This window comes from Cellulophaga baltica 18 (genome assembly GCF_000468615.2).
GTDB classification, from domain to species: Bacteria; Bacteroidota; Bacteroidia; order Flavobacteriales; family Flavobacteriaceae; genus Cellulophaga; species Cellulophaga baltica.
In genome coordinates this window covers 173,015-288,357 of record NZ_CP009976.1, presented here as the reverse complement: position 1 = coordinate 288,357, position 115,343 = coordinate 173,015, and the positions used below count along the sequence as shown (strand labels likewise).

The 115,343-nt window shown below is 35.0% G+C and carries 112 protein-coding genes and 1 pseudogene (1 of these 113 cut by a window edge); 80 read left to right on the top strand and 33 right to left on the bottom strand.

Annotation, left to right across the window (positions count from 1 at the left end):
* From M666_RS01145 to M666_RS01120, 6 genes are all read right to left on the bottom strand, one after another.
* Window positions 1-3,363 carry the 5' portion of an alpha-2-macroglobulin family protein gene (locus tag M666_RS01145; RefSeq protein WP_029445331.1) on the bottom strand. It extends 2,700 nt beyond the left edge of the window, so only the first 3,363 of its 6,063 coding nucleotides appear in the window; the start codon lies at window positions 3,361-3,363; the stop codon falls past the left edge of the window.
* A gap of 130 nt (window positions 3,364-3,493) precedes the next feature.
* Window positions 3,494-4,279 carry an SDR family oxidoreductase gene (locus M666_RS01140; RefSeq protein ID WP_029445332.1) on the bottom strand — a complete coding sequence of 262 codons (786 nt, stop codon included), beginning with the start codon at window positions 4,277-4,279 and terminating at the stop codon, window positions 3,494-3,496.
* A 44-nt stretch (window positions 4,280-4,323) separates the two neighbouring features.
* Window positions 4,324-4,641 (bottom strand): cupin domain-containing protein, encoded by a 318-nt coding sequence (locus M666_RS01135; RefSeq protein ID WP_029445333.1) that lies wholly within the window; start codon window positions 4,639-4,641, stop codon window positions 4,324-4,326.
* A gap of 64 nt (window positions 4,642-4,705) precedes the next feature.
* Window positions 4,706-6,832: an OmpA family protein gene (locus M666_RS01130; RefSeq protein WP_029445334.1), complete on the bottom strand. Its 2,127-nt coding sequence runs from the start codon at window positions 6,830-6,832 to the stop codon at window positions 4,706-4,708.
* A gap of 6 nt (window positions 6,833-6,838) precedes the next feature.
* The gene (locus tag M666_RS01125) at window positions 6,839-7,771 is read right to left on the bottom strand and encodes a PorP/SprF family type IX secretion system membrane protein (protein ID WP_029445335.1); all 933 of its coding nucleotides are present in this window, start codon (window positions 7,769-7,771) and stop codon (window positions 6,839-6,841) included.
* A gap of 39 nt (window positions 7,772-7,810) precedes the next feature.
* Window positions 7,811-10,702 (bottom strand): T9SS type B sorting domain-containing protein, encoded by a 2,892-nt coding sequence (locus M666_RS01120; RefSeq protein ID WP_029445336.1) that lies wholly within the window; start codon window positions 10,700-10,702, stop codon window positions 7,811-7,813.
* A 221-nt stretch (window positions 10,703-10,923) separates the two neighbouring features.
* Between M666_RS01120 and M666_RS01115 the strand changes: the two genes are divergently transcribed.
* A complete protein-coding gene (locus M666_RS01115; RefSeq protein ID WP_029445337.1) occupies window positions 10,924-12,285 on the top strand; it encodes a UDP-N-acetylmuramate--L-alanine ligase in 1,362 nt (453 codons plus the stop codon).
* On the opposite strand, the gene M666_RS01110 is transcribed toward M666_RS01115, so the two are convergent.
* Complete coding sequence (locus tag M666_RS01110) at window positions 12,286-12,729, bottom strand: DUF1569 domain-containing protein (RefSeq protein ID WP_029445338.1); 444 nt, start codon at window positions 12,727-12,729, stop codon at window positions 12,286-12,288.
* Window positions 12,730-12,792: 63 nt separating this feature from the next.
* On the opposite strand from M666_RS01110, the gene radC reads away from it, so the two are divergent.
* The 6 genes from radC to M666_RS01080 all read left to right on the top strand — a co-directional run bounded on the left by radC (window position 12,793) and on the right by M666_RS01080 (window position 18,403).
* Entirely contained in the window at window positions 12,793-13,491 is a 699-nt protein-coding gene (radC, locus tag M666_RS01105) for a RadC family protein (protein WP_029445339.1), read from the top strand.
* 41 nt (window positions 13,492-13,532) lie between these two features.
* The gene (locus M666_RS01100) at window positions 13,533-14,828 is read left to right on the top strand and encodes a polysaccharide deacetylase family protein (RefSeq protein ID WP_024479337.1); all 1,296 of its coding nucleotides are present in this window, start codon (window positions 13,533-13,535) and stop codon (window positions 14,826-14,828) included.
* Window positions 14,821-15,510, top strand: coding sequence for a YjjG family noncanonical pyrimidine nucleotidase (locus M666_RS01095; protein ID WP_029445340.1), 690 nt, complete (start codon window positions 14,821-14,823; stop codon window positions 15,508-15,510). The genes M666_RS01100 and M666_RS01095 overlap by 8 nt, the downstream gene beginning before the upstream one ends.
* Before the next feature lie 66 nt (window positions 15,511-15,576).
* Window positions 15,577-16,125, top strand: a complete 549-nt coding sequence (locus tag M666_RS01090; protein WP_029445341.1) for a hypothetical protein — start codon at window positions 15,577-15,579, stop codon at window positions 16,123-16,125.
* On the top strand, window positions 16,122-17,570 hold the full coding sequence (locus M666_RS01085; protein WP_029445342.1) for a DUF5723 family protein: 1,449 nt from the start codon (window positions 16,122-16,124) through the stop codon (window positions 17,568-17,570). Before M666_RS01090 ends, M666_RS01085 begins: the two co-directional genes overlap by 4 nt.
* 8 nt (window positions 17,571-17,578) lie before the next feature.
* Window positions 17,579-18,403, top strand: a complete 825-nt coding sequence (locus tag M666_RS01080; protein ID WP_151198009.1) for a hypothetical protein — start codon at window positions 17,579-17,581, stop codon at window positions 18,401-18,403.
* Here the strand turns inward: M666_RS01080 and M666_RS01075 are convergent.
* The gene (locus tag M666_RS01075; protein ID WP_029445344.1) at window positions 18,400-19,677 is read right to left on the bottom strand and encodes a replication-associated recombination protein A; all 1,278 of its coding nucleotides are present in this window, start codon (window positions 19,675-19,677) and stop codon (window positions 18,400-18,402) included. The two genes, M666_RS01080 and M666_RS01075, sit on opposite strands and share 4 nt — an antisense overlap.
* Before the next feature lie 89 nt (window positions 19,678-19,766).
* Here M666_RS01075 and M666_RS01070 point away from each other — a divergent pair, with 89 nt between their 5' ends.
* Window positions 19,767-20,510, top strand: a complete 744-nt coding sequence (locus tag M666_RS01070) for a rhomboid family intramembrane serine protease (RefSeq protein WP_024479343.1) — start codon at window positions 19,767-19,769, stop codon at window positions 20,508-20,510.
* 11 nt (window positions 20,511-20,521) lie between these two features.
* Here the strand turns inward: M666_RS01070 and rlmB are convergent, their stop codons facing one another.
* The 6 genes from rlmB to M666_RS01040 form a co-directional block, all read right to left on the bottom strand.
* The gene (rlmB, locus tag M666_RS01065; RefSeq protein ID WP_024479344.1) at window positions 20,522-21,259 is read right to left on the bottom strand and encodes a 23S rRNA (guanosine(2251)-2'-O)-methyltransferase RlmB; all 738 of its coding nucleotides are present in this window, start codon (window positions 21,257-21,259) and stop codon (window positions 20,522-20,524) included.
* Window positions 21,260-21,328: 69 nt separating this feature from the next.
* The gene (locus M666_RS01060; RefSeq protein ID WP_029445345.1) at window positions 21,329-22,780 is read right to left on the bottom strand and encodes a SusD/RagB family nutrient-binding outer membrane lipoprotein; all 1,452 of its coding nucleotides are present in this window, start codon (window positions 22,778-22,780) and stop codon (window positions 21,329-21,331) included.
* A gap of 10 nt (window positions 22,781-22,790) precedes the next feature.
* Window positions 22,791-26,102, bottom strand: a complete 3,312-nt coding sequence (locus tag M666_RS01055; protein WP_029445346.1) for a SusC/RagA family TonB-linked outer membrane protein — start codon at window positions 26,100-26,102, stop codon at window positions 22,791-22,793.
* A 594-nt stretch (window positions 26,103-26,696) separates the two neighbouring features.
* Entirely contained in the window at window positions 26,697-27,563 is an 867-nt protein-coding gene (locus tag M666_RS01050) for a hypothetical protein (protein WP_029445347.1), read from the bottom strand.
* 11 nt (window positions 27,564-27,574) lie between these two features.
* The gene (locus M666_RS01045) at window positions 27,575-29,242 is read right to left on the bottom strand and encodes a SusD/RagB family nutrient-binding outer membrane lipoprotein (protein WP_029445348.1); all 1,668 of its coding nucleotides are present in this window, start codon (window positions 29,240-29,242) and stop codon (window positions 27,575-27,577) included.
* A 12-nt stretch (window positions 29,243-29,254) separates the two neighbouring features.
* Window positions 29,255-32,485, bottom strand: coding sequence for a SusC/RagA family TonB-linked outer membrane protein (locus M666_RS01040; RefSeq protein WP_029445349.1), 3,231 nt, complete (start codon window positions 32,483-32,485; stop codon window positions 29,255-29,257).
* A 323-nt stretch (window positions 32,486-32,808) separates the two neighbouring features.
* Between M666_RS01040 and rpsL the strand changes: the two genes are divergently transcribed.
* From rpsL to ctlX, 38 genes are all read left to right on the top strand, one after another.
* Entirely contained in the window at window positions 32,809-33,183 is a 375-nt protein-coding gene (gene rpsL / locus M666_RS01035; protein ID WP_013305196.1) for a 30S ribosomal protein S12, read from the top strand.
* Window positions 33,184-33,203: 20 nt separating this feature from the next.
* Complete coding sequence (gene rpsG / locus M666_RS01030) at window positions 33,204-33,680, top strand: 30S ribosomal protein S7 (protein ID WP_024479348.1); 477 nt, start codon at window positions 33,204-33,206, stop codon at window positions 33,678-33,680.
* Window positions 33,681-33,689: 9 nt separating this feature from the next.
* The gene (gene fusA, locus M666_RS01025) at window positions 33,690-35,822 is read left to right on the top strand and encodes an elongation factor G (protein WP_029445350.1); all 2,133 of its coding nucleotides are present in this window, start codon (window positions 33,690-33,692) and stop codon (window positions 35,820-35,822) included.
* Window positions 35,823-35,832: 10 nt separating this feature from the next.
* The gene (rpsJ, locus tag M666_RS01020) at window positions 35,833-36,138 is read left to right on the top strand and encodes a 30S ribosomal protein S10 (protein WP_008613600.1); all 306 of its coding nucleotides are present in this window, start codon (window positions 35,833-35,835) and stop codon (window positions 36,136-36,138) included.
* Window positions 36,139-36,294: 156 nt separating this feature from the next.
* Window positions 36,295-36,912, top strand: a complete 618-nt coding sequence (gene rplC, locus M666_RS01015) for a 50S ribosomal protein L3 (protein ID WP_024479350.1) — start codon at window positions 36,295-36,297, stop codon at window positions 36,910-36,912.
* The gene (gene rplD / locus M666_RS01010; RefSeq protein ID WP_024479351.1) at window positions 36,912-37,544 is read left to right on the top strand and encodes a 50S ribosomal protein L4; all 633 of its coding nucleotides are present in this window, start codon (window positions 36,912-36,914) and stop codon (window positions 37,542-37,544) included. The genes rplC and rplD overlap by 1 nt, the downstream gene beginning before the upstream one ends.
* Window positions 37,545-37,548: 4 nt before the next feature.
* Complete coding sequence (gene rplW / locus M666_RS01005; protein WP_024479352.1) at window positions 37,549-37,839, top strand: 50S ribosomal protein L23; 291 nt, start codon at window positions 37,549-37,551, stop codon at window positions 37,837-37,839.
* Window positions 37,840-37,858: 19 nt separating this feature from the next.
* Entirely contained in the window at window positions 37,859-38,683 is an 825-nt protein-coding gene (gene rplB / locus M666_RS01000) for a 50S ribosomal protein L2 (RefSeq protein WP_024479353.1), read from the top strand.
* A gap of 13 nt (window positions 38,684-38,696) precedes the next feature.
* The gene (gene rpsS / locus M666_RS00995; RefSeq protein WP_024479354.1) at window positions 38,697-38,975 is read left to right on the top strand and encodes a 30S ribosomal protein S19; all 279 of its coding nucleotides are present in this window, start codon (window positions 38,697-38,699) and stop codon (window positions 38,973-38,975) included.
* Between the two features lie 3 nt (window positions 38,976-38,978).
* The gene (gene rplV / locus M666_RS00990; RefSeq protein WP_024479355.1) at window positions 38,979-39,386 is read left to right on the top strand and encodes a 50S ribosomal protein L22; all 408 of its coding nucleotides are present in this window, start codon (window positions 38,979-38,981) and stop codon (window positions 39,384-39,386) included.
* A gap of 2 nt (window positions 39,387-39,388) precedes the next feature.
* Complete coding sequence (gene rpsC / locus M666_RS00985) at window positions 39,389-40,108, top strand: 30S ribosomal protein S3 (protein ID WP_024479356.1); 720 nt, start codon at window positions 39,389-39,391, stop codon at window positions 40,106-40,108.
* A 19-nt stretch (window positions 40,109-40,127) separates the two neighbouring features.
* A complete protein-coding gene (rplP, locus tag M666_RS00980) occupies window positions 40,128-40,547 on the top strand; it encodes a 50S ribosomal protein L16 (protein WP_024479357.1) in 420 nt (139 codons plus the stop codon).
* A 19-nt stretch (window positions 40,548-40,566) separates the two neighbouring features.
* The gene (gene rpmC, locus M666_RS00975; RefSeq protein ID WP_024479358.1) at window positions 40,567-40,758 is read left to right on the top strand and encodes a 50S ribosomal protein L29; all 192 of its coding nucleotides are present in this window, start codon (window positions 40,567-40,569) and stop codon (window positions 40,756-40,758) included.
* A 13-nt stretch (window positions 40,759-40,771) separates the two neighbouring features.
* Window positions 40,772-41,029, top strand: coding sequence for a 30S ribosomal protein S17 (gene rpsQ / locus M666_RS00970; protein WP_013549448.1), 258 nt, complete (start codon window positions 40,772-40,774; stop codon window positions 41,027-41,029).
* Window positions 41,030-41,031: 2 nt separating this feature from the next.
* Window positions 41,032-41,400, top strand: a complete 369-nt coding sequence (gene rplN / locus M666_RS00965) for a 50S ribosomal protein L14 (RefSeq protein ID WP_013549447.1) — start codon at window positions 41,032-41,034, stop codon at window positions 41,398-41,400.
* Between the two features lie 13 nt (window positions 41,401-41,413).
* Window positions 41,414-41,728 carry a 50S ribosomal protein L24 gene (gene rplX / locus M666_RS00960; protein WP_024479359.1) on the top strand — a complete coding sequence of 105 codons (315 nt, stop codon included), beginning with the start codon at window positions 41,414-41,416 and terminating at the stop codon, window positions 41,726-41,728.
* A 2-nt stretch (window positions 41,729-41,730) separates the two neighbouring features.
* A complete protein-coding gene (rplE, locus tag M666_RS00955) occupies window positions 41,731-42,282 on the top strand; it encodes a 50S ribosomal protein L5 (RefSeq protein WP_024479360.1) in 552 nt (183 codons plus the stop codon).
* Between the two features lies 1 nt (window position 42,283).
* A complete protein-coding gene (rpsN, locus tag M666_RS00950) occupies window positions 42,284-42,553 on the top strand; it encodes a 30S ribosomal protein S14 (protein WP_024479361.1) in 270 nt (89 codons plus the stop codon).
* A gap of 68 nt (window positions 42,554-42,621) precedes the next feature.
* Window positions 42,622-43,020: a 30S ribosomal protein S8 gene (gene rpsH / locus M666_RS00945; protein ID WP_013549443.1), complete on the top strand. Its 399-nt coding sequence runs from the start codon at window positions 42,622-42,624 to the stop codon at window positions 43,018-43,020.
* Between the two features lie 19 nt (window positions 43,021-43,039).
* Entirely contained in the window at window positions 43,040-43,582 is a 543-nt protein-coding gene (gene rplF, locus M666_RS00940; RefSeq protein ID WP_024479362.1) for a 50S ribosomal protein L6, read from the top strand.
* An 11-nt stretch (window positions 43,583-43,593) separates the two neighbouring features.
* Window positions 43,594-43,950, top strand: coding sequence for a 50S ribosomal protein L18 (rplR, locus tag M666_RS00935; RefSeq protein WP_024479363.1), 357 nt, complete (start codon window positions 43,594-43,596; stop codon window positions 43,948-43,950).
* A gap of 6 nt (window positions 43,951-43,956) precedes the next feature.
* A complete protein-coding gene (gene rpsE / locus M666_RS00930) occupies window positions 43,957-44,481 on the top strand; it encodes a 30S ribosomal protein S5 (RefSeq protein WP_024479364.1) in 525 nt (174 codons plus the stop codon).
* Window positions 44,482-44,492: 11 nt separating this feature from the next.
* The gene (gene rpmD, locus M666_RS00925) at window positions 44,493-44,672 is read left to right on the top strand and encodes a 50S ribosomal protein L30 (RefSeq protein WP_024479365.1); all 180 of its coding nucleotides are present in this window, start codon (window positions 44,493-44,495) and stop codon (window positions 44,670-44,672) included.
* Window positions 44,673-44,684: 12 nt separating this feature from the next.
* On the top strand, window positions 44,685-45,137 hold the full coding sequence (gene rplO / locus M666_RS00920; RefSeq protein WP_029445351.1) for a 50S ribosomal protein L15: 453 nt from the start codon (window positions 44,685-44,687) through the stop codon (window positions 45,135-45,137).
* A gap of 10 nt (window positions 45,138-45,147) precedes the next feature.
* Window positions 45,148-46,488, top strand: coding sequence for a preprotein translocase subunit SecY (gene secY, locus M666_RS00915; RefSeq protein WP_024479367.1), 1,341 nt, complete (start codon window positions 45,148-45,150; stop codon window positions 46,486-46,488).
* A gap of 3 nt (window positions 46,489-46,491) precedes the next feature.
* Complete coding sequence (gene infA, locus M666_RS00910; RefSeq protein ID WP_013549436.1) at window positions 46,492-46,707, top strand: translation initiation factor IF-1; 216 nt, start codon at window positions 46,492-46,494, stop codon at window positions 46,705-46,707.
* A gap of 9 nt (window positions 46,708-46,716) precedes the next feature.
* Complete coding sequence (ykgO, locus tag M666_RS20165) at window positions 46,717-46,833, top strand: type B 50S ribosomal protein L36 (protein ID WP_010181906.1); 117 nt, start codon at window positions 46,717-46,719, stop codon at window positions 46,831-46,833.
* 2 nt (window positions 46,834-46,835) lie between these two features.
* Window positions 46,836-47,210: a 30S ribosomal protein S13 gene (rpsM, locus tag M666_RS00905; protein ID WP_024479368.1), complete on the top strand. Its 375-nt coding sequence runs from the start codon at window positions 46,836-46,838 to the stop codon at window positions 47,208-47,210.
* A gap of 105 nt (window positions 47,211-47,315) precedes the next feature.
* The gene (gene rpsK / locus M666_RS00900; RefSeq protein ID WP_024479369.1) at window positions 47,316-47,708 is read left to right on the top strand and encodes a 30S ribosomal protein S11; all 393 of its coding nucleotides are present in this window, start codon (window positions 47,316-47,318) and stop codon (window positions 47,706-47,708) included.
* Between the two features lie 108 nt (window positions 47,709-47,816).
* Window positions 47,817-48,422: a 30S ribosomal protein S4 gene (gene rpsD / locus M666_RS00895; protein ID WP_024479370.1), complete on the top strand. Its 606-nt coding sequence runs from the start codon at window positions 47,817-47,819 to the stop codon at window positions 48,420-48,422.
* A 17-nt stretch (window positions 48,423-48,439) separates the two neighbouring features.
* On the top strand, window positions 48,440-49,432 hold the full coding sequence (locus M666_RS00890) for a DNA-directed RNA polymerase subunit alpha (RefSeq protein WP_025614031.1): 993 nt from the start codon (window positions 48,440-48,442) through the stop codon (window positions 49,430-49,432).
* 55 nt (window positions 49,433-49,487) lie between these two features.
* Window positions 49,488-49,991 carry a 50S ribosomal protein L17 gene (rplQ, locus tag M666_RS00885; protein WP_024479372.1) on the top strand — a complete coding sequence of 168 codons (504 nt, stop codon included), beginning with the start codon at window positions 49,488-49,490 and terminating at the stop codon, window positions 49,989-49,991.
* A gap of 96 nt (window positions 49,992-50,087) precedes the next feature.
* A complete protein-coding gene (gene carA, locus M666_RS00880) occupies window positions 50,088-51,200 on the top strand; it encodes a glutamine-hydrolyzing carbamoyl-phosphate synthase small subunit (RefSeq protein ID WP_029445352.1) in 1,113 nt (370 codons plus the stop codon).
* 116 nt (window positions 51,201-51,316) lie between these two features.
* On the top strand, window positions 51,317-52,612 hold the full coding sequence (gene eno, locus M666_RS00875; RefSeq protein WP_024479374.1) for a phosphopyruvate hydratase: 1,296 nt from the start codon (window positions 51,317-51,319) through the stop codon (window positions 52,610-52,612).
* 126 nt (window positions 52,613-52,738) lie between these two features.
* Window positions 52,739-54,280 carry a glycogen synthase gene (locus M666_RS00870; protein ID WP_029445353.1) on the top strand — a complete coding sequence of 514 codons (1,542 nt, stop codon included), beginning with the start codon at window positions 52,739-52,741 and terminating at the stop codon, window positions 54,278-54,280.
* Window positions 54,281-54,417: 137 nt separating this feature from the next.
* Window positions 54,418-55,701 carry a citrate synthase gene (locus M666_RS00865; protein ID WP_029445354.1) on the top strand — a complete coding sequence of 428 codons (1,284 nt, stop codon included), beginning with the start codon at window positions 54,418-54,420 and terminating at the stop codon, window positions 55,699-55,701.
* A 120-nt stretch (window positions 55,702-55,821) separates the two neighbouring features.
* Window positions 55,822-56,733: a dimethylarginine dimethylaminohydrolase family protein gene (locus M666_RS00860; RefSeq protein ID WP_024479377.1), complete on the top strand. Its 912-nt coding sequence runs from the start codon at window positions 55,822-55,824 to the stop codon at window positions 56,731-56,733.
* Between the two features lie 67 nt (window positions 56,734-56,800).
* The gene (gene ctlX, locus M666_RS00855; RefSeq protein ID WP_029445355.1) at window positions 56,801-57,730 is read left to right on the top strand and encodes a citrulline utilization hydrolase CtlX; all 930 of its coding nucleotides are present in this window, start codon (window positions 56,801-56,803) and stop codon (window positions 57,728-57,730) included.
* Window positions 57,731-57,734: 4 nt separating this feature from the next.
* Here the strand turns inward: ctlX and M666_RS00850 are convergent, their stop codons facing one another.
* From M666_RS00850 to M666_RS00835, 4 genes are read right to left on the bottom strand one after another with little or no spacing between them, the layout of a single operon-like run.
* Complete coding sequence (locus tag M666_RS00850) at window positions 57,735-59,222, bottom strand: BCCT family transporter (protein WP_029445356.1); 1,488 nt, start codon at window positions 59,220-59,222, stop codon at window positions 57,735-57,737.
* Window positions 59,223-59,230: 8 nt separating this feature from the next.
* Window positions 59,231-60,658, bottom strand: a complete 1,428-nt coding sequence (locus M666_RS00845; RefSeq protein WP_029445357.1) for an SDR family oxidoreductase — start codon at window positions 60,656-60,658, stop codon at window positions 59,231-59,233.
* Window positions 60,659-60,667: 9 nt separating this feature from the next.
* A complete protein-coding gene (locus M666_RS00840; protein ID WP_029445358.1) occupies window positions 60,668-61,093 on the bottom strand; it encodes a hypothetical protein in 426 nt (141 codons plus the stop codon).
* A gap of 3 nt (window positions 61,094-61,096) precedes the next feature.
* Complete coding sequence (locus tag M666_RS00835) at window positions 61,097-61,291, bottom strand: hypothetical protein (protein WP_024479382.1); 195 nt, start codon at window positions 61,289-61,291, stop codon at window positions 61,097-61,099.
* Between the two features lie 108 nt (window positions 61,292-61,399).
* On the opposite strand from M666_RS00835, the gene argS reads away from it, so the two are divergent.
* Both argS and M666_RS00825 read left to right on the top strand, forming a co-directional pair.
* Window positions 61,400-63,178: an arginine--tRNA ligase gene (gene argS, locus M666_RS00830; protein ID WP_029445359.1), complete on the top strand. Its 1,779-nt coding sequence runs from the start codon at window positions 61,400-61,402 to the stop codon at window positions 63,176-63,178.
* Between the two features lie 15 nt (window positions 63,179-63,193).
* On the top strand, window positions 63,194-63,970 hold the full coding sequence (locus M666_RS00825; RefSeq protein ID WP_029445360.1) for a zinc-dependent peptidase: 777 nt from the start codon (window positions 63,194-63,196) through the stop codon (window positions 63,968-63,970).
* Here M666_RS00825 and M666_RS00820 read toward each other — a convergent pair whose 3' ends face one another.
* The 3 genes from M666_RS00820 to M666_RS00810 all read right to left on the bottom strand — a co-directional run bounded on the left by M666_RS00820 (window position 63,971) and on the right by M666_RS00810 (window position 68,008).
* Complete coding sequence (locus M666_RS00820) at window positions 63,971-66,526, bottom strand: TonB-dependent receptor (protein WP_029445361.1); 2,556 nt, start codon at window positions 66,524-66,526, stop codon at window positions 63,971-63,973.
* The gene (locus tag M666_RS00815) at window positions 66,507-67,415 is read right to left on the bottom strand and encodes a FecR family protein (protein WP_029445362.1); all 909 of its coding nucleotides are present in this window, start codon (window positions 67,413-67,415) and stop codon (window positions 66,507-66,509) included. The genes M666_RS00820 and M666_RS00815 overlap by 20 nt, the downstream gene beginning before the upstream one ends.
* An 83-nt stretch (window positions 67,416-67,498) precedes the next feature.
* A complete protein-coding gene (locus M666_RS00810; protein WP_029445363.1) occupies window positions 67,499-68,008 on the bottom strand; it encodes an RNA polymerase sigma factor in 510 nt (169 codons plus the stop codon).
* A gap of 115 nt (window positions 68,009-68,123) precedes the next feature.
* Here M666_RS00810 and M666_RS00805 point away from each other — a divergent pair, with 115 nt between their 5' ends.
* The 4 genes from M666_RS00805 (at window position 68,124) to M666_RS00790 (ending at window position 73,371) form a co-directional block, all read left to right on the top strand.
* Complete coding sequence (locus tag M666_RS00805; protein WP_029445364.1) at window positions 68,124-69,833, top strand: hypothetical protein; 1,710 nt, start codon at window positions 68,124-68,126, stop codon at window positions 69,831-69,833.
* 136 nt (window positions 69,834-69,969) lie between these two features.
* A complete protein-coding gene (gene ffh, locus M666_RS00800) occupies window positions 69,970-71,307 on the top strand; it encodes a signal recognition particle protein (protein WP_024479389.1) in 1,338 nt (445 codons plus the stop codon).
* 48 nt (window positions 71,308-71,355) lie between these two features.
* Complete coding sequence (locus tag M666_RS00795; RefSeq protein WP_024479390.1) at window positions 71,356-72,240, top strand: bifunctional 5,10-methylenetetrahydrofolate dehydrogenase/5,10-methenyltetrahydrofolate cyclohydrolase; 885 nt, start codon at window positions 71,356-71,358, stop codon at window positions 72,238-72,240.
* A 75-nt stretch (window positions 72,241-72,315) separates the two neighbouring features.
* Window positions 72,316-73,371, top strand: a complete 1,056-nt coding sequence (locus tag M666_RS00790) for a PAS domain-containing sensor histidine kinase (RefSeq protein ID WP_029445365.1) — start codon at window positions 72,316-72,318, stop codon at window positions 73,369-73,371.
* An 11-nt stretch (window positions 73,372-73,382) separates the two neighbouring features.
* Here the strand turns inward: M666_RS00790 and M666_RS00785 are convergent, their stop codons facing one another.
* The 5 genes from M666_RS00785 to M666_RS00765 are packed head-to-tail and all read right to left on the bottom strand — an operon-like array spanning window position 73,383 to window position 77,233.
* Window positions 73,383-73,808 (bottom strand): VOC family protein, encoded by a 426-nt coding sequence (locus M666_RS00785; protein WP_029445366.1) that lies wholly within the window; start codon window positions 73,806-73,808, stop codon window positions 73,383-73,385.
* Window positions 73,809-73,833: 25 nt separating this feature from the next.
* Window positions 73,834-74,676 carry an alpha/beta fold hydrolase gene (locus tag M666_RS00780; RefSeq protein WP_029445367.1) on the bottom strand — a complete coding sequence of 281 codons (843 nt, stop codon included), beginning with the start codon at window positions 74,674-74,676 and terminating at the stop codon, window positions 73,834-73,836.
* On the bottom strand, window positions 74,676-75,041 hold the full coding sequence (locus M666_RS00775; protein WP_029445368.1) for a cupin domain-containing protein: 366 nt from the start codon (window positions 75,039-75,041) through the stop codon (window positions 74,676-74,678). The genes M666_RS00780 and M666_RS00775 overlap by 1 nt, the downstream gene beginning before the upstream one ends.
* Window positions 75,042-75,069: 28 nt before the next feature.
* Window positions 75,070-75,693 (bottom strand): hypothetical protein, encoded by a 624-nt coding sequence (locus M666_RS00770; RefSeq protein ID WP_029445369.1) that lies wholly within the window; start codon window positions 75,691-75,693, stop codon window positions 75,070-75,072.
* A 28-nt stretch (window positions 75,694-75,721) separates the two neighbouring features.
* Window positions 75,722-77,233 carry a helicase HerA-like domain-containing protein gene (locus tag M666_RS00765; protein ID WP_029445370.1) on the bottom strand — a complete coding sequence of 504 codons (1,512 nt, stop codon included), beginning with the start codon at window positions 77,231-77,233 and terminating at the stop codon, window positions 75,722-75,724.
* A gap of 128 nt (window positions 77,234-77,361) precedes the next feature.
* Between M666_RS00765 and M666_RS00760 the strand changes: the two genes are divergently transcribed.
* On the top strand, window positions 77,362-77,994 hold the full coding sequence (locus M666_RS00760; RefSeq protein WP_024479397.1) for a 7-carboxy-7-deazaguanine synthase QueE: 633 nt from the start codon (window positions 77,362-77,364) through the stop codon (window positions 77,992-77,994).
* A 47-nt stretch (window positions 77,995-78,041) separates the two neighbouring features.
* Here M666_RS00760 and M666_RS00755 read toward each other — a convergent pair whose 3' ends face one another.
* Both M666_RS00755 and M666_RS00750 read right to left on the bottom strand, forming a co-directional pair.
* Window positions 78,042-78,872 carry a hypothetical protein gene (locus M666_RS00755; RefSeq protein ID WP_024479398.1) on the bottom strand — a complete coding sequence of 277 codons (831 nt, stop codon included), beginning with the start codon at window positions 78,870-78,872 and terminating at the stop codon, window positions 78,042-78,044.
* 57 nt (window positions 78,873-78,929) lie between these two features.
* Window positions 78,930-79,643 carry a class I SAM-dependent methyltransferase gene (locus tag M666_RS00750; protein ID WP_029445371.1) on the bottom strand — a complete coding sequence of 238 codons (714 nt, stop codon included), beginning with the start codon at window positions 79,641-79,643 and terminating at the stop codon, window positions 78,930-78,932.
* A 64-nt stretch (window positions 79,644-79,707) separates the two neighbouring features.
* On the opposite strand from M666_RS00750, the gene M666_RS00745 reads away from it, so the two are divergent.
* From M666_RS00745 to M666_RS00735, 3 genes and pseudogenes are all read left to right on the top strand, one after another.
* Window positions 79,708-80,223, top strand: a complete 516-nt coding sequence (locus tag M666_RS00745; protein WP_029445372.1) for a DUF2059 domain-containing protein — start codon at window positions 79,708-79,710, stop codon at window positions 80,221-80,223.
* A complete protein-coding gene (locus tag M666_RS00740) occupies window positions 80,223-80,714 on the top strand; it encodes a YkgJ family cysteine cluster protein (RefSeq protein ID WP_025614053.1) in 492 nt (163 codons plus the stop codon). The genes M666_RS00745 and M666_RS00740 overlap by 1 nt, the downstream gene beginning before the upstream one ends.
* A 34-nt stretch (window positions 80,715-80,748) precedes the next feature.
* Window positions 80,749-81,591 (top strand): annotated as a pseudogene (locus M666_RS00735) (sterol desaturase family protein).
* A 1-nt stretch (window position 81,592) separates the two neighbouring features.
* Here M666_RS00735 and M666_RS00730 read toward each other — a convergent pair.
* Window positions 81,593-82,105 carry a GNAT family N-acetyltransferase gene (locus M666_RS00730; RefSeq protein ID WP_029445373.1) on the bottom strand — a complete coding sequence of 171 codons (513 nt, stop codon included), beginning with the start codon at window positions 82,103-82,105 and terminating at the stop codon, window positions 81,593-81,595.
* 43 nt (window positions 82,106-82,148) lie between these two features.
* Window positions 82,149-83,393: an exo-beta-N-acetylmuramidase NamZ family protein gene (locus M666_RS00725; RefSeq protein WP_029445374.1), complete on the bottom strand. Its 1,245-nt coding sequence runs from the start codon at window positions 83,391-83,393 to the stop codon at window positions 82,149-82,151.
* 3 nt (window positions 83,394-83,396) lie between these two features.
* Between M666_RS00725 and M666_RS00720 the strand changes: the two genes are divergently transcribed.
* The 6 genes from M666_RS00720 (at window position 83,397) to M666_RS20785 (ending at window position 90,338) form a co-directional block, all read left to right on the top strand.
* Window positions 83,397-84,638 carry an ABC transporter permease gene (locus tag M666_RS00720; protein WP_029445375.1) on the top strand — a complete coding sequence of 414 codons (1,242 nt, stop codon included), beginning with the start codon at window positions 83,397-83,399 and terminating at the stop codon, window positions 84,636-84,638.
* A gap of 20 nt (window positions 84,639-84,658) precedes the next feature.
* Window positions 84,659-85,951, top strand: coding sequence for a M20/M25/M40 family metallo-hydrolase (locus tag M666_RS00715; protein ID WP_029445376.1), 1,293 nt, complete (start codon window positions 84,659-84,661; stop codon window positions 85,949-85,951).
* A 4-nt stretch (window positions 85,952-85,955) separates the two neighbouring features.
* Complete coding sequence (locus M666_RS00710; RefSeq protein ID WP_029445377.1) at window positions 85,956-86,735, top strand: aldose epimerase family protein; 780 nt, start codon at window positions 85,956-85,958, stop codon at window positions 86,733-86,735.
* A gap of 73 nt (window positions 86,736-86,808) precedes the next feature.
* A complete protein-coding gene (locus M666_RS00705) occupies window positions 86,809-88,536 on the top strand; it encodes a SulP family inorganic anion transporter (protein ID WP_029445378.1) in 1,728 nt (575 codons plus the stop codon).
* A gap of 131 nt (window positions 88,537-88,667) precedes the next feature.
* Window positions 88,668-90,077: an MBL fold metallo-hydrolase gene (locus M666_RS00700; protein ID WP_025614064.1), complete on the top strand. Its 1,410-nt coding sequence runs from the start codon at window positions 88,668-88,670 to the stop codon at window positions 90,075-90,077.
* A 132-nt stretch (window positions 90,078-90,209) separates the two neighbouring features.
* Window positions 90,210-90,338 carry a hypothetical protein gene (locus M666_RS20785; protein WP_255352118.1) on the top strand — a complete coding sequence of 43 codons (129 nt, stop codon included), beginning with the start codon at window positions 90,210-90,212 and terminating at the stop codon, window positions 90,336-90,338.
* A gap of 7 nt (window positions 90,339-90,345) precedes the next feature.
* Here M666_RS20785 and M666_RS00695 read toward each other — a convergent pair whose 3' ends face one another.
* A complete protein-coding gene (locus M666_RS00695; RefSeq protein WP_029445379.1) occupies window positions 90,346-91,719 on the bottom strand; it encodes an exonuclease domain-containing protein in 1,374 nt (457 codons plus the stop codon).
* Window positions 91,720-92,141: 422 nt separating this feature from the next.
* Here M666_RS00695 and M666_RS00685 point away from each other — a divergent pair, with 422 nt between their 5' ends.
* From M666_RS00685 to M666_RS00670, 4 genes are all read left to right on the top strand, one after another.
* Entirely contained in the window at window positions 92,142-92,456 is a 315-nt protein-coding gene (locus M666_RS00685; protein WP_029445381.1) for a hypothetical protein, read from the top strand.
* Window positions 92,457-92,525: 69 nt separating this feature from the next.
* On the top strand, window positions 92,526-93,821 hold the full coding sequence (locus tag M666_RS00680; RefSeq protein WP_029445382.1) for a phosphoribosylamine--glycine ligase: 1,296 nt from the start codon (window positions 92,526-92,528) through the stop codon (window positions 93,819-93,821).
* Window positions 93,822-93,827: 6 nt separating this feature from the next.
* On the top strand, window positions 93,828-94,277 hold the full coding sequence (locus M666_RS00675) for a GNAT family N-acetyltransferase (protein ID WP_029445383.1): 450 nt from the start codon (window positions 93,828-93,830) through the stop codon (window positions 94,275-94,277).
* Window positions 94,278-94,344: 67 nt separating this feature from the next.
* Window positions 94,345-94,767, top strand: a complete 423-nt coding sequence (locus tag M666_RS00670) for a response regulator (RefSeq protein ID WP_024479417.1) — start codon at window positions 94,345-94,347, stop codon at window positions 94,765-94,767.
* Between the two features lie 16 nt (window positions 94,768-94,783).
* On the opposite strand, the gene M666_RS00665 is transcribed toward M666_RS00670, so the two are convergent.
* Window positions 94,784-96,088, bottom strand: coding sequence for a dipeptidase (locus M666_RS00665; protein ID WP_029445384.1), 1,305 nt, complete (start codon window positions 96,086-96,088; stop codon window positions 94,784-94,786).
* Between the two features lie 354 nt (window positions 96,089-96,442).
* Here M666_RS00665 and M666_RS00660 point away from each other — a divergent pair, with 354 nt between their 5' ends.
* The 4 genes from M666_RS00660 to M666_RS00645 all read left to right on the top strand — a co-directional run bounded on the left by M666_RS00660 (window position 96,443) and on the right by M666_RS00645 (window position 102,802).
* Window positions 96,443-96,856 (top strand): hypothetical protein, encoded by a 414-nt coding sequence (locus M666_RS00660; protein WP_029445385.1) that lies wholly within the window; start codon window positions 96,443-96,445, stop codon window positions 96,854-96,856.
* Window positions 96,857-97,008: 152 nt separating this feature from the next.
* Complete coding sequence (locus M666_RS00655) at window positions 97,009-98,091, top strand: efflux RND transporter periplasmic adaptor subunit (RefSeq protein ID WP_029445386.1); 1,083 nt, start codon at window positions 97,009-97,011, stop codon at window positions 98,089-98,091.
* Window positions 98,092-98,115: 24 nt separating this feature from the next.
* Window positions 98,116-101,361: an efflux RND transporter permease subunit gene (locus tag M666_RS00650; protein WP_029445387.1), complete on the top strand. Its 3,246-nt coding sequence runs from the start codon at window positions 98,116-98,118 to the stop codon at window positions 101,359-101,361.
* Window positions 101,351-102,802, top strand: coding sequence for a TolC family protein (locus M666_RS00645; RefSeq protein ID WP_039324888.1), 1,452 nt, complete (start codon window positions 101,351-101,353; stop codon window positions 102,800-102,802). The genes M666_RS00650 and M666_RS00645 overlap by 11 nt, the downstream gene beginning before the upstream one ends.
* A gap of 64 nt (window positions 102,803-102,866) precedes the next feature.
* Here the strand turns inward: M666_RS00645 and M666_RS00640 are convergent, their stop codons facing one another.
* A complete protein-coding gene (locus tag M666_RS00640; RefSeq protein ID WP_029445389.1) occupies window positions 102,867-103,088 on the bottom strand; it encodes a hypothetical protein in 222 nt (73 codons plus the stop codon).
* Between the two features lie 315 nt (window positions 103,089-103,403).
* On the opposite strand from M666_RS00640, the gene M666_RS19860 reads away from it, so the two are divergent.
* The 10 genes from M666_RS19860 to acs all read left to right on the top strand — a co-directional run bounded on the left by M666_RS19860 (window position 103,404) and on the right by acs (window position 115,219).
* Complete coding sequence (locus M666_RS19860) at window positions 103,404-104,462, top strand: YbjQ family protein (RefSeq protein WP_052206635.1); 1,059 nt, start codon at window positions 103,404-103,406, stop codon at window positions 104,460-104,462.
* An 11-nt stretch (window positions 104,463-104,473) separates the two neighbouring features.
* On the top strand, window positions 104,474-105,322 hold the full coding sequence (locus tag M666_RS00630) for an endo alpha-1,4 polygalactosaminidase (protein ID WP_029445391.1): 849 nt from the start codon (window positions 104,474-104,476) through the stop codon (window positions 105,320-105,322).
* 251 nt (window positions 105,323-105,573) lie between these two features.
* A complete protein-coding gene (locus tag M666_RS00625; RefSeq protein WP_025614075.1) occupies window positions 105,574-105,993 on the top strand; it encodes a transposase-like zinc-binding domain-containing protein in 420 nt (139 codons plus the stop codon).
* Between the two features lie 107 nt (window positions 105,994-106,100).
* Complete coding sequence (locus M666_RS00620) at window positions 106,101-107,348, top strand: hypothetical protein (RefSeq protein ID WP_029445392.1); 1,248 nt, start codon at window positions 106,101-106,103, stop codon at window positions 107,346-107,348.
* A gap of 11 nt (window positions 107,349-107,359) precedes the next feature.
* Window positions 107,360-107,620, top strand: coding sequence for a DUF4212 domain-containing protein (locus M666_RS00615; protein WP_029445393.1), 261 nt, complete (start codon window positions 107,360-107,362; stop codon window positions 107,618-107,620).
* Window positions 107,621-107,644: 24 nt separating this feature from the next.
* A complete protein-coding gene (locus M666_RS00610) occupies window positions 107,645-109,351 on the top strand; it encodes a sodium:solute symporter family protein (RefSeq protein WP_024479429.1) in 1,707 nt (568 codons plus the stop codon).
* Between the two features lie 188 nt (window positions 109,352-109,539).
* Window positions 109,540-109,734, top strand: a complete 195-nt coding sequence (locus M666_RS20160; protein WP_024479430.1) for a hypothetical protein — start codon at window positions 109,540-109,542, stop codon at window positions 109,732-109,734.
* The gene (locus tag M666_RS00605; RefSeq protein ID WP_029445394.1) at window positions 109,727-112,414 is read left to right on the top strand and encodes a sensor histidine kinase; all 2,688 of its coding nucleotides are present in this window, start codon (window positions 109,727-109,729) and stop codon (window positions 112,412-112,414) included. Before M666_RS20160 ends, M666_RS00605 begins: the two co-directional genes overlap by 8 nt.
* 16 nt (window positions 112,415-112,430) lie before the next feature.
* Entirely contained in the window at window positions 112,431-112,796 is a 366-nt protein-coding gene (locus M666_RS00600; protein WP_024479432.1) for a response regulator transcription factor, read from the top strand.
* A 515-nt stretch (window positions 112,797-113,311) separates the two neighbouring features.
* Complete coding sequence (acs, locus tag M666_RS00590; protein ID WP_029445395.1) at window positions 113,312-115,219, top strand: acetate--CoA ligase; 1,908 nt, start codon at window positions 113,312-113,314, stop codon at window positions 115,217-115,219.
* Window positions 115,220-115,343: the final 124 nt, after the last annotated feature.

Here is a 115,343-nt window from a genome sequence, read left to right as displayed (position 1 = left end):
TAGTGGGTTAAAACCCCATGAGTGACCTCTAAAGGCATCTAGAGAGGCATCATACATGCTTGCTAAAAGTTCTGCGGCTACTTTATCTCCTTTCGGTCCTTTTATTTTAAACGACCACGTTTCATCAGTACCAGGTTTTATCTTATCTCTAAACGTTACGGTTTCAATTTGTAAATCGGTTACAGGATAAGGTACCGCAACTAGAAGATTTCCTGATGCATAAGAATTAAATGCCGCATAGGAATAATTGATGGCAAAACCACCTAAATCTTCCGCATTGATGGGTATTGTAAATGATTTTTTATTTTCTGATAAATGAATAATTTTTGTGTCGACTATCTTATACTCTTTTTCAATGGTAAGCGTCACATACAAATCTTTGGCGGCAGTTTTTAAGGTAATTTTTGCCTTATCGCCAATTTCATAATTTGGTTTGTCTGTAGCAATACTAAAAATTTGTTGATCTGCTAAGCTTTTATCATCAGAGCTATATACTGTAGTTTGTACTTTTTCTTCTACTAGTTGACCAAATTTATCAGTAGTAGCTAATTCTATGCGGTACTTCCCAGATTGCCATTTTTTGAGGTTAGGTAAACTAATTTCATTTGTTTTACTCGTATTGAATTGAGTTTCCCATAGCAAGTCTGCATTTTCCCATGTATTGGAATCATACTCACTAGCATAAGCATCATGTGGATATAATGACTTAAATTTTTCTTTTCCAAAATAATCATAGTCCGGCGCAGCCCATGGTCTAGGTCTTAATACGGCAGATGGTGCTTGTAATTTATAGATCTTCAAGGTCCCAGAAGAGGGCACTGTTTTGCCATTAAGATTAGTGGTATATAAGGCTAGTTTATTTTCGTTTGCATTTTTATCTAGTCTAGTAGCTACAGCAATAGTTGCATTTAAAGCATGGTACCCTACATTCACAGTCGTAGCGGTACTATGGGTTTCGCCATTAATATCTGTAATGTCTGCCGTTACTTCATAACTAAACGTAGGTAAGTTTTTTGCAGAAGTACTGTGGTCTACAATAGCTTTAAAGTCTAATTCAAAATTACCAGAGGCATCTGTAGTGGTTTCACCAAAAGCTATTTCTTGTGGCGTATTGTTCTGGTACGAACGGTACCAGTAATACCATCTAGGATAATGTACAGCACGTTTTACGCGATAGGTAACTTTGGCATCTGAAATAGCACTTCCGGCATAGGCCATCGCATTTCCATGTACTTTAATCATATCATTTACCCGATACGTTTCCGTAATAGGGTTAAAGTGTGCTTCAAATTTTGGACGTTTGTATTCTTCTACAGAAAAGTTAGTACTACCATTTAATCCATATGTGCTATTACTGGTATGCAGACTAAAACTCCCTGTTAAACCGTTAGCGGGTAAAATAAATTCTCCAGAGAAAGAACCGTACTCATTGGTTTTAAAATTCTGGCTACTTACTTCTTGGTAATTTGCATCAAGCAATTTAACCGTAACGTCTGTGGCTGCAACAATAGATTTTTCCGAGTCAGAATCTGCTACAGCTATTCCTTTAAAAAATAAAGGTTGTCCTGGTCTATAAATACTTCTATCAGTGAAAAGAAAAGTAGAGTAAGAGGTATGCTTTTCATTATTTCTAGAGTAATTATGATTAATGTAAAATCCGGTAAAATAAGCAACCTCATTATCTGCCGTAACTTTTATACGTACATCTGTCCAATAGTCCTTAGATTTTTCAAAGGTTATATTTCCGTTTTCATCAGAAGTATATGTTTTATTAAGGTATTTGTTATCATAATTAATTCGGTACGTAAAACGTACTTGTGCATTAGAAATAGGTGCGCCGTTGTTTCTGTCAATTACTTGAAAACTATTGTTTCCGTTCAATTGATTCTCGCTAAGCACTAGATCGGTCACGTTTAATGCGCTATACGCAAAAGAATTTTGGTCGAGTTTATTATCCTTTGCCACTAGTAAGTAATAGCCATTTGCCAAAGTCGGAATTTCTATTTCTATAGCATGATTTTGGTAGTCGTTTTCATTTTTAAGACTCGCCTCCCAATTCTTAACGGCCTTCAATTTTTTTATAATCGCTACTTTTTCTTCAATTTTATAAGCATCTTCGAGTGCCTGAAACTGATCCCGATCTATTTTATACGCGGTTACGGATAAGGCATCAATATTCTTATAATTAATTAATAGACGAGAGGTTTTATTTGTAGGAATATATTCTTCATTGGTTAAATGTATACGCTTGCTAAGAATGGTTGTTTTAAGATTTTGACTTTTAAGGGCACCTAAGTTTTTTGGATACTTTTTTATAAGTATATCACACAATGCTAAAGCCTCTTTATTTTTCCAGCGGTGTTCATCATTTGTTTTGGCGTGGTACGTGTTGGCTAACTCAGCATAGTAGGCAGCAATTTCATATTGATATAAACTCCAATTCTCATGGTCTTTAATATTTTCAGCAGAATTCTGTAAAATGTTCAGGTAAAAGTCACCAACATTTGAGAAAACAGCATTATTCTTTATGAAGTGAAGGCGTTCAATATCAATAGTAACATAGGCATCTGATGTTTTATCAGTGCTATGAAACTGTAATAACTCTTGATATAGTTGCAATGCCTTTGCTTGCAGTGAAGTTTTATCAGTAGTACTTATTTTATGATGTATAAATTGATAGCTTTCACATAAAACCTCAGAATCATCTATTTCAAATTTATCGGCAGGTCTTGTAATGCTATTTTCATCGGTCTTATAAAAATTTAAGGCAGTATGCGCTAACAGATCGTATAACGTAGGTCTAAGTTTTTCTGAACCGTCTTGAGAGTTTAAGAGTACTTCAAACTCGGATACAGGAATTTCTTTGAGCGCTTCGTTATTCTCTAAGGAAGCGTCAAAATGAATTGCTATCTCATAAAATAGGGTATTTAAATCCCAAGTTCTAAAATCTGTAGTATCTACTTTCGCTTCGGTTTCTGTACGGTTGTAAAATTGATACCTGTTTTGTTGGTAATACTGCCAGTAGAGGTTAGCTAAATAGCTTTCTAGTATGTTTTTAGTAGGCGTTGTTGCTTTTTCAATTTCAGATTTAAACTCCGAGATAATTTTTAGTTGCGCATCTTCCTCTAAGGTTAATGAATATTTGCTTGAAAATAAAAGCGATTTAACCACTTGAGCATTATTGCTTTCTTTCTTGGCCTTTTCGGAAATAGAACTAACTACACTAAGAGCAGATTTCGTAAGTCCCTCTTGTTCTAATTGTGCTACCTTTTTCCAAAGCGTTTCAAACGAATCTTTGTTCCCTTGCGCTTCTGCCATATGTGAGAATAAAATAATCAATACAAATACTGTTGCTTGTTTCATAATATGAATGTTGAATGGCAAATATGCCACTTGGTAAATTTAGGTACAATAAGCGTTGAGTGAAACCCTGCTTTCAGTGAGTTAAGGTTATTAAAACGTAAACAATTAAAATTCCAGTATGCGTTTTAACTTATAGTGATTTTAACAAACCGCCATCAATGGGAATGGAAGTTCCTGTAATATAGGCCGCATTGTCTGATGCTAGAAAAGCAACCAAATAGCCATATTCTTCTGGTTTTCCAATTCGTAGAAGAGATACCTTTGCCTCCATTTGGTTGCGTACTTCTTCCTCTGAAATTTTTAATTGTTTTGCTTTTGTGGCATTCAGTTGTGCAATGCGGTTGGTGTCAAAATAGCCCGTTAAAATATTATTAACCGTTATTTGATAAGGACCAACATCTGTCGCTAAAGATTTTCCCCAGGTAACCACAGCGGCTCTAATGGTATTAGAAAGTGCCAAATAGGAGAGGGGTTCTTTTACTGAAACGGAAGCAATGTTAATGATGCGTCCCCATTTATTATTCATCATGTTTTTTAGCGCAAGCTCTGTCGTGAATACTGTGGTTTTAAACAGAAGATCAAAAGCAGCCTGATAATCTGTTATATTCTTTTCCAAGGTATTTCCTGCGCTAGGGCCTTGGGTATTATTCACCAGAATATCTATAGTATTGCTGTTAAAATAGCTTTCTAGTTGAAGTGCGTAGGCTTCAAAATCAGTATAATCTACAAGCAGGTATTGATGTGTTTGCCCTTCTGCTGTAGGAAGATTGGCAATAATGTTTTTTAATTTAGCTTCGCTTCTAGAAACCAAAGTTACACTGGCGCCACTCGCCGCAAGTTGTATTGCTATTGCTTTACCAATGCCATCACTACTGCCCCCAATGAGGGCTTTTTTACCTTTTAGGGAAATATTCATGTATTACGGTTTTAGGGGTTTCTCCCTTTTGGGAGTTCAGGGGTTTACTTATACTCTTCTCTAGTGGGACTAAATACATCCATTAATTTGCAAGCGGTTAAAGCTTTGCCACTATGTGGAATATAAGAGCCAATTACGACTAATTCCCCGGGAGTATATACTTTAGTCTTGCCGTTGAGGGTAAACTCAAATTCGCCTTCTAAAACCTGCATTACTTGCTCATTTAAATGAGAGTGTTCAGGAACTATAGCCCCTTTTTCTACCTCCCAAAAAGCCAAGCTCATATTTTTAGTATGGACCAATTTACCGTGATAACCGGGAATAATCTCTTTGGTAGGAATTTCAGCTAACTTTATATCCATTGCTTTAAAATTTACCTTAAAGATAAAAGAAACAATCGATTATAATTTCAAATAGAGCGCCTTTTTATTCCCATTTTACGATTACAAATTCACACCTTCTATTTAATTCATGCTCTTCTTCAGAACAAGCATCATCTGTAGCACATGCTATAATAGGTTGTGATTCTCCGTAGCCTTTTGCAATGATTCTTTCTGCTGCAATTCCTTTTTCTAGTAAATATATTTTTACACTATTGGCTCTTTTTTGAGACAGTTCTTTATTATAATTGTTATTTCCACGGCGGTCTGTATGCGAACCAATCTCAATGGTGATACTTGGATTATTTTTCATAGTCGCTACCACAGTTTCTAAACGTTCTCTGGTTTCCCTACGCAAGTACCACATGCTGTAATCAAAGTTTATAGCTTCCGTTTTAATAACGGTTCTATTTTTTTCTTTGACGATTGCCTTTTCTGTATTGATGGTTTTGATAATATTCTCAGCCTTCTCTTTCTCTGCCTTTTCTTTATGTTGTTTCTCTTGCGCAGCTAAAGCTTCAGCAGCTTCTTTTTCTTCTTTTAATTTTTTCTTCTGTGCTGTTTTTGCTTTTTCTAGCGCTTGCTTCTCTTTTTCTTGAAGAGCAATACGGGCTACTTTCTCTTTTTCAGCAGTAGCATATAAGGTTAACGAAGCATCAATTTTCGCGTTTCGCTCTTTGGTAGTTCTTAGCACTTTAAAATTATCTTCGTACTGCACTTTTTTAGCTTCAATGCGATACTGCTCCTCGCAGTTTACTGCAAATGAAAAAGAAGCATCTTCTTTGGTAATTATCTTGGCTATTTCATGATGATCAATATCAAGAAGGCGTACCGTACTAAAAGGGAGTAGTTGTTTGGTAGTTCTGTCTGTCACCACTCCAGTAATAACTTGCGCACAAGCTTCAATTTTTAAAGGTTTTGTAATGGTAAAGGAATAGATGTCATCGCTACCTTTTCCTTCTGGTCTGTTGGAGGCAAAGAAGCCTTTATTTTCGTTTTGAAAATAGCTAAAATCATCATAACTACTATTCACAGGATACCCAATATTGTCTGGTTTCTGAAATTGATTGGTGTCTTTTTTTGCGATAAAAATATCTAGTAGGCCAAATCCTGGATGTCCGTTTGAAGAAAAGTATAGGTTATCATTTTGATCGACAAAAGGAAACTGTTCTTTTTTGTCCGTATTAATTAAACTTCCAAGGTTCTCGGGTTCCGTATAAACATCATTTTCTTGAATATGTACTTTATAAATATCAAAGGAACCAAAACCACCACTTCTGTCTGAAGCAAAATACAAGGTTTTCTCATCACTACTAAGACTTGGGTGTTCATTAGAAAAATCATCGCTATTAAAAGGTAGCGCTGTAATATTGGTCCATACACTATCTATGCGTGTAGCACGGTATATTTTTAGGTTAGATACTTTTTTAGCATCTGTTTTCTTTTTCCCTTTAATAAAGTTATTACGTGTAAAATAGAGCGTGTTTCTATCTTTAGTGAAGGCAAAGGTGCCTTCATGCATTTTGGTATTTATGGCAGTAGAAAAACTTGTACTAATGCTATCGCCATACATTAATTCACTTACAGAATGTTGGTATAAGTCCAAATAGTTCTGATTATTCCATCGGTAAATTTTTGCCGCCTTTTTTTTCGATGCTGTATAAACAATTTGGTCATCTACTGGTACTGCTCCAAATTCAGAGTTTGTAGTGTTTAATGCTAAATTTTCAATTGAAAATCGGGCTCCAATAGCTTGTATATTTTCTAAATAGTTAAAATCTGACTTTAATTTAGCTACTTGCTCCGCGTTTTCTTTTGCTTGGTAGTATTCTATTAATACGTCAAAAGATTTGTTTAGTTCGTCTGTAGCTTTTAAAGATTCGCTGTATTTAAAAAAGTAGGTTTCATGGAGTGTCTCGCCATAAATTGAAGTCAGATAGGCATACCATTTTGCTGCTTGTGGCATTTGATAGGTATTGTAATAGCTGTCGGCAAGATTTTTTATAACGGTAGCGCTTTTATTTGTAGCGGCAATTTCTTCGTATAGCGGAATAGCTTCACTATAAAAAGCTCGGTCAAAATAAGTATTAGCACGTTTCAATTGATCTTGAGCGGAAGCTGAAAATATATTGAAGAATACTATAATTACTAAAAGTAGTGTCGTTTTTTTCATAGCTTTTTAGTAAAATCTAGGGGATTTATCATAGCCTTTTTTCAAGCCTAATAGGTCCAAATTAAATAGAATGAAAATTTCATGAGATCCAGAACTAAATTCTCCTAGATTTGATAAAGTGTAATCATAAGCGTAACCAGCTCTAACGCCTGATAATATTTGAATGTTAAACATGGCACTAACAGCATCGTCTAAGCGATACGCTAGGCCAGCTTCCAACGTATCGTTAAATAGCGCGTTAACAGAAAAATCTACAGACAGCGGCGTGTTATTTACAGCTTTTAGTAAGGTTGATGGTTTAATTTTTATAGAAGGGTTAAGTTCATATACATACCCTGCGGTAATAAAAATATGCGCCTCTTCTGATCCGATAGTACTAATACCATCTTTGTTATCTATATGTTTAGAGTGCAGTAGATTGGGAATAGAAATACCCGAGTAAAATTTATCTTTATGGTAAAAAGCACCTATACCAATATTAGGAAATGTACTGTTTATATTGTCATTAAAGGCCGCATCGTCTTGTAGTTCAGGAAGTCTAAACCCATTAAAATTTGTGGCATAATTGGTAATTCCTGCTTTTAAACCTAGCGAAAGATCACTTTTTTCATTGAGTTTAAGGCTGTACGCAAAATCTGCATAGATATTATTTTCTTTGGCAGCACCATCCCCAATATCATCAGATATAAATGAGATACCTGTTTCTATTTTTTCTGATAAAGCAGCATGAGCAAAAAATGTGAGTGTTTTAGGTGCCCCGACAACAGAGTTCCATTGTGATCTGTATAAGGTCCCAAAATTAATTAAGCCTGTATCATTAGTAGTATAGGCAGGGTTAATAACACTCATGTTATACATGTATTGGGTGTATTGAGGATCTTGCTGACTCATCCCTAAAAAGGGTATCAGTAAGAGTAGATATAAGGAGTATTTTTTCATGCTAATGGTTTTGAAGGTTATAATGGTATTTGGCATAGCTTATCGGTTGAGGTATAACCTCCCTTGTTTAGGCTCAAAACCTTCTTTGTTATAATGTATGATGTAAAAATATACTCCGTTTGGCGCGATACTATTCCCTTTAATGGTACCGTCCCATGCAGGGTTTTGAATATTCCCCATGAAAAGAGTTCTGCCATACCTATTTTTTATTTCTAACTGAAACGCCGGAAATATTTTTTCAATATTGGGTATAAAATAACGGTCGTTTCTAGCATCACCATTAGGTGAGAACCCGTCAGGAATAAAGAAGTCATAATCTTCAGGATTACATGCCGATAAATCTATGGTAATGGCTGTTCTATTTGGAGCTATACATCCGGTATCTTCATTGTAATTTTCGGCATAGTACATCGTATATGGTATTAGCAGCGCAGTTTCACTTATAGCAGACGTGCTTTCCAAAGAGTCATACCATCTAATCTCGTAGTTTTCAAAAGCCGCTAAGTTGTTTAAATCTGAAATGGTAGGCTCGTCTAGGCCACAAATGTCAAATTCAGTACTAGCCAAAGTAAGTGGTGTAACCGTAAAAACGGTTGGAGTTAGTAGCAGTCGTTCACTGCTTCTACAGCCTTGGCTATTCTCTGATGCCGCGTAATAAGATACGCCATCTTCTAAAAGCGTAGTAGCTGGCAATAAATTTCCATTTACAGGGGCGTCAAACCAAACAATTGTTGTTTCACTAAAGGTAATATCTACAGAAGCTAGGGTTGCGGCATCTCCTCCACAGAAAAATGGAGTAGCATTGCTGGTTGTAGGGGTTATTGGTGCTGTAAGTGATACTAAAACTCGTAGTCTTTGTGTGCCTTCACAATTATTTTCATTATTAATAGTACTTATAAAATAAGCGACATTGTGAGCCAGTGGGGTGCTAATACTAAGAATATCAGTACTTGTTTCCGTAGCATAAAATAAAGGGTCTCTAGAGGCGGTAAAAGCAAGGTCCTCTAGCGTAGGGCCGTTGGTATCGTATTCGCTTAGACAAAAAGTTTGATTGCTTTCTCCTATAGGGATATCTGGTATGCCTTTTATGGCAAAATTTTCTGTTTCTTCATACTCAAAAATAGTTCTACAAGGCGTAGTATCATTTTGAATGCTTCGTACGCTTATGGTATAATTACCTTGCTCCAATGGTGCAACATCAACTTGATAATCAGCTGTTCCACCAGCAAAGGCAATGGTATTATTAATAACAACTGCACCTGTGTTTTGTTCAATTACATCATAGGTAACATTATAAATGCCATCAGGTAAAATAGGAGCAGCTACCAGCACATTTATTTCTGTAGCATTACAAGAATTATCTACCTGTAAGGTTAGTGTAATTGCATCTGGAGTGGCAATCACATTAAATAAGGTTTGTAAATTACAGGTGACATCTAGGACATTATCAATAGTGACTATTACTTCATGTTCTCCATCCTGACCTGCATGCTCAGCAGCAATTTCAAAAGTAGCAGCCCCTGCAGAAAAAGCTAGGTTTTCTATGGTTTCTGTAGTTGTTCCGCCATCGGGAGCTGTAAGCGTATACGTGATGGTATGCGGACTATTGGTTAAGCTCGCTGTAGTGTCAAGAATATTTAAAATTTGCACAGGAATAGTGGTGTCTTGGCAAGCTTCTGCAATTTGTATTTGCGAATTAGAAACAAGAAAGGTGGTCTCCGAAACATCAATAGTAGTACAAACACTGCGCAAGGGTAAAAAGCCCGTAATGGAGCTAATGCTTACGGTATTATATACATTGGTAGAAACAAGCGAAGGATTTACATCAAAGCTTCCTACGCCATTAGTTAGGGTGATAATTACGTCTTCGGCTCTTACGAGGCCATCAGCGGGGTCTACGAGATATCCCATTTGATATCTGCCATTGGGTAGAAGCGTACTATCATAAGTAATATCGATGGTATACGGGCTGCCCATACAATAGTTAAGGCTTTCTAAGCTACCAGATAAGGTGGGAAGGATGCTAATTGCTACTGTAGAAAATTGTTCGTCACATACAGGGTGCGTAGGATAAACGGTGTAATTGAAATTATAGATCCCATATCCAAAATTATCTCTGATCTCCTCTACATTTATGGTATTATCAGAAAGATCTGTTAGTTGACCTGTACCAGATTCAGACCAAGTTCCGTTAGCATCTTCTGCAGCGAGATAACTGTTTAAGTTTAAATTTCTATAGGCCGATAAATCATCAGTGACGCAAACAGCTAGTGCTAATCCTGTTCCTGGGTTAGGTGAAGGGTGTACTTCTAAGATAACGGTAGATTGCTCTGACGGACAAGTAGCTACAGCAGCTACGGTATATGTAAATTCATATACTCCAGGACCCGCTCCAAAAGCATTGAAAATATTTCGTTCTAAAAAGTTTACGGCCTCAGGAGTTACCGCTTCCCATAGTCCATTAAAATCTTGAATTTTGTCTGCAACTTCACTTCCTAAGAAGCGATGCATATTTACTTCTATTTCATTGCTACAGGCATTGGCGCTACCATCTATGTTATCTTCTCCTGAATAGCCTCCTAAGTTAATAGTAACATTGGCAGATTCACCACAAGCATCATTGGTATACGTAAAAGTATGGGTACCCGAATTTAAAATTTTCCAAAGGTTTACAATTCCTGTAGTTCTATCAAAAGCGTAAAAATTTGCCGGATTTGAAGTAGACCAAATACCTCCGGTAAGTGGTGTGTCATTCAGGGCATCAAATAAATCGAAATTTTGAAGCGATAGATCTTGGTCTTTATTGCAAATTGTTAGTAAAGCATCAGATCCTGCACAGCCTGTTTGGGCTTGAGAAAAATAATGCACTCCAAAAAAAATAATAAACAATAAAAAAAATGGAATACGATCCATTTTGTTTTGATTGGTCATAAACGGTGGTTAGGTTGTGAACATCAAAAATATCTGATACTTGTTAAAGAATGGCCATTATTGTTGTGAAAATGTAAGAAATAGTCTACTAAATACCGTTTAAGTGACATTTAAACTAGAAAATTTTCAATTTAAACGGACATATATATCCTAATCTTATATAGAATCGGGTTTGAAAATAGCGATTGCTATTCCTATCTTTACCGCATAATTTTACTTTCATGAATATACATTTTATTGCTATCGGCGGTAGCGCCATGCATAATCTTGCATTAGCATTAAACCATAAAGGATATATAGTAACCGGTAGTGATGACGTTATCTTTGAACCTTCTAAGACCCGTTTAGCAGCAGAAGGGTTGTTGCCAAAAACCTTTGGTTGGTTTTCAGAGAAGATCACCTCAAACCTTGATGCTGTAATTTTAGGCATGCATGCCAAGGCAGATAATCCGGAGTTACTAAAAGCGCAGGAATTAGGACTAGAAATTTTTTCATATCCTGAGTTTTTGTATGAACAGTCAAAAAATAAAACAAGAGTTGTAATTGGCGGTAGTCATGGGAAAACAACAATCACCTCTATGATATTACATGTGCTAAATTATCATAATCGTGATGTAGATTATATGGTAGGGGCACAATTAGATGGTTTTGATCGTATGGTGCATTTGACGGAAGAGAACGATTTTATCATTTTAGAGGGCGATGAGTATTTGTCTTCACCAATAGATAGACGCCCAAAATTTCATTTATACAAACCTAATATTGCGTTATTAAGCGGAATTGCTTGGGACCATATTAATGTGTTTCCTACGTTTGATACGTATGTTGAGCAATTCCAGATTTTTGTAGATAGCATTGTAAAAGGAGGGAGTATTACGTATAATGCGGAGGACGAAAATGTTGTTAAAGTGGTAGAAGCTTCAGAAAATGCCATTCGTAAATTACCGTACCACACTCCTGAATATAGTGTGGAAAACGGACAAACATTATTAGACACTCCAGAGGGTCCTATGCCTATAGAGGTTTTTGGAAAACACAATTTGAGTAATTTGGCAGGAGCTAAGTGGATTTGTCAAAATATGGGTATTGATGAAGATGATTTCTATGAAGCAATAGGGACCTTTAAGGGGGCTTCAAAAAGATTAGAAAAAATAGCAGAGAGCCCTACGTGTATTGTTTATAAAGATTTTGCCCATTCTCCAAGTAAAGTAGCGGCAACGACCAAAGCCGTAAAAGAACAATATCCTGATAAAAAATTAATTGCTTTTTTAGAATTACACACCTATAGTAGTTTTAATCCTGAGTTTTTAAAAGAATATAAAGGGGCATTAAATCCTGCAGATACGCCAGTTGTTTTTTACCTACCGGAATCTGTAGCTATTAAAAAATTAAATCCTGTGACAGCAGATCAAATTTCTGAAGCTTTTCAGAGAGATGATTTAACGATTATGACAGATGCTTCAGCATTTAAAGCGTATGTTTATGCACAAGACTATAATAATACCGTAGTATTATTTATGAGTTCTGGTAATTACGGAGGCTTGGATTTAGTAGCGTTTAAGAATCATTTAGAGCATAACTAATTATACGCTGAATTGGGTCAAATGATGATCTAAATGCTTGTATTGCATTTGGCCCCATTGTTCTTTGGTGAACCGACCAAAAAATGGATGTGGATTCCATTCTTCTCTATTTTTTAATTGATGTGTATCGTGCATTAGTTGCTGCAAAACTTTTACTTCATCATCAAAGTTTTTAGGCTCTTTTGCTTTTAATTGTGGAGCAGTGGGTAAATTTTTTCGCCAAACTTTATCATTATACATAGATTTTTTAAAAAATAGCTGTACTAGAAGATTTCCTTTTTTAGAAGTAGGTTTGTTCTCAATGGCTAGTTTTAAGGGATATTGGCAATGCCAAGCCATTTGTCCTACCGTCATTTTACCCCATTTGCGTTCAGAGTTTTCATTCAATAGTGCAATACGCTCTTCAAGCTCATTTTTCGTAGTTTCATCAAATATAGATTTCATTATAGTTCGGTTTATATTTAAGTGAAATTTACGATAAAATAATTAGTTGCTTATCTTTAACGAATGCAAGAAAATTCTACCTCACTTTCCATAAAAGATTGGGCAGATGATGATAAGCCTAGAGAGAAACTAATTTCAAAAGGAAAAACAGCCCTTTCAGACGCTGAGCTTATTGCTATTTTAATTGGTTCAGGTAGCAGAAATGAAAGTGCTGTTGAACTCTCTAAGAGAATTCTAGCATCGGTAAACAACAACATCAATGAGTTAGGAAAATTATCGGTAAAAAAGCTAATGCAGTTTAAAGGTATTGGCGAGGCAAAAGCAGTGAGTATTACGGCAGCATTAGAAATAGGAAGGCGTAGAAGGGGAGAAGATGCACATAAAATCACTAAAATTACAAATAGTAAAAGTGTTTTTGAATTACTACAACCTAAAATGGGAGACTTACCACACGAAGAATTTTGGGTAGTTTTTCTTAATAATTCCAATAAAGTGTTGCATTGCTCTCAGCAGAGCAAGGGGAGTATTACAGGAACCTTAGTAGATGTACGGTTAATAATGAAAGAGGCACTAGAATTTAGTGCTGTTGCTATTATTTTAGCACATAATCACCCCTCTGGAACGCTAAACCCTAGCATGGCCGATAAACAGATCACTCAGAAAATAAAAAATGCTGCAGAAGGACTAGATATAAAAGTTTTAGACCATTTGATCATCACTCAATCAGAATATTTTAGCTTTGCAGATGAAAATATTCTTTAATGACTATTTTTTTTAATTAATATTCTGACAAGAGAATACCTATGCTTCTAATTTACACTCATAAAATTACTCCAAGATTTAGTTTCGTAATGAAGCAAATATTTGACCGTATTTTAAATGTAGAAATTAGTTTTACGGCCAAAGTAGAAGATTTTATTAAACATTCAGGACCAAAAATTACCTATACCAAATTACCCTTACAAAATGAATTTTTCATTAGGAGTAATGATCTTTTGTTTGAACAAGGGATTAATGATCTTCAAATAAAAGTACAGGATTGGGAAGGAATTCCTTGTTTTTTTGCTGCAGGTGAACGCAGTAACTTACCATTTGATGTATTTTCTGCTAGTTTTTATTTGTTGAGTAGGTATGAAGAGTACCTTCCGCATGTAAAAGATATACATAATAGGTTTCCTCCACAAGAGAGTTTAGCTTTTAAGAATGATTTTCTAGAATTACCTGTGGTAGATTTATGGGCATATAAATTATTAGAAAAATTACAAGAACGCTTTCCGGAATTAGAATCTAAAAAGAGCGCCTATAAATTTACATCGATCATAGATGTAAGCTCTTCTCATTGCTATTCTCATAAAGGTATTGTTAGAAGTTTAGCAGGTTTGCTTTTAGATATTTCTTCTCTTAAATTTAGACGCGTGGCAGAAAGGGTCTCAGTTTGGTTTCGTCCAGAAAAAGATCCGTATAATAATTATGACTGGCTTATAGAACTTCATAAAAAGTACAAGGTTCTTTGCATGTTCTTTTTTCAATTCGCGGAGTATTCTACTTTTGATAAAAACATATCGGTTAATAATAATAAATTCAAATTTTTAATCAAGTCTATTTCAGATTATAGTACAGTATCCTTATGTGCTTCTTATGGTTCTTTTAATGATACAGAGTTATTGAAAGAAGAAAAGAAAAACTTGTCTAACGTTATCAATAGACCTATAAACTCTTCTAGATTAAGATACAATAGGGTAGATGTGCCGGCCACGTATAGAAGGCTGGTAGAGGCAGAGTTTACAGATGATTTTACGATGGGGTATACTCACGAGATAGGATTTAGGGCAAGTACGTGCACACCTTTTTATCTATACGATATCAATTTAGAAGTACAGCAACCTATTAAAATTCATCCATTTGCCGTACATGATTATACCTTTGTAAAATATGCTTCTTTAGAAGAGATAACACAGAAATTGGATCGTGTTTATGCACAAGTTAAAAAAGTAAATGGTGGCTTTATTACTGTTTTTTCTAATGAATTATTCGGAGAGAAAGCTAAAGTATCCTGGAAGGAATTATATGAATTTGTAGTAAAAAAATACCATGTTTAAAAATATTGTTACGGATGTTTTTTTTGATTTAGATCATACCCTTTGGGATTTTGAAAAAAATTCTGCACTCACTTTTGAAAAAATATTGGTGACGCATGATGTGCCTGTTTCATTAGAAGATTTTCTAGAAGTATATGTACCTAATAATCTTGTCTTTTGGCGTTTGTTCCGGGAGGAGAAGATATCAAAAACAGCGCTGAGGTATCAGCGTTTGAAAACTACCTTTGACACTTTAGGTCTTGAGGTTAGTGATGCTGTAATAAATAGTTTGTCTGACGCTTATATAGATAACTTAGCTACCTATAATCATTTGTTCCCTAATGCTATTGCTATTTTAGACTATTTGAAACCTAAGTATAATTTACACATCATCACCAATGGATTTCAAGAGGTGCAAAATAAAAAGATTAGAAATTCTAACATAGCACCGTATTTCCATCAGGTTATAAATTCGGAAATGGCAGGTGTTAAAAAGCCCAATCCTATCATCTTTAACTTAGCTTTAGAGATGGCAAATGTGCCAGCGGAAAAGGCACTTATGATTGGTGATAGCCTTGAGGCAGATATACTTGGCGCGCAAGCAGCAGGTTTAAATGCCCTGCATTTTAACGCACATAATGAGCAAAAGCACGAATATTGTGATATGATTACTGATTTAAGTGAAATAAAATTGTACTTATGACGTTGCTAAGCTGTAGACACTAATTAATTCTAATCGACACTCTATATTAGAATTGAAATAATTGCAATGAAAAAAATCATAAACTATTTATTCATACCACTCTTACTTTTGGTAGTGGTCAGCGCTTGTTCTGATGAGCAAGATTTTGACCAAGCAAGAGATTTAGATGTAATCACAGATGCTACTGGTCCCGTGCTTTATCTTGAGTCTACAGAAGATTTGATTAATGCTTCTCCAGTAATATCACAGAATATAAATTTTGATGGCTTTAATTCAGAACTATTTTCGGATAGAGTTATATCAGGATCCCTAACATTTCAAATAGAAAATAGCACTAGCAAACAGCTAGATATTCGCGTAATATTTTTGAATGAAGCGGGCTCTCCGTTAGATGTCCTGAACTTTTCTACAGCAGAAGCGCCACCAATAGATATTATTGATGAAGAAATATTTTATGGTACAGCCGCAGGCAAAAGCATAGATATTATAAAGAGCACATCAAGTTTACAAGTTATTTTTACAAATAATAGCGGGAGTACAAGTGTATCATCTCTTCCTGATCCTAAACTAATTTTTAGATCTAGCGCTAGTTTTAAGTTGAGGGTTATAGAATGAGATTAAGAAACATATTTATTATAGTGCTATTATTTGGTTGTTTCTTTGTGAACAGTCAAAACAAACAGTTGCTTTATGATTTTAATGAAGTGCCTCAAGCGCTATTATTAAACCCAGGGATGAAGACCTCTTTTAAGTGGTATGCAGGAGTTCCATTAATTTCAGGCTTTTCTTTTCAAGCGGGGAGTAGCGGTTTAAAGTCTAACGATCTTTTTGCAAATGATGGCATAGATTTTAATACTAAATTTAGAGAAAAGGTCATTTATGGAATGGATTTTAGTGATGAACTAAGTGGTACCTACCAAGTAGAATTGCTAAACATTGGCTTTAGAAGTAAAAATAATGAAGATATCTTTTATTCTTTTGGTGCTTATAATGAAGGAGATGCTATTGGCTATTTCTTTAAGGATTACGCCTTATTAGCTTATGAAGGAAATACCAATAATTTAAATAAAAAGTTTGATTTAAACCACCTTAAAACTAGAGGCGAAATTTTGAATGTTTACCATTTCGGAATCAATAAAAAGATTTCTAATGAGTTAACCATGGGGTTCCGTGCTAAGGTCTATTCTAGTTTACTAAATTTTACGTCTACAAAGAACAAAGGCTATTTTGTCACGACACAAGGAGATGATAACTTATTAGAAAGTACGCTTGAAGCCGATGTTGAAATTAAAACTTCTGGTGTATTTGAGTTAAAAGATATTATAGATGATGACTCGCAAGCTAATGGTGCTGCTATTTCTAGTGTTTTAGGGAAAAGAGCATTACTAGGAGGTAATTTGGGTGTTGGTTTTGATTTAGGCTTTACCTATAATATTGATGAAAGAACGGTCTTTACAGGTAGTTTAATAGATGTAGGTTTTATTTATCACAGCAAAGATGTCAGAACATATTCGGTTAAAGGTTTTGCGAGTACAGAAGGTTTAGAGGTTCGTTTACCAGAAGATCTTAATTCAACAGAAGACCAATGGAGAACTTTTGTGGATGATTTGGAAGATTTGGTACCTTATGAAGAGGGTAGTGATAATTACATCACTTTTAGGCCTACAAAATTCTATACATCTATAAGGCGAGATTTTGGTAAAGAGATAGAATCAAAAGAGGCTTGTTATTGTACCAGTACTTCCGGTGGAAACAATAGAGGTCGCGTTTATAAAAATAGTTATGGCGCGCAATTGTATGCCATTAATAGACCAAGAGGGCCGCAAGCAGCATTAAGCGCATTTTATCAGCATCGCTTAGGCAATGTAATGAGTTTGAAAACTACGTACACCATAGATAAGTTTTCATATACGAATATTGGTCTAGGAGCTAGTCTTCAAGCTGGTCCTGTAAATATGTATTTAATGGCTGATAATCTGATCGGATATTCAAATTTGGCTAATAGCAAATATGCATCAGTACAATTTGGATTAAATATTATATCTTGGGGCAAGAAATAAGAGACCTCATGAAAAAGATAGTACCCATTTTAATGTTAGCATTTTGTGCTAATTTCTACGGACAAGAAGTAATTAACGATTATAAATATGTTGTAGTTCCTACACAATTTGAATCGTTTAAAAGTCCCAACCAGTATAAATCTAGTACACTTGTAAAATTTTTGCTTACAGAAAGTGATGTGAATGTTGTTTATAGTAACGATTTACCATCAGAGTTGAATCTAAATAGGTGTGTGGCCCTATATGCAAAGCTTATTGATGGTTCTAATATGTTTACCACCAAGACTACTTTAGTTCTTGAAGATTGTTCTGGTAAAGAAATCTACAAATCTATAGAAGGTACCAGTAAGCAAAAAGAATACAATGCCTCTTACTCAGAAGCAATTAGAGCAGCCCTAAAGCCATTATCTAGCTACACCTATTCATATGCTGGAACAACAACAGAACCGGTAAAGGTGTCCTATCAAAATGATGCAAAAAGTTTACCAGCGGTTAAGCAAGCGCCTGCTGAGGCTACTACAACTGCTGTGGTAGAGACATCTGAGGAAGTACAAAAGAAATCGGTAGTAAAAGCAACTCCAATACTGGAAGCAAATAAAGTAGCAACTTCCAACGGCGGCTTATATGCCCAAGATATTTTGAATGGCTATCAATTGGTAGATAGCTCTCCAAAAATAGTTATGAAAATGTTTAAGACATCTCAGGCTAATATCTTTTTAGGAGAAGAGATTTCAGGAACCAAAGGTTTGGTGTACACAAAAGACGGCGCTTGGTACTTTGAGTTTTATGACGGTGATATATTGAAAGTAAAGGCCTTAAATATTAAATTTTAGATGGAATATTTATCTTTCCACCTATTTTTAAGAAACTCCTTTATAGCATTTTCACGCTGATTGTTATTTGGCTTATAAAAAGACGTTCCTGAAATATCATCAGGTAAAAATTCTGCTTCAACAAAATTATTCTGATAGTCGTGTGCATATTTATATTCCGCACCGTAACCTATATCTTTCATCAATTTTGTTGGAGCATTTCTTAAGGCTATAGGCACAGACAGATCACCGGTATCTGTCACTGTTTTAAGTGCTCTATTGATGGCCATGTAACTTCCATTACTTTTTGGTGATGTAGCTAGGTAAATTGCACATTGACTTAAGATTATTCGTGCTTCAGGATAACCTATGGTGGTTACTGCTTGGAATGTAGTGTTAGCCATTACAAGTGCAGTAGGATTAGCCAATCCAATATCTTCAGAAGCCGCGATGAGCATTCTACGTGCAATGAATTTAACATCTTCGCCACCTTCAATCATTCTTGCTAACCAATATACTGCGGCATTAGGGTCACTACCTCGGATAGATTTAATGAACGCCGAAATAATATCATAATGTTGCTCGCCGGTTTTATCATAGCGCACGGTATTTTTTTGCACCTTTTGTAGTACCAAGTCATTGGTTACTTCTATAGTGTCTCCGCTTTCAGAGTTGATAACAAGCTCAAAGATATTCAAAAGCTTTCTGCCGTCTCCACCCGATAAACGCAATAGGGCATCGGTTTCTTTTAGATGTATGTTTTTAGATTTTAAATGCTTATCTATAGCAATAGCTCTTTTTAAAAGAGCAACTAAATCATCTTTCCCAAATTCTTTTAAAATGTATACTTGACATCTAGAAAGTAATGCAGGGATCACTTCAAAACTAGGATTTTCAGTAGTAGCACCTATTAGGGTTACCCATCCTTTCTCTACAGCAGCAAGTAAGGAATCTTGTTGTGATTTGCTAAACCTATGAATCTCATCAATAAATAGTATCGGATTTTTGGTTGTGAATAAGCCACCACTCTGTTTTGCTTTATCTATAACCTCACGAATATCTTTTACACCACTATTTATAGCACTTAAGGTATAGAAAGGTCTGCCGCTTTCTGTAGCTATAATATTAGCCAAAGTGGTTTTACCGGTGCCAGGAGGGCCCCAAAGAATCAAAGAAGGAATTATTCCTTTTTTAATTTGATGCGTAAGAGAGCCATTGTCACCAACTAAATGAAGCTGACTAATGTAATCTTCTAATGTCTTCGGGCGTACGCGCTCTGCAAGAGGTTCATTCATAGTGCAAAAATACAAATTCTACTTATGACAATTTATCATGTTTGTAGATTTTGGTTGTGTTTTTGATTTCCATTTTATAAATTACTTGTATGCAAGCATCCAAACAGTTCCAATTTACCAATAGCGTACTTCTAGTGCCGCTATTTTTTGTACTCGCTATATGGGTGGTGTTTCTAGTGGAAATTAGATTAGGAATTAATTTTAACAAATTTGGAGTGTACCCGCGTACTCTAAGTGGTCTTCGCGGTATTGTATTTAGCCCTTTTATTCACGGTTCAGCGCAGCACCTCTATAATAATACGGTGCCATTGGCGGTATTGACAGCTTCTCTATTTTACTTTTATAGAAAGAATGCATTTTATGTTCTCGCTTACGGAATTTTACTATCGGGTATTTTTACGTGGTTAATAGGAAGAGAGTCCTATCATATTGGAGCGAGTGGCCTAATCTATGTATTGGCAAGTTTTATTTTCTTCAAGGGCATTTTTACCAAATATTACCGTTTGGTAGCATTGTCACTAATGGTTGTTTTTGTCTACGGCAGTATGCTTTGGTATATTTTTCCTATTCAGGATGACATTTCTTGGGAAGGGCATCTGTCTGGGTTTTTAGTTGGTTTTTTCTTTGCATACTATCTTAAAACTCCAATTCCAGAATTGAAAAAATATGATTGGGAACGGGACGATTATAAGGAAGAAGAAGATGAATTTCTACAACACTTTGATGAAAATGGAAACTTTATAGAACGTACGCCAGAGCCTGAAATGGATTTAGAAGTCCATCAGGAAATTGTGATTACATACCACTATAAGGAAAATGAAAAACCAGAATAGGTAACAGAGAATTACAAACTGCGTTGTCTCACGGCTTCGTATAGAAATACACCACAAGCAACAGAAACGTTTAAGGATCCTATTTCACCTAGTAAAGGAAGCTTAGCTTTATCATCTACAACTTTTAAGATGGAAGGAGATATTCCTACATCTTCTGATCCCATGATAATAGCACAAGGTTCTTTGAAGGAGATATCGTAGACAGAACTTTCTGTTTTTTCGGTAGCAGCAATTGTTTTAATTCCTGAGGCCTGTAAATAAAAAACAGCATCTTTGATATGGTCTACCTTTGCAATAGGTACTTTAAAAGCGGCACCAGCAGAAGTTTTGATCGTATCTGCAGTGACGGGTGCAGCACCTTTTTTCTGGATGATGATACCATCTACTCCGGTGCATTCTGCAGTTCTTATAATCGCGCCAAAGTTACGAACATCAGATAGTTGGTCTAACAATAGAAATAGGGGAGCAGTTTCCTTTGCAGAAACGTTCTCTACTAACTCTTCAATCGTGAAAAATTTAATAGGTGATATGGTAGCAATAACCCCTTGGTGATTTCCTTTGGTTAACCTGTTTAATTTTTCAATGGGAACATAGGAGGAGTTAATTCCATTTCTTCGAATTAGGGTTTCAAATTCTTTGAATAAATCGCCTTTAAGACCTTTTTGAATAAAGACTTTATCAATTGCCTTATCTGCATTTATTGCCTCAATAATTGCTCTTATTCCGTAAATCTGAGTATTGTTTTCCATTGGGGCAAAGGTAAATAAAAAAACCACCTCGAATGAGGTGGTTTTTAAAAATATAATAAAGAACGTAATTTAGTTTAAATCCCAGAAAAGTTTAGTTTCTGCTGCATCTCCACCAATAGCAGTGCTAGCTGCTTCATAGTTAGCACCATTTAATGTTTGTTCCTGAATAGGATAGGTATATCTAGCAGGGTAGCCGGATACCTTGTCAACAGGAACCGCCATTAATGGATAATCAAGTAGGCGAATAGAAGTCCAACCTTCCAAGCCTCTATTGTATAGTGCAATCCATTTTTGTGTACCAATAACTTCTTTCCATGGTTCAGTTGCACTGCTAGCCGCAAGTGCTGCATCATAATCTACAGAAGTTTGTGCTATGTAAGTATCTGCATCAGCAGATGCTCCTCCCCAATAGGCTACAGAAGCTCTAATACCTTCTTCATAAAATTGTTTTGCAGTTCCTGCGATTGCAAAATTTCTTGCAATGGCTTCCGCCTGTAAAAATGAAACTTCAGCATAATCTAATAAAACACCAGGTTCTGTAGGAGTTTCTAATCTAGCCGCAACATGAGAATATGTAGCATAACTAGATTCAGCACCTATCTCTCCTCCTTTAAACGTTCCATCTGCTGTTGGTTCAAAATATAACGGCCTTCTCGGGTCATTTAAAGTATTCATATGATCAATTATCGTTGTTGCAGCGACAAAATCCGTTCTACCGCTTAATACAAGATTGTCATAAATTGGATTTGTGTTTGGATCTGCGGATAAATATGCATAAGTAGCATTGTCTTCATTACTAGTGAATACTCCACTAGCTATGGCCTCAATAACAGTTGCTTCAGCATAAGAATTGTCAACATCAGATAATAAGATACCCATTCTCAATTTTAAAGAGCTAGCAAATTTCTTCCACATACTTACATCACCACTATACAGTCTATCTGCACTTCCAAAACTACCATTTGAAGTATCAAAAGCATCGATAGCAATGGTTAATCTTTCGATTAAATCTTTGTATATTGTTAAACCATCATCATATTTAGGAAGTAGATTTTCTATGTCTCCTGCTTCAGTGTAAGGAACATCGCCAAATACTTCTACTAAGTTGCTATAGGCGTAAATTTTCATTACTTCTACGACAACTAATTTATTGGCTTTTGTTGCTGCGTCTGACGGTAAAGCATATTCGGTTTCGGCAATAACCTCTGCTGAAGTATTCAAATCTTTTAGAACATCTTTATACATCGCATCCCAATGACTTTGAGGAATAGTTCTAGAAACTTGATCATAATTACTCTCATCCGTATATTGAGTTTCTTGCAAATATTGAGCCCATAACTTGGTGTTGTTCAAATTTACATTGAGGTCAACAACTTGATCTACAAGATTTTTTTGAGCTCCGGTAAATAAACTTTCTCCGGGTACTGCAGTGGGATCTTTAATATTCTGATTTAAGTTTTCTAAATTATCAGAACAAGAAGTAGCAACAACTGCTGTTAATAATATTAATATTTTTTTCATCGTTTTTTTTTTAGAATTGAAGTTTAATGTTAAAGCCAAGATCTCTAGTAGTCGGCAAAGGACTTACAGAGTATCCTTGAACATTTCCAGAAGATAAACCTCCTTCAGGATCTTCATGAGGTATATTTTTATGGATGATCCATAAGTTTGACCCAACAACACTAAATGTAGCATTTGTTAAAAAAGTTCTTTCAATAATTTTCTTTGGAAAAGTATACGTAATAGAAGCTTCTCTTAATTTTACGTAACTGGCATCATATACAAATGCAGAGTTTGGTAAACCTCTTCTATAACCTAATGCACCAAAATTCTCAGCATTAATTCTAGTTGTATTAGCTTCTCCGTTCGCATTAACACCTTCGTTGATAAAACCACCACCATCAGCTAATGAATTTCTAACAGGGTTTCCTAGGTCATTTATGAAAGCCGTTTCTTCATATAAACCTGTAGCTCTTCCGTAATATTGATCTAATGAGAAAATACTTCCACCTTGTTGTATGTCAATTAAGAAATTGAATGCTAAGTTTTTATAGTTAAAGCTATTTGTGATCCCCATTTGCCAATCTGGATTGGAGTCACCGATTACTTCATTAGAATTACTAGTTGATATATATTGTCCATTTTCTTCATCAACAACTCTCTCGCCATTTAAGTACGTATAATCTGTACCTTGTATTACACCGTATGGTTGACCTACAGTTGCATTAATAGTAACACCGCCTTGGAAATCTCCTAACTGCAAGTTTTGAATACCGTCTTCTAGAGAAATAACTTTGTTTCTATTTCTAGTCCAGTTCACATTTACATTCCAATTGAAATTATCTGTTTTAACAGGCATAGCTGTTAATGAAACTTCAACCCCAGAATTTTCAATTTCACCTGCATTTAATATTTTGTTTGAAAAACCTGTTGATGTGGATACTGGAACGCCGAAAATCTGGTCTACTGAGTTTGTTTTGTAATAGGCTACATCAAAACCTAATCTGTTGTTAACAAACCTCATTTCTATACCTGCTTCAAAACTCTGGGTGCGCTCAGGTTTTAAATCAATTTTTTTCTTAGTATTAGAAACAGATGTGCTTGATGTTCCAATAGGGGTATTTATAACAAAACTATCCTGTAAGTAGTCAAAACTAGCATCGTTACCAACTTCGGCATAATTTACTCTTAACTTACCAAAAGAAATAGCATCAATTCCTAATAATCTATTGAATACAAAACTAGTAGCCACTGAAGGGTAGTAGTATGAGCTGTTTTCCGTAGGTAATGTTGATGAGTGATCTCTACGAATCGTTGCATCTACATATAACATATTGTTATATCCAAGAGAAGCACTAGCGAAAATACCGTCTACACCAACTTTTTCAGCAGTTTCTTCCGGTAGAGGTAATGGTCCAACACTATTCTGTAATGAATACAATTTAGGTACACTTAAGCCTCCACTTGTGGAAGAATAAACAGAATTAAAATTAGTACGTCTAATGTTTGTACCTAAGATACCAGTTAAATTAAATTTTTCACTTAAGTTTTTATTGAAATTAAGCATAAAATCATAATTGGTTTCAGTTCTGTTGATATTTTTTCTACCATAACCAGAATCTACATTTCCTCTACTAACTCCAAATGAACTGGCAACACTACCGTTAGCTCTTCTTTCTTCTTGTAGTTCAGAATACGTGTCTGTAGCAATTCTAGCCATACCACTTAACCAATCATTAAATTGATAATTTAAAGAGATATTTCCAATAAAACGTGATCTAGAATCGTTTTGATAATTTTCGAACCTTGTCCAGTAAGGATTATCCCAATAAGCAGGTGCTGCACCGGCATCAGTAGTTGAAGGATTCCATGTAACGTTTCTTCCTGTAGATTTGTAGATATCTTGTAAATCTTGAATATCAACATTTGTTTGCCACCATTGTTTAAACATTCCTACAATATTATCACCATAACCGGTAGAGTTTCTTCCTAATCCACTTGTTTTTATGTAGTTAGAGTATCCGCTTACTGTAAATTTATCATTTAATTTGGCGGTACCACTCATAGAGATGTTATGCTTCTTGATTGAGCTATTTGGCAATAAACCAGATTGATCAAATAGAGTATAGTTTAATCTCAATGAACCATCTTCAAAACCTTTTTCTAATGAAACTGAATTTGTAGTAGTTACAGGAGTTTCAAAAAATGTTATTGGTCCATTTTTAGCATTAATCCATGGAGTAGCTGTCTGATAATTTGGTGATGCTGGATCAAAAGAATCCCATTGATATACCAAAAGGTTAGGATCAAAACGTCCACCGTAAGAGGCATCATCCCCGTGGTTGACAAATAAATCAGTATACTGACCATCACCATTTAGATCTCTGTTTATAAAATAGGAATCTCTAGGCGTAACAGCTCCTGGTTGATCTTCCCAAAAAATATCTTCACCATCAATGTCGGTTCCAATTACATCTCCACCCGGGCCATAACCAGCACCATATTGGTCCTGATATTTAGCGAATGTGCTTTTATCTACTGTACCAAATGTAACACCTGAACTTACCGTAACACCAATACCATTAGTTGTTTTACCTTTTTTGGTGGTAATCATAATTACCCCGTTAGCAGCTCTTGAGCCATAAAGTGCAGATGCAGCTGCACCTTTTAAAATGTTTACAGAAGCAATATCTTCAGGATTAATATCTGAAGCGGCATTTCCATAATCATAATACCCACCGCTACCTTCACCTTGGTTGGCATCGTTTGAGTTAAAGTTGCTAATAGGCACTCCGTCAATTACAAATAACGCTTGGTTATTTCCTTGTAAAGAAGAGTTACCACGGATGACAACGTTTGTTGATCCACCAAAGTTATTGTTTTTCTTAATCTGGATACCCGAAGCTTTACCAGAAAGTGCGTTTACAAAGTTTCCACTTTTAACAGTAGTTAATTCTTCACCTTTTACTTCTTGTGTCGAATATCCTAGGGATTTCTTTTCTCTTGAAATTCCCAATGCTGTTACAACAATTTCATCAAGTGCTTGGGCGTCTTCAACCATAGTAACGTTGATAGATGAAGTAGCTCCAATAATTTTGGAAATTTCTTTTTGACCTACGTAGGTAAAAATCAATGTCTGTCCTTCAGATCCTTTGATGGTGTAGTTTCCATCAAAATCTGATTGCGTTCCATTACTAGTTCCTGATACTAAGATGTTTACTCCAGGTAATGGGACACCTTGCTGATCAGTGACCGTACCTGAAATCGTCTTTTCTTGTGCAAATGTTAAATGCACAACAAACGCTAAAAGAAGCGTAAAGATTCCATTTACTTTTGTTTTCATTATTATGTTATTTGAATTAGTTGAGGGCGAAAGTGATAATTCCTTGTTAATTATCCTAAAAAAATTAATATAATTTTATTATAATGTTTAATTTCTATGGATGTCTCTTTCTTGAACTCCTGTTTTTATTGATAATTCAAATAACTACTCTTTTTTTGCGAAATGTTAAATTAATTGCTGGTTTTGTTAAATATCTTAATTTTTATTTTTTAAAGCTTTAGTTGATGTATAGAAAATTAGTCTTGATTTTTTCAAGGGAAAAGAGTTGAAAATTGTGTAATTATCTTTAATGAAAACGAATTATTAAGTTGTTAAAGATCTTGGTATGCTTTTTAATTTGAGGTATTAACTTTTGTTGAAATAAAATTTTACTAGGTGGTTTTTTATAATAAAAAGTGCTTTTATTAATTTCAGCTTCTGAAATAATTAACCCCTGTCAGATTTTTATAAGTGCTTATTTATTTATACTCCGTTAAACTAATTACAAGTAAATTTTTTTAGAATTTTTTTAACTGAAATTTTTTAATTTCCAACTTTAATGTGTAAAAAAAAAGCCACCTGTTGTAGGTGGCTTTTTAGGGTGCTTTATTGTTTTTATTCGCAGAAATCAACAATCAAATCAATCCCGCCTGCTTTTGGTGTTGGTCCATGATTTGCTTGGACATTTCCTTCTGGGTCTGTTATTTGGTAGGTGACTTCTTCATCATAGGATCCAGAATTAAAGGTGAACGTGAATAACTCTCCTGCAGGAGGAGATGTTATTATGAATTGACCATCACTAGCGTCAATCGTATAATCTGTAACTACACCTCCTGAACTAACTGAAATTGAAGCACCGTTCCAACCATCGCCGTAAGAGTCTTGCATGTCAATAATCCAATCTCCACTTAAATTTGCTGGAAGTGGGCATGCTACTGCAGCAGAATATCTGAATGGAGACTTGAATGCAGAACTTGCTTGAATTTTGGTCCCGACATTAGAGGAAGTGAATATTTCTCCGTTGGTTGTATTTAATGCTAATCTCAGTAAAAAGATGTCACCTCCGTATAACACTGATTCTTCAATATTCAAAGCATTCAAAGCGTCTCCGATGTTCACGGATATTGTGGTAACTAAACTACCGTTTTCCAATGTAAATTCACTAGCGTCAATAGTTGAAATTTGTACTTCTGGGAATGTTAATATTTCGTTGTCAATAGGGCTAGTATCGATGAACTCCATGTAAACATCAACAGATGACATGGTGTCGTCTAATTTGAAATCATCAAATTCCACTTTCACCGTTATAGCATTGTTGCTAGGGGAAAGTGAATTTATAGGAGGAGTATCACTTTCTAACGTTCTAAGAATTGCAGCTCCAGTGATCTTAGCTGTGTCAAGTCTGTCTAAATCTTCATTTTCACAAGAAATAGTTGTAAAAATAAGTGTAGATATTATCAATGAAGAAATTATTTTTTTCATAAGTATTTTTTTTAGTAAATGAAGCCTGTGTCAGGGTTAGTATCCCAGAAAACCTTTTGAAAGACATCTGGTTTTTGTTTAGCATTAGAGTTTTGATTCACATAAACATCAGGATACCAAAATGATCTTATGAAATTATCGGAAGGCTCTCTTATTAGCTGTTGTAAATTATCAGGTTTGCCAGTTCTTCTGTAAGTGTTGTATGCTTCAACGCCATTTCCCCATAAAGCTAACCAATATTCTTGAGCTATAATATTCATTTTTTGATCAGTATTAGCCGCGTTAAAATTATTCATAACCTCTAAAATATACGTATCAACTTCAGCTGTTGTAGGTGTATAACTTTCACTAACAAGATCTTCTCTGAAGCCCATAACTGTGTTAATGCTTTTTCTTATTCCCTCTTCTAAATAGGAAGCAGGATCTCCAGATGTGCCTATAGTAAGCGCCGCCTCTGCTAGCATAAAATCAACAAAGCTAGACATCATTATTGGCTCTATTCCGGAACCTTTTGTTCCAATATTTCTATCTTTTATCGCAGTAAATGAGTTGTCATCAAATTGACCTCCAACAGGATATAATCCCCAGGTTGCTCTGGCTCCTGTATCTGGTGGAATACCTTCGTCATTACCGTGGTCTCTACCCCAATAGCCTGGATTGTTTGTTAAATTGCAGTAGATACTTGAAAACCCTATATGTGCGGGTGGAAGACCTCCAACACAAGATTGTTCAACGGTATTCTCTGCATTGGTGGCTCTCTGTCTGTAGATGTAATAACGAGCTCTAGGGTCTTCTACGCTTTTTTGATTTAGCAACATATCCATGTAAGTATTAGACATGTAATCTGTTACTCCAGTGCCTTCTACAAAATTTCTTGAAAATATAGGATGTCTGCTGTCAGGGTTAGTATCTGTGGTACCATATTGGAATTTAAAATCGCCAGCAGAACTTTGAATGTAGTTGCCGCTTGAAATTATAGCGTTAATGCCTAAAACAGATTCGGCTTCAGTTACCAAGCGTGTTTGTAAGTATAATTTTAATTTTAACGTGTTGGCTAAAGCAATCCATTTTGTTTTATCTCCACCATAAAATAAATCTGTCCCAGGCTTTCTAAGTTCTTCCTTGCCAAAATTTATTATAGCCTTATCTAGTAATTCATGTGCTGTCATGTAGGTGTTTAGGCCAGAATCAGCTAAGGGGTTAAGTGATATGCCATCATTACTTTCGCTGTAAGGAATATCGCCATAAAAATCAACAAGGGTTGCAATTGTGTAAGCTTCAGCAACCTGAGCAATAGCTAGGTGCATGTAAAGTTCATCAGAAATTGCTAATGGTTCTAGGCTTCTTACATCAGCTAATATCTCTGCATATCCGGTTGTCCATGGGTAATCTTGATCTCCAGGAGAGTAGGCATTGTAATACAACGGACCGAACATATGAAGCATTCTAGTAGCTTCCATTCCTTGTTCTGAAAGGCTGGTATTATTTGTTGTTCCACCAAAAAACTCCTTCAGACTAATTTGTATTTGATTGGAATAAAAATCTGCTGAGGCATTTTCTGGATTTAAAGCATTTGGGGAATCCAATATTTCTAACTCAAATGTTTCGCAACTAGAGACACTTATTAGTAGTGCTAAGCATGCAAAACTCAATTTTATTTTTGTATGTATTTTTTTCATTTTCTTTTTTTTTTAGAATTGTGCTTTAATACTAAATCCGTAACGTTTTGAGCTAGGTCCGGAGAAATAATCCATTCCAATGTTATTACCAACACCGCTAGATAAAACATTGGTGTCAAAATTTACACCTTTTGGAAAGTTCACTGCTTTATACCACAAATTTGATCCTGTAAGTGTAAAGGATAAAGCGGAAAAAGGTGTTTTTTCAAGCATCTTAGCGCTAAGTGCGTAACCGATTCTAACATCACTTATCCTAATTGTTGTTCCGTCCCATATTTCTAATTCATCTACTCCTAACCAGTTAGAGAAAGCAATGTCTGTTGCTCCAATTTGTGTTGTGTTAACATTCCCATCAGGATTAACACCAGGTAATACGTAACTACCTAGTCGGTCAAAAGGAAAGTCTATGATACCTCTACTTAATAATGTTACAGCCGTTTTAGAAAAAATATCGCCACCATGTCTGTAGCCTAAAGTTGCGCCAAAACTAAATCCTTTGTATGTAAAGTTATTGTCTAGTGTTGCAGTCCAATCTGGATTAGGATCTCCTATTACTACATCTTCTGTATTAACGACATAAGAACCTTCGCTAGCATTTATAATTCTATTTCCAGTGTCATCGGTCTCAATTTTGTCTCCAATGAACACTCCAAAAGGTTCTCCAACAATAGCTGCATTTTTTGCATCTTCGCTAAAGGAATTTCCAATTATGATTTGCTCAATACCGTCAGGAAGTCTAGTTACTAATGATTCATCTGCATAAAAATTAATATTTGTTCTCCAGTTAAATCCTTCTGAAAAGCTTTTTACTAAGTGTAAGTCTAGGTCTAATTCAAGTCCTTTTACTTGCATGTCTCCGCCATTTATAGTCGTGCTAGTGTATCCTGTTGCAGGGTCTATATTTTTATTGGTAATTAAATCAGTAGTTTTCTTTTTAAATACACTCGCATTAATTCCTACCCTATTGTTGAGTAGTCTGGCGTCAATACCAAATTCAATTTCAGAAATACTCTCTGGCTTTAAATCAGGATTCCCTAAAAAATTAGAGGTAGTATTGCTAGATATTACATTTCCTTCATTATCAATGAAAGCTCGCCCTGTAAGGGATAAAGTGTTTCTTGTGCTATAAACATCTGGGAAACCTGCAGAGGAACCATATCCTGCTCTAAGTTTTAAATAATTTAAGCCTTTACCGTCAGATTTTAATCCATCAAAAGCACTTGTTGGAATAAAAGAGATACTGGTAGATGGATAAAGTAGTGAGTTGTTATCAGTTTCTAATGTAGAGGTCCAGTCATTTCTTGCAGAAGCGTTGAAATATAAATAATCTTTATAGCCTAATGAAAGGTCTGCGTAAACTCCTAAAACATTGTTCTTTGTTTCTGTTTGGAAGTCTATTCCGTTGAAGGAGTTTGTGGATGAAGCATTTGTGAAATTCCAGTGCTTTAGGGTGCCGTAAGCAATTTGATTAGTGCTTTCTATTCCATCTCTTTTGAAGTAGATAGAGTTGCTATTGAAGCCGCCTATTAATTTAAGGTTTAGGTTTTTGCTAAGGTCTTTGTTGAAATTAATGCTAAGGTTATGATCTGTTACTGAATTCCGGATGCTTTGCGTTCTGTATATACCTAACGTGTTTCCGCTAACTCCTCCTTTTTGTTGGCCATAAAAAGTATTTTCATTATAAATATCAAGACCATATCGATAGGCGATATTTACATGATCTGAAATTTTATAATTCAAAGAGGCATTCCCGAAGAAGCGATCAACACTTTGCCCTGTTAAGGCATTCTCTACGGTCCAGTAAGGGTTTTGGATAGAATTTGTTTCTCTGTAATATAGTGATCCACCATCTTCTCTTTGATAAGGTATGCTTTTTAAATCGACACTTATGGGTGTGTACAATAAATCTCCAAATAGTGAAGATCCATCACCTTCAACACCGCTACCCCTTGATGCAGCTATTGGAGGACTTTTTAAGTCGGTAACACTGTAATTGATACTTGCGTTAACAGATAGCTTGCCAAGTTTTGTTGAGCCGCCAATACCGAGGTTGTTTTTGGATAATGAGTTTCCGGGTACAAAACTTTTGTCGTCAGTTTTTGAGTAAGTGGCATTGTATGATGTCGTGCTATTTCCGCCATTGATTCCTACGGATAAGTTGGTGTAGACCCCTGTTTTAAAAAAATCCCGAACACTGTTGTATGCTTTATATTCATATTCACTAGCTGCTAAATCTTCAAACCCTGTAATATATTCCGGTACCGTATTTGTTGCAAATGGGTGATTTAAGAATACTTTTCCATCTCTAATTTCACTTAGATATCCACTCCATATATCTGGATTTGTATCTCCAAAAGCTGGCCCCCAGTTGCTAAAATACCAACCGAATTCTTGATCAAAACCGCCTCCATATTCATCTTGATAGTCTGGTAAATGAGGTGTGCTAAAAAAAACAGAACTGCTTACATTAACAGTTGTCTTTCCTTCAGAATTACTCCCTTTAGCATTTTTTGTCGTAATTAAAATAACTCCATTTCTACCACGATTTCCGTATAGTCCAGTGGCACTAAGGCCTTTTAGAACATTTATTTCTTCAATGTTATTAGGGTCTAGATCTAAAAACCTACTAGATTCGGTTGCATTATCAAAAAATGCTTCATTATTGTTTGTGTCACTTCCAAAAGGAACTCCGTCAACTATAAAGAGTGGTTGGTTGGAGCCTGTAATGGAAGTGTATCCCCTAATAACGATATTTGTTGAGGATCCAGAAAGACCATTGGATGATGTGATATTTACCCCAGCCGCTTTTCCGCTTAGTAGCCTTCCTACATCACTTGATGATTGCTGAGTTAGTTTTTCACCATCCACTTTACTGGTGGAGTATCCTAAAGATTTAGCTTCCTTTTTTACGCCAAAAGCAGTAACCACAACTTCTTGTAAAGATTGTGCGTCTTCAATCATTTGTATATTTATTGTTGTCGCCATGCCAACGGTCTTCTTGATATCTTTTTGTCCTACATAGGAAAAAAGTAAGACATCTCCAGGTTTACTTTGTAGGGTGTAATTACCATCAAAGTCAGTTTGTGTTCCTGTTGAAGTCCCAATTACAACAATGTTAACTCCAGGTAGCGGTAGACCATCTTGATCGGTAACCGTTCCGGAAATCTTTTTTTCTTGTGCGAATGTTAAATGCACAACAAACGCTAAAAAAAGCGAGAGGATTCCATTTAATTTTGTTCTCATTATTATTTCATTTGAATTAGTTCCGACGAAAGTCTTAAAACTATGTTAATAATCCTAAATAAATATTAAATAATTACTCATTTAAGTTAAAATATGTTTAAAATTTAAGGTTTTAAGTTAAAAATATGTTTATACTAAAATTCAGGCCTTTTTTTTAACAGAATAATAATGAGGATGTTTAAAGCTTGATTCTGGGGGCTTATTTAGGTGTAGGTGTAATTAAATCAAATAAAAATGATTAACTATTTGAATTAATGGGAATTATTGCTACATTTGCCGACCCTTAAAAAAGGGTAAGTTATATATATAGATACAATTATAGTATGCCAACAATTTCACAATTAGTAAGAAAAGGAAGGGCCACGATTACTAAGAAGAGTAAATCGGCTGCTTTGGATTCTTGTCCTCAAAGAAGAGGGGTTTGTACTCGTGTTTACACTACTACACCTAAAAAACCAAATTCTGCAATGCGTAAAGTAGCAAGGGTTAGGTTGACAAATGGTAAGGAAGTAAATGCATACATCCCTGGTGAAGGACATAATCTTCAAGAGCACTCGATAGTATTAGTAAGGGGCGGAAGAGTTAAGGATTTACCAGGTGTTAGGTATCATATCGTTAGAGGTGCTTTGGATACAGCAGGTGTTGCTGGAAGAACTCAACGTAGATCTAAGTATGGTGCTAAAAGACCTAAGAAGTAATCAAGCTTTAAACAGAAACAATGAGAAAAAAACAGGCTAAAAAGAGACCTCTTTTACCAGATCCAAGATTTAATGATCAGTTAGTGACGCGTTTTGTTAACATGATGATGTGGGATGGTAAGAAGTCTATAGCGTACAAAGTATTTTACGATGCTATTGATATCGTAGAAGAAAAGAAAACAGACGAAGAAAAAACGGCTCTAGAAATTTGGAAAGATGCTCTTTCTAATGTTATGCCTCATGTAGAGGTAAGGAGTAGAAGAGTTGGGGGTGCTACATTCCAAATTCCAATGCAGATTAGACCGGATAGAAAAATATCAACAGCTATGAAGTGGTTAATTAGTTACGCTCGTAAGAGAAACGAGAAGGCTATGTCACAAAAATTAGCTGGTGAAATATTAGCAGCTGCTAAAGAAGAGGGTGCTGCAGTCAAGAAAAGAACAGATACTCACAAAATGGCAGAGGCTAATAAGGCTTTCTCTCACTTTAGATTTTAATTATCAGAAATGTCAAGAGATTTAAAATTTACTAGAAATATAGGTATTGCTGCTCATATTGATGCGGGAAAGACAACTACTACGGAGCGTATATTATTTTATACGGGTGTAAGTCATAAAATTGGAGAAGTACATGATGGTGCTGCTACAATGGATTGGATGGAGCAGGAGCAAGAACGTGGTATTACTATTACGTCTGCGGCTACAACATGTACATGGAATTTCCCAATGAAGAATGGGGAGAAAATTGATGAAACTAAGCCGTATCATTTTAATATTATTGATACTCCTGGCCACGTTGATTTTACGGTTGAAGTAAACCGTTCTTTGCGTGTACTTGATGGTTTGGTTTTCTTGTTTAGTGCGGTTGATGGTGTGGAGCCTCAGTCTGAAACGAACTGGAGACTTGCTGATAATTACAAAGTTCCAAGAATGGGCTTTGTAAATAAAATGGATAGACAAGGTTCTAACTTCTTAATGGTTTGTAATCAAATCAAGGAGATGTTAAAATCAAATGCTGTTCCAATAGTTTTGCCAATAGGTGATGAGGCTGATTTTAGAGGTGTCGTTGATTTGGTGAAAAATAGAGCTATTGTTTGGCATGAAGATAATTTCGGGGCAACTTTTGATGTGGTTGATATTCCTGAAGAAATGAAAGCAGAGGTTAGAGAGTATAGAGCTAATCTTATAGAGGCTGTTGCTGAGTATGATGACACTTTGATGGAGAAATTCTTCGAAGATGAAGATTCTATTACTGAGGATGAAGTGCATGCTGCTTTACGAGCTGCGGTTATGGATATGAGTATCATACCTATGATTTGTGGTTCATCATTTAAAAATAAAGGTGTTCAGTTTTTATTAGACGCTGTTTGTCGTTACTTGCCTTCTCCATTGGATAAGGAAGCAATTACGGGTACAGATCCTAATACTGAATTGCCAATCACTAGAAAACCAGATGTAAAGGAGCCGTTTGCTGCTTTAGCTTTTAAAATTGCAACTGATCCTTTTGTAGGTCGTTTAGCATTCTTTAGAGCGTATTCTGGTAGATTAGATGCTGGTTCTTATGTGTTGAACAATCGTTCAGGCAATAAGGAGCGTATTTCTAGAATATATCAAATGCATGCTAACAAGCAAAATGCAATTGATTATATAGAAGCTGGAGATATTGGTGCTGCTGTAGGTTTTAAGGATATTAAAACTGGTGATACATTATCTGCTGAGAAACATCCTATTGTTTTGGAGAGTATGGACTTCCCTGATCCAGTTATTGGTATTGCGGTAGAGCCTAAAACCAAGGCGGATGTTGATAAATTAGGAATGGCTTTGGCTAAACTTTCTGAGGAAGATCCTACATTTACAGCTAGAACAGATGAAGCTTCTGGTCAAACAATTATATCAGGTATGGGTGAGCTTCACTTAGATATTATTGTAGATCGTTTAAGACGTGAATTTAAAGTTGAAGTTAATCAAGGTCAGCCTCAGGTTGAGTACAAAGAAGCTTTAACTAAAACTGCTGGTCATAGAGAAACTTATAAAAAGCAATCTGGTGGTCGTGGTAAGTTTGGTGACATTGTGTTTGAGATGGGTCCTGCTGATGATGATTTCGAAGGAACTGGTTTGCAGTTTGTTGATCAAATCAAAGGGGGGCGTATTCCAAAAGAATTTATTCCTTCGGTTCAAAAAGGTTTCACAGCTGCAATGAAGGCGGGTCCTTTAGCGGGTTATGAAATGGATCGTATGAAAGTTGTTTTGACAGATGGTTCTTTCCACCCTGTGGATTCTGATGCATTATCTTTTGAATTAGCTGCAAAAATGGGTTATAAAGCTGCTGGTAAAGCTGCTGGAGCCGTAATTATGGAGCCTATTATGAAAATTGAAGCTTTAACGCCTGAAGAAAACATGGGTGATATTGTTGGAGATTTAAACAGAAGAAGAGGAACTATTACTAACATGAGTGATAGAGCTGGTGCTAAGGTGATAAAAGGTGAAGTTCCATTATCGGAAATGTTTGGTTACGTTACGGCGTTAAGAACAATGTCTTCTGGTAGAGCGACATCAACAATGGAATTTTCACATTATGCGGAGACACCTTCAAATATTTCTGAAGAGGTAATCAAAGCAGCAAAAGGTTTAACCGCTTAATTTTACGAAAATGAGTCAAAAAATTAGAATAAAACTAAAATCATACGACTATAATTTAGTGGATAAGTCTGCTGAAAAAATAGTTAAAACTGTAAAGACTACAGGAGCTGTTGTTACTGGTCCAATTCCATTACCAACACATAAGAAAATATTTACTGTATTGCGTTCTCCTCACGTTAATAAAAAGTCGAGAGAGCAATTTCAATTAAGTTCTTATAAGAGGCTTCTTGATATTTATAGTTCTTCTTCAAAAACAATTGACGCTTTAATGAAATTAGAGTTGCCAAGTGGTGTTGAAGTAGAGATAAAAGTATAATTATACTTGTAAGCAATTTGTATTGCGAGTAACATGTCCTGAGCGTTTCGCAAGGGAAAAACGGAAAAATAAAATCAGGGTCGATTTATTTTGACCCTTTTTTTCAGTTCAAAATTGAGAGTTAATAAAAGTAAATACTAATTAATTAAATTAAATATGTCTGGGTTAATAGGAAAGAAAGTAGGCATGACTAGTATTTTCGATGAAAATGGAAAGAACATTCCATGTACAGTTATCGAACTAGGTCCATGTGTAGTTACCCAAGTCAGAACCGAAGAGGTAGACGGGTATAGTGCCCTTCAGTTAGGTTTCGATGACAAGGCAGAAAAACGTGCTAATAAGGCTGAATCAGGTCATTTTAAAAAAGCAGGTGTTTCTCCAAAGAAAAAAGTCGTTGAATTCCGTGATTTTGAAGGTGATTACAAATTAGGAGACACTATTGGTGTTGATTTATTTGTAGAAGGTGAATTTGTAGATGCTATTGGTATCTCTAAAGGAAAAGGTTTTCAAGGTGTTGTTAAAAGACATGGCTTTGCCGGTGTTGGACAAGCAACTCACGGTCAACATAACAGACTAAGAGCTCCTGGTTCTGTAGGTGCTGCTTCTTATCCTGCGAGAGTATTCAAAGGTATGAAGATGGCCGGAAGAATGGGTACTGATAAAGTAACTGTTCAAAACCTTAAGGTTTTAAAAGTAGTTCCAGAAAAAAATCTTTTAGTTTTAAAAGGTTGTGTGCCTGGTCATAAGAACGCTTACGTAACTATTGAGAAGTAATGAAGGTAGCAGTTTTAGATATTAAAGGAAAAGAAACAGGTAGAAGCATAGAGCTTTCTGATGCTGTTTACGGTATAGAGCCAAATAAACATGCTGTTTATTTAGACGTTAAACAATATTTAGCGCACCAAAGACAAGGTACGCATAAGTCTAAAGAAAGAGCTGAGATAGCTGGTAGTACAAGAAAAATAAAGAAACAAAAGGGTACAGGTACTGCTCGTGCGGGTAGTATTAAGTCTCCAGTTTTTAGAGGTGGTGGTCGTATATTTGGACCAAGACCTAAAGATTATAAGCAAAAATTAAATAAGAATTTAAAACGTTTAGCTAGAAAATCTGCTTTGAGTATTAAGTCAAATGAAAAAGCAATTTTAGTAGTTGAAGATTTTAATTTTGATGCTCCAAAAACAAAGGATTTTAAGAATGTTTTGAAGTCATTAGGCTTGGAAAATAAAAAATCTCTATTTGTGTTGGGTGATTCAAATAATAATGTATATTTGTCGTCACGCAATTTGAAAGGGTCTGAAGTTGTAACTAACTCAGATTTAAGCACTTATAAAATTTTAAATGCTAATAATATTGTGCTTCTAGAAGGTTCTTTAGAAGGAATTGAGTCTAACTTAACTAAACAATAAGAACATGAGTGTGTTGATAAAGCCAATTATAACAGAAAAAATGACTTCAGATAGTGAGTTGTACAATCGTTATGGCTTCATTGTGAACCCTAAGGCGAATAAGCTTCAGATTAAAGAAGCTGTTGAATCTACTTACGGGGTTTCAGTTGAGAAAGTTAGAACTATGAATTACGGGCCTTCAAGAAAGACTCGTTATACGAAAACCGGAGTGCAACATGGTAAATCTAATGCTTATAAGAAAGCAATAGTACAGGTTTCTGAAGGGGATATAATCGATTATTACAGTAATCTATAATTAAGACTAAAGACAAAAAATGTCAGTTAGAAAATTAAAACCAATCACTCCAGGACAGCGTTTTAGAGTAGTAAACGGATTCGACGCGATTACTACTGATAAGCCGGAGAAGAGCTTGCTTGCTCCGTTAAAAAAGTCCGGAGGTAGAAACAGTCAAGGAAAGATGACTATCCAACACAGAGGTGGTGGTCATAAGAGAAGGTATCGTTTGATAGATTTCAAAAGAGACAAGCAAGGAGTTGCTGGTGTCATTGATTCTATTCAGTATGATCCTAACAGAACAGCATTCGTAGCTTTAGTGAATTATGCTGATGGAGAGAAAAGATATGTAATAGCACAAAACGGAATGCAAGTGGGTCAGGAGATTTCTTCTGGTGCAGATGCTACTCCTGAAATTGGAAATGCACTTCCTTTAAGTGCTATTCCTTTAGGTACTATTATTTCTTGTATAGAACTACGTCCAGGACAAGGTGCTGTTATGGCAAGAAGTGCTGGTACATTTGCTCAATTAATGGCTAGAGACGGTAAGTTTGCTACGGTAAAACTTCCTTCAGGTGAAACTAGATTGATTCTAGTTTTATGTTTAGCTACGATTGGGGCGGTATCTAATTCTGATCATCAATTACTTGTTTCTGGTAAAGCCGGTAGAAGTAGATGGTTAGGTAGAAGACCAAGAACAAGACCGGTTGCAATGAACCCTGTCGATCACCCAATGGGTGGTGGTGAAGGTAGAGCTTCAGGTGGTCACCCAAGATCTAAGAACGGTATACCTGCTAAAGGTTATAGAACTCGTTCTAAGACTAAGGCTACAAATAGATATATATTAGAACGTAGAAAGAAATAAAAAGTAGAAAGAAATGGCACGTTCACTAAAAAAAGGACCTTACGTTCACTTTAGTTTAGAAAAGAAAGTTCAACAGAATATAGATTCTGGTAAGAAGACTGTAGTTAAGACTTGGTCAAGAGCTTCAATGATAACACCAGATTTCGTTGGTCAAACTATCGCTGTTCATAATGGTAGACAATTTGTTCCTGTATATGTTACAGAGAATATGGTTGGTCATAAATTAGGAGAATTTTCACCAACTAGATCTTTTAGAGGTCATGGTGGTTCGAAAAATAAAGGAAAAAAGTAAGCTATGGGAGTTCGTAAAAAACAAATGGCCGAAAGAATAAAGGCAGAGAAAAAGCAGATTGCTTTTGCGAAATTGAATAATTGTCCAACTTCACCAAGAAAGATGCGTTTAGTAGCTGATTTGGTAAGAGGGGTTCAAGTGGAGAAAGCACTGGCAATTTTAAAGTTCAATTCTAAAGAAGCTTCTCGTAAATTAGAGAAATTGCTTTTATCAGCTATTGCAAACTGGCAGGCTAAAAATGAGGATGCTAGTATAGAAGATGCTGACCTTTTTATTAAAGAGATAAGAGTTGATGGTGGCGCTATGTTGAAAAGACTTAGACCGGCACCTCAAGGTAGAGCACACAGAATTAGAAAACGTTCCAATCACGTAACATTAGTGTTGGATTCTAACAATAATGTACAAAGCTAGGTATGGGACAAAAGACAAATCCAATCGGAATTCGTTTAGGCATCATTAGAGGATGGGAGTCTAACTGGTATGGTGGAAATGATTACGGTGATAAATTAGCCGAAGATAACAAGATCAGAAAATATGTTCATGCTCGTTTAGCGAAAGCTAGTGTATCAAGAGTTATTATTGAGCGTACTTTAAAACTTATTACTATTACTATTACAACTGCAAGACCTGGTATTATTATCGGTAAAGGTGGTCAGGAAGTAGATAAGTTGAAAGAGGAGCTTAAGAAAATTACTGATAAAGAGGTTCAGATTAATATTTTTGAAATTAAAAGACCTGAGTTAGATGCAAATCTTGTAGCGGCTAGTGTTGCTCGTCAAATTGAAAATAGAATTTCATTTAGAAGAGCAATTAAAATGGCAATTGCTGCAGCGATGCGTATGAATGCTGAAGGTATTAAAATTCAAATTTCTGGACGTTTAAATGGAGCGGAAATGGCTCGTTCTGAATCTTATAAAGATGGAAGAATACCATTATCGACTTTTAGAGCAGATATCGACTATGCTTTACATGAAGCACATACTACTTATGGAAGATTAGGTATCAAAGTGTGGATTATGAAAGGTGAGGTTTATGGTAAAAGAGATTTATCTCCTTTAGTTGGTATGGAAAAAAGCCAAGGTGCTAAAGGTGGTAAGCAAGATGGTAACAAGAAACCACGTCGTAGAAAGTAATTTTTAAAGAAGTAGAAAAATGTTACAACCTAAAAGAACCAAGTTTCGTAAGACACAGAAGGGTAGAATGAAAGGGATCTCTGGAAGAGGTCATCAGCTTTCAAATGGTATGTTCGGTATAAAATCTTTAGATACAAGTTTTATTACATCAAGACAGATAGAGGCAGCGCGTATTGCTGCTACTAGATATATGAAAAGAGAGGGGCAAATGTGGATTAAAATATTTCCAGATAAGCCTATTACCAAAAAACCTCTAGAGGTTCGTATGGGTAAAGGTAAAGGTGCTCCTGAATATTTTGTTGCTGTGGTTTTACCTGGTAGGATTATGTTCGAAATCGCTGGGGTGTCTCAGGAGATTGCTAAAGAGGCGTTACGTCTTGCAGCGCAGAAATTACCTGTTAAAACAAAGTTTATTGTTGCTAGAGATTATTCAGCTTAATTTTTAATTGTAAGGAATTATGAAACAATCAGAAGTAAAGGAATTATCTGTTGAGGAGTTAGGCTCTAAATTAGCTGAGGCTAAGAAGCAACATTCAGATTTGAAAATAGCGCATAGCGTTACTCCGTTGGAAAACCCGCTTCAAATAAGAAAAGCGAGAAGAACAGTGGCTAGAATAGCGACAGAATTAACTAAAAGGGATAACCAATAACTGGTTCTGCTTTATGGAAAAAAGAAACTTAAGAAAAGAGAGAGTAGGAGTTGTTACTAGCAACAAAATGGAGAAATCAATTGTGATTTCAGAAGTTAAGCGAGTAAAACACCCTATGTACGGAAAGTTCGTATTAAGAACTAAAAAATATGTTGCACACGATGAGGCAAATGATTGCAATATTGGTGATACAGTAAGGATAATGGAAACACGTCCTTTAAGTAAAACTAAGTGTTGGAGATTGGTTGAAATCATTGAAAGAGCTAAATAATTATGTTACAGCAAGAATCAAGATTAAAGGTAGCTGACAATACTGGGGCAAAAGAAGTTTTGACCATTAGAGTGTTAGGTGGTACAAAAAGAAGATATGCTTCTGTAGGAGATAAAATAGTAGTAGCGGTTAAAGAAGCTACTCCTAATGGTACTATTAAAAAAGGTGCTGTTTCTACTGCGGTTGTAGTTAGAACTAAAAAGGAAGTAAGAAGACAAGATGGTTCTTACATTCGTTTTGATGATAACGCATGTGTTCTTTTAAATCCAACTGGAGAAATGAGAGGTACACGTGTTTTTGGACCTGTAGCTAGAGAACTTCGTGATAAGCAATTCATGAAAATTGTATCATTAGCTCCAGAGGTGCTATAACATTTAGAAACAGATGAAAAAGCTAAAAATAAAAGTAGGAGATATCGTAAGAATCGTAGCTGGAGACCATAAAGGTGTGGAAGGTAAGATTATGAAGATTGATTTTGATAAGAACAAGGCGATTGTTGAAGGTGCTAATATGGTATCTAAGCATGAAAAGCCTAGTGCTAAAAATCCTCAAGGTGGTATCGTAAAGAAAGAGGCACTTTTACACATATCTAATTTAGCATTGATTGATGCTAAATCTGGTAGCACTACGAGAGTAGGTTACGATGTTAGAGATGGGAAAAAAGTTAGAGTCTCTAAAAAATCTAATGAAGTAATATAGTTATGGCTTACGTTACAAGGTTAAAAACAGAATACAATGAGCGCATTATTGGCGCTCTTAAAGAAGAGTTTGGGTATAAGAACGTTATGCAGGTTCCTAAGCTAGAGAAGATAGTTGTTAGTAGAGGTGTAGGTGCAGCTGTAGCAGATAAGAAGTTAATAGACCATGCGGTTGATGAATTAACTACAATTACTGGTCAGAAGTCTGTAGCTACTATTTCTAAGAAGGATGTTGCTTCTTTTAAGCTTAGAAAAGGTATGCCAATCGGTTGTAAGGTTACTTTAAGAGGTGAAAGAATGTTTGAATTTCTTGATCGTTTAGTTACTAGCGCACTTCCAAGAGTTAGAGATTTCCAAGGAATTAAGGCTACTGGCTTTGATGGACGTGGTAATTATAATCTTGGTGTTACAGAGCAAATTATTTTTCCTGAGATAAATATTGATAAAATCAATAGAATCAACGGAATGGATATTACCTTTGTAACTTCTGCAAAAACAGATAAAGAGGCTAAATCATTATTAACTCAATTGGGATTACCTTTTAAAAAGAATTAAGATGGCTAAAGAATCGATGAAAGCCCGCGAGGTTAAAAGAGAAAAAACTGTAGCAAAGTACGCTGAGAAGAGAAAAGCTTTGAAAGAAGCTGGAGACTACGAAGGGTTACAGAAACTACCTAGAAATGCTAATCCGGTACGTTTACATAATAGATGTAAGCTTACAGGTAGACCTAGAGGTTACATGAGAACATTTGGTGTTTCGCGTGTAACTTTCAGAGAAATGGCAAATGAAGGGTTAATACCAGGAGTTAAAAAAGCTAGCTGGTAGTCAATTTAAATATTAACTGGTATCAGGTTTAGCGCATTGCTAAAAACCAATACTGCAAATTAGTACATATGGTAACAGATCCAATTTCGGATTACTTAACAAGAATTAGAAATGCGAGTAGCGCTGGGCACAGAGTTGTCGAGATTCCTGCATCTAATTTGAAAAAAGAAATGACTAAAATATTATTCGAACAAGGATATATTTTAAGTTATAAGTTTGAACCAAATAAGGTTCAAGGCACGGTGAAAATAGCTTTGAAGTATGATAAGCTAACTAAAGAACCTGTGATAAAAAAAATTATGCGTATAAGTAAGCCAGGTCTACGTAAGTATGCTGGTTCTACTGATTTACCAAGAGTACTTAACGGATTGGGTATTGCTATCGTTTCAACTTCACATGGGGTTATGACGAGTAAGCAAGCTAAGCTAGAAAAAGTTGGTGGTGAAGTATTATGTTACGTTTATTAATACTATAAAGATTTAAGAAATGTCTAGAATAGGTAATAATCCAGTTGCGATACCTCAGGGAGTAACCGTTGAGATAAAAGATAATTTAATTACTGTAAAAGGTAAGTTGGGTGAGTTAACTCAAGAATATAGCGCTGTTGAAGTAAAGGTTGAAGATGATCAAGTTTTTGTAACTAGATCTTCTGATACTAAAGAGCATAAAGCTAAGCATGGTCTTTACAGATCTTTGGTTAACAATATGATCGATGGTGTATCAAAAGGATGGACTAAAGAATTGGAACTTGTAGGTGTAGGTTATAGAGCAAGTAACCAAGGTCAAAGATTAGATTTGGCTTTAGGTTTTTCTCATAATATAGTTATAGATCTTGCTCCAGAGGTTTCAATTGAAACTGTATCTGAAAAAGGAAAAAATCCAATTATTAAGTTAACGTCTTTTGACAAACAATTAGTAGGTCAAGTAGCTGCTAAAATAAGATCTTTCCGTAGACCAGAGCCGTATAAAGGAAAAGGTGTTAAGTTTGTTGGAGAACAATTAAGAAGAAAAGCTGGTAAGTCAGCATAATAAGTAGAATTATGGGATTATCAAAGACTGAAAGAAGACAGCGAATTAAGAGAAGAATACGTAAAGTTTCTTTTGGTACTGCTGCAAGACCGAGATTATCGGTTTTTAGAAGTAACAAAGAAATTTATGTACAAGTTATAGATGATAACAGTGGGGTAACTTTAGTTGCAGCATCTTCTAGAGATAAGGAGATAGTTGATGTTAAAGGAACTAAGACTGAAATAGCTAACTTAGTAGGTAAAACTATTGCGGAAAAAGCAAAGAAAGCTGGTGTTGAGACAGTAGCTTTTGATAGAGGTGGTTGTTTATATCACGGTAGAGTAAAATCATTAGCTGAAGGAGCTAGAGAAGCAGGACTTAAATTCTAAATATATATGTACCAGAAATACAAAAACGTAGAAGTTGTAAAACCAGGAGGTCTTGATTTAAAAGATCGTTTAGTTGGTGTACAAAGAGTTACTAAAGTAACAAAAGGTGGTAGAGCATTTGGTTTCTCTGCTATCGTTGTTGTTGGTGACGAAAATGGCGTAGTTGGTCAAGGTTTAGGTAAGTCTAAAGAAGTTGCTACTGCTATTTCTAAGGCTATTGATGACGCTAAGAAAAATTTAATTAGAATTCCTTTAATTAAAGGAACAATACCTCACGAACAAAAAGGTAAGTTTGGTGGAGCTAGAGTTTATATTCAGCCTGCATCTCATGGTACCGGGGTAATTGCTGGTGGAGCTGTAAGAGCGGTACTTGAAGCAGTTGGGGTTCATGATGTATTATCAAAATCTCAAGGGTCTTCAAACCCACACAACGTTGTTAAGGCTACATTTGATGCATTATTGCAGATTAGAGATGCTAAGACGGTTGCTACACAAAGAGGAATTTCTCTTGAAAAAGTTTTTAAGGGATAAATTAAGGTATTATGGCAAAAGTTAAAGTTACACAAGTTAAGAGTGGTATTAAAAAACCTCTTAGACAGAAAAAAACTCTTGAAGCACTTGGTTTAAGAAAATTAGGTCAAGTTGTAGAACATGAGAATACCCCTAGTATTATGGGTATGATAGCTAAAGTTAATCACTTAGTTTCAACTGAGGAAGCTTAAAAAAATATAAAGATGAATTTAAATAGTTTAAAACCAGCTGAAGGCGCTGTTCACCGTGCAGGTAAGATTGTAGGACGTGGGCAAGGTACTGGAAAAGGTGGTACTGCCACTAGAGGTCACAAAGGTGCTAAATCTAGATCTGGGTATTCTAAAAAGATTGGTTTTGAAGGTGGGCAAATGCCACTTCAAAGACGTGTTCCTAAATTTGGTTTTACAAATATTAATAGAAAGGAATACGCTGGTATTAATTTAGATAAGTTGCAATTACTTGTAGATAATGGTATCGCTAAAGATGCTATTAATTTAGATGTATTGGTTCAAAATAGATTAGCCCGAAAATCTGATTTAGTTAAAATATTAGGTGGAGGTGAATTAAAAGCGTCTCTTAAAATATCAGCACATAAATTTACTGCTACTGCTAAAGCGGCTATAGAAGCTGCTGGTGGCGAAGCAATAAGTTTATAAGAAATACACTATGAAGAAATTTTTCGAGACATTATCTAATATTTGGAAGATTGAAGAGTTAAAAGGAAGAATCCTTGTTACTCTTGGTTTATTGTTAGTATACAGATTCGGGGCGCAAATTGCGCTCCCGGGTATTGATACAGCGCAACTAGGAGCCTTAACTTCTGGTACAGAAAACGGAATCTTTGGAATATTAAATGCTTTTACAGGGGGTGCTTTTGCAAAAGCCTCTGTTTTTGCATTGGGTATTATGCCTTATATCTCTGCTTCTATTGTAGTGCAATTAATGGGAATAGCTATTCCTTACTTGCAGAAACTTCAGAAAGAAGGTGAAAGTGGAAGAAAGACTATCAATCAAATTACAAGATGGTTAACTATCGGTATCTGTATCTTACAGGCTCCAACTTATTTATTAGGTTTAAGTCAGTTTGGTGTGCCGGATAGTGCTTTTGTTCTTGGTAAAGGTCTTGATTTCATGATTCCTGCGGTTATTATCTTAGTAACTGGAACTGTATTTGCAATGTGGTTAGGGGAGAAAATTACGGATAGAGGTATCGGTAATGGTATTTCTTTATTAATTATGATTGGTATTATTGCTACATTACCTCAAGCCTTTGCTCAAGAAGCTATTTCGAGATGGGAAGGAACAGGAGGTCCAATGTTAGTTTTAATTGAAGTTATTATCTGGTTTGTGGTAATCCTACTAAGTGTTTTATTGGTAATGGCTACTAGACAAATACCGGTGCAATACGCTCGTAGATCTGCTTCTGGTGGATATGAGAAAGATGCTATGGGAACTAGACAGTACATTCCTTTAAAGCTTAATGCTTCTGGTGTTATGCCAATTATCTTTGCACAGGCAATTATGTTTGCTCCTGGATTAATTGGAAAGACATTTAATGAAACAGCATGGGGGCAATGGATGGAAGTTCAATTCCAAGATATTTTTGGATTGGCTTACAATTTGTTATTTGCATTTTTGATAATTGTATTTACATATTTTTATACGGCAATCACGGTTCCGACAAATAAAATGGCTGATGACTTAAAAAGAAGCGGCGGTTTTATCCCTGGAATTAGGCCTGGAGCAGAAACTGGCGATTTTTTAGATAAGATTATGTCTTTAATTACGTTACCAGGATCTATTTTCTTAGCTTTGCTGGCTGTATTGCCTGCAATTGTAGTTAAGTTAATGGATGTTCAACCAGGTTGGGCCATGTTTTATGGTGGTACATCACTATTAATTATGGTTGGTGTTGCAATAGATACAGTACAACAAGTTAATTCGTATTTGTTAAATCGTCATTATGATGGGTTAATGAAGACAGGTAAAAATAGAAAGGTAGCGTAAGTTATGGCTAAGCAATCAGCAATAGAGCAAGACGGTAGCATAATTGAAGCATTATCAAATGCAATGTTTCGTGTAGAGTTAGAAAATGGACATGTTGTTACAGCCCATATTTCAGGCAAGATGCGTATGCATTATATAAAATTACTTCCAGGTGATAAGGTAAAATTAGAAATGAGTCCTTATGATTTGAGTAAAGCAAGAATTACATATAGATATTAAGATAATAGGATGAAAGTTAGAGCATCATTAAAGAAAAGAAGTGCCGACTGCAAAATTGTTCGCAGAAAAGGTAGATTGTACGTAATAAACAAAAAGAATCCTAGATTTAAACAAAGACAAGGGTAGTTATGGCAAGAATTGCAGGTGTTGATATACCAAAACAGAAAAGAGGGGTAATTGCTCTTACTTATATCTTCGGAGTAGGTAACAGTAGAGCTAAAGAAATTTTAGCAAATGCCCAAGTAAGTGAAGATACAAAGGTGTCTGATTGGAACGATGATGAAATCAGTCGTATTCGTGAGGCAGTTTCTGCTTTCACTATCGAGGGTGAACTTCGTTCTGAGACTCAATTAAACATTAAACGTTTAATGGACATTGGTTGTTACAGAGGTATTCGTCATAGATCTGGTCTTCCGTTAAGAGGACAGAGAACGAAGAATAATTCTAGAACTAGAAAAGGTAAGAGAAAAACTGTTGCTAACAAGAAAAAAGCAACTAAATAAAAATTAGACAGTAGTCATTAGTATTTGGACGTTAGAAGAATCTGCTTGAAATCGAAAGGTTTAGGATTCCAATAACTCAGAACTAACAACTAGAAACTTAAAAATATGGCAAAGTCAAATACAAAAGTTGCAAAGAAACGTAAGGTTATTGTAGAATCTGTTGGTGAAGCTCACGTAACAGCATCTTTCAATAACATTATTATTTCTTTGACAAATAAAAAAGGTGACGTAATTTCTTGGTCGTCTGCAGGTAAAATGGGATTCAGAGGTTCTAAGAAGAACACTCCTTATGCAGCTCAAGTTGCTTCTGAAGATTGTGCTAAAGTTGCACATGAAGCAGGACTAAGAAAAGTGAAAGTTTACGTTAAAGGACCAGGAAATGGTAGAGAATCTGCAATACGTTCTTTACATAATGCTGGTATTGAAGTTACAGAAATTATTGATGTAACACCAATTCCACATAATGGTTGTAGACCACCAAAAAGAAGAAGAGTTTAATTATAATTACTAATAGTCCTTTTAAAATAGGATATTTCACAGAAAGTATTGATACGATTATCGAAGGATAAGCCTTAATTCATAATCATACTTTCAAACAACAAGAAGATGGCAAGATATATAGGACCAAAAACTAAAATTGCTCGTAAATTTGGCGAAGCAATATTCGGAGATGATAAATCTTTTGAAAAAAGAAATTTCCCTCCAGGACAACACGGAAACGCTAGACGTCGTGGAAAAAAATCTGAGTATGCTGTTCAGTTAATGGAAAAGCAAAAAGCTAAGTACACTTACGGTATATTAGAAAAACAATTTAGAAACATTTTCGCAACTGCAAAGAGAAAAGAAGGTGTTACTGGTGAAATTTTACTTCAATTATGTGAATGTCGTTTAGATAACGTTGTTTTCAGAATGGGAGTTTCTAACTCTAGAAGTGGAGCTAGACAATTAGTATCACACAGACATATTACTGTTAACGGAGAGTTAGTAAACATTCCTTCGTATTCTTTAAAAGCAGGGGATGTTGTTGGTGTTAGAGAAAAGTCTAAATCAATTTCTACAATACAAGATTCGTTAGCTGCTAACAGTAGTGTTTACGAATGGATGACTTGGAATACTGAAAAAATGGAAGGTACTTTTGTTGCTGTTCCTGAAAGACTTCAAATTCCAGAGAATATCAAAGAACAATTAATCGTCGAGTTATACTCTAAATAAACAACACTGATCCAATTATGGCATTATTTAATTTTCAAAAACCCGATAAAGTTATAATGATTGATTCGACAGATTTCGAAGGGAAGTTTGAATTCCGCCCTTTGGAACCTGGTTATGGATTGACTGTTGGAAATGCTTTAAGAAGAGTATTACTATCTTCTTTAGAAGGTTTTGCAATTACCTCTATTCGCGTAGATAAAGTAGAGCATGAATTCTCTGTTATATCTGGTATCGTAGAAGATGTAACTGAAATTATTCTAAACCTTAAGCAAGTTCGTTTTAAAAGACAAATTGAAGATGTAGATTCTGAAACTGTTTCTGTTTCGGTAAGTGGTAAAAACCAACTTACAGCAGGGGATTTTCAAAAATTTATTTCTGGATTTCAAGTACTTAATCCTGATCTAGTAATCTGTAATATGGATGCTAAAGTTAACTTCAATATGGAGTTAGTTATTGAAAAGGGTAGAGGTTATGTTCCTGCTGAGGAAAATAAGAAGTCTGGTGCTCCAATTGGTACGATAGCTATTGATTCTATCTTTACACCTATTAAGAATGTAAAATATAGCATTGAAAACTTTCGTGTAGAACAAAAGACCGATTACGAAAAATTAGTTTTCGAAATTGAATCTGATGGTTCTATCGCTCCAAAGGATGCTTTAACAGAAGGTGCTAAGGTTTTAATACACCACTTTATGTTATTCTCTGATGAGCGTATCACTTTAGAAGCTGACGAAATTGCACAAACTGAAACTTATGACGAAGAGTCCCTACACATGCGTCAGTTATTAAAAACAAAATTAGTAGATATGGATCTTTCGGTTCGTGCTCTAAATTGTTTGAAAGCTGCGGAAGTAGATACTCTAGGAGACTTAGTTTCTTTTAATAAAAATGATTTAATGAAGTTTAGAAACTTCGGTAAAAAGTCATTAACAGAGCTTGAAGAACTTGTAATCAATAAAGGTTTAAGTTTCGGTATGGATCTGTCAAAATATAAATTAGATAAAGATTAATTTTACTTCTGTTGGAAGAGAAAATCTCGGATAAGGAAGAAAATAGAATAAAGTAATGAGACACGGTAAAAAAGTTAATCACTTAGGTAGAAAGAAGGCGCATAGAGTTGCAATGCTTGCAAATATGGCTTGTTCTCTTATCGAACACAAAAGAATAAACACAACTGTAGCAAAGGCTAAAGCTTTAAAGCAGTTTGTTGAGCCATTGATCACTAAGGCTAAGACTGAGAATAATCAGACTACTGAGAAAGGAACACACAATAGACGTGTTGTTTTCAAGAACCTTAGAGATAAATATGCTGTAACTGAGTTATTCAGTACGGTAGCAGAAAAAATAGCTGACCGTCCAGGTGGTTATACTAGAATTATTAAGTTAGGTACTCGTTTAGGAGATAACGCTGATATGGCGATGATCGAGTTGGTAGATTTTAATGAGCTTTACAATGCTTCTAAAACTCCAGCTAAGAAAACTACTAGAAGAGGAAAGGCTAAGAAATCGGACGCTCCGGCGGCTGAGGCTTCTCAAGAAACTAATCAACCAGAAAGTTCAGAAGAATAAGATGGTTTATAAGTATTAATATTAGAAAAGGATAAGTTGAAAAGCTTATCCTTTTTTTTGTGTTATTTTGTAAAATATTTAATATAATTCCTAAAAATGAAGTATCAAACTAGAAAAAAAGCTCTTATTTTATTAGCTGATGGAACTATTTTTTATGGTAAAGCAGTAGGTGATAAAGAAGGAACAGCATTCGGGGAAGTGTGTTTTAACACTGGAATGACGGGGTATCAAGAAATATTTACGGATCCATCTTATTTTGGTCAATTGATGGTGACAACCAATGCCCATATTGGAAATTATGGAACCAATTCTGAAGAAATTGAATCTGATAGTGTTAAAATATCTGGTTTAATTTGTAAAAACTTTAGCTATACTTTTTCTAGAGCTATAGCAGACCTAAGTTTAGAAGAATTTTTAGATAATAATAAATTGTTTGCGATATCTGACGTTGATACACGAGCTCTTGTGAGTTATATTCGTGACAACGGAGCACAGAATGCAGTTATCTCAACAGAGGTTGATAATATTGATGGTCTAAAGGAGCAATTGAAAAACATTCCTAGTATGGAAGGTTTAGAATTGGCTTCTAAAGTTTCTACTAAAGAACCTTATTTCTATGGTGATGAGAATGCCCCAGTAAAAATATCAGCCTTAGATATTGGGATCAAAAAGAATATTCTTAGAAACTTAGCTAAAAGAGGTGCTTATATAAAAGTATATCCATACAATACTTCTTTTAAAGAAATGCAAGATTTTGAACCAGATGGGTATTTCATTTCTAATGGCCCAGGTGATCCTGAGCCATTAACAGACGCGATTCAAACAGCTAAAGATATCATAGCAAACGATGAAACTTTGTTCGGAATATGTCTAGGACATCAAGTAATTGCCTTGGCTAATGGTATTTCTACCTATAAAATGCATAATGGTCATAGGGGAATTAACCATCCTGTTATGAATTTAATTACAGGTAAGGGTGAAATTACTTCTCAGAATCATGGCTTCGCTATTAATAGAGAAGAAACAGAGGCTAATACAGCTATAGATATTACCCATGTGCATCTCAATGATAAAACTGTAGCAGGAATTAAAATGAATGCTAAGAATGTATTTTCTGTTCAATATCATCCAGAAGCGAGTCCTGGACCTCATGATGCAGAATATTTATTTGATCAGTTTTTTGATATGATTAAAGTTAAAGCCAACTAAAACGTTATAGTTTAAATAAAGGTTATTTGTCACAGTTTTTAAGGGATTGAGGGCGTTTTCTAACACCTTACTTTTGTATATTTGCTGTGTATTTCAACATTAAAATATAAAAATATATGAGTATCATAATTAGCATTCATGCAAGACAGATTTTAGATTCAAGAGGTAACCCTACGATAGAAGTAGATGTGTTTACTGAAAATGGTGTAATGGGAAGAGCTGCGGTTCCTTCTGGAGCATCAACTGGAGAACATGAAGCTGTTGAACTTCGTGATGGAGGTAAAGCTTTTATGGGTAAAGGTGTTACAAAAGCTATTGCTAATGTAAATACTGATATAGCAGAAGAAATTATTGGAATGTCTGTTTTTGAGCAAAATCTTATCGATCAAACAATGATTGAATTAGATGGAACGCCAAATAAATCAAAATTGGGTGCTAATGCTATTTTAGGAGTTTCTTTAGCGGTTGCAAAGGCAGCAGCGGAAGAATTAGGGATGCCTTTATATAGATATATTGGTGGGGTTAGTGCTAATACATTGCCAGTACCTATGATGAATATCATTAATGGTGGTTCTCACTCAGATGCTCCTATTGCATTTCAAGAATTCATGGTAATGCCAGTTAAGGCAGAAAGTTTTTCACATGCAATGCAAATGGGAACTGAAATCTTCCATAATCTTAAAAAAGTATTACATGATAGAGGTTTAAGTACTGCGGTTGGTGATGAAGGTGGTTTTGCACCAAATTTAGCCGGTGGTACAGAAGATGCTTTAGATACTATTGCAAAAGCAGTAGATAAAGCAGGATACAAACTTGGGGATGACGTAATGATCGCTTTAGATTGTGCTGCAGCTGAGTTTTATGTAGACGGAAAATACGATTATACGAAATTTGAAGGCGATACAGGGGTTATTAGAACTTCTGAAGAGCAAGCGCAATACTTAGCAGATTTAGCGGCTAAATACCCAATCATATCTATCGAAGATGGTATGGATGAAAATGACTGGGATGGTTGGAAATCTTTAACAGAAAAGATTGGCGATAAAGTTCAATTAGTGGGTGATGATTTATTCGTAACTAATGTAGAGCGTCTTTCTAAAGGGATAGAAAATGGAATAGCAAATTCTATTTTGATTAAAGTAAACCAGATTGGTACCTTAACAGAAACAATTGCTGCAGTAAATATGGCTAAAAATGCTGGTTATACTTCAGTAATGTCTCACCGTTCAGGAGAAACAGAAGATAATACCATTGCAGATTTAGCGGTAGCATTGAATACAGGTCAAATTAAGACCGGTTCTGCTTCGAGATCTGATCGTATGGCAAAATACAATCAATTGTTAAGAATTGAAGAAGAGTTAGGTAGTGTTGCTTATTATCCGAAGGATAAAGCTTTTAAGCTAAAGAAGTAATTTTATAATTATTTAAAGCCTTTCTAATTTAGAAAGGCTTTTTTTTTGAGAAAATTTTAATCTATGAATTATTATAGGAATTAAATAATTATCTTGAACATAGATTCTAATGCAATATCCTCCTAAATGAATAATTTTCTTTTTGTTGCCGCTGAAAATGATGCTATACCTAAATGTAAAGCAGGTGGAATGGGTGATGTGGTCAGAGATGTTCCGCGTCAAATTTCAAGAAAGGGTGATAGTGCCCATATTGTGGTTCCCGCATATTCAAGGCTTCATAGGGAAGGGACATTCCTAATGCATTTAAATTTTCAATTAAGAGGGCAAGATTATACGGCAGAACTGTATAGAGTTCAACCTAAAAAGGACTTTGAAAATTTAACGCATTATGTAATTCATCATCCTGAAATTCAACCAGGTGATATTGCACATATTTATCATAATGATCCTACGGAACCTTTTTTTAATGATGCCGTAAAATATTTTATATTCTGTACAGCTGTAGCAGAAGCTGTAAACCAAAACGCATTTGGTGATTTAGATATTGTTCATCTGCATGATTGGCATTCAAGCTTACTTTTGTTTTTAAGGAAATACCATCCATCTTATGAGAAACTCAAGCAATTACGCTTTGTGTATACCATTCATAATTTGGCGATACAAGGCATAAGACCTTTTGGTGGTAATTATTCGTCTATTCAGAACTTCTTTCCTGAAATTCCTATTGATTATGATAACCTAAGAGATCACCGGTATTGGGATTGTATTAACCTAATGGCGGTAGGGGTGCGGCTTGCAGATGCGGTACATACAGTGTCTCCGTCTTATAAAGAGGATATTTTGGTGCCAAGTAATCCGCCAGATTTTATTGGAGGAGAGAGTTTAGAGGCAGATTTGCAAAATGCGGACTTAGAAGGTCGGTTATTTGGTATTCTCAATGGCTCTAATTATAATAATATTAGGGCTGCGGAAAAAGGCAGGCTATATCGTAATATTATAAGAGCTTTATTTGGTTGGTTGCAAGAAGAATCAAAGAAATATAAGTATGACTTTTTAGCGCATACGGGTGAGAAGATAATGGACTATGTAGAGCATAAGCCAGATTTTATTGTGTCTAGTGTAGCCAGACTTACAGAGCAAAAGTTTTATTACATTAAACATTCCCCAGAAGCGTTTATTGAGATCTTAGAAAAGTTAGCGAAGGTCAATGGTGTGTTTATGTTGTTAGGAACAGGTGCTCCGGAATATGAGGAAATGTTTCGCGAAATTAGTTACAAGCACAAGAATTTTATTTTCACCAATGGTCAGTCAGAAGATCTAATCGATAGCATTTATTTAGAGTCCGATCTTTATTTTATGCCTAGCCTATTTGAACCTTGCGGAATAAGTCAAATGCTTGCTATGAGAAATGGACATCCTTGTCTAGTACATCACACAGGAGGGTTAAAAGATACCGTTCAACATTTAAAAACAGGCTTTAGTTTTGATGGAACAACTACCGATGAGAAAATTAGAAACATGGTAGATTCTTTTGATTTGGTGTTAGATATTTTCTTAAATGATAAACCTCAATGGAAAAAAATTAAAGCGAATGCTAAAAAAGAGCGCTTTACCTGGGATAAAAGCGTCGATGAATATTATAAATTTCTTTATGCTATAACGATATAGTAGACTTTGGTCTCTATTTGTTCAAAATAAGCAAAAGAATTCTTTATTTGTTAATAATACAATAAATGATTTTTTTTGAATTGTTAATGGCACGCCTTTTTCTTAAATTTACGGAGTACTAAAAGTTAAAAAAACACATGTCAGACAAAGCTATATTAGAATACAAAGGGAATACTTATGAATTCCCTGTTATAAAAGGTACAGAGGAAGAATTAGCAATAGATATCAAAAGTTTAAGAGCAGCAACTGGAATGATCACAATTGATCCAGGCTACAAAAATACAGGCTCTTGTGAAAGTGCTATAACTTTCTTAGATGGTGAAAAAGGAATATTGCGTTACCGTGGATATTCAATTGAAGAATTAGCAGAAAAAGCAGACTTTTTAGAAGTTGCTTATTTACTAATATTCGGAGAACTTCCTAATAAAGAACAACTAGAGAAATTTCATTCAGATATAAAATCTGAGTCTCACGTAGATGAGGAAATGAAAAAAATCTTAGATGGTTTTCCTAAGTCAGCACATCCAATGGGTGTATTATCTTCTTTAACAAGTGCATTAATAGCTTTTAATCCAAGTTCTGTAAATGTAAGTTCTGAAAAAGAAATGTATTGGGCAATAGTGCGTATTATGGCTAAATTCCCAGTTTTAGTAGCTTGGACTTTACGTAAGAAAAAAGGATTGCCATTAGATTACGGAGATGACTCTTTAGGGTATGTTGAGAATATTCATAAAATGATGTTCAAGAAACCTAATCAAGAATACAAAAAAGATAAAACTATTATTGATGCATTAGATAAACTTTTAATCTTACATGCAGACCACGAGCAAAACTGTTCTACTTCTACAGTACGTATAGTAGGTTCTTCTCATGCTGGTTTGTTTGCGTCATTATCTGCAGGTATCTCTGCATTATGGGGACCACTTCATGGAGGTGCTAACCAAGCAGTATTAGAAATGTTAGAAGCTATTGAAGCTGATGGTGGTGATACTAAAAAGTACATGGCTAAAGCAAAAGATAAAGAAGATCCTTTTAGATTGATGGGCTTTGGTCATAGAGTTTATAAAAACTTTGATCCTCGTGCTAAAATCATCAAAAAAGCAGCGGATGAAGTTTTAGGAGATTTAGGTATTGAAGATCCAATTTTGTCTATTGCTCAAGGTTTAGAGAAAGAAGCATTAGAAGATCAATATTTTGTAGATAGAAAATTATATCCTAATGTAGATTTTTACTCAGGAATAATTTACAGAGCTTTAGGAATCCCGACAGAAATGTTTACAGTAATGTTTGCATTAGGTAGACTACCAGGTTGGATTGCTCAATGGAGAGAAATGAGATTAAAAGGTGAGCCAATAGGTCGTCCAAGACAAGTATATGTTGGAGAAAACTTAAGATCTTTTGTTCCTGTCGAAAAGAGATAAATTTTCTTAAAATAATATTATTCTAAACTGCCTTTTTGTTTTTTACAAAAAGGCAGTTTTTTATTAATAGATTCTTATTTTTGCCCTCAATAATTACTAATTATTCAATTTATATTTTTTATGCTTGATTTGAACATTAAGGATGAAACTTCAAAACTAAAGGCAGTCATTTTAGGAACTGCTAAAAGTTGTGGACCTACTCCAAAACCAGAAGAAGCTTACGATCCAAAATCACTAGAACATATCTTAGCAGGAACTTATCCTGTAGAAGCAGATATGATATTGGAAATGGATGCTTTTGAACACGTTTTAAAAAAACACGATGTTCAGGTTTTTAGACCAAAAATTTTGAAAGATTGTAATCAAATTTTTTCAAGAGATATAGCCTTTGTCATTGATGATTTTTTCTTTAAGGCCAATATATTACCAGATAGAGAGGAAGAGTATTTAGCTATAGGAGATGTTATTTCTCAAATAGATCCAGCAAAAGTAATTCAGCTTCCAGAAGAAGCTCATATTGAGGGTGGTGATGTAATGCCATGGAATGATTATATTTTCATAGGAACCTACACCGCTGAAAACTATTCGCATCATATAACGGCAAGAACAAATAAGCTTGCGGTAGAACACATTACAGCTTTATTTCCTCATAAGATTGTAAAATCTTTTGAGCTAAGAAAGTCAACCAATGCAAGAGAAAACGCTTTGCACTTAGACTGTTGTTTTCAACCTATAGGAAAAGACAAAGCCATCTTGCATAAAAATGGTTTTCTAATCGAAGAGGAATACCAGTGGTTGCTAGATTATTTTGGAAAAGAAAACGTTTTTGAAATTACGAGCGATGAGATGTACAATATGTTTAGCAATGTATTTTCAATTTCTCAAGAGGTTATTGTTTCAGAAAAGAATTTTACGAGATTAAATACCTGGTTAAGAGAAAAAGGCTTCACGGTAGAAGAAATACCGTATGCCGAGATTTCGAAACAAGAGGGATTGTTACGCTGTAGTACGATGCCTTTAATTCGGGAATAAATTAAGTGAATTTCCATAAGAAAATTCACTTAAAAGTATAATTTTACAAGATATATTAAGGAAATTTATGCAAGTTACCAACACTATTTTAATGATTAGACCTGTCGCTTTTCGTATGAATGAGCAGACGGCTGTAAATAATTTTTTTCAAGAAGATCTTGATCTTAAAAATGTAGAAATTAATAAAAAAGCGCAAGTAGAATTTGATGCTTTTGTTGTAGCCTTAAGAGATAAAGGGATACACGTGGTCGTGGTTGACGATACTTTGAGTCCGGATACTCCTGATTCTATCTTTCCAAATAATTGGATATCATTTCATAAAGAAGGTATCGTTGGTCTGTATCCAATGTTTGCAGAGAATAGAAGAAACGAGCGTCGTGAAGATGTCTTGGATATTTTAGAGGAAGAAGGTTTTAAAATAAATGATATTGTTGATTATACTTCGGCAGAAGACGATGATTTCTTTTTAGAAGGAACGGGTAGTATCTGTTTAGATAGGTTAAATAAAAAAGCTTACTGTGCATTGTCAGACAGAGCAGATGAAGAGTTATTTATTGAGTTCTGTGAAGATTTCGATTATTTCCCTGTAATTTTCACTGCCAATCAATCTGTAGATGGCAAACGTATGCCCATCTATCATACCAATGTAATGATGGCTCTAGGTGAAACCTTTGCGATCATATGTTCTGATACTATTGATGATAAAAAAGAGCGTAAAAGTGTCTTAGATCACCTTCATAATGATGGCAAAGAGATTATAAGAATCACAGAACAACAGATGCACCAGTTTGCGGGGAATATGCTTCAAGTATTAGGAGCAGATAATAAGCGCTATTTGGTCATGAGTTCTGCGGCCTATACTAGTTTAACAGCAGATCAACTAAAAGCAATTAATGCACATTGTGAAATTATTCACAGTTCTTTAGATACGATAGAAACTTGTGGTGGTGGTAGTGCACGTTGTATGATGGCAGAAGTGTTTTTACCTAAAAAATAAAGAATTACTTTTTCTTCAAAACTTCTTTTAAGAATACCCATGCCATAAAAATGCTAAAAAAAGCAAAAGGCAAAGAGGTAATAATTAATAGTTTTTGAACAGCGGTAAGTACATCAATTTCAGGTTTTACATTCCCTAAAACTAATAATGCTATAGTGGCAATCAGAATAATTGCAGACCATAATAATCTGTGTTTTTTACTCGGGTTCTTTTTGCCACTATCCGTAAACATACTCAATACAAAAACGGCAGAATCTACAGAGGTTACTAGAAAGCTAGCCAATAGAAAAAGAGTCACCATATTGAGCAAAAAGGCAAAGGGATAGTTTTCGAGAAACACAAAAATGGAAGAAAAAACATTCCCAAACTCATTGTTATAGCTTCCCCATGTTTCCACAAGTTCAAAAGCTGAGGATCCAAATACTGCAAACCAGAAAAAAGTTCCTAAAGAAGGAATAATTAATACGCCTAATAATAGCTGTCTAAGCGTTCTTCCTTTTGATATTCTAGCAATAAATATTCCAGTAAATGGTGCCCATGCTAGCCAAAATGCCCAGTAATAAAACGTCCAATCAGATAAGAAATTCATTCCAGGGTTATAGCTTCCCAAAGCTAAACTCATGGGGATGAAATCTAGTATATAGTGATAGGTAGCACTGAAAAAGTTACTTAAAATTAATGGTACATCACTAAAAACAAACGTAAATATTAGAATACTTAGGGCTGTGATAATATTTAATTTTGATATCATCTTAATTCCTTTATTTACCCCCATCCAGGCACTATAGGCGGCTACAATAACAATTATGGTGGTAAGGCCTATAGTTAAATTCAAATCAAAATCTTCCTTAAATAAATGATTGATACCTCCTTTAATTTGGGTGGTTCCTAAGCCTACCGCTGCAATTAATCCAAAAATGGTGGTGAGTATGGTCAGGATGTCAATTCCGTATAACAGTTTTTTATTAGGTAAGGTATTAGAAACCGTTTCGCTAATTAAAGTCTTCTTTTTTCGGACAAATAATGCATATGCTATGACCATTGCGAACAAACCATAAAACGCCCACGCGGTAAAGCCCCATTGGTAAAACGTAAATTCTAAGGCAAGAATTTCTGGAGCTAAATTTGAGGTGTACGGAGGATTTTGTTGCATATAAATTGGCTCCTGTACTGCTCTTAGTAATATTCCTGCACCCATTCCTGCGCTATAGAGCATAGCAATCCACGACCATAGAGAGTATTCTGGTTTTGAATTTTCTTTGCCTAATTTTAATTTGCCTATGGGAGAAAAAGCAATAATAAGCAAGAAAAAAACACAGGCTAAGCCTAAGTATAAATAGAAATACCCAAAATAGGTACGTACCCATAAAGACCAATCACTGATGATGATATAGCTGCTTTCTGTAGCGAAAAAAGCAATTAGGGATAATAGCAATAATATACCAATAGAAAATGGTAGTAATGGGTTTTTTGTACGTGTTTTAAGTGTCAAATTAGATGTTATTTTTTAGTCGCAATTCCACGAAGCATTCCTCCAAAAATAAAAAAATGAAAGGGCAGTACGCTATACCAATACAGCCTACCGCGAAGTCCACGAGGTCTAAATGTCGCAGTTTGGTGTAATATATTACAGTCATCAATTTCAAATTCTAACCAAGCTTCTCCAGGTAAGCGCATTTCTGCAAATAAAAGCAAGCGTTTATTTTTTTTATCAGCAAGTAAAACGCGCCAAAAATCAAGGGCGTCACCTGTATAGATCTTATCTGGATGGGTTCTTCCACGGCGCAACCCAACACCGCCAGAAAGTTTGTCCATAAAACCCCTTAGTTTCCACAACCAATTGGCATAGTACCAACCTGTTTCGCCGCCAATTTTCCAGATGTTCTGCAATGCTAATTCAGGATCATCAACTTTCATTGATTTTTTATCGGTAAGGACACCGTATTTGGGAACTTGTATATGTTTTTCTAAATTTTTTCTAAAACGCCCACTAATCATACTATCCTTCCAGCTACTCACTACTAAATTCTGTTCAATTTTTTTGAACGCCATGTCTATAGCCTCCATGTAGGAGAAAGGAGTTATTTCTAATAGGTCTTGAAGACGCTGATCTTTTGCAACAACCTCCATTTTCATACTATCTACAAGATTAATAGCAAGCTTGTAAGAAGTAGACGTAACAAAATATAACCAGTAGGAAGATAGTTTTGGAGTCATGATAGGTACTGTAACAATCCAATTTTTAAAACCTCTAGCTTTTGCGTACTGGTGAAGCATTTCTTTATAGGTGAGTACATCAGGGCCCGCAATATCGAAAGAATCGTTATACGTTTCTTTATGACCAATTACGCCTGTTAGGTAGGAGATTACATCTCTTATGGCAATAGGTTGTGTTTTTGTCAGTACCCATTTTGGAGTAATCATAAAGGGTAATTTCTCACATAAATCACGGATAATCTCAAAAGAGGAACTCCCTGATCCAACAATTATTCCGGCTCTTAAAACGGTAAGATTAAAATTCCCTTGGTAGAGAATGTCTTCAACATTTTTTCTAGAACTTAAATGTTTGGATAGTTCTGTGTCATTAACTATTCCGCTTAAGTAAATTACTTGTTGCACAGTTGTTTCTGCTAAATAAGCATTGAAATTGTGTGCTGTTATGGCTTCTTGTTTATCAAAATCTTGAGTAGAAGAACTCATAGAATGTATTAAGAAGTAAGCAATATCTATATCTTTTGGTATTTTTCCAGACGAAAAATCTTCTAGTAAATCTAATTCTATAACTTCTATTTGTGCTCTAGTTTCTTTATCTACAGATAAGCGGCGCTCATTACGTACAGCACATACTACTTCGTGACCTAACTCCAAAAGCTGTGGCAATAATCGCATGCCAATATAGCCATTTGCGCCAGTGAGAAGTATTTTCATAGGGTAGTTTTAAAAATCTGTTATAGAAGTGGGGGTATTTTCGATTTTAAAATCGAGGATTTTTTTAAAATAATTTTGGATTGCTTTGGTGTCAGATTTCACTTTAATGAAATAATGATCTTTGTAAATAGAATATACCGCAAAATCTCCTTTGTAAATGGTGAGTTTGTAATATGGAATTACTAAAGCAAAGGTTTCTAACAATGATCTAAAGCGAACAATGATTCCCTTTGGTCGCAACTCTACGTTGCAAGAATCTGTATTGTTATCTAGAAGTAATAGATTACGTATTTCAATGCTTGTTTCCGTAATAAACAGCTTAGGAGAGCCAATTCCTTTCATAGCCCACCGCTCTTTTAGCGTAAAAGGCTTACCTACTAGTTTATCTACTTTGCGGGTAATTTCTTTGTTATTGTAGGATACATTAACAAGCATAGATTAGAGTTTTCTGTTTACAGGAACTTTTCTGCCATCAACACGTTGCGCTATGTATTGAACTTTCTTACCAGATGAATCGTTGTCGTCTTTGCAAAATGATGCTATAATCTCATTGAAAAAAGTAGCTATTGATACTGCTATCTGCCTTAAACGAGAAGAACTTAGTTGCGCAATTACTTTTTGTATATCTACCATGATGCAATTTTTCTTATAAAGTTACGCAATTAGGAGTTGTTTAAGTCTTAATATACTATTAAAAGGACAAAAAATGTTTAGTTTTGCAGATTGATAAGTCAAATAATCATGAATATCCAGAACGTATTAGAAACCAAGGTAAAAGAAGCGGTTTCAACATTATTTAAAGCAGAATTACCATCGGTTGAATTTCAACCAACACGCAAAGATTTTGAGGGCGATATCACTATCGTTGTATTCCCAATGTTACGTGTTGTAAAAGGCAATCCGGTACAGATAGGAAATGATATTGGTACTTATTTAGTAGCGCAAGTTGAGGAAATTATTGGGTTTAATGTAATCAAAGGATTCTTGAATCTGGTAATTAGCGACGCATATTACTTGGCAGATTTTAAAACGATTGATGCGAATACAACTTTTGGTCATGTAGCTCCAGATACGGCCAACGCTGTTATGGTAGAATATTCTTCACCAAATACAAATAAACCCTTGCATTTAGGGCATATCAGAAATAATTTATTAGGTTATTCTGTTGCGGAAATATTAAAAGCATCAGGAAAAAAAGTATATAAAACTCAAATTATCAATGATCGAGGAATACATATTTGTAAAAGTATGTTGGCTTGGCAAAAATTTGGTAAAGGAGAAACACCAGAAGGTGCAGGATTAAAAGGTGATAAGTTGGTGGGAAACTACTATGTAGCCTTTGATAAAGCTTATAAGGAAGAGGTTGCTACTTTAATAGCTAATGGAACGGCTAAAGAAGTTGCAGAAAAAGAAGCGCCAATTTTAGTAGAAGCACAACAAATGCTTTTAAAATGGGAAGCTGGAGATGAGGATGTTGTAGCGCTTTGGAAAACTATGAACCAATGGGTGTATGCGGGCTTTGAAGTTACTTATAAGAATTTAGGAGTAGATTTTGATACCTTATATTATGAGAGTGACACGTATTTACTAGGAAAAGATGTTGTTGCTGCTGGCTTAGAAAAAGGAGTTTTCTTTAAAAAAGAAGATGGTAGTGTTTGGATAGATTTGACAGACGAAGGTCTTGATGAAAAGATTGTATTGCGTTCAGATGGTACGGCAGTCTATATGACTCAAGATATTGGTACGGCTATACAACGTGTAAAAGACCATCCTGATGTTAGTGGTATGGTGTATACCGTTGGGAATGAGCAAGATTATCATTTTAAAGTGTTGTTTTTAATTTTAAAGAAATTAGGTTTCTCTTGGTCAGAGAATTTATTCCATTTGAGTTATGGGATGGTAGATTTGCCAAGTGGAAAGATGAAAAGTAGAGAGGGTACTGTTGTAGATGCAGATGATTTAATGCAAGATATGACAACTACTGCGGGCGAAATTTCTCAAGAATTAGGAAAGCTCGAAGATTATTCTGCTGATGAAAAGCAAGATTTATATAAAATGATTGGCTTGGGGGCATTAAAATATTACATTTTAAAGGTAGACCCTAAAAAGCGCATCTTATTTAATCCGGAAGAATCCGTAGATTTTCAAGGAAATACTGGTCCGTTTATTCAGTATACCTATGCAAGGATACAATCTATTCTACGCAAGGCAGATGAATTAAAGTTGAATGGTTTTGATGGCTTGAAAGAACTTCATGCAAAAGAAAAAGAATTAATTAAACAATTACAAGGGTATCCAGAGACCATTCAATTGGCAGCAGCTAACTATAGTCCAGCATTGGTTGCTAATTATACGTATGATTTGGTGAAAGAGTTTAACTCATTTTACCAGAATGTATCTATCTTAGGAGAGGAAGATGCGGCTAAGAAAGCATTTAGAGTGCAATTGTCTAAAAAGGTGAGTGATGTTATACAGTCTTCTTTTAAATTATTAGGAATAGAAGTTCCTCAACGCATGTAAATTAAAGTAAGAAATATGTGGGTACCTGTTTTTGCTATCATTGTAATAGCCGCATATTTCTTATATATTTTACGTTATGCTTATCGCATATATTTCACGGAATTAGACCCGTTAACCATTTCAGAAAAGAAAATTATTCTTAATAATTTTCCAGTCTATAAAAAGCTATCAAATAATCAGAAGCAAAAATTTGAGTATCGATTACTTCGGTTTAGAAGAGATAAGCAATTTGTATTTCATGGTTTAACGCCGCGACAAGAAGATATGGCGTTGCTTTTAAGTGCTACGGCTACTATTTTAACCTTAGGCTTAAAAAGATATAAGATTCCCGCTATTGAGCGGGTAATCATTTATCCAAATCAATATTTTTCTAAACTTAACCGTCAGAACCATATCGGCGAATACAATCCAGGTTTAAAAACCATTGTTTTTTCTGCAGAACATGTAAAGCAAGGGTTTGAGATCCCTAATGATAATAAAAATCTAGGAGTTCATGAGTTTGCCCATGCTTTAAGCTTTAATGCTGTGTTAGAGCGTAATCTTGAGAATAGGAATTTTAGAAAGCATATGGATCTACTAGCCTCCGTGTACAGTTCTACTTTATTTCAACAAAAATTTGAAGAAAGCACTTATTTTAGAGCCTATAGTAAAACAAATGTTCAAGAGTTTTTTGCTGTTGCTGTAGAAAATTATGTAGAAACTCCTTTAGAATTTAGGCAAGAGTTTCCTGAAATATATTTGATTTTGAGAAAGATGCTGAATTTTGATTTCCAGAAACCTTTTGAGGTCTAATTAGAAGAACATTCGGAAACTAAAATTAGGAGTAATTCCTAATGAAACACTTTCCACAGTCTCTATTTCATCTTGGTCATTTAAACGGTAATATCTATTCAGGATGTTTTTATGGTCTAATATGTTTAACAGCGATGCGCCTACAGATGCTTTTATATTTTGATTTATTTTAAAATTATAAATTGCAGAGGCATCTATGCGCAAGTATGCTGGTAATCTACTGTTATTAGCATCTTCATAATTTATAGTATTCGGAAAAACTAAGGTATTTATGGCGTTTCCATTTTCTTGAGGCTTGGTATAGGGCCTTCCGGTTCTATGGTTAAGGCCAAGGCCTAACTTTAGATGTTCATACGTATAGGTGCTCGCAAAAGTGATGGTATGTCTAATGTCTAAATTATTAGGAAATGTACTGGGGTTCAATAAATCAAACGTATAATCATTTTTATTATAGGTATAGGTTAACCAGTTACTTAGATTCTTTGTTTTTTGGTTGATTAAGAATTCGACTCCTCTAGCAGCATAGGTTCCAATTTCACCATTAAATTGATCTTCATTTTGAAATCCTTGAGTGGTAGTGCTAATACCATTAACATATTTATAAAACCCTTCTATGCCAATATAGATTTTGTTTTTATCGTAATTGACGCCCAACGAAACTTGTTTGCTTCGGGTAATTGGTAGGTCTTCTTCATTTGCTAAAACCCATCTTCGTTTTTCAATTCCTAGAAAATTTTGTTTTAAATCAATAACCTGGTTGGTGGTCTGGTTTTTAAATTCGCCTTGTAAATCTACCTTAAGGTTGCGGGCTAATTTGTAATTTAGGTTTAGCCGTGGTTCTAAAATAAGCTTTTCAAAAGTGCCTAAATTTTCTGAGTAGTTTGCGCGTAAGCCCGCTCTGGCCCAAAGTTTTTTATTTTCAGAGGCGTAGGTAAGTTCTGAAAATAGGGCGTGCGTTCTAATAACCCCTTTTATATTACTTCGGAACGGGGGTTGCGTTACATTCGTAAAATTTATAATTCCCACTTCTTTAAAATCATATCCATTTTTCCAAGCCAATTGTTCAGAGAAATGGTAGTTAGATGTGAGTTGAATGGCAGTTTCTAATACTTCGTTATTTTGAAGTAACTGTTGATCGTTTTCTGAATTGAAATTTTCAGAATCTAAATGGTAAGAGGTGTAATACGCATTTAGCTGTGTAGAGAAATTAGAATTCCATGTGCTCTCTAAATAACCGCCTATAGAAAAATTGGTTTGCATTAATTTACTGTTGGTTGTTTCTTGAGTGTTGGTATTTAAAACAGTATATTCTAATAAATTATTGATGGCAATAAAGCTTACACGTGCTTTGTGTTTCTGTGAAATATCATATAATAGTTTACCTGTAAAATCATAAAAATAGAAGTCTTCGCTTCTAGCTATATTTTCTTGTTCAGGTTCATTGCCTTTAATTTCAGTATCCTGAAAAGCTCTTTCATAAAACTGGTTGTACGTAGGAGTGTTTAAAAGATCTGTGATAGAACGTCTTCCTGAAAATTGAAATGCCAGATTTTCTTTAAGCGGAATTTGACCGTAGACATCACCACTTAATAAATTAATCCCTGCGCCACCATATAATTCGTCGGTAATCGTATTCTTTGTTCGCATGTCCAAAATACTACTAACGCCATCTCCGTAAGCGGCACTTGAACCATTTTTTATCAGAGTGACTTTATCCGTTAAATAGGGGTTGAATGCAGATATTAAGCCAAAGAAGTGTCCAGATTGATACATTTTTATACCCTCCCAGAGTATCAAGTTTTGGTCATTGGTACCGCCACGAACATTAATATCAGAAACGGTTTCGTCAATACTTTTTATTCCGGGTAGTGCTTGTACGGTTTGTAGAACATCGGGTTCTATTAAACCAGGGAGAATTCCAAAATTGTCAGTATGTAATACAATACTGGCATCATCTTGTTTTTCTAATCCAGTAGTTAAAAACTTATAGATAATAACTTCATCTAATTGTTGAATATTTTGAGCTAATGCTATAATTTGACAAGGACCTTTCTGGTCTAATTCTTCTGCTTTTATAAACAGGGGTTTAAAACCTACATGTCTAATTTCAAGAATAGAACTTTTAGGGATGTTGCTTAAATAAAAAGCCCCAGTGTCATCTGTAATGGTAGTTATACCTTGTTCTAAAACTTTAATCGTGGCATTGTGTAAGGTGTTTTGCTCAAAATTATCTAGAACTTTCGCGCAAATAGAAATTACCTTTTTGGAAATAGTATAGTATCTATTGTCTATTTTTTTTAAATCTAAGGATATTTCTGTTTCAATATAATGTATGGCGGCTTCAAGTTTATTGAATTCTTGAGGAACAATAGAAAAGGCATTAATGGTGTTGTCTGCGAATGAAAATTTTACAGAAAAGGTTTCTTCTAGTTGATTTAAATACGTTCTAAGCGAAACCTGTGCAGCCCTATTTTCCTGCCCCGAGATTTTTAAGGAGGAGAGAAATATAACGGCAATTAAAAATATAGTTACTATACTACTCAGCGTTTTTAGCATGCAAAATCACTTTATCCCCCTCTAAAGTATATGTTATGTTATTTGGAACACAGATACTTTTTAATGCCGAATCTATATTTTTATTGGTGAAAGTTCCTGTGAACAAGGTGTTTGTATTTATAGAACTAGAGCTTATTGTAACATTATATTGACGTTCTAGTTCTGCTAAAACAAAGTTTAATGGAATACTGGTAAAGGTACTTTCGTTGGTGATCCAAGAAGGCTTATCTGTTTTAGGTGCTTCTGTAGGAATAATTTTATCATTCAAAACTAGGAATGAAGTTCCTGCTGGTAATTTCAGTGTCTTGTTTTTATAAGTGACGCTAACTAAGCCTTCAAAGCAGGTAACTTTAAAATAATTAGGCCTATTAGTAACATTAAATTGAGTTCCTAAGACTTGAATGGTTCCGGAAGAAGTTTCTACTGTGAATTTTTTCCCTTTGGCCACTTTAAAATAAGCTTCCCCATTAAGGGTAAGGTGCCTTTTTTGGTCCCAGTTTTTGATGCTATAATCCATTTGTGAATCTGCATTTAAAACCACTTCTGAAGCATCTGGTAAAGTAATAAGTTCTGTTTGTGCTAGGGCTGTTTCTACATGTTCATTAGTATTCATAAAGAAATAAGCTCCGGCAATAAATAGCACGATAGCCGCCGCTATACGCGTAAATATCTTTAAAGGGTTAAGCTTTACAACTTTTCCTTTTGTGGTTTTACGAGCTAGTTTATTTTCAGCCAATGCCTTTTCAATATCAAATTCAGGCGTTTCTAGGGTACTAGAAATAGTAGCAATTTTTTTGTACGAAGCATACTCGTCAGACTTTTTAAAAGCCTCGAGTTCAGCATCCGTTAATTCGTTGTTCAGCCATTTGGCTAAGTAATTTTCTTGCATAATTTATGCTTTATATAGCTATAACACTCTGTAGGGCAAAAACCCTACTATTTTTATTAATATTAATCCACCATTCGACAAATTTAGATTCCGTCAATTTTTTCGCGTAATGATTTCAATGCTAAATGCATTCTTTTTTCAATGGCTTTGACACTAACTCCTTCCAGATCCGCAATCTCTTTATATTTTTTTCCATCAATTCTATTCAACAAAAAAGTACTACGTTGGTTTTCTGGTAAATCTGATAAGGCTTGTTCTAATTTTAATTTAAATTGTTTTTCTTCCAAAAGAAATTCAGGAGACTCATGAGTAACGTCTAAGGTGTCTTTAGCATGCTTAAAGCGCACTTTTTCGGCCTTAAGGACATTTAAATACAAATTATTAGCAACCGTATATACGAACGACTTTGCTTTTTCTGGAGCAACTTTCTTACAATTTTCCCAAAGTTTTATAAATGCTTCTTGTACAACATCATAGGCTTTCTCTTCGTTTCCGTATTTATAATATATGTAGTTAAAAACCGTTTTAGAATTGGTTTTAAATAATTCATTATAAACTTGTTCCTCACAAACGTTTTGTTTTGGTGTATCCATCAATCAATTATCAAAAAGTATTTTTCAAAGGTATTTTAAAAATAATTAAAAGTTTTGGTAGGGTTTTTTAAACGTGAGTTGTTTTAATGGTATAATAACAAAAAACCAAATCATTATGAAAAATGTGTTTAAAAATTTTGCATTTATAGGCCTATTGATAAGTGCATTATTTATTTCTTCTTGTCAAGAAGAATTTGAAGAGCTTCCAGATTCGGAAGAACAGTCAACAATTACAGCAAGTTCTAGCACTGCTAAGTTAATTATAGATGCGTCTGCTAACGATGGTTCCTATGATAATATCGTAGATGGCGCTAGTTGTTTAGCGGTACAATTTCCATATAGCGTTTTGGTGAATGGCTTAGAACTAAGGATAGATTCTATAGAAGATTTAAAATTAATTGAAACTATTTTTGATCAATTAGAAGATGATAGTGACCTACTTACTATTGTTTTTCCTATAAAAATTACCTTATCAGATTATACCGAAATTGAAATTTCAAATGCGGCTGCTTTAGAAGAATTAGCAAAAGACTGTATTGAGAATGGTGCTGATGATGATATAGAATGTATTGATTTTGTGTATCCTTTAACCTTTTTTACCTACGATACAAATAGCCAGCAAACAGGAAGTGTTGCTGTAGAAAGTGATAAAGAATTAAGATTTTTCTTCAAGGATTTAGGGGATAACGATGTGGTAAGTTTAAATTTCCCTGTTTCCTTAAAATCATATGATGAAACGATAATAACAGTAAATTCTACCGAAGCGTTAGCACTGGCCTTAAACAATGCGAAAGATTCTTGTGATGAGGATGATGATGATGATTACAATGATGATGATTTTAGCAAGGAAGAATTAGATGCTTATTTAATAGACTGCGGCTTTTTAGTAAAAGAAGTTAAAAGATATAATCAATATCAAACAGAACAATATTTTTCTTATACCATGAATTTTAAGGCAGATGGTACTGTAAAAGTGTATAGCAGCTTAGGTAATCTTTTTGAAGGTACTTGGAGCACAATTGCTAATGATGATGGTGTTTTATTGAACTTAGAAATTTATGAGCTTGTAGATTTTTCATTAGAATGGTCTGTATACGAATTGGAAGCGGGGAGAATAAAGCTTTTTGAAAGTGATGGAGATCGAATTATTCTTAAAAAAGATTGTGACGTACCAGAGGGCAATTCAAATGAAGAATTAGAGGTTGTACTAGAACAATGTAAATGGAAGTTTGCTGTTCCTAGTAGTTCAAGTATTGGATTATATACTATTAAGTTTTTAGAAAATGGAGCTGTGAAATTTGTAGATGACAACGGGGAATTTTTTGAGATAGACACCTATGCCACTTGGGCCATAGTTAATAACTCTATTGTGTTCTACAATATAAACCAAGAGTTGATTGCTGAAAGATGGAAGATTACTGGAAGTTCTAATGCCCAATTAAGTATTGAAATTTATAACGAGAACGAGTTAATTTATGAGAATGTGTTGCTAAGAGATTGTGAAGATCTTAGCACCGTTTGTGAAGAGGCGTATATTTATGATGTCATTCAATCTTGCAGATGGACGATCACAAATCTTGATGGTACTTTCTTTGATGCGCTAGATATAGATTTTTCTAATGAGAACATTCATGTGTACAATGCCAATGAAGAAGTAGTTGAAGAGGGTAATTGGGAAATATCCGGTGCTGTGTTAAAGTTTAATGATCTTTCTATGGCCTTAGCAAATTATGTTGGTGAATGGACGGTTATAGCATGTGCCGATAATTTATTTAAAATACAAAGAGGAGAAGAAGTCCTCCTTTTAACCAAAACATGTAACTAAGAATTTAGGTTTCAGATTTGAAAAAGGGCAGCTGTAAAAAAGCTGCCTTTTTTTTGTGCATATATTTTTGCAATCTAACTTCGGACTTCCCATTGTTATTATTAAATTTGCAGCACTTGATAATTAAGGTAATACTATGTTTGATAATTTAAGCGAAAAGTTAGATAAAGCACTTCATGTTCTAAAAGGGCATGGTCAAATCACAGAAATTAATGTTGCAGAAACTTTAAAAGAGGTTCGACGCGCTTTATTAGATGCCGATGTCAATTTTAAAATAGCGAAAGAATTTACCAATACGGTAAAAGAAAAAGCGCTAGGTCAAGACGTTTTAACAGCGTTGCAGCCAGGTCAGTTAATGGTGAAGTTGGTAAAAGACGAGCTTACCCAGTTGATGGGTGGAGACGTGGAAGGAATCAATTTATCTGGAGACCCCTCTGTAGTGTTAATGTCTGGTTTACAAGGTTCTGGTAAAACTACTTTTTCTGGAAAACTTGCTAGTTACCTAAAAACTAAAAAAACTAAAAAGCCATTATTAGTAGCTTGTGATGTTTATCGCCCAGCGGCAGTTGATCAGTTACATGTAGTTGGTGATCAAATAGGAGTTGAGGTTTTCTCTGACCGCGGCAATACAGATCCTGTAGCTATTTCAAAAGCAGGTATTGCGTATGCAAAAGCAAATGGTCATAATGTAGTGATCATTGATACTGCCGGTCGTTTGGCGGTAGATGAAGAGATGATGAATGAAATTGCTAACATTCATAAAGCAATTAACCCTCAAGAAACATTATTTGTTGTAGATGCTATGACAGGGCAAGATGCTGTAAATACAGCAAAAGCCTTTAATGATATTTTAAATTTTGACGGGGTTATCCTTACCAAATTAGATGGTGATACTCGTGGTGGAGCAGCAATCTCTATTAAATCTGTTGTAAATAAGCCAATTAAATTTATTGGTACAGGAGAAAAAATGGATGCTATTGATGTCTTCTATCCTGCACGTATGGCAGAACGTATCTTAGGGATGGGTGATGTTGTGTCACTAGTAGAAAGAGCTCAAGAGCAGTTTGATGAAGAGGAGAGTCGTAAAATTCAAAAGAAAATTGCTAAAAATCAATTTGGTTTTGATGACTTTTTAAGTCAAATTCAGCAAATTAAGAAAATGGGTAGCATCAAAGATCTTATGGGGATGATTCCTGGTGCTGGTAAGGCATTGAAAGGTTTAGATATTGATGATGATGCTTTTAAACATGTAGAGGCTATTATTCATTCGATGACTCCGTTGGAAAGAGCTACGCCCGCAAAATTAGATGCTAGTAGAAAAAAACGTATTGCTAAAGGTAGTGGAAGATCTATCCAAGAAATAAACCAATTGCTAAAACAATTTGATCAGATGAGTAAGATGATGAAAATGATGCAAGGCGGTGGCGGCAAAAAGATGATGCAAATGATGGGTGCAATGAAAGGCATGCAATAAGTAGAGACAAGCTAAAATAACGACTTAATAAACGAAGCAACCCATACCATGGAAATATTAGACGGGAAAAAAGTATCTAACGAAATTAAACAAGAGATTGCTGTTCAAGTAGCAAAAATGCGTGAAAAAGGGGAGAAAGTTCCTCACTTGGCAGCGATATTAGTGGGTAGTGATGGGGCAAGTTTAACATACGTAGGTAGTAAGGTGAGATCTTGTGAGAAAGTTGGTTTTGAATCTACTTTGGTGAAAATGCCAAGTACTACATCAGAATTAGAACTTTTAAATAAGATTGAAGAATTAAATAAAAATGAGGATATAGATGGTTTTATCGTACAATTACCATTACCTCCACAAATAGATACTCAAAAAGTATTACTAGCGGTTGATCCAGATAAAGATGTAGATGGTTTTCACCCTATGAATTTTGGAAAGATGGCGCTAGATATGAGTACTTTTATTCCTGCAACGCCTTTTGGAATCTTAGAACTTTTAGAACGATATAATGTAGATACTAAAGGAAAGCATACCGTAGTTATTGGTAGAAGTCATATAGTAGGGAGACCTATGAGTATCTTAATGGGAAGAAAAGGCTGGCCAGGAAATTCTACGGTAACCTTAACTCATAGCCATACTAAAAATATTACTCAAATTATTTCTCAAGCAGATATCGTAATTTCTGCTCTAGGAGTGCCTAAATTCTTAAAAGCAGAAATGATTAAAGATGATGCGGTAATTATAGATGTAGGTATCACAAGAGTTGCAGATGATTCTTATGAAAAAGGATACTATATTACAGGCGATGTAGATTTTGAGAATGTTAGTAAAAAAGCTAGTTTTATAACACCTGTGCCAGGTGGAGTAGGACCTATGACTATTGCAATGCTTCTTAAAAACACACTATTGGCACGTGATCGTCATAGAAACAGAAAATAATATAGAAGGTTTTTCGTTTACTATTGAGACTTAATTTTTTAAGTCTCATTTTTTTTTTATAATAGATCAGAAGTCATGCCATATAGTCTGGAACCTTTCTTTGAAAATTCTCATGATCTGCTTTGTATAGCGGGTTATGATGGATATTTCAAAAAAGTAAATCCGGCATTCATACATCTTTTAGAATATTCACAGGAAGAATTGTTTTCAAGAGAAATAAGTGACTTTATTCATGAAGATGATCGTTTAAGAACGGCATCCAATAGAGAAAATCTAAAAAAGAGCCTTCCTTTATTGAATTTTGAAAATAGGTATGTGAGTAAGTCCGGCGCTATTATTTGGTTAGACTGGACCTCTATACCGCTGCCAGAGGAGAACTTAATTTACGCCATTGCGAAAAACATTACGTACAAGAAAAAATTGGAATCTGAGCGTGCAGTGCATTTACTTTCTTTGGATAAGAAGAATAAAAACCTCAAAAATTTAAATTTTAAAACCTCTCATGATTTAAGGTCTCCGGTGAACAACTTACTTACGTTGTGTAATATTTTGGATTTAAATAAGATTACAGATCCTGAAACACTGCAGGTGTTTAACTTGATTAGAAATGCAACAGAAGGGCTTAGAGATTCTTTAAATAGCTATGTAGACTCCTTGACGCAGACAGAAGAACTTGAGTCTTCTAAAGAGGAAATTTCACTCTCAGAAGTCTTGCAGGTAGTGCAATCTTCGATTAGTGCTCTAATATATGATTCCAAGGTAAAGATAAAGAGCGATTTTCTTGCTTTTCATACGTTGTTGTTTAATAGAACATTTATGGAGAGTATCTTTTTAAACTTGATTACAAATTCTATCAAGTATGCCAGGCCAGATGTTTCACCAAGAATAAATATTGCTACCGCCGTAGTAGACGGGAAAAAAGTGTTGGTGTATACGGATAATGGCCTCGGATTTGATATGAGTACAGTTGAAGGCAAGATTTTTAATCTTAACCAACGCTTTCATTCCACAAAAGATAGCAAAGGAGTAGGGTTGTATCTAATTTCCAATTATGTTTCTGAAATGGGAGGCAAGATTGAAGTGTCAAGTGCGGTAAATCAAGGCGCAATTTTCACCATTACTTTTCAATAAAGCAAAATTCCTTATTTTGCAAATAGCTGACTCATATCCTTAAATGATTTAAACTCCAAAGCATTACCAGCAGGATCTAAAAAGAACATAGTAGCTTGCTCGCCCACCAAACCTTCAAATCGAATATAAGGCTCAATAACGAATTTAATCCCTTTTGTTTTAAGGGTTTCAGCAAATTGTTGGAATACATCCCAAGGCAATACTACTCCGTAATGTGGTACGGGAACGTCATGGCCGTCTACAGGATTGTGATGTAGGTTTTCTTTGTTAGATTTTGGTTTGTAATGAATTACTAATTGATGCCCGAATAAATTAAAGTCTACCCAATGATCGCTGCTACGACCTTCTTCGCAATTTAATACATCGCGATAAAACGTTCTACATTCTGCTAGGTTATGTACAGGAATGGCAATATGAAAAGGAGTGACGGTTGACATGTTTTTTTAGTTTAAAAATTATCTTTTATTGTGACTTTAAAAATGCAATAATTTCTTTATTTACCACTTCTTGATGCAAAGAGTGTCCTAAACCTTCTGTAGTGATAAGCTGACTCTCCTTCCAATTTTTATGTACGCGTTCAGAAGAGTGGTAAGGTGCTATTTTATCAAACTTATCGTGTATTAGAAGTCCCTTTTTAGAAATGTCCTTGGCCATTCGTGATACAGAAAAATCATTGATTGTAAATTTAAATTCTCGTATAAATAACTCGTTAATACCAGTTAAAACTTTGGCGTTAAATTTCAAAATCTTTTGGTAATTAGCCATTATTTCTGATAATTCTGAAGGTGCACCTAAAGAGATGACCTTTTCAATAGAATTTATTGGGTTTTTATATTGGTTATACAGGCTGGTCATACCACCAACAGAATGCCCTATGATATATTTAGGAAGGTATGTCTCAATAATTTTTTCTGCACATTTGTTATACAGCGGAACATTAAATATGTGACCAGAAGAATTCCCATGACCAGGAGCATCAAATGCAATAATGGTATAGTCTTCTTTTTTCAAATCATCAATTAAATTGCGCCATCTAAAAACATTACTTTCCCAACCGTGCAGAAGAAGTACGGTTCCTTTAGTGCCTGTCCATTTGTAGGTTTGTAACTGAATCTTATCTACTGTAAGAATGTTATTTTTAGCCTTGTCAAGAAACTCTTTCTGGTGCGGTTTTACTTTGCCACTCCTAGGGGTGCAAAAAAGATCAAATGCTTTCTGCGCCGCTTTTTCTTTAGAGACCAACGCTAAAGAGTTAAAATAGCTTCCGTAAAACAAAGGAATGTATTTATTGAGTATTTTTTTCATCAGGCATCTTCTCTATGAACTTTTGTAAAATCAAAAGCAGGTAAGCATACGGCCAAATATTCACATTCCTCATCAAAAGGATTAGCGTATTGTACGCGCGTATTCTTTTCTATTTTTATAGATTGCCCAGCTTCTAATATGATAGTTTCATCAGCAATCGTAAATTGTTTTTTCCCTTTAATAATATACGTGTACTCATCAAACTCTGGAGTTTGAAAAGGTTCACTCCAACCTGGTGGTGCAATCATATGAGCAATACTAACTTGGTCATCGTGAGTGCTAGCCTTGCCAAAATGCTCTTCTATGGTTTTGCCATCGGTTGTAGGAACTATAAAAGGCGATTTCTGAATGGTATATTTCTTCATTGGGTTAAGGGTAAACAATAGTTAAAATTTATTCCCAAGCAAGCATCATATATTTGATTTTTGCAGCATCTGGAATCTGTACTTCTTCGATATTTACGCTAGAATCATATCTAAGGCTAGAAGGTAATTCTTGCTTATCTATGGTGAAATATAACCCCGTATCTTTCAATAAAATTACCACATTATTCATCGAGGTTATTATTTTTTTAATAGCGTATTTGTCTTTAATATCCTTAAAGGTGCTGGTCATAGAAATGCCTTTATCAGTAATATAGCGCGGGTCATAAATTCTAATATTTTCTATTTTTGGCACACTATCTCTGGTAGGAGTAAGGCTCAATAATTGTTTGCCTCCTTTTTCGTAGATATCAATCTTATTATAGATAAAATTAGATTTTATAATGCGTGTAGTATCCGTATTGGTGTCATTCAAAACTTCATTTTTAAATCCTACTTGTAAATTTAAATTAGGAATACCATTTTCAGCAACTATAGAATCTTCAGCATAAATGGTTTCTAGGTCAATTACCTTGGTATCTTTTGTAAGTTGGCCAATAACACCGGTACTGATATTAAATTTTTTATTAGCAGATTCACAGTTTAAGAATAGTAAAGAAGTTGCGGCAAGGGCAACAAATAATATTTTTTTCATTCGGTAGTTTAGTTTTTAAATGATTTTTTTAACGCATTACTTTTTTTAACACACCTAAAACTCCACGAATAAAGGTAGCACTGGTTAACACTTTTATAATAGGGTTTTGTCGTGTACTCGTTCTGCTTCTAGAAGAAGATTTTGTGGTCTTTGGTTTTTCTTTCTCCTTTTCTGCTTGCGCTTCTGCTTTTTCTATTTTTTCATTTAGAAGTTCATAGGCACTTTCTCGGTCTATAATATCTTCATATTTTTTAACCAGCTTAGATTTTTTAATCAGCGTACTTAATTCACTTTCCGTCAAAACATCCATTCTACTCATGGGGGCTCTAAGCATAGTGGCTGCTAATGGTGTAGGTCTTCCTTTTTCATCTAGTGCAGAAATTAACGCTTCGCCAATACCTAAAGACGTTAACACCTCTTTAGTATCGTAATACTCAGAATCAGGGTAATTCTCGGCAGTAAGTTTAATTGATTTTCTATCTCTAGCAGTAAAGGCACGTAATGCATGTTGTACTTTTAAACCTAATTGCGCCAAAACATCATTAGGAACATCGGTAGGGTTTTGAGTAACAAAATAGACACCAATTCCTTTTGAACGAATAAGTTTTACAATGTTCTCTATTTGATCAATAAGCGCTTTTGAAGCTTCATCAAAAATTAAATGTGCTTCGTCTATAAACAACACTAATTCTGGCTTATCACTATCTCCTTGTTCAGGAAAAGTACTGTAGATCTCCGCAAGTAAACTCAGCATAAATGTAGAGAATAACTTAGGACGATCTTGAATATCAGTTAAACGTAATATATTGATGTAGCCGTTTCCGTTTTCATCAAGGCGTGTTAAATCATTGACATCAAAAGATTTTTCTCCAAAGAAAAGTTCGGCTCCTTGTTGCTCTAATTCAATTACTTTTCTAAGAATAGTACCTGTAGAACTAGTGCTAATGCGCCCGTAATTTTCTTTGAATTCTTCTTTTCCGCCATCGGTAGCGTATTGTAGTACTTTTTTAAAGTCTTTTAAATCTAAAAGAGGTAATTTATTATCATCACAGTATTTAAAAATTACCGCAACAATACCTTCTTGCGTTTCAGATAAATCTAAAATTCGGGAAAGTAAAATAGGTCCAAACTCAGAAACTGTCGCTCGTAGTTTTACGCCATCTTGCTCCGAGAGTGATAAAATTTCTACAGGGAAACCCTTAGCTTCAAACGGAATGCCAATTTTAGCATGGCGTTCATCAATCTTGGCATGTCCGGGACTTGGTTGCGCAATACCACTTAAATCACCTTTTAAATCCATCAGCATTACAGGAATCCCTTTTTCAGAAAGATTTTCGGCAAGAACCTGTAGTGTTTTGGTTTTTCCTGTACCTGTTGCTCCTGCAATTAAACCATGTCTGTTTAATGTTTTCAAAGGTATTTTAACAAAGGCATTTGTTACGGTTTCGCCTTCTAAAATAGCAGATCCCATAGTAATAAAATCACCTTTTGTTTTATAGCCTTCTTCTATGTAGGAGAGGAATTCGTCTTTGGTACTCATTGAAGTTAATTTTGTATAAAAATAAGGGTTTTTTAGGCAACTTTAAAAATGTAATCTCGCTTAGATTTTTGTAAGGACAAATTTAATTGTTATGCGATAGACTCATAAGTAAAATGTATCTTTGCAGCATGGTAGAAAATGATGTTTTGACATTGGTCAATAAAGGAGAAATGTTGCCGCTAATGGAAGAGTTTTATACGATCCAAGGAGAGGGTTTCCATAAAGGTACTGCGGCTTATTTTATTCGAGTAGGTGGTTGTGACGTGGGATGCCACTGGTGTGATGTAAAAGAAAGCTGGAATGCAGATACACATCCTCCAACAGCAACAGACACCATTATTTCTAATGCAGCAAAATATTCTGACACTATTGTAATTACAGGTGGGGAACCACTAACCTGGGATATGGGGCCTTTAACAAAAGGGTTAAAAGCTAGAAATCTTCAAACACATATTGAAACTTCTGGGGCGTATCCGCTTTCTGGTGAGTGGGATTGGATTTGCCTATCACCTAAGAAAAATAAATTACCGGAAGGAAGAATCTATGATGAAGCCCATGAATTAAAAATGATCATTTTTAATAAGCACGACTTTATTTTTGCAGAAGAACAAGCCGCAAAAACCAATAAGGATTGTATTTTATATTTACAACCAGAATGGAGTGTGCGTGACAAAATGGTGCCACTTATCGTAGATTATGTAATGAAAAATCCGAAATGGAAAGTATCCTTACAAACCCATAAGTATTTAAATATACCTTAATTTCTAATTGTTAGGGGATCCTAAAACAGCTAAAAAGAGGCGTTAAATTATCTTCCGCCGTTAGCTTTTAGATCACGCAAGCATTCAACATCCAATTCAGGTACTTGTCCGTTTTTAGCAGTTATGGCTTCTTTCATAGCGGCTCCAAACTCTAATTCTGCACGCATTAAACAGCCATCTTGGTTGCAATGTTGACTAGGAGTTTCTACACCATCTTCATTCGTAAAAGTTCCTTCATGATCGTTCACCATTTCGGTACCAATATTTACAAGTCCAAGTAAGTGTCCTAATTCATGATGTAAGGTAGCTGTTTCTACAGTAGCCACATCTACACGGAATGATTTGTTGGCTAAGTCTATAATCGTAGATTCATAAATTACCAATGAGGTATTTCTAAAGGCAGCACCTAAAGTCACCAAATCTTCTTCAGGCTCATCTTCATCAGAAGGAGCATCAGAAAAATAAATAAAAAGTGCTAAAGTATCGTCTGTATTGTAGGCTGTTCTTTCTTCTTGGATAATTTCATCTACCTCATTTATCGATAAATTTTCTTTTCCTGAAGAACTTAATTCTAAGTATTGAATTTCAACGGTTTCTTTGAACGTAGTTTCCTTGATAAATTCGATAAAATCATCAATAGCTGTTTCGTCAGGTTTAAAACCTGTTACATACCCTATTTCTATTAAAAGCTTATCAAAATTTGCGTTGGATAAGAAATCATTTGCGGAGTCTCCGGTGCCTTGTAAATTAGGAACTTTATTTATAGTTACATTTGGGTCTGTTGATCCAGAACTTTCGGTGTCTGTACTCGTGCTTTTAGAGCAATTAACAAATACCAGTAAGGCTAATAAAAGAACAACGGGGAAACTTTTTTTCATAACGTCATGTATCAAATTAGATCATAGATCAACTAAAATAACGTATTTACGAAAAAACTATTGTTGTTTTAAGGTAAGTTTGGCTAAATAATCAAAATGTTCGCCTTCTTTTACAAGCTCACATTCTAAATTATTAGCTACTGCAGCTCTTTGTAGCGTGTTGTAGTCTAAGTATAACCAATTAAAAGATTCACTTTTTTTAGATTGATATTCCATTTCGAAAGAGACTTCTCCGTAGTATTCAACATCGGGAATCCAATATCCGCCATCTTCATCGGGATCAAACATATATAAGATATCACTTGAATCTAGAAGTATTTGCCCGCCAGGGTTTAAGAATGATTTTAATTGGGTTAGAAATTTATTTATGTGATTTAGTTTCCCTGCCAAACCAATACCATTCATTAAAAGAAGAAGGGTGTCAAATTTTTGATCTTTAAAGTCATAAAGATTTATACAGACTGTTTTTGTAATTCCTCTAGCCTTGCATACTTCAATAGCACCTTTAGAACTGTCTAGAGCAGTAACATTTTTTCCGGTTTCTTGCAAATACAAACTATGACTTCCTGCTCCACAACCGATATCTAAAATAGTACCTTTTGCTAGTTGTAATGCTTTTTTTTCTAAGGGAGGCATTTCTGCATACGAACGAAATAAATAAGGAATGGGGATTATATCTTCTTCCTCTAAAGAGGAGTAGGTTTTTATATCGGTAGTATAGTTTCCTTTTTGAAAATCTAAAACTGCTGCGCCTAAAATATCAGTTTGCATTTAATTTGTAATTTGCGGCAAAATTCAGCATTTTAACCCATTAACAAAAATAAAACACGACCAGATGAAACTATTAAAAAATATTTCGGCATTATTCTTACTAATTACATTATCTAGTTGCGGACAAGAAGCAACTTTTCAAGAAGATGTAATGACCTATTTAAAGAGTAATGGAACAGCAAAGCAGTACAATTATGCGTATGATGAATTGTTAAAAATGTTAGGCAATCAATTCCCGAAGACAACAGAAAATGCAACAGGTTGGGATTATTTAGAAGCCAACAAGGAAAAACATGTTAGTGAAATATTGAGCCTGTTAGAGCCTGTGTATGTAAAGAACTTTACACACGAAGAAATAAAAAAAATGAATGCCTTCTACAAGTCAGAAGCAGGTAAGCAGTTAGTTGCAGATGGAGAGAAATTGACAGAAGACCAGAAAAAAGAAGTGAATGACTTTTATGGTTCTGAAACTGGTAAAACAATTGTAGAGAAACAGCAGGTACTAGCAACTGAGATTGGAAAGGTTTCTGAAGGTTGGAGTAGAGATTTGTATGAAACAGCTTTAAGCATGTTAAAATAATGAAAGAATTTATAGCGCAACTCCCTAAGCTGGCAAAGGATAAGCAGAATGAGAATAAGAAATTCTTTGCTAAGCTAAAGAAGAAAACACCAAAAAATTTGGATTATCTCATGCAAGAATTGCATGAAAACGAATTTGAACGCACAGATTGTTTGGAGTGTGCTAACTGCTGCAAAACAACGGGGCCGTTATTTACAAACGCAGATGTTGAGCGTATTTCAAAGCATTTTAGACAAAAACCACAACAATTTATAGATCAATATTTGCGCATAGATGATGAGAATGATTATGTGTTGCAACAGGTGCCGTGTACTTTTTTAGGAACGGATAATTATTGTTCTATCTATGATGTACGCCCAAAAGCTTGCAGAGAATTCCCGCATACGGATCGTAAAAAGTTTCAGCAAATAAGTAATTTGACGATCAAAAATGTAGCCATTTGCCCAGCGGCATATAATATAGTAGAAGAAATGAAGAAACGTATTGGCTAAGTGTATGTTAGCGTTCTTTTCGGTTTAATTTTATATATTTAAACAGAAGGAAGCATTAATACATTACTTTGAAACAATACCTTCTTTACATCGATCCTTCCTTTTAGTAGGTGGGATCTCTTTTTTTTGGCTGTTGGAAGGAGCTATCCCCTTGGTGTTTTTTAAGTATAGAAAATGGAAGCATGCCTTACCAAATCTGTTCTTTACAGGAACAACGGTACTCATAAATTTTGCCTTAGCCTTTCTGTTATTAAAAACTAGTGATTAGACGGTAGAAGCTAATTTTGGAATTATTAATTGGTTGCCTTTACCTTACTGGGCGTTTGTGCTTTTAGGTTTGTTATTATTAGATTTTTTTGGTGCGTACTTAGCGCATTATACAGAGCATAAAATAAAATGGTTGTGGAGGATACATTTAGTGCATCATACAGATCATTATGTAGATGCCACTACAGCAAACAGACATCACCCTTTTGAAAGTATTATACGCTTTGCATTCACATTGTTTGGTGTTGTGTTAGTTGGCGCGCCAATTGGTATTGTGATGTTGTATCAGTCTGTTTCATTGATAGCTACGCAATTTACCCATGCAAATATTAAATTACCTAAAAAAGCGGATAAGGTCTTGAGTTGGGTTTTGGTATCGCCAGACATGCATAAGGTACACCATCATTATATGTTGCCATATACAGATGCTAATTACGGAAATATATTTTCTATTTGGGATCGCATATTTGGCACTTTTATGACCTATGATCGGGAAGCTATCGTGTATGGAGTAGATACATTTCCTGATGAAACAGAAAATAGAACGATACGATTACTCTTAAAACAACCTTTTCATAAAAATAGAAAGCCAACCACCGTAAACGAGTAATTTAATATTTTAGAAATAGAATGTAATTGGGGTTGGTATGCGTTTCAGAAATTTGATAGTCATGAGATCCAACAATTTTAAATCCGCTTTTTTTATAGAACCGAAGGGCTTTCTCATTTTCGGTCCATACATAAAGCCATATACCTAATTGGTTTTCTTTTTTAGACAGCGCTACATTATGATTAAACAATGCAGTTCCTAAATTTTGACCATGAAACTCTTGTAAAAGATAAATCCTATCTAATTTGGTAATATTTTTTTCGGAAATATTTGGGTGTGTTTGGTTAAACGCAATTTTAGAATACCCAGCTAAATGGTCATTGCTATAGATTAAATAATAAATGTTGTCGGGATTATTTAGTTCCTTATAAAACGCAGTTTCCGTATAATATTTAGCAGTAAAAGCTTCTATATCTTTTTCTGGAGCGCTTTTACCATGAGCTTGTAAAAATGCTTCTTTTCCAATTTCAGAGAGTAACCTACTGTCTTCCGTTGTGGCTTTAGTAATATTCATAGAAGTGCATTCAGCGCAATTTATTTTATTTTTCACAAAAAGGCTATTGATATAATAGGTGTTTAGCTCTAATTTTCTTGAAGTTCACTATATCGGTTTGCCAAGTTTCTCTTATTTCAGCAGCGTTCATTCCGACTTCAATTTGTTTTTGCAGCTTCTCCGTTCCGGCATGTTTTGTAAACCCGCTGGTTAAAAAGAATACACTCGTATCTTTCGTGTGGGTATAAGCATCAATAATCCATTGAAGATCTACGCTCTTTAATTTAGAGGTGTTTATTTTTGTTAAGTCTGTTCCATAACAAACTTCACCTTTGTGTTTTGGGTATTTAGCACCAAAATTAGCAATGGGAGTGTAGGAGAAGCTATAATGAGACTGGTCTAGAAAAGGAGCTCCGTAACGTTGAAACTGAAATTCGGTACCACGACCGGCATTGACATTGGTACCTTCAAAAAGCCCTAAGCTTGGATATAATTTTATGGATAGGTCATTGGGTAAATTAGGAGAAGGTCTAATAGGTAAGCTGTAAAAGTATTCATGATTATAATGATCCATTGGTACTACGGTTAAGTTGGCCTTCACTCCATCGGCTAACCAACCCTCTTCATTTATCATTTGAGCATACTCGCCAATAGTCATCCCGTACACCAAAGGTATTTGGGTCATTCCTAGGAAACTAGTGTGTTCAGATTCCATCGTTGGTCCGTCTACATAATGTGCATTCGGGTTTGGTCTATCTAAGACAAGTACAGGAATATTTTGTTCTGCACAAGCTTCCATAACAAGTTGTAGTGTGGCAATATACGTGTAGAATCTAACGCCAACATCTTGAATATCAAATAATACTAAATCAATATCCTTCAATTGTTCTTTGGAAGGTTTTCTATTTTTTCCATAGAGTGAAACAAGGGGCAGTCCCGTTTTTTTATCCAACCCATCTTTTACGTGCTCCCCAGCATCTACAACACCTCTAAATCCGTGTTCAGGAGCAAAAACCTTCGCAATAGAAACATTTAAGGTGGTTAAGGAGTCTATGATATGTGTGTAGCCCGTAGTGTTAAAAATTACACTAGTCTGGTTGGCAACGATTGCTATTTTTTTGCCTTTTAGTAGGGGTAAATAGGTAGCTGTTTTATTAGCAGCGATAACTAAGGGCGTATCTATGGCTTTTAGCGCTTTTATATTTAGGCTTTCTTCAGTATTAATTGTCGTCTTCTTTGTCTTTCCACAAGAAGAAATCACTAAAACCAATAATAAAAATGTATTTTTGAGACAAGGAAAAAGCATCATAAATTGAATTTAGAATATTTTATTGCAAAACGACTTTCGTCTGGTAAAGGGCATAAAAATAGTATTTCGGCTCCGATAATAAAAATAGCAATAGCAGCAATTACAATAAGTATTGTAATGATGTTAATTGCCATAGCAACTGGTGGCGGACTCAAAAAAAAGATTAGAGAAAAAATAGCCGCTTTTAATGGGCATATTCAGATTAGCACTTTTGATAATAACAGATCAGATGTTTCTGTGTCTCCTATTTACTTAGAGCAAGATTTCTATCCGGAATTTAAAAATGTTTCAGGTATACAGCATGTTCAGGCAGTCGCTAGTAAAGGCGGAATTGTACGTACAGAAGAGACTGTAGAAGGTATTTTGGCCAAAGGTGTAGGTCAAGATTATAATTGGAGCGTTTTTGAAGAATTCATAGTAGCGGGTAGGGTTCCTAATTTTTTGGAGGATCGTAGTGATGAGGTCCTAATTTCTAGATTATTGTCTAATAAGCTAAAGTTAAAATTAGGAGACACGTTCATGTCTATCTTTTTACGAGATAATGACCCTTCTAAAATGCCTAATCAGCAAAAATCTACCATTGTAGGTATTTATGATAGTGGTTTTGAAGAGTTTGATGCTACCTATGTATTTATGGATATTCGCCATATTCAGCGTATGAATAAATGGGAAGATAATCAAATTGGAAATTTTGAAATCTTTATAGACGATTTTGATGCTATTGATGAAAAAAGTTTAGAAATAAGTGGAAAAACTTTTTCGCTACTGCAAACAACTACAATAAAAGATAAATTTAGCTTCATATTTCAATGGTTAGACCTTTTTGACTTTAATACGGCATTGATCATCGGAATTATGATTTTGGTAGGGGGTATTAATATGATTACGGCTTTGTTGGTGCTAATCTTAGAGCGTACCACAATGATCGGTATTTTAAAAGCATTAGGTGCCAATGATTGGAGCGTTCGAAAAATATTTTTATACAATGCTGCTTATCTCATTAGTATTGGATTATTCTTAGGAAATTTTATTGGCTTAGGAATAATTTGGGCACAGGACAAGTATAGAATGTTTAAGTTTCCAAACCCTAAAGAATATTATATAGAGTACATTCCGGTACATATAAGTGTTACGGCTATTGTGGCATTAAATATAGGAGTGATGATTTTATGCTTATTAATGCTAATTATACCTTCCTATATCATTACAAAAATTACCCCAGTGAAGGCTATTAAGTTTGATTAATTAATTTTTAAAATAACGCTATGAAAAAACATTACATCTTCCTTTGTTTACTAGCACTTTCATTAAATGGATTTTCTCAGAAATTATCCAAAACTGAAAAAAATATAATAGCCAGTGTTGAAAGAAATAATGCAGAAGCAAAGCAATTTTTAGAAAAAGTAGTCAATATAAATAGCGGAACTTTAAATCTTGAAGGAGTAAAAGAAGTAGGTATTGTCTTTAAAGATGCCTTTGATGCTATTAACTTCAAAACGAATTGGATAGAAATGCCGGCGGAATTAAATAGAGCAGGTCATCTGTTTGCTGAAACTTCAGGGAAAAAAGGTAAAAAACTTTTATTAATAGGTCACTTAGATACTGTTTTTGAAAAAGATAGTCCATTCCAAAAGTTTGAAATGATTAATGATAGTGTTGCACATGCTCCTGGAGGGAATGATATGAAAGGGGGAAATGTTATAATTCTGTATGCTTTAAAAGCTTTGCATGATAACGGATTATTAAAAAATGCCCAAATAATTGCTGCTTTCACGGGTGATGAAGAGAGTACAGGAAAGCCTTTGACTATTAGTAGAAAAGATTTAGTAGTTGCAGCAAAAGAAAGTGATATTGCTTTAGGGTTTGAAACTTCTACAGGATTTAACTATGCAACGGTTGCTCGCCGTGGTTCTTCTAGTTGGGAAGTTGAGGTTACGGGAAAAAGAGCTCATTCTTCCGGAATATTTAATGAAACTACGGGGGCTGGTGCTATTTTTGAAATGTCTAGAATTCTTAACAGTTTCTATGAAGATGTAAAAGGAGCGGAGTATTTGACTTTTAATCCTGGAGTTTTATTAGGAGGTACATTTATTGATTATGATACAAAGACAGGAAAAGGAAGTGCTTTTGGCAAAACCAATGTGGTGGCACAAACGGCACTCGTGAAAGGGGGACTCCGATTTATGTCTGAAGAGCAAAAAGAAAATGCTAGGAATAAAATGCGTGAGATTGTTGCGAATAATTTACCCAATACTTCTGCCACAATATCTTTTGAAGACAGCTATCCTGCGATGGGACCTACAGCTGGTAATTTAAATCTTTTAAAACAATTAAATCAAGTAAGTCTAGATTTAAACCAAGGAGAAGTTATCGCTTATGATCCAGGTAAAAGAGGTGCAGCAGATACTTCTTTTGTTGCTGCGTATGTAGATGCATTAGATGGTTTAGGAACTATGGGTACTGGTGCACATACCCCAGAAGAAACGGTTAATCTAAATACGATAGAGGCATTAACGAAAAGAACGGCAATTTTAATTTATAGATTAATACATCAATAAAATTATGACAACACTTTCTTATAAGAACCAAACGGTACACATTGATGCAGGAGAATTGGTAAGTTATCAAGTAGCGGGCCAAGAATATATTCATCAAAAAGGGAGTCCAGGATGGCGTAATGCAGATACAGAAATGTTTCCTGTCATCGGACCTACGGCAGATGCTAATTTTAGAGTAGATACACCAAAAGGACCGGCTGTCCAAGATCAACATGGTTTGCTTCGTGAAATGAAGTATCAAGAAGTTTCAGGAACTATAACCGATGCCACATTTGAAAAAACATACAAGGCAGGAACTTTGATTCAGAATTCTAAATACCCAGAAAAATCAACGGAGGAATTCTTGCAATGGCCGTATGATTTTACCTTTAGAAAAATTATAACACTTTCGGAAGAAGGTTTAGAAGTGCGTTTTGTAATCTCAGGAGTTTCAGGTATGCCGTATATGCTAGGGTATCATCCTGCTTTTAACCTAGTAACCGCTACTCCAACCATCCATGTGGGGACAAAGGAAATAAGTCTAGAAGATGTTTTAGCTGTAGGGAGTAGAGCCTTACAGGTGGCGCAGTGCAAAGAGATTGCCCTAAAAGACAAAAATACCATACATATAAAGACAGAAGGTTTTGGGAATTTTATGTTATGGACAGAAGTAAAAAATATGGTGTGTATTGAACCCATAACTTTTTATCCGTATGCCGTGAAACAGGAGCATCTTGCGGAGGGCTTTTCCATACTTGGTTCGGAAGATGCCATTTACAAAATGACAATTTCTGTTTCTAATTAAATATTTGAATATATGTATTTCATGGGTAACCTAGGTTACTTAGAGAACTAAAAATTAAGTATAAATTTGACGAATGCAAAAATACATTCCGATATTGAAGTGGTTGCCTACCTATGATAAGCGCAACCTTTCTAAAGATTTAATAGCAGGTCTTACCGTAGGAATCATTTTGGTTCCACAGGGTATGGCTTATGCTATGATTGCAGGTTTACCACCTGTATATGGTTTGTATGCTGCACTTTTTCCGGTGTTAATGTATATGGTTTTTGGTACTTCACGGCAAGTGTCTGTGGGTCCGGTAGCTATGGATTCTCTTTTGGTAGCAGCTGGTTTAGGAGCCTTAAGCATTATTGGTATAGAAAATTATGTAGCCATGGCCATCCTATTGGCTTTTATGGTAGGAGTTATTCAGTTTTTATTAGGGGTGCTAAAAATGGGTTTTTTGGTAAATTTTTTGTCACGACCTGTTATTAGTGGTTTTACTTCGGCGGCTGCTTTTGTGATTATCTTTAGTCAGTTAAAGCACTTATTAGGAGCGCCAATAGAAAGTAGTAAAATGTTTCATCAATTAGTAATCAATGCACTTAATAAATTCGGAGAATCAAATTTGTATGATTTCGCTATTGGCCTATCAGGGATTATAATCATTTTAGTATTTAAAAAAATTAATAAAAAAATTCCAGCAATTTTAATTGTAGTAATTCTAGGTATTTTAGCTGTGTACGCTTTTAATCTAGAGCAGTACGGTGTTCATGTAGTAGGCGAAATTCCTACTGGGCTGCCTATTTTTTCGCTGCCAACAATAGCTTTGGAAAATGTATTAAGCCTGTGGCCCATAGCTTTAACCTTGGCATTAGTAGGATATTTAGAGACTATTTCTATAGGGAAAGCACTGGAAGAAAAATCAGGAGAAGAAACTATAGTTGCCAACCAAGAATTGGTAGCCCTAGGCTTAGGGAATATTGTAGGATCATTTTTTCAATCCTACTCCTCTACAGCTAGTTTTTCAAGATCTGCAATTAACGGTGAAGCAGGAGCAAAGACCAATTTATCGGCCTTGTTCAGTGTTGTTATGGTTATAGGAACCTTACTTTTTCTAACCCCCGTATTTTATTATTTACCTAAGGCTGCTCTAGCAAGTATAATTATGGTTTCTGTAATTGGTTTGATAGATGTAGCGTATGCTAAACAATTATGGCGCAAACGAAAAGATGAATTTGTAGTATTGTTAATCACCTTTTTTGTAACCCTTTTTATTGGTATTCCCCAAGGAATTTTAATAGGTGTATTAAGTTCTCTTTTATTGATGGTATATAGAACTTCAAATCCGCATTTTGCTGTTCTGGGAAATATAAAGGATACAGACTATTATAAAAATATTACACGGTTTGCGGATGAGGTAATCAATAGAGAAGACTTGCTTATTGTTCGTTTTGACGCACAATTATACTTTGGAAATGTAGGTTTTTTTAAGAACCAATTATTTAAAGAAATTGATAAAAAAGGCATTAAATTAAAAGGAGTAATTCTAAATGCAGAGGCAATTAATTATATTGATTCTACAGGAGCACAAGCTTTGACAAAAGTAATAAGGGAGATTCACGATAGAAATATGCAATTCTATATTGCTGGCGCTATAGGGCCTACCAGAGACATTATTTTTAATAGTGGAATTATCAATGAGCTGCATAAAGAATTTTTATTTGTAAAGATTAAAGAAGCCGTGGCGTGTTTTGATGACCCCAGCTCTGTCTCTAGCTTAAAGGGGCGAGTAGCGTATCAAAATCAGTTTAAAGTGTAACTAATGTTACTGACTACGTATATAAGTTTATGTACTTTTGAAGTAAGAAGTAGTAGATAAATTAATAAATATTGATTAGGTATTCATTAAATTTCAAATGGTAATACTTATCAAAATAAAATAATAGAGATATGAAGATAGAACAAATATATACCGGATGCTTAGCACAGGGCGCTTACTATATTGAAAGTAAAGGAGAAGTTGCTATTATTGACCCACTAAGAGAAGTAGGTCCTTATATAAAAAGGGCAGCGAATGATAAGGCGAAAATAAAGTACATTTTTGAAACTCATTTTCATGCAGATTTTGTTAGCGGTCATGTTACTTTAGCAAAAGAAACAGGGGCTGCAATTATTTACGGACCTAATGCAAACCCATCTTTTGATGCTATCATTGCTACCGATGGTCAGGAGTTTACAGTAGGAGATATCACTATTAAGGTGTTACATACCCCAGGACATACTATGGAGAGTTCTACATTTTTACTGAAAGATGAAAATGGAAAAGACCATGCTATTTTCTCTGGAGACACCTTGTTTTTAGGAGATGTGGGTAGACCAGATTTAGCCCAAAAAGCAGCAGATATGACACAGGAACAGTTGGCAGGAACGCTGTTTGATAGTTTACGTAATAAGATTATGCCTTTGGCAGATGACGTTATTGTATATCCTGCCCATGGTGCAGGATCTGCATGTGGTAAGAACATGATGAAGGAAACGGTAGATACCTTAGGGAATCAGAAGAAAATGAATTATGCTCTTCGTGCAGATATGACGCGAGAAGAATTTATTAAAGAAGTGACAGACGGACTTTTACCGCCACCAAAATATTTTCCTCTAAATGTGAAAATGAACAAAGAGGGTTATGAGGATTTTGATGAGGTTCTAGAACGAGGAACCACAGCCTTAACTCCAGATGCTTTTGAAGTAGCGGCGAATGAAACGGGTGCTATAGTACTGGATGTTCGTCATCAAAATGATTTTGTAAAAGGACACATACCACGTTCAATCTTTATTGGATTAAATGGTGATTTTGCTCCATGGGTAGGTGCATTGATTGCAGATGTAGATCAATCTTTATTGCTTGTAACTCCAGAAGGCAAAGAGGAAGAGGCTATTACTAGGTTATCTCGTGTTGGTTTTGATGGGACTATAGGTTTCTTAAAAGGTGGTTTTGATGCTTGGAAGAAAGCAGCTAAAGATTATGACACGATTACATCTGTGCCAGCTTCTGAAGCCGTGAAGACTATAGCAGCAAAACATACTCCTGTATTTGATGTACGTAAAGAGACAGAATTTTTATCAGAGCATGTGAAAAGTGCAGAAAACACGCCTTTAAGTTCTTTAAATGATTATCTAGCAGAATTTCCTGAAAAAGAAACATTCTTTGTGCACTGTGCAGGAGGATACAGGTCGGTTATTGCAGCATCTATATTAAAGAGTAGAGGAATTCATAATTTAATAGATGTAGCAGGTGGTTTTGCAGCCTTAAAAGCAGATGGAGCGGAAGTAACAGAGTATGTTTGCCCAACAACATTATAGAAAAAATAGAATTTTATAAAAAGACCATCAGCAATTTGTTGATGGTCTTTTTTTTATCTCTTTTATGATTTTTATCATTTTTATTGGTTGGGCGTAGCACTAATTTTACACGCTAAATAAACCTAATAAATTATGAATAAGCTAGCCATATCTTTAGTAAACTGGAACAACGGAATTGTCATGATCGGAATTTTTGCTGCCGTATGCATTTCTCTAGTTTTAATTATTATTGCATTTATCAATAGTGAAAAGAAAAAATAATAGCGGGTTATTTTGTAGCCACACTATAAATATTACCTTCATTTTTGATTACATAATTGGCTATTAATCGTTCTGTTTCAAAAGTATTTTTTTGAGGAGTGATAAACGGTGTTAGGTCGTCAATATTTTCAATCGCTATCTCATTTTCTACAAAGCCATATCCCATATAGGTATTATCTTGAATAAGGATGACTCCAGACTCATCTAGGGTTCTTCCTTTTTCTCTAATGATAAAGTTTACATTTTTAGACTGGATATCGTTTATGGCAGTTTTAACTTTGGTATTGTACGCTTCAATAGGCTCTGTATCTCTGCAGATGCCTTCGCACTCTAAGATATCATAATGTGAACATGCTGTTACATTTTCTTGTAAATGGCAGAATTTAGGACATAGTTTGTAGGTTTTGCAAAGCTCCTGTAAAAAACTTCTGCAATCTGTTTTTGAGTATAAAATATGAAAAGCATTAGGAGCCATTTTCAGGGTGTTCCAAGCTAAATGCATTACTCCGTTACGGTCTTCATACGTAAATATTCCAAAAGGTTGAATCTTTTTTTTCTGCGCTCTATTGTATTCGGGATAGTGCTGTTTGATTGCATCAGATTCCATCAACAATGCCAATAGTTCACTCCCTGAAAGTTCAAAATCTAGGGCAGAGGTATTTTGACATAACGTAATCTCTTTAGTAGATTTATCATAGAAATGGCTGAGCACTCTTTTCTTTATATCTATAGCTTTCCCTACATATATAATTTTACCCTTGGCATTTTTAAAAAAGTAAATACCAGGTTCATTAGGTAACTTATCAAAATCAGATTTTGGCAAGCCTGGCGGTAATGTAGCTTCCTGAGAACGTGCATTTAAAAACGACTTAAATACCTCGTCAGCATCCTCCGCTCGTAGTAATTTTTCAAATAAAATAGTGGTTGCTTCGGCATCACCTCTAGCCCTATGTCTATCTGTAAGTGGTATCTCTAAGGCAGCACATAATTTCCCTAAACTGTAGCTATTATACCCTGGGATTAGTTTTCTAGACAAACGTACGGTGCACAGTTTTTTACGAATAAAGTCTACCCCAATAGATTTAAACTCGTGTTTTATGATATTGTAATCAAAATTTACATTGTGTGCAACGAAGATGGTTTCCTTCGTAATTTCTAAAATTTTATCAGCAACTTCAGCAAATTTAGGGGCATTACGCACCATATTATTATCGATGCCTGTGAGGCCCGTAATAAAGTATGGAATTTCGGCTTCTGGATTTACAAGCGTTGTAAATTCATCTATGACATCATATCCGTCATATTTGAAAATAGAAATCTCTGTAATTTTATTGCCTTCAATGCCATTTCCTGTAGTTTCAATATCTATAATTGTATACAAAAGCCCTTTTTTTGTAGCAAAGTTACGGTATTTTTAAGCATGAAATATTCTTGAAAATATTTGAAAAACATGTTTGTTTTTTTACTTCATTTGTACTATAATTTTTGTGTTTACCCTAATAGGGAGGGCACCTTGAAGAAAAATATTTATTTCGGGTTTTTGAGTATTTTGAAATCATTCTCAAAAGCATTCCATAGTTTGGAAGACCGATTATTAGGCCAGATTTCTTACTTCGGATCTATTAAAGAGTTTCATTTTTTGACTGTGAAAAATGAACGTACTATTCGTATTTTATTATTAAAACCCATTACGAGCAAAGCATAGAAAGCTGTTATTATTACCACTGGCATACCAGGTATGAAGGGTAAGTGTCTATTAATTCAACCAAAAAAAATAATGCTAATTAATTAACAATAACAAATATGAAAATAGCAGCAATTTCCATTTTACTATTAATAACCTCTTTTCTAAAAACAAATCAAGATACTTTAACCGTTACGGCAACCTATGAAGGTGTAGATGACGGTGTGTATTATTTCTCATCAGAAGAAGATTTTAACACCTATGCTTTTAAAGAAATAGAAGATGCAGCTAGTTCTAAATACAACATGGCCGATAGAAAATTAATAGGGACCGAATTTGAAGTTACCTATACATCTGAGGAGTTTTTAGATGAAGAAAACGAGACGTATGAAGTTTTAACGATTACAGATTTAAAACTAATAAAGAAAAATTAAATATATAGATAAGAGGGTATAGCCTTTTTGGTTATACCCTCTTATCACATACCTAAACAGCATAATAAATTGCGAAAAATAATTCAGGTTAAAAAGAATTTTTTATTTATCTCTCGCTGGGGAGAATCATTAGATATTGCTTATGCTACCTTACAAGAAGGTAATGAAGTAAAATTCTACATAGAAGACAAAGCGTCTAAAGAAATTGGATACGGTTTTGTAAAGAAAGTACAGGACTGGAAAAAGCATGTTGATTGGGCAGATGTACTAATTTTTGATTATACCGGAAACGGAAAAGTATGTCAAGAATTACGTGCGCAAGGTAAATTGGTTTTTGGAGGTACGGAATATACAGACGCCTTAGAACTAGACCGTAATTTTGGACAAGAAGAGCTTAAAAGACATAAGATTAATATTCTACCTTTTAAAGAGTTTGAGACTTTCAAAGAGGCTATAAAGTTTGTGGAAGGGAATCCTAATGCCTATGTCATAAAACCATCTGGTGAAACACAAGAGTTAAAGCAATTGCTTTTTGTGGGTAATGATGACTCTGGGCAAGATGTAGTTCGGGTATTGAAAGCTTACGAGAAATCTTGGGGAGATGATTTTGGTACCTTTCAACTGCAGCGAAAAGTAAAGGGAGTAGAGATATCTGTTTCTGCTTTTTTTAATGGTATTGAATTTTTAACGCCGATAAACATCACCTTCGAGCATAAAAAATTATTCCCTAAGGAGCTGGGAGTATCAACAGGAGAAATGGGGAGTAGTATGTTTTGGGTCAAAGATTCTCCAATTTTTGATAAAACGCTTAGGAAAATGGAAGCGATATTTGCCAAAAACAATTTTTTTGGACATATAGATTTAAACTGTATTGTAAACGGACATGGCATTTACCCATTAGAGTTTACTTCTCGTTTTGGTTTTCCGCAAATTTTTATTCAACGCGCAGGAATAACAGAGCCCATTGGTGAGCTGTTATATAAAGTAGCTTCTGGACATAAATTTCAACTCCAAGTAAAAAAGGGTTTCCAAGTTGGTGCTTTTGTAGTCGTACCACCATTTCCGTATGAGGATAAAAAAACCTTTGAGTTATTTTCAAAAGATGCGGTAGTAATTTTGAAAAAGGATAGTTTGGAAGGGATACATCCCATGCATTTAAAAATTGTTAACGATCAGTGGCTCATTACAGGAAATACTGGGATAGCCTTGTTAGTAACAGGAACTGGTTTGACGATGAAAGATGCGCAAAAAATGATGTATAATCGTATTAACACGGTCATTATAAACAATTGTTATTATCGTACAGATATAGGTGATCGTTGGTTTGAAGATTCGGATAAATTATGGTCTTGGGGACTCTTATAAAAAAGTATGGCCTTAGATTTTTCTAAATATGTAGGTCTTCCAGGTACTTTTATTGATATGCTACCCTTAGATTGGCAAGATGCTCTAAAAGTAGTTTGGAGTAAATTATCCGGAACTTCAGAAATTGTTGTTCTAAAGGAAGAGGGCGCTATTCTGGCAGGAGGAATTATTTTCAAAGAAATGACTGTAGATATGCAATTGTTTAAAGAAGTAGCAGAAGAGCTATTAGCGTCAAATAGTTATTATATTGGATATTTATGGGTTATAGAGGCTAGAAGAGGAGAGAATTTAGGCTCTCTATGGTTGCAAAAGATACGGCAGGAGTATCCGAGCAATTCTTTTTGGTTAACCATTGAAGAAGAAGGCCTAAAACAATTTTATGAGAAAAATGGTTTTCATTTATTTTTGGAAAAAGAGGGCAATGGTGAAAAAGAATGGTTGCTAAAATCAAATTAAAGCTGAAGTTCTTTTGTTGTTATAGGATTTATCTTACATTTGTTGTTCGTCTTTGATTCTGAATGCTATGAAAATCGACACTGTTTGTATTATTGATGATGATCCAATATTTGTATACGGGACAAAAGTTATTTTAAATAGCAATGGTAAATTTTGCTCTACAATTACGGTTTTTGAGAATGGCCAAGAAGCCTTAGATGATTTGGAGGCATTGCTAAAGTCTAATCAAGAACTTCCAGAAGTAATATTTTTAGATTTAAATATGCCCATTATGGATGGTTGGGATTTTTTAGATGAATTCTGTAAAATTCCAGATATAGAAAGTAAAACAAGAGTGTATATTTTAAGTTCCTCTATTTTTTCTGGAGATATAGAAAAATCAAAAGAATATAGTATTGTAAAAGACTTTATAAGTAAACCCCTTACCGATATAAAATTCGAACATCTTTTAAAGGAGATAGAGAATGAAAGAATAGGTAGAACAGCTTAAGTTCCACCTACTCTTTTTATAGAGTTTTAGCAACTGCTTGTACTTTATCTAAAACACGAAGTAAGTTGCCTCCCCAAAGTTTAGCAATATCTTCCTCAGAATACCCCCTTTTTACCAATTCTAAAGTTACATTATAGGTTTCAGCGGCATCATCCCAACCTTCAATTCCGCCACCACCGTCAAAATCAGAACTTAAGCCTACATGATCAATACCTATCAATTTTACTAGGTAATCTACATGGTCAATAAAATCAGATACATTTACGGCAGGAGGGGCGTTTGTATCTGTCGCCACTAGTTCTTTTCCAATTTTTTTCACTTTAGTATAATCAGCAAAAAAAGCTTTCTTTTCATCAGCACTAAGGGCTCCTATTTCGGAACGCTCATAAAGTTTAAGGCCAAGAGAATCGGCTATTTTAGTATAAATACCTTTCAGGTAAGCAGCTCTGGCCTCATGCTTTTCAGTATTTAGATAAGAACTAAAAGCTACCGTTTGTATAACACCACCGTTTTCTTTTAATAAAAGAAGTTGTTCATCATCTAAATTTCTACTGTGATTACAAAGCTTTCGCGCAGAGGAATGGGAGGCGATGATAGGTGCTTTAGATAAAGCAATCATTTGCTTCATAGCTTCTTTGGATGGATGAGAAATATCAATCATAACCCCGAGCTTATTCATTTCTACAATTCCTTGTTTGCCTAAATCACTTAACCCATTATGAAGCCAAATACTATCATTTTCGCCTGTATTAGAATCAGAAAACTGACTATGGCCATTATGTGATAAGGAGATGTAACGAGCTCCTAAGTCATAATATTTTTTGAAATTAGAAAGGTTTTCTCCAATAGGGTAGGCATTTTCCACCCCAATCATTGCTACTTTTTTTCCTGCTTTATGAATTCTTCGGACCTCATCAGATGTAAGAGCTAATTCAATTTTCTCTGGAGCGATTTTTTCGCATAAAAGATGTATGGCATCAAATTTTTCTAAGGCATTAATTTCTGCTTTTTTATAGCCTGCAGGAGTTAAAGAATCTTGTCCTGTGTAAACAATTAACCAAGAAACATCTAAACCACCTTCTACCATCTTAGGAAGATTTATTTGAGTGTCTAAACGTTGTGTGTAATTTATGCTATCTGTAAAATGTGCTACATTAATATCATTGTGAGTGTCTATAGTAATTACATTCTGGTGAATACGTTGTGCCTTTTGTTCTATAGTTTCTTCAGCTACTTCTTTAACCTCTTTTGGTTTCTCTTGGCAAGAAAAAAATAGTAAGCTTAGTAGCATATGAAGGTAGGGAGTTAGTCTTTTTTTCATTTTGGTTTAAAGTTTTGATAGATTAATTAGTTCTCAGTACTAAACTTAAGCTTTTTTAATGGTATACTAAAAAGTATAAGAAAATGTGGACTTGAAATTAAGGGTTTGTAATAATAGTGATGACACATTATAGTAAACCTATTTTAAGGGGGTAGTTATTGCGAATTGTTATTTAAATGAAAGTTTAAATAATTGTACTTAGTTCTATTTTAGGACTATAAATGGCCACTATTAGCAGTAAATACCGCTTATTTTTAGTGAAATAATAATACGTATTTAGAATAGGGAATTTAACTATTTTTAACAACCATATGTTTGTCCACTACGGTTTCATAGTATAATTTTGGTCCCTTGATGAAAAAGGCATTCGGGCAATTTTTACTTCTAATTTGCATTCTACTTACCAACGGATGCAATGCCAGTAACTCCAATGTTGGAGACTCCTTTATATTTCAAAATTTTAATTCTTTAGAACGTTACGGAAACTATTTAAATGACGATCCGTCAATTCCTCAGTTTGTAGAAGCGCAAGATTTTAATACGCATAAAAGACATTTTGCGGAAATCTCAGATGTTGAAGAGGAGAATGAAGAGCGCGTTTCTTCTCAAGAAAAATTTAGTAACCTTGCTTTTTCTGTACACTATTTTAATCATGATAGTGTAGAACAGCTTTCTTACAAACTTCAAAAAAACATACGTTCTTTTGAAGCTAAATGTGTTGCAGTTTGTTTTAAACTTTACGTACGTTTTCAGGTGTATCGTATCTGATACATTCATTGGTAGCCAACATCTTCCATGTGCTACTTTGTATTTCTTTTTAAATTATTTACAACAAAACAGGTGAGTTCTAATCCAAATAGAATTTAGGCTTGCCGCTATTTCAAACTTAAAAAAATCAATTATTTTAAACTAGTAAAACTATGAGTAAAACTCCTATGTTTATTGGCTTGCTTGTATTCTTAATGCTTACAAGCTGCGGAACAAAGAAAGAGGAAAAACATGAAGAAGCTAAGTTTCTTGTTACCAGTCCTATTAAAAAAGACACCTCAATAACTAAAGATTATGTTAGTCAAATTCATTCTATTAGGCATATAGAAGTTCGTGCTTTGGAAAGAGGATACCTCAAAAATATTTCGGTTGATGAAGGGCAGACAGTAAAAAAGGGACAGGCAATGTTCCAAATTATGCCTAATGTGTATCAGGCAGATTTAGAAAAAGCAGCTGCAGAAGCAAAAGTTGCAGAAATTGAATTGAAAAACACACAGTTATTAGCAGATGGTAAGGTAGTATCAGAAAATGAACTCTCTATGGCTAAAGCTAATTTTGATAAAGCTAATGCAGAAGTGTCACTAGCAAAAACGCATCTAGGGTTTACATCAATAAAGGCTCCGTTTGAAGGAATTATGAATCATTTGCATGTCCGTGAAGGTAGTTTGTTAGATGAAGGAGAGCTCCTAACTACACTTTCTGATAATAGTAAAATGTGGGTGTATTTTAATGTCCCAGAATCAGAATACCTAGATTATATCATGAGCAAGGATAAAGGGGCAAAGAAAGCTGTTTCTCTTTTGATGGCTAATAATAAAGTATTTAACCAAGAAGGAATTGTAGAGACTATTGAAGCAGATTTTAATAATCAAACTGGGAATATTGCATTTAGAGCAACTTTTGATAACCCTGATGGGATATTAAGACATGGAGAGACAGGGAGTATTCTTATGAAAGTTCCTTTTAAAGATGTACTAATTATTCCTCAAAAATCAACCTTTGAAGTTCTAGATAAAAAATATGTTTTTGTCGTAGACAAGGATAATATTGTTAGGCAACGGCTAATTCATGTAGCTGCAGAAATGCAACACTTATTTGTTGTCGATAAAGGTTTGTCTGAAAATGACAAGATTATATTGGATGGGATTCGTATGGTAAAAGACCAACAGAAAGTAGCCATTGAGCTTGTAGAACCAAATTCGGTCATAGCAAACTTAGCGCTTTACGCAGAGTAATTTTAACCTAAATCTCACAAAAAAATGTTTAGTAAATTTTTAAAAAGACCGGTGCTGGCTATAGTCATATCGGTAATCATTGTATTTACGGGATTACTGGCTATAAAACAATTGCCTATATCTCAATTTCCGCAAATTGCACCCACAACCGTTAATATTTTTATTGCCTATCCAGGAGCGAGTGCAGATGTTTTGGTAAATTCTACTCTTATTCCTTTAGAAACAGCAATCAATGGTGTTCAGGGAATGCGGTACATTGCATCTGATGCTACGAGTGCTGGAGAAGGTACTTTACGTATAATTTTTGAACCAGGCACAGATCCTAACCAAGCCGTAGTAATGGTTAAAACTAGGGTAGATCAAGTGATGCCATTATTACCAGAATTGGTACAAAGAGAAGGGGTGGTTATAACGCCTATTCAGCCAAGTATGTTAATGTATGTAAATTTATTTAGTACGCAAGAAGATGATGATGAGCTCTTCTTGTATAACTATGCCTACACTAAAATTATTCCAGAAATACAACGTATTGATGGAATAGCGAGTGCTCAAATATTAGGAAGCCGTAAATATGCCATGCGTGTTTGGTTAAAACCAGACCGTATGCGTGCTTATAATGTTTCTGCAGAGGAAGTAATGGAGGCTATGCAAGATCAAAGTATTATTGCAAGACCAGGAAGACTAGGGGGTAGTTCAGGGAAAACCTCACAAGCGCTAGAGTATGTATTGACGTATGAAGGTAGGTATTCGGAGCCAGAGCAATATGAAGACATTATCATACGCGCAAATGAAGAAGGTGAACTTTTAACGCTAAAAGATGTTGCCGATGTAGAGTTGGGAAGTGAGTTTTTTGATATCTATTCTAACTTAGATGGCCATCCGTCTGCATCCATTATTTTAAAACAGACATTAGGCAGTAATGGTAAAGACGTTATTGATGAGGTGAAAAACAAATTAGTAGCGCTAAAAGCAGAATTGCCTCCTGGGGTAGATTACAAAATTAGTTATGATGTTTCTAATTTCTTAGACGCTTCTATTGAGCAGGTATTACATACGCTTAGAGATGCATTTATATTAGTAGCTATTGTAGTATTCTTGTTTTTGGGTGATTGGCGGTCTACATTGATTCCGATTATTGCTGTGCCTGTTTCTTTAATTGGCGCCTTCTTTGTAATGCAACTTTTTGGACTCTCTATTAACCTAATTACTTTATTTGCATTGGTACTAGCTATTGGTATTGTGGTAGATAATGCCATTGTGGTTGTAGAAGCCGTCCATGTAAAAATGGAAGAGGAGAATTTATCTCCCTACAATGCATCCTATGCTGTATTAGGAGAAATAGGAGGGGCAATTATAGCGATAACCTTGGTGATGGTTTCGGTTTTTATTCCCATTTCCTTTATGTCAGGACCAGTTGGGGTTTTCTACCGTCAGTTTTCAATTACCATGGCCGGATCTATTATAATATCGGCTATTGTAGCACTTACGTTAACGCCTGTATTGTGTGCGGTATTGTTAAAAAATAACCACGGCAAGCCAAAACGAAAATCACCGATAGATAAATTTATCGCCTGGTTTAACAAAGGTTTTGAGAGATTAACAGGTACTTATGTCGCTGTTTTAAATAAGATTGTAGCAAGAAGATTGGTGACGTTCGGAATTTTAATTGCCTTCTGTGCGGGTATATTTTTAACAAGTAACGTATTGCCAGCAGGGTTTATTCCAAATGAAGATCAAGGGATGATCTATGCAATTATTCAAACGCCTCCAGGAGCAACTTTGGAACGTACCAATGATGTTGCCAGAAAATTACAGAAAATTTGTGAAGAAATGGATGGAGTAGAATCAGTTTCTTCACTGGCTGGGTATGAAATTATGACAGAAGGTAGAGGTTCAAATGCCGGTACTTGTTTAATTAACCTTAAGCCATGGTCAGAACGTAGCCATTCTGTACATGAAATTATGGAGCTTTTAGAAGAAGAGACTAAAGATTTAGGGGCGGTGATTGAATATTTTGAGCCACCAGCAGTACCAGGTTTTGGTTCATCAGGAGGGTTCTCTATGCGTTTGTTAGATAAAACCAACTCCACAGATTACCATGCATTTGAAAAAATAAATAACGACTTTATGGCGGCTTTAGGAGCACGTAAAGAATTGTCGGGTTTATTTACATTTTATTCTGCTAATTATCCTCAATATGAGATAAAAATTAATAATAAAATAGCGATGCAAAAGGGAGTTTCTATTGGTGCTGCTATGGAAAACCTAAATATTTTAATTGGGAGTACCTATGAGCAAGGATTCATCCGTTTTGGCAGGTTCTTTAAAGTCTATACGCAATCAGCTCCGGAATACAGAGCCTTACCAACAGACTTAGAAAAGCTATTTGTTAAAAACGAAGAGGGTGAAATGGTGCCTTATTCTGCCTTTATGACCTTGGAGAAAAAGTTAGGGCCCAATGAGATTACAAGATATAACTTGTATAACTCTGCTTCTATAAACGGACTTCCTGCCGCCGGATTTACAACCGGAGATGCTATTACCGCAATAAAAGAAGTGGCTAAGGAAACACTTCCTAGAGGGTATGATATTGCTTGGGAAGGACTTTCTTATGATGAGGCAAACAGAGGAAGTGAGTCTATTTACATTTTTGCTATCGTTTTAATCTTCGTGTACTTTGTTCTTGCGGCGCAGTATGAGAGTTTCTTATTGCCATTTGCGGTTATTTTATCACTACCAGTAGGGGTGTTTGGTTCATTCGCTCTATTAAAAGTAATGGGATTAGCAAATGATGTTTATGCACAGATTGGAGTAATAATGTTGGTGGGACTCCTCGGTAAAAATGCTGTATTGATTATAGAATTTGCCGTTCAGAAGCGTAGGCAAGGTGCCACTGTTTTAGAAGCTGCTATTGAAGGTTCTAGATCTAGATTTAGACCTATTTTAATGACTTCTTTTGCCTTTATTGCAGGATTAATTCCTCTTGTAATTGCCAGTGGTGCAGGAGCTATTGGGAATAGAACTATTGGTGGTTCTGCCATGGGGGGTATGCTTATCGGAACTATTTTTGGCGTCTTACTTATTCCAGGCCTGTATTATATTTTTGGTACGATGGCCGATGGTAGAAGCTTAATTAAAGGTGAGGCCACAGAACCTGTTTCAGAAGAATTTATAAGAGAGACAGAAGTAGAGGGCAAAACAAGAACATCACTCCGAGAGATTAAAAAACTATTGAAAAAATTAACCAAAAAGAATGATGATGAAATTTAATATAAGCAAGCTCATAGGCTATAGAGGGTCCTCGTTAGTAGGCCTTTTAGCACTGGTAAGTGTCTATGCTTGTGTACCAACGAGAACGCTAAAAGAAGAGGATACCAGCGTTCCAGAACAGTATGCAAATCAACCTATAGATACTGTAAATACCGCTAAGATGAAATGGCGCGAATTTTTTTCAGACCCTTATCTAATTTCTTTAATAGACACAGCATTGGTGCATAATCAAGAGTTAAATATCATGCTTCAACGCGTAGATATGTCTAAAAATGAAATAAAAGCGCGAAAAGGGGAGTATTTGCCTTTTGTCAATTATTTTGGTGGCGCTGAGGTTGAAAAAGTAGGGGAGTACACGCGTAATGGCGCTGTCGAAAAAAACCTTGATATTAGAGAGGGGGAGGAGTTTCCAGAACCGTTGACCAACTATGCTTTTGGTCTAAAAGCTTCTTGGGAAATTGATGTATGGAAGAAGTTGCGCAATGCTAAAAAATCTGCTGTGTTTGAGTATTTATCTACTGTAGAAGGTAAGAATTTTATGGTGACGAGTTTGGTTTCAGAAATAGCTAATTCTTATTATGAGTTACTCGCCGTTGATAGTCAGTTGGCCATAATTGATCAGAATTTAGAGCTTCAGGAACATGCGCTTACTATGGTTAAGCTTCAAAAGCAAGCAGCAAGAGCCACGGAGTTGGCGGTCAAAAAGTTCGAGGCAGAAGTTTTAAAAAATAGAAGCCATAGATTTGAACTAAAGCAAGAGATCGTAGAGATAGAAAATAAGATTAATTTTCTGATGGGTAGATCGCCGCAAACGGTAGCTCGTAGTTCTGGAGATTTTATCACGACATCTGTTGATGCTATGTATGCAGGTGTACCTTCTCAATTACTTTTAAATCGTACCGATGTTCGCCAAGCAGAATTAGAATTAGAGGCGGCTAAATTAAATATAAGCGTAGCAAAAGCTAATTTCTATCCTTCATTTGATATAACAGCAAGTGTAGGTTTAGAGGCTTTTAAACCGAAGTATTTAAATACAACTCCAGAATCTCTTTTGTATTCTGTCGTGGGTGATGTGGTAGGGCCTTTAATTAATAGAAATGCGATTAAGGCAGCATATAAAAATGCTAATGACAAGCAGATACAAGCAGTTTTTGAATATGAAAAAGCGATCTTAAATGCCTATATAGAAGTTTCAAATGAACTTTCTAATATAGATAACTTAAAGAAAAGTTTTGATTTAAAAGTAGGGCAGGTAGATGCGTTAACAGAGTCTATTGATATTTCCATACGTTTATTTCAGTCCGCTAGAGCAGATTATATGGAGGTACTATTAACACAGCGTGATGCGTTAGAGGCTACTATTGAGCTTATTGAAACTAAAAAAGATCAACTGATTGCACAAACCATGATGTACAAAGCACTAGGTGGTGGTTGGAATTAAGAAATCATAGGCACTACTTTAGTACCATGAAAAAGCCTGTAAAGAAATTTACAGGCTTTATGTTTTAGGAAGCTTTTGATCCAACTGTTTTTTTGATGACACACACTATATCATCATCTGCTAATCGTGAAGCATTTAACCTTCCAGTTATAGATTCTGTTTCTAGATATTCAAATAGTGCATCAGATACATAAGGCTTCAAATGATTAATGTTAGTGCTATTTGATAGTATTACTTCTCCGGTATGCTTATTAATTAAGCTATAATAGTAGTTAAATAATTCCATAACTTATTTCGTTTTATTTTGGATGCAACTGACGTGTTTTTATAGCTATAAAACTAATAATAGATTATTTTTTAAATGAACTCAAATGCTAAAAAATAAAACTCAAATCGCTTTTATAGCTTTGTTTAACTACTTTTAGAGGTGTGGTTGAAATAATCTTTTGACGTTTATTTATAAGTTACAATGTATGTTTGTTTTCATGGTAGAATATATATCCTCATTTTTGCGTTGTACTAAGGCAATTAAATTATTTCGATTAGGGGATAATTTTATAGGATACCTATTAGGTTAAATTAAACACTACAGTTGTAAAAAATGGAAAATTTTAAGCATATAAAAGTAACAACAACTTCTTCTCTGCAGAATGTTGAAATAGTAGAATACCTGGAACCTATTTCTGTAACTATCGTTATTGGGATGAATTTCTTTGAAGATTTACTAACAGGATTTCGGGATGTTATTGGAGGTAAGTCTAATACGTATAGCAAATCATTAGAAAAGATTAATGAAGAAGCTATTATAGAACTTAAAAGACGTGCCCATTATTTAAATGCCAATTACGTTATTGGTCTCAGTATTGACAATGATGAGATTTCTGCGCAAGGAAAATCAATGTTGATGGTTACTGCTATGGGTACAGCGGTAAGAGTTGCCGGAAAGGCTAAGAATGTCATAAAGAATTCAACTTCCATAAATTTAGAAGCTTTTGAGCAATTATCCTTAAAAGCGCGACTCTTGGAAAGTGCAGAGAATGACGAATTGATTTTAACTGAAAACAAGTGGAATCAAATTATAGAAAATCAAGTGTCAGAATTAATTCCTTTTCTTTTGACCAAGCTCACCAATAACTTAAGTCAGTTTGATGTTAAAGAAAATATTAAGTTATTTTTTGATACGCTTGAAAGAGAAGACACGATTACCCAGATTTTTGATTTCTTAGAACGCAATGAAGATAGAGATTTGGAGTACGTTTTAGAAGTGATACAAGAATTGCATATGGTAGATTATACTAAAAATCTAAAACTACTGACGAGCAAGAAGCGGTATTTAAATATTTTGGGCGCTTCCATTGCAGGAATGCATAAGAAGGCCTATTATACATCTGATCTAAAATTGATGGAAGAAACTATTTTGGTGCTCGAGGAGAAATTTCCTGTTACAGCTAGCTTTATGATATCTAAAGAATCGTTTTCAGATAAAGAAATTGATGTTTGGAAATGTGAATGCGGAACTGAAAATAATTTGGAAAGAGAAACCTGTAGAGCCTGCAAAACAGATATTCATGGGTTAAAAGATGCTACAATTAATCTAAAGGAAATTAAAGAAAGCTTAATTTATAAATTAGCTATTTTACAGAAAAACTTTGCTCAATAAATGGTATTACAATGAAATATTTTTTAATTATAAGTCTCTTATTATCAATTTTTTCCTGCAGCGGCGAAGAAAACACTAGATCTGCTGATCCTGCGGATGACACGGGCACTCCGCTAGTAAGTAGTGCTATTCCCATTTACAATCAGGCGTATCAAGAGAACTTTGAAGCAGATAAGATGAGTACTATTTTAAACAATGCCAAAAATGGATACGTTTTATTAGATCCTTTTCAAGAAGCGGTAACTGATCATGTAGCAGCAATACAGGCAAACGGTAACCAAGTAGGCGCTTATATCAGTATTGGCACGGGTGAAACTTATAGAGATGACTATGAGCAAATAAAACCTTACTTAGTAGCCACTCCTTGGGGAGAATGGCCCGATGAGTTCTTTGTAAAAGAAACTACAACTGGAGTACTAGAAGTAATGAAGGCGAGAATAGATAAGATTGCTGCTTGGGGATTTGATTGGGTAGAGTTTGATAATATGGATTGGGCTTTTGATGATGAAGCTAGAGCCACTTATAAAATAACAGCATCAAAAAGTGAAGCCATTGCTTATTATCAAGAGTTATGTGCTTATGTGCATTCAAAAGGAATGAAATGTATGGCGAAAAACAGGGTAGAAGATGCTACCGATTTTGATGGTGTCCTGTATGAATCTTATACCGATGAAAAAAATTGGTGGGATCAATCTGGAGCACAAAGCTTTTTGGATGCGGGAAAATTGGTGATTATTAATCATTACAATGAGAAATCTTGTGGAGAAGTGTATTCTGAATATAAGGGCATTTATAATGATAACCTTTCCTTTATTTGTGAGGATGCCATATTAAAAAAGTATGTTCATTATAATGAGTAGGTGAGCCTATGGTACTCCTATAAAAAAATCCCAGTAAATTTAAGTTTGCTGGGATTTTTTATAGGCTATTATGGCTAGATCTATCACCATTTACGTCAGTTTTACTATAAGTTACTACAGATAAAGTTCGTATGATTTCTAGTGATTAGCACATAAATACATGTTAATTAGGGAGTTGTATGCTGGTAAATAACATATGAGTCTCAAAATTAATAGTGCTAAATTAATATATTTATGCTAATTTGGTATATATGAAAATTGAACTATGTCCTAATTGTGGGTCAGACCATAAGATTAAAAGCGGAATTGTCAATAATAGGCAGCGGTATAAGTGTAAACAATGTAGTTATTTCTTTTCTGTAAATAAGATAGGAAAGAAGATAGATGATTATTACATAAACAAGTCGCTTCAGCTGTATTTAGAGGGATTGTCATATCGGGAGATAGAACGTATTCTTGGGGTGTCTCATGTTAGTATTATGAACTGGGTCAAGAAGTATAATATTAAACGTCCTTACAATTCTAGCTACCACCCTACCTATAAAATATTAAATGCAATAGAGCTAGGTAAGTACTTTCTAAATGCTGAAAATATTAAGGGGGCAGGAGTCGTAGTAACAGAGTTAGGAGATAAATTTATGCTTATAAAATGGGAGCGTTTTAAGGATTAAGTATAGCTATTTAACAAAATAATATATTAGTTTTTTGTTAACAAATTGTTTTTAGGAGATTAGTGGTGCACACAAAACCAATTATTCACTTATTAATCAACGTAACAATGGGAAAACAAACACTAATATGGATAGGGGTATTTCTCGCCTCCTTTCAGATTATAAATGCCCAAGGCTCTCCTGATTATACCGGAGGTCTTAAATTTAAATTTAATGAGGATGGCTCAAAATATATGCGAGTTATTTCCTGGGCACAAGTACAAGCAAATTATAATACGGAGGATACTTTTGATGCCAATGGTAATGAGAATAGTCGTCTAAACTTCAATCTACGACGAGCACGTGTATTAATGTTTGCACAAATCAATAAAGATTTTTTAATCTTAACGCATTTTGGACTCAATAGTTTAACAAGCACTACCCTAAGTCCTACAGGAAAAGGAGATGGTTCTCAACTATTTTTTCACGGAGTTTGGGCACAATATACTATAGGCGATAATCTAACGCTAGGTGGAGGCTTGCACTATTTTAATGGTATTTCAAGATTAAATAATCAGAGCACTTTAAACATGATGACGATGGATAACCATCGTCAAGCTTGGGCAACTATTGGGTTATCGGATCAGTTTGCACGTCATTTAGGATTTTTTGCCAAAGGAAATTTTGATCGGTTGCAATACCGGGTGGCAATCAATGATGCTTCGGCCTCTTCTCTAGATTCACGAACTGCGGCGGTAAATAGTTCTGCGGTTTATAACGGGCGTGCTACTTTGGGGTCTAAAGATGCTGGTAAAGCCTATGCCGGATACTTCGATTATCATTTTTTGGATCAAGAATCTAACTTCTTGCCCTATAAAGTAGGAACGTATGTGGGAAGTAAAAAAGTGTTCAATATAGGAGCGGGCTTCTTTCTACATCCGAAGGGATCTGTTATAGACAATGGTACTATAGCCGCTCCTAATTTAGTAGGAGAGGATGTCTCAATTTTTGCGGCAGATGCTTTCTATGATGCGCCAATTGGCGAAGATGGTAGTGCGGTAACTGCTTATGCAATGTTTCAATCTAGTGATTACGGAAAAGATTATTTATTCAGTGCCTATGGCACAGGGAATATGCTTTACGGGCACGTAGGTTACGTTTTCAAAGGAGACATTACAAAGACAAGGTACCAACCTTATTTAAGCTATGGCACCCATAGTTATGATGCTGTAGAGGACAACCGAAATACCTTTGGTATTGGAGTAAATGCTTTTATGAGTGGTCACAACTCAAAATTAACTTTAGAATATCAAAATCAAAGTTTTGGCGCAGTAGATTCTAATATTATATCGCTTCAAGCGATGATTTACCTATAAAAATAAAAATTATGTCTGATAAACAAAAAAACGCAACAGCGTACTGGAAAGAAAACCTGCGGTACCTAACTATTCTATTATCCATTTGGTTTTTAGTTTCCTTCGTTTTTGGAATCTTAATGGTCGATCAATTAAACGAGATAAAAATGGGAGGCTTCAAGCTAGGGTTCTGGTTTGCACAACAAGGGTCTATTTACGTGTTTGTTGTACTCATTTTCGTCTATATACGATTGATGAATAAGTTGGATAAAAAATACGGTGTTGACGAATAAACTAACTAAAAAAACAAATATATTATGGGAATACTAACTTGGACCTGGATACTCGTAGGGATCACTTTTGCACTTTATATTGGGATTGCAATTTGGGCTAGAGCAGGATCTTCAAAAGAATTTTACGTTGCAGGAGGTGGTGTGCCACCAATTATCAATGGTATGGCAACTGCAGCCGATTGGATGTCTGCAGCATCATTTATATCATTAGCAGGTATAGTCTCCTTCGGCGGCTATGATGGCTCTGTTTACCTCATGGGGTGGACCGGTGGGTATGTGCTTTTAGCTTTGCTGCTCGCTCCTTATTTAAGGAAATTTGGAAAATTTACAGTACCAGATTTTATTGGAGATCGGTATTATTCTAATGTAGCCCGTATCGTGGCTGTCATTGCGGCTTTAATAGTATCATTTACCTATGTTGCTGGTCAAATGAGAGGGGTGGGCATTGTTTTTTCAAGATATTTAGAAGTAGATATTGAGACTGGTGTTTATATTGGTATGACTATCGTACTCTTCTATGCAGTACTTGGTGGGATGAAAGGAATTACCTATACACAAGTAGCGCAATATTGTGTTCTTATTTTTGCTTTTATGGTTCCAGCAATTTTTATTTCGTTTGAAATGACAGGAAATGCTATTCCCCAATTAGGATTTGGCGGTACGGGTGATGATGGTGCTTACCTTTTGGATAAATTAGATGGTTTACATGCAGAATTAGGTTTTAGTGAATATACTACAGGAAGTAAATCTATGATAGATGTGTTTGCTATTACACTAGCCTTAATGGCGGGTACGGCCGGTTTACCTCATGTTATTGTCCGTTTCTTTACGGTACCTCGCGTAAAAGATGCACGGAAATCTGCAGGTTGGGCTTTATTATTTATTGCAATCATGTATACTACAATTCCGGCTGTTGCGGTGTTTGCAAGAGTTAATCTTATAGAAACAGTTAGTAATAAGCCATACGACGGATTGCCAGAATGGTTTGCAAATTGGGAGAAAACGGGACTCTTGAAATATGAAGATAAAAATAATGATGGTGTAGTTCAATATGTGGCAGATAAGAATACAAATGAACTTACTATTGATCGTGACATTATGGTGCTCGCAAATCCTGAAATAGCAAAATTACCTAATTGGGTAATTGCATTGGTAGGAGCAGGAGGATTGGCTGCAGCATTATCTACAGCGGCAGGTTTATTATTGGTAATAGCATCCTCTATTTCTCATGATTTATTCAAGAAAATTTTAATGCCAACAATTAGTGAAAAAGGTGAGCTTATTGCTGCGCGTCTTGCAGCTGCAGTTGCAGTAGTAATTGCAGGTTATTTTGGGATCAATCCTCCAGGATTTGTTGCTGCTGTCGTCGCATTAGCCTTTGGTCTTGCTGCCGCCTCATTCTTTCCGGCAATTGTATTAGGAATCTTCGATAAACGTATGAATAAAGAAGGGGCCATTGCAGGTATGGTAATAGGTTTGGGCTTAATGCTATTTTATATGCTGAAATTTAAATTTGGAATCTTTGATGGAGGTAAAGAAGCTGTTGATAGTTTAAAATCTAGTTGGTGGTTTGGTATATCACCTGAAGGATTTGGTACGGTCGCTATGTTCGTAAACTTTGTCTTCTCAGTTGTGATCTCGAGAATGACACCTGCGCCACCAGAAAATGTTCAGGATATTGTAGAAAATATCAGAATACCTTCTGGGGCAGGAGAGGCTTCTGGACATTAAAAATAAATACTCTTTTATTTATGAGATATCGTTTGAATAGCGGAAGGGTATTAAATTAAAATTAGTTAGTTAACCTAAAATCAGCATTGCAATTTTTGTGATGCTGATTTTTATTGATGTAATAAAATGATTTTTTTTCACTACTTTATACACGGTAAACAGCCTAGTGTATCAACTAATAACTAAACATGAAGAAACGTCATGAACAAAAACTAGTCGTCCTCTCGATTGCTTTATTTTTACTATTTAATGTACCCTTTGTCTTAATTTTTAATTTTGAAGGGGCGTTATTTGGTATTCCTACGTTTTACTTTTCAATGTTTTCTATTTGGTTGCTTTCTATTGTAATTTCAGGAATTGTTCTAAAGCGATACTATGAATAATTACTTGTTAATCATTATTATCGTTGTGTATTTAGCAGTGCTGTTTTTCATTGCTTTTTTGGCGGAAAAGAAGAAAAAAAGCAAATGGGTAAACAATCCCTATGTGTACACTTTGTCTTTAGCTGTTTATTGTTCTGCTTGGACGTACTATGGCAGTATCGGGATTGCGGCCAATTCTGGAATTGATTTTCTGCCAATTTATTTAGGTCCTGTTATTGCTGCACCTTTATGGATTGTAGTGCTTCGTAAAGTAATACGAATTTCTAAGCAAAATAAAATCTCTTCCATAGCAGATTTCATTTCTCTGCGGTATGGGAATAATAGGTTTCTGGGAGCTCTAGTTACCTTGGTTTGTCTTTTTGGTACCATTCCATATATTTCGTTACAACTAAAAGCAGTTTCAGAAACCTTTGAAATTATGGGCGATAATTTTCCGCATGTTTCAACAAATATTTTTAATGATTCAACCTTTTATGTGGCGCTACTTTTAGCCATATTCGCAACGTTTTTTGGCACACAAAAAGCAGATGCGTCAGAAAAACACACTGGAATCATTGCGGCAGTAGCTTTTGAATCGGTATTAAAATTAGTGTTCTTCTTAGTTATTGGTGTTTATGTGACCTTCTATCTATTTGATGGCACCACCGATATTTATACGCAAATAGCGACTAGAGCAAATTTTAAAGAACTAACCGGTCTTTCAGGATTGGAAGAAGGGTTTAATTGGTTTTTTATGATTGGATTGTCATTTATGGCCATCTTTTTATTGCCTAGACAATTTCAGGTTTCAGTATTGGAAAATACCAGAGAAAAATATTTAAAAAAAGCGATCTGGTTATTTCCACTTTACCTGCTGTTGTTTAACATATTCGTAATTTTCATTGCTTGGGCGGGAGAGATAACTTTTGGAGGCACTGCGAATTCAGAATATTACACCTTACTTTTACCTTTAAAGAATGGCAATTCATTTCTAGCCACTTTAGTATTTCTTGGAGGATTCTCTGCAGTCATTTCCATGGTGGTGGTTTCTACATTAGCACTCTCCACAATGGTGAGCAACAATTTAATTATTCCGTATGGCTTTTTAGATAAATTCATTAGAAATCAAACAGAACGGAATGCGAAGTATATTAAGAATATTCGTCGGATTTCTATTTTTACCATTATTATCATAGCGTATTTCTTTTATGTCTCTTTTTCGAGCGAATTGTCGTTGTACGCCATAGGGCTAATTTCATTTGTAATTATAGGACAACTGGCGCCTTCTTTTTTTATTGGATTATTTTGGAACCGTGGTTCTTCTAAAGGGGCTGTAATAGGAATTATTGTTGGTTTTCTTATAACCGTATATACCTTAATACTTCCATTTACGATATCAGCAACGGGACGTGAGAATTTTACAGAATTAGGATTATTTGGTATTAGCGCCCTTAAGCCATATGCTCTTTTTGGAATTGATTTTTTGAGTCCGCCAGCACATGCTTTTTTCTGGAGCATGCTAGTTAATTTACTCTGCTATCTCGTGTTTTCAATTATGACGAAAGGGAATTATCGAGAGCGTAATTATGCGGAAATGTTTGTAGATAGTAACAATTTTACCGCCTTACAAGACAGTGCATTGGTTTGGAAGGGAGAAGCCTACGTAGCAGATATAAAAAATGTCCTTATTCGGTTTTTAGGAGAAACTAAAGCGGCTAGAGCCTTAAAATTATTTTTCACAAAGTATAACTTACCATTAGATACGCAATTAGCAGATGCTAGACTGATCAATTTTTCAGAAAAACTTTTGACGGGAAGTATAGGTAGTGCTTCTGCTAAAATATTAATTTCTAGTGTGGTTAAAGAAGAGCAAATAAGTTTAGTAGAGGTGCTAAAAATTTTAGAAGAATCAAAGAAGAATATCGTAAGTAATAAAATGCTTCTTGAAAAATCAGACGAGCTCTCGCAATTATCTTCAAAATTAAAAGATGTAAATGAAGAGCTTGTAGTTAAGGATAAGCAAAAAGATGAGTTTTTAGATACGGTAGCACACGAGTTAAAAACGCCTATTACAGGTATTAGAGCTGCTACAGAACTTTTAATGGATGAAGAGGATGATATGCCAAAGGAAATTAAAAAACAGTTCCTGAATAACATCCTTCAAGATTCGGATAGGCTAGGGCGACTCATTAATAATATTCTGGATTTTGAAAAGATGGAGACAGGGCGACTTAAATTAAATAAAGGTTCTTTGGATATTCAACAAACCATAAGAACGGCAGTAGAACGCACGCAACATATTGCAGCTAAAAAAGGAATCAAAATAAACATAAAAAATGTCCATCGTTTTTATTTGAATTATGATGAAGATAGAATTATTCAGGTGTTGTACAATTTGCTTTCAAATGCTTTGAAATTTTGTGAGCCAGAATCTGGACACATTGAAATAGATTATAGGCTAGGAAACGAAGTACTTGAGATTGTGGTAAGAGACAATGGAAAAGGGATACCTCTTGAAGATGTCGACTTTATTTTTGATAAATTTTATCAATCTCAACATCAAAATACCATTAAGCCAGAAGGCAGTGGATTAGGCTTAGCGATTACCCGACAAATTATAGAAAAACACGGTGGAAAAATTTGGGCCTCTAAACATATAAAAACAGGTGCAGAACTTGTTTTTACGTTGCCATTTAGTTAACTTGGTTACAGATTTTATGAAGTACAAGATTTTAATCGTCGATGACGAACCAAATATAGTAATGTCACTAGAATATGCCTTTAAAAAGCAGGATTTTGAGGTGTTTATAGCTAGAGATGGTAGTGAAGCATTAGAACTATTGAAACTTAGCACGCCAGATATTGTGTTGCTAGATATTATGATGCCAAATGTAGATGGGTATCAGACGTTAAAACATATAAAAAGTACCGCTAGTTTAGAAGCTACTAAAGTAGTTTTCTTAACAGCAAAAAATAAAGCTTCGGATATTGAAAAAGGATTAAATCTAGGAGCTGATAAATATTTAATTAAACCTTTTTCAGTAAAAAAAATAGTCGCAGAAATTCTGCAACTTATGACTTAAAAGCAGTCTTATAGGTCTTCTTTAAATATTGGTTTTGTGTGCAAACAAACAATGTTTAACTAAAATTTTAAGACGTGAAGTATCAAATAAAACCACATACATCAGATATTCTTATTACGATTTATGTAGTAATCACTTTATTCTATAGAATAAAGTTTGAAAACGAAGCAGGCGTAACGGCACTACAATCTCTTGTAATCGGTCTATGCCTTATTGCTATGCCTTGGTCTCTTATCAAACTAAAGATCCTTAATCCCAAGTGGTTCGGCTTATTTAATCCTAAAAAATCAGAGCTCTAATTTTAGGGGGAATGTGTTAGTTGTATAGCTTCTTTGCTAATGCTATATGGTCAAAAAATACAATGTTTACCCCATTACCTATTTATCTAGTGATGAAGCCTGCTCAGGCTGTTTTATGTCAAGGAGGTTACGTTGAACTAGACATCACCTATTATCAAAATAAAATCAATTTCCAGAATTCTAAATTCTAGAATTTTAATTAAAAATTTATCCGTCATGAGTAATTATCATATAAAACATTTAGAAGAGTATTATCAAGTTTATCGAAAGTCTGTACGTAATCCGGAATCTTTTTGGGAAGAAATAGCAGAAGAACATTTCTTATGGCGTAAGAAATGGGATACGGTGCTAAGCTGGGATTTTAAGAAACCAGAAGTAAAATGGTTTGAAGGTGCTAAATTGAATATAACCGAGAATTGTATTGATAGGCACCTAGCAACGAGAGGAGATAAAACAGCTATTCTATTTGAGCCCAATGACCCAAAAGAAGCGGCACAACATATTACGTATAAAGACTTGTATCATCGGGTCAATAAATTTGCTAATGTTTTAAAGGCGAAAGGAGTTACAAAAGGAGATCGCGTCTGTGTTTACCTGCCTATGATTCCAGAATTAGCAGTGGCTATATTGGCCTGTGCACGGATAGGCGCCATACACTCGGTGGTTTTTGCAGGCTTTTCGTCTATAGCCTTAGCAACAAGAATTAATGATGCGGATTGTAAGATGGTTATCACCTCTGATGGGTCGTACCGTGGTGCTAAATCTATTGACTTAAAAGGGATTGTAGACGAAGCTTTAGAAGATTGTAAAGGGGTTAATAAGGTATTGGTAGTAAAGCGTATTGATACAGAGATTTTTATGAAAGCAGGGCGTGATGAATGGCTTCAGCCTTTGTTAGACGATGCTTCCGATGAACTTGTGGCAACTGTTATGGATGCCGAAGATCCTTTATTTATCCTATACACTTCAGGTTCTACAGGAATGCCAAAAGGAATGGTGCATAGCACTGGAGGATATATGGTGTATACGGCATATACCTTTAAAAATGTTTTTCAATATAGAGAGAATGATATTTACTGGTGTACAGCAGATATTGGCTGGATCACAGGGCATAGTTATATTGTGTACGGACCCTTAGCAAATGGTGCAACCACGGTAATGTTTGAAGGGGTACCTAGTTATCCTGATTATGGACGCTTTTGGGAAATTGTAGAAAAGCATAAAATTACGCAATTCTATACGGCTCCTACAGCAATAAGGGCTTTGGCAAAAGAGGGGGTGGCTTATATAGATACGCATGATTTGTCTTCCTTAAAAGTATTAGGTACGGTAGGAGAGCCTATAAATGAAGAGGCGTGGCATTGGTATGATGATAATGTAGGTAAAAGAAAGGCGCCAATTGTAGATACGTGGTGGCAAACAGAAACGGGAGGTATTATGATTACTCCAATTCCATTTTGTACGCCTACCAAACCAACTTACGCAACCTTACCCTTTATAGGAATTCAACCAGCACTCATGGATGAAAATGGTAAAGAAATAAAAGGAGATCAGGCGGATGGTCGTTTGTGTATAAAATTTCCTTGGCCGAGTATTGCAAGAACTATTTGGGGTAATCACCAGCGGTATAAAGACACTTATTTTTCTGCCTATGAGAATATGTATTTTACGGGAGATGGAGCTCTCAGAGATGAGGTGGGTTATTATAGAATAACTGGGCGTGTAGATGATGTTATTATTGTTTCAGGACATAATTTAGGAACAGCACCTATAGAAGATGCTATAAATGAGCATCCTGCGGTTTCTGAAAGCGCCATCGTAGGATTTCCGCATGATATCAAAGGAAATGCATTGTATGGATATGTAACCTTAAAAGAAACAGGAGAAAGTAGAAATCATGATAATTTAAGAAAAGAAATAAATCAAATTATAACAGAGCAAATAGGACCTATTGCCAAACTAGATAAAATTCAATTTACAAATGGTTTACCAAAGACCCGATCTGGAAAAATTATGCGTCGTATTCTTCGAAAAATAGCGGGTAAAGACACTAGTAATCTGGGGGATACAAGCACCCTTTTAAACCCAGAATGTGTTCAACAAATAATGGACAATGTACTATAAACGCATCTAAATGTAAAAAACCCCGTAAACACTAGTGTTACGAGGTTGTTTTGTGGAGCCGGGGAGAATCGAACGATACTCCCCAAAGCCCTTTAAACAAAGATTTTTCGAGTTTAATTTTAGA

What these genes read in the sequence shown, in the direction of transcription:
- M666_RS00825 (WP_029445360.1), top strand. Translation starts at nt 63,194, where the DNA reads ATGTGGGTACCTGTTTTTGCTATCATTGTAATAGCCGCATATTTCTTA.
- M666_RS00700 (WP_025614064.1), top strand. Translation starts at nt 88,668, where the DNA reads ATGAAGATAGAACAAATATATACCGGATGCTTAGCACAGGGCGCTTAC.
- M666_RS00670 (WP_024479417.1), top strand. Translation starts at nt 94,345, where the DNA reads ATGAAAATCGACACTGTTTGTATTATTGATGATGATCCAATATTTGTA.
- M666_RS00790 (WP_029445365.1), top strand. Translation starts at nt 72,316, where the DNA reads ATGCCATATAGTCTGGAACCTTTCTTTGAAAATTCTCATGATCTGCTT.
- M666_RS01045 (WP_029445348.1), bottom strand. Translation starts at nt 29,242, where the DNA reads ATGAAAAAAATACATACAAAAATAAAATTGAGTTTTGCATGCTTAGCA.
- M666_RS00755 (WP_024479398.1), bottom strand. Translation starts at nt 78,872, where the DNA reads ATGAAAAAAAGTTTCCCCGTTGTTCTTTTATTAGCCTTACTGGTATTT.
- rplF (WP_024479362.1), top strand. Translation starts at nt 43,040, where the DNA reads ATGTCTAGAATAGGTAATAATCCAGTTGCGATACCTCAGGGAGTAACC.
- M666_RS01060 (WP_029445345.1), bottom strand. Translation starts at nt 22,780, where the DNA reads ATGAAAAAAATATTAATATTATTAACAGCAGTTGTTGCTACTTCTTGT.
- M666_RS00665 (WP_029445384.1), bottom strand. Translation starts at nt 96,088, where the DNA reads ATGAAAAAAAGACTAACTCCCTACCTTCATATGCTACTAAGCTTACTA.
- M666_RS00600 (WP_024479432.1), top strand. Translation starts at nt 112,431, where the DNA reads ATGAAGTACAAGATTTTAATCGTCGATGACGAACCAAATATAGTAATG.
- rpsQ (WP_013549448.1), top strand. Translation starts at nt 40,772, where the DNA reads ATGGAAAAAAGAAACTTAAGAAAAGAGAGAGTAGGAGTTGTTACTAGC.
- M666_RS00770 (WP_029445369.1), bottom strand. Translation starts at nt 75,693, where the DNA reads ATGAAAAAAATATTATTTGTTGCCCTTGCCGCAACTTCTTTACTATTC.
- ykgO (WP_010181906.1), top strand. Translation starts at nt 46,717, where the DNA reads ATGAAAGTTAGAGCATCATTAAAGAAAAGAAGTGCCGACTGCAAAATT.
- M666_RS01120 (WP_029445336.1), bottom strand. Translation starts at nt 10,702, where the DNA reads ATGACCAATCAAAACAAAATGGATCGTATTCCATTTTTTTTATTGTTT.
- M666_RS00750 (WP_029445371.1), bottom strand. Translation starts at nt 79,643, where the DNA reads ATGCAAACTGATATTTTAGGCGCAGCAGTTTTAGATTTTCAAAAAGGA.
- M666_RS00620 (WP_029445392.1), top strand. Translation starts at nt 106,101, where the DNA reads ATGGGAAAACAAACACTAATATGGATAGGGGTATTTCTCGCCTCCTTT.
- M666_RS00890 (WP_025614031.1), top strand. Translation starts at nt 48,440, where the DNA reads ATGGCATTATTTAATTTTCAAAAACCCGATAAAGTTATAATGATTGAT.
- M666_RS00870 (WP_029445353.1), top strand. Translation starts at nt 52,739, where the DNA reads ATGAATAATTTTCTTTTTGTTGCCGCTGAAAATGATGCTATACCTAAA.
- rpsN (WP_024479361.1), top strand. Translation starts at nt 42,284, where the DNA reads ATGGCTAAAGAATCGATGAAAGCCCGCGAGGTTAAAAGAGAAAAAACT.
- M666_RS00810 (WP_029445363.1), bottom strand. Translation starts at nt 68,008, where the DNA reads ATGGATACACCAAAACAAAACGTTTGTGAGGAACAAGTTTATAATGAA.
- fusA (WP_029445350.1), top strand. Translation starts at nt 33,690, where the DNA reads ATGTCAAGAGATTTAAAATTTACTAGAAATATAGGTATTGCTGCTCAT.
- M666_RS00660 (WP_029445385.1), top strand. Translation starts at nt 96,443, where the DNA reads ATGAAAAAGGCATTCGGGCAATTTTTACTTCTAATTTGCATTCTACTT.
- infA (WP_013549436.1), top strand. Translation starts at nt 46,492, where the DNA reads ATGGCTAAGCAATCAGCAATAGAGCAAGACGGTAGCATAATTGAAGCA.
- M666_RS01075 (WP_029445344.1), bottom strand. Translation starts at nt 19,677, where the DNA reads ATGAATGAACCTCTTGCAGAGCGCGTACGCCCGAAGACATTAGAAGAT.
- M666_RS01070 (WP_024479343.1), top strand. Translation starts at nt 19,767, where the DNA reads ATGCAAGCATCCAAACAGTTCCAATTTACCAATAGCGTACTTCTAGTG.
- rplN (WP_013549447.1), top strand. Translation starts at nt 41,032, where the DNA reads ATGTTACAGCAAGAATCAAGATTAAAGGTAGCTGACAATACTGGGGCA.
- M666_RS01110 (WP_029445338.1), bottom strand. Translation starts at nt 12,729, where the DNA reads ATGAAATCTATATTTGATGAAACTACGAAAAATGAGCTTGAAGAGCGT.
- radC (WP_029445339.1), top strand. Translation starts at nt 12,793, where the DNA reads ATGCAAGAAAATTCTACCTCACTTTCCATAAAAGATTGGGCAGATGAT.
- M666_RS20160 (WP_024479430.1), top strand. Translation starts at nt 109,540, where the DNA reads ATGAAGAAACGTCATGAACAAAAACTAGTCGTCCTCTCGATTGCTTTA.
- rplC (WP_024479350.1), top strand. Translation starts at nt 36,295, where the DNA reads ATGTCTGGGTTAATAGGAAAGAAAGTAGGCATGACTAGTATTTTCGAT.
- M666_RS00865 (WP_029445354.1), top strand. Translation starts at nt 54,418, where the DNA reads ATGTCAGACAAAGCTATATTAGAATACAAAGGGAATACTTATGAATTC.
- M666_RS00860 (WP_024479377.1), top strand. Translation starts at nt 55,822, where the DNA reads ATGCTTGATTTGAACATTAAGGATGAAACTTCAAAACTAAAGGCAGTC.
- M666_RS00840 (WP_029445358.1), bottom strand. Translation starts at nt 61,093, where the DNA reads ATGCTTGTTAATGTATCCTACAATAACAAAGAAATTACCCGCAAAGTA.
- ctlX (WP_029445355.1), top strand. Translation starts at nt 56,801, where the DNA reads ATGCAAGTTACCAACACTATTTTAATGATTAGACCTGTCGCTTTTCGT.
- M666_RS00715 (WP_029445376.1), top strand. Translation starts at nt 84,659, where the DNA reads ATGAAAAAACATTACATCTTCCTTTGTTTACTAGCACTTTCATTAAAT.
- M666_RS00845 (WP_029445357.1), bottom strand. Translation starts at nt 60,658, where the DNA reads ATGAAAATACTTCTCACTGGCGCAAATGGCTATATTGGCATGCGATTA.
- rplO (WP_029445351.1), top strand. Translation starts at nt 44,685, where the DNA reads ATGAATTTAAATAGTTTAAAACCAGCTGAAGGCGCTGTTCACCGTGCA.
- M666_RS00605 (WP_029445394.1), top strand. Translation starts at nt 109,727, where the DNA reads ATGAATAATTACTTGTTAATCATTATTATCGTTGTGTATTTAGCAGTG.
- M666_RS00835 (WP_024479382.1), bottom strand. Translation starts at nt 61,291, where the DNA reads ATGGTAGATATACAAAAAGTAATTGCGCAACTAAGTTCTTCTCGTTTA.
- rplB (WP_024479353.1), top strand. Translation starts at nt 37,859, where the DNA reads ATGTCAGTTAGAAAATTAAAACCAATCACTCCAGGACAGCGTTTTAGA.
- M666_RS01095 (WP_029445340.1), top strand. Translation starts at nt 14,821, where the DNA reads ATGTTTAAAAATATTGTTACGGATGTTTTTTTTGATTTAGATCATACC.
- M666_RS00795 (WP_024479390.1), top strand. Translation starts at nt 71,356, where the DNA reads ATGGAAATATTAGACGGGAAAAAAGTATCTAACGAAATTAAACAAGAG.
- rpsK (WP_024479369.1), top strand. Translation starts at nt 47,316, where the DNA reads ATGGCAAAGTCAAATACAAAAGTTGCAAAGAAACGTAAGGTTATTGTA.
- M666_RS01135 (WP_029445333.1), bottom strand. Translation starts at nt 4,641, where the DNA reads ATGGATATAAAGTTAGCTGAAATTCCTACCAAAGAGATTATTCCCGGT.
- carA (WP_029445352.1), top strand. Translation starts at nt 50,088, where the DNA reads ATGAAGTATCAAACTAGAAAAAAAGCTCTTATTTTATTAGCTGATGGA.
- M666_RS00780 (WP_029445367.1), bottom strand. Translation starts at nt 74,676, where the DNA reads ATGAAAAAAATACTCAATAAATACATTCCTTTGTTTTACGGAAGCTAT.
- argS (WP_029445359.1), top strand. Translation starts at nt 61,400, where the DNA reads ATGAATATCCAGAACGTATTAGAAACCAAGGTAAAAGAAGCGGTTTCA.
- M666_RS00685 (WP_029445381.1), top strand. Translation starts at nt 92,142, where the DNA reads ATGAAAATAGCAGCAATTTCCATTTTACTATTAATAACCTCTTTTCTA.
- M666_RS01085 (WP_029445342.1), top strand. Translation starts at nt 16,122, where the DNA reads ATGAGATTAAGAAACATATTTATTATAGTGCTATTATTTGGTTGTTTC.
- rpsL (WP_013305196.1), top strand. Translation starts at nt 32,809, where the DNA reads ATGCCAACAATTTCACAATTAGTAAGAAAAGGAAGGGCCACGATTACT.
- rpsD (WP_024479370.1), top strand. Translation starts at nt 47,817, where the DNA reads ATGGCAAGATATATAGGACCAAAAACTAAAATTGCTCGTAAATTTGGC.
- M666_RS01040 (WP_029445349.1), bottom strand. Translation starts at nt 32,485, where the DNA reads ATGAGAACAAAATTAAATGGAATCCTCTCGCTTTTTTTAGCGTTTGTT.
- rpsH (WP_013549443.1), top strand. Translation starts at nt 42,622, where the DNA reads ATGGTAACAGATCCAATTTCGGATTACTTAACAAGAATTAGAAATGCG.
- rpsE (WP_024479364.1), top strand. Translation starts at nt 43,957, where the DNA reads ATGTACCAGAAATACAAAAACGTAGAAGTTGTAAAACCAGGAGGTCTT.
- M666_RS00760 (WP_024479397.1), top strand. Translation starts at nt 77,362, where the DNA reads ATGGTAGAAAATGATGTTTTGACATTGGTCAATAAAGGAGAAATGTTG.
- acs (WP_029445395.1), top strand. Translation starts at nt 113,312, where the DNA reads ATGAGTAATTATCATATAAAACATTTAGAAGAGTATTATCAAGTTTAT.
- M666_RS01140 (WP_029445332.1), bottom strand. Translation starts at nt 4,279, where the DNA reads ATGAATATTTCCCTAAAAGGTAAAAAAGCCCTCATTGGGGGCAGTAGT.
- M666_RS01125 (WP_029445335.1), bottom strand. Translation starts at nt 7,771, where the DNA reads ATGAAAAAATACTCCTTATATCTACTCTTACTGATACCCTTTTTAGGG.
- M666_RS00820 (WP_029445361.1), bottom strand. Translation starts at nt 66,526, where the DNA reads ATGCTAAAAACGCTGAGTAGTATAGTAACTATATTTTTAATTGCCGTT.
- rplQ (WP_024479372.1), top strand. Translation starts at nt 49,488, where the DNA reads ATGAGACACGGTAAAAAAGTTAATCACTTAGGTAGAAAGAAGGCGCAT.
- M666_RS19860 (WP_052206635.1), top strand. Translation starts at nt 103,404, where the DNA reads ATGGAAAATTTTAAGCATATAAAAGTAACAACAACTTCTTCTCTGCAG.
- rpsS (WP_024479354.1), top strand. Translation starts at nt 38,697, where the DNA reads ATGGCACGTTCACTAAAAAAAGGACCTTACGTTCACTTTAGTTTAGAA.
- M666_RS00765 (WP_029445370.1), bottom strand. Translation starts at nt 77,233, where the DNA reads ATGAGTACCAAAGACGAATTCCTCTCCTACATAGAAGAAGGCTATAAA.
- M666_RS01090 (WP_029445341.1), top strand. Translation starts at nt 15,577, where the DNA reads ATGAAAAAAATCATAAACTATTTATTCATACCACTCTTACTTTTGGTA.
- rplP (WP_024479357.1), top strand. Translation starts at nt 40,128, where the DNA reads ATGTTACAACCTAAAAGAACCAAGTTTCGTAAGACACAGAAGGGTAGA.
- M666_RS01100 (WP_024479337.1), top strand. Translation starts at nt 13,533, where the DNA reads ATGCTTCTAATTTACACTCATAAAATTACTCCAAGATTTAGTTTCGTA.
- M666_RS01055 (WP_029445346.1), bottom strand. Translation starts at nt 26,102, where the DNA reads ATGAAAACAAAAGTAAATGGAATCTTTACGCTTCTTTTAGCGTTTGTT.
- rpsG (WP_024479348.1), top strand. Translation starts at nt 33,204, where the DNA reads ATGAGAAAAAAACAGGCTAAAAAGAGACCTCTTTTACCAGATCCAAGA.
- M666_RS00815 (WP_029445362.1), bottom strand. Translation starts at nt 67,415, where the DNA reads ATGCAAGAAAATTACTTAGCCAAATGGCTGAACAACGAATTAACGGAT.
- rpmC (WP_024479358.1), top strand. Translation starts at nt 40,567, where the DNA reads ATGAAACAATCAGAAGTAAAGGAATTATCTGTTGAGGAGTTAGGCTCT.
- M666_RS00730 (WP_029445373.1), bottom strand. Translation starts at nt 82,105, where the DNA reads ATGAATATTACTAAAGCCACAACGGAAGACAGTAGGTTACTCTCTGAA.
- ffh (WP_024479389.1), top strand. Translation starts at nt 69,970, where the DNA reads ATGTTTGATAATTTAAGCGAAAAGTTAGATAAAGCACTTCATGTTCTA.
- rplD (WP_024479351.1), top strand. Translation starts at nt 36,912, where the DNA reads ATGAAGGTAGCAGTTTTAGATATTAAAGGAAAAGAAACAGGTAGAAGC.
- rplR (WP_024479363.1), top strand. Translation starts at nt 43,594, where the DNA reads ATGGGATTATCAAAGACTGAAAGAAGACAGCGAATTAAGAGAAGAATA.
- rpsM (WP_024479368.1), top strand. Translation starts at nt 46,836, where the DNA reads ATGGCAAGAATTGCAGGTGTTGATATACCAAAACAGAAAAGAGGGGTA.
- M666_RS00705 (WP_029445378.1), top strand. Translation starts at nt 86,809, where the DNA reads ATGCAAAAATACATTCCGATATTGAAGTGGTTGCCTACCTATGATAAG.
- M666_RS00775 (WP_029445368.1), bottom strand. Translation starts at nt 75,041, where the DNA reads ATGAAGAAATATACCATTCAGAAATCGCCTTTTATAGTTCCTACAACC.
- M666_RS00805 (WP_029445364.1), top strand. Translation starts at nt 68,124, where the DNA reads ATGAAAAATGTGTTTAAAAATTTTGCATTTATAGGCCTATTGATAAGT.
- eno (WP_024479374.1), top strand. Translation starts at nt 51,317, where the DNA reads ATGAGTATCATAATTAGCATTCATGCAAGACAGATTTTAGATTCAAGA.
- rplV (WP_024479355.1), top strand. Translation starts at nt 38,979, where the DNA reads ATGGGAGTTCGTAAAAAACAAATGGCCGAAAGAATAAAGGCAGAGAAA.
- M666_RS01080 (WP_151198009.1), top strand. Translation starts at nt 17,579, where the DNA reads ATGAAAAAGATAGTACCCATTTTAATGTTAGCATTTTGTGCTAATTTC.
- secY (WP_024479367.1), top strand. Translation starts at nt 45,148, where the DNA reads ATGAAGAAATTTTTCGAGACATTATCTAATATTTGGAAGATTGAAGAG.
- M666_RS00630 (WP_029445391.1), top strand. Translation starts at nt 104,474, where the DNA reads ATGAAATATTTTTTAATTATAAGTCTCTTATTATCAATTTTTTCCTGC.
- M666_RS00785 (WP_029445366.1), bottom strand. Translation starts at nt 73,808, where the DNA reads ATGTCAACCGTCACTCCTTTTCATATTGCCATTCCTGTACATAACCTA.
- M666_RS01115 (WP_029445337.1), top strand. Translation starts at nt 10,924, where the DNA reads ATGAATATACATTTTATTGCTATCGGCGGTAGCGCCATGCATAATCTT.
- rplE (WP_024479360.1), top strand. Translation starts at nt 41,731, where the DNA reads ATGGCTTACGTTACAAGGTTAAAAACAGAATACAATGAGCGCATTATT.
- M666_RS00675 (WP_029445383.1), top strand. Translation starts at nt 93,828, where the DNA reads ATGGCCTTAGATTTTTCTAAATATGTAGGTCTTCCAGGTACTTTTATT.
- M666_RS01050 (WP_029445347.1), bottom strand. Translation starts at nt 27,563, where the DNA reads ATGAAAAAAATAATTTCTTCATTGATAATATCTACACTTATTTTTACA.
- M666_RS00710 (WP_029445377.1), top strand. Translation starts at nt 85,956, where the DNA reads ATGACAACACTTTCTTATAAGAACCAAACGGTACACATTGATGCAGGA.
- rpsC (WP_024479356.1), top strand. Translation starts at nt 39,389, where the DNA reads ATGGGACAAAAGACAAATCCAATCGGAATTCGTTTAGGCATCATTAGA.
- M666_RS00645 (WP_039324888.1), top strand. Translation starts at nt 101,351, where the DNA reads ATGAAATTTAATATAAGCAAGCTCATAGGCTATAGAGGGTCCTCGTTA.
- rpsJ (WP_008613600.1), top strand. Translation starts at nt 35,833, where the DNA reads ATGAGTCAAAAAATTAGAATAAAACTAAAATCATACGACTATAATTTA.
- rplW (WP_024479352.1), top strand. Translation starts at nt 37,549, where the DNA reads ATGAGTGTGTTGATAAAGCCAATTATAACAGAAAAAATGACTTCAGAT.
- M666_RS00740 (WP_025614053.1), top strand. Translation starts at nt 80,223, where the DNA reads ATGAAAGAATTTATAGCGCAACTCCCTAAGCTGGCAAAGGATAAGCAG.
- rpmD (WP_024479365.1), top strand. Translation starts at nt 44,493, where the DNA reads ATGGCAAAAGTTAAAGTTACACAAGTTAAGAGTGGTATTAAAAAACCT.
- M666_RS01130 (WP_029445334.1), bottom strand. Translation starts at nt 6,832, where the DNA reads ATGAAAAAAACGACACTACTTTTAGTAATTATAGTATTCTTCAATATA.
- M666_RS00650 (WP_029445387.1), top strand. Translation starts at nt 98,116, where the DNA reads ATGTTTAGTAAATTTTTAAAAAGACCGGTGCTGGCTATAGTCATATCG.
- M666_RS00610 (WP_024479429.1), top strand. Translation starts at nt 107,645, where the DNA reads ATGGGAATACTAACTTGGACCTGGATACTCGTAGGGATCACTTTTGCA.
- rplX (WP_024479359.1), top strand. Translation starts at nt 41,414, where the DNA reads ATGAAAAAGCTAAAAATAAAAGTAGGAGATATCGTAAGAATCGTAGCT.
- M666_RS00640 (WP_029445389.1), bottom strand. Translation starts at nt 103,088, where the DNA reads ATGGAATTATTTAACTACTATTATAGCTTAATTAATAAGCATACCGGA.
- M666_RS00655 (WP_029445386.1), top strand. Translation starts at nt 97,009, where the DNA reads ATGAGTAAAACTCCTATGTTTATTGGCTTGCTTGTATTCTTAATGCTT.
- M666_RS20785 (WP_255352118.1), top strand. Translation starts at nt 90,210, where the DNA reads ATGAATAAGCTAGCCATATCTTTAGTAAACTGGAACAACGGAATTGTC.
- M666_RS00725 (WP_029445374.1), bottom strand. Translation starts at nt 83,393, where the DNA reads ATGATGCTTTTTCCTTGTCTCAAAAATACATTTTTATTATTGGTTTTA.
- M666_RS00615 (WP_029445393.1), top strand. Translation starts at nt 107,360, where the DNA reads ATGTCTGATAAACAAAAAAACGCAACAGCGTACTGGAAAGAAAACCTG.
- M666_RS00625 (WP_025614075.1), top strand. Translation starts at nt 105,574, where the DNA reads ATGAAAATTGAACTATGTCCTAATTGTGGGTCAGACCATAAGATTAAA.
- M666_RS00745 (WP_029445372.1), top strand. Translation starts at nt 79,708, where the DNA reads ATGAAACTATTAAAAAATATTTCGGCATTATTCTTACTAATTACATTA.
- rlmB (WP_024479344.1), bottom strand. Translation starts at nt 21,259, where the DNA reads ATGGAAAACAATACTCAGATTTACGGAATAAGAGCAATTATTGAGGCA.